Genomic DNA, 112,657 nt, shown 5'->3' on the forward strand with positions numbered 1-112,657 from the left:
TCGGCGCCTGCGACGGTGCGCTGTTCGACGATGTCACGCCGTGGCTGCACAGGATTGCCGGCGCCCGCGCCATGCTGGTCGAGCCGATCCCCTACAATCAGAAGCGGCTGCGCGCCAACTATCCCGATACGGACCGCTTCATCATCGAGCCGGTGGCTGTCACCAGGACCAAGGGCACGATCACCGTCCACACGTTCGATGCCGCGGCCCTAGAGGCCGGCACGCTGCCGATCGAATTCATCGGCTGCTCCTCGGTCACCGACACCAATCTGATGTCCGGCAAGAATGCCTGGGGCGAGGCCGACGCCAACTTCAACAAATTCGCGCCGCACCTGAAGGACATCGAAGTGCCATCGGAAACGCTGCAGACATTGCTGGACCGCAACGGCATCAGCCATATCGATGCCTTCCTCGTCGATTGCGAGGGCGCGGACTGGATCGTCTTCGAACAGCTCGATCTGAACCGCTACCGTCCCGGCATGATAAAGGTCGAGGTCGGCGCGCTGCCGGCTGCGGAGATCGGCCAGGTCGTGGTCAAGCTGAAGACGGCGGGCTACCAGGTCGGTTTCCAGGCCGAGGATGTCTGGGCGTTCGCCTGAGACTTCAGCGACCGGACGGAAATGAATCGGCCGGCAGCCATGCCGCCGATATTTCTTTATCTGGAATTATCTTGGGGTGAAGAGCCGCCGAGGGGGCGTGGACAGCTCCTTTTGGCACGGATATTGTTTAGGCTGTTCCGTGGCTCTCTTGTTTCGGTTGTTTCTCGGATTTCTGCGAAACTTGGCACACGAAATACTGGACGTGAGCAAAGATGGTCAAAGCCGCGGCGAAGAGGCCTGCCAGCAAACCCCTTGGTCCAGGACTCCAGCCCGCGCTTGATGAGCGGCTGAAGGAGGCGGATCTTGGCCTCAAGAACGCCGACATAAAGCTGAAGGAAGCAGAACTCGTTGAGAAAACAGCGTGGTATAGATTCCTGTCGGCGCCGCTGACGCCGGTTCTGATAACTGCCTTTGCAGGATTCGTGGTCACGCAGGTGACGAATTCCATGCAGGCGAGCGCGAATCTGGCCGTGGAACGCGAGAAGAATAGGGGGTCCCTTATCCTCAAAGCGTGGGAAACAGGCGATCCGGCGGTTTCGCTCAGGAATTTGCAGTTTCTGGCAAAAATTCAGCTCATCGATGATCCGACAGGCGTGATCGGCAAACTCACGCCCCAAGATGCACCTTTTCTGCCACGTCCTGGCGGTCCCGTTGTTCCCGTAAAAGCGACTGATGTGGCGGTTTTCTTCGAACGTTACGAACGGGCATTCGGAACCCTTACGCAGTCTGCAATGGACAATCTTACGCAGCTTTTTCAGTACCTTTCAAAGGACGCGTCGGCTCAAGATGTTCGTCAGGTGGCCTACGTTCTTGCAACGATAAGATATGAAACCGGCAATTCTTTTTTGCCGCGTACCGAGATGGGGACGGATGCCTCGCTGGAAGATAGGTATGGACCGGCTTCACCTGTTGGTCCCAGCCTCGGCAACACTTCAACCGGCGATGGTGCCCGATACAGGGGACGCGGCTATCTTCAGGTTACCGGCCGAAACAATTATCAATTCATGGGGTCGGCATTGAACATCGATCTTGTCGGCCATCCTGAACTCGCCGCCGATCCGCAAACTGCCTATCGCATCACTTCCCTGGTGATGTTCAATGGCCGCCTTACCGGCAAGAAGCTTGCGGATTACATCAACGCCGACAAAGCCGACTATTATAACGCCCGGCATGTGGTGGATGGAGCGGGATTGAGCCACGCATCCGATATCGCGGATGCGGCAGTCAAGCTCGAGGCAATCCTGCGCGAAACAGTAGGGGATCAATCCGCGCAGGCTTCGCAGCAGTAGCGGCTTCGAACGTCCCGACGCGCTTGAGTTGCCACTGGCGACAAATCGCCTTGTCCGCAGCCATCTGGTCGCTCGGCTTTTTGCCAATGTCGCAAACAGGCTTCATCAGGCCTACCGCTCCGCCCTATAGTCCGCCCGCTTTATCACTTTGGAGTCGCGGGCAATGGCAGAGTTTCCGAAAAAGGCGAAGGTCGTCATCATTGGCCTTGGCGGTATTGTCGGCGCATCGATCGCCCATCACCTGATCGAGCGGGGATGGGGCGATATTGTCGGCATCGACAAGTCGGGCATCCCGACCGACATCGGCTCGACCGCGCATGCTTCCGACTTCTGCTACACGACCAGCCATGATTTCCTGTCCTGCTGGACGACGCTCTATTCCATCGATTTCTACGAGAAGATGGGCCACTACGCGCGCATCGGCGGTCTCGAGGTCGCGCGCGTCGGCGACGACAGCCGCATGGACGAGATCAAGCGCAAGATCGCCTCGGCAAAGGCTTTTGGCACACGCGCGCGCCTGATCGAGCCGGCAGAGATCAAGGAGAAATTCCCGCTCATCGAAGAAGCGATGGTGCAGGGCGGCCTGTGGGATCCGGATGCCGGCCTCGTCATCCCGCGCTCGCAGACTGTCGCCGGCAAGCTGGTCGACCAGGCGGAAGCGTCGGGTAAGCTGAAATCCTTCGCCAACACGCCGGCCAGGTCGCTCGTGGTCAAGGACGGCCGCATCAGCGCCGTGGTGACCGACCGCGGCACGATCGAGGCCGACTATGTCATCGTCTGCGCCGGCATCTGGGGCCGGCTGATCGCCGAAATGGTCGGCGAGGACCTGCCGGTCATGCCGATCGACCATCCGCTGACGTTCTTCGGCCCGTACAACGAGTTCGCCGGCACCGGCAAGGAGATCGGCTGGCCGCTGCTGCGTGACCAGGGCAACTCGGCCTATATGCGCGACACCGGCGACCCCAAGACCGCCGAGGGCGGCCAGATCGAATGGGGCTACTACGAAGAAAACAATCCGCGCCTTTGCCATCCGCGCGACCTACTGGAAAAGCATGAAGCGCGGCTGTCGCCGTCGCAGCGCGACCTCGACATGGAGCAGATTCTGGCGCCGCTCGAGCGCGCCATGGAACTGACGCCGATCCTGGGCGAACTCGGTTACAATGAAAGCCATTCCTTCAACGGCCTGCTGCAGGTGACCGCCGACGGCGGCCCGTCCATGGGCGAAAGCCAGAAGGTGAGGGGGCTCTGGTACGCCGTCGCCATCTGGGTCAAGGATGGCCCCGGCATGGGCAAGCTGATCGCCGACTGGATGACCGACGGCCGCACCGGGATCGACCATCACGCCATCGACTATGCGCGCTTCTATCCGCACCAGACCAAGGAACAGTTCATCTGGGATCGCTGCACCGAGACGGCGATGAAGGTCTACAATCCCGCGGTGCATCCGCGCGAACCCTTCTCCAAGGGCCGCAACATCCGGCGTTCGCCGTTCTGGGAGCGCGAGAAGGAGCTCGGCGGCTATTTCATGGAACTGGGCGGCTGGGAGCGCGCCCACGGCTATGCCGCCAACGAGCACCTGCTGGAGAAGTATGGCAACCGGGTTCCCGTGCGTGAGAATGAGTGGGACAACCGCCATTTCTGGCGCGTCTCCAATGCCGAGCATCTGGCGATGAGCGAGGATTGCGGCATCGTCAACCTGTCGCATTTCTCGATGTATGACGTCGAGGGACCCGACCATGTCGCGCTGCTGGAATGGCTGTGCGCAGCCAAGATCGGCGGCGACAACAACATCGGCAAGGGCATCTACACCCACTTCCTCGACGAGGAAGGCATGGTGCGCGCCGACTTTACCGTGATCCGCATGGCCGATCGCTGTCGTGTCATCGACGGCGCCGACGCCGGCCCGCGCGACTTCCGCTACATGCAGCGCACCGCGCAGGACAAGGGCTTTGACGCCACCATCACCGATGTGACGGAGAAATACGTCACCATCGGCATCTGGGGCCCGAATGCCCGCACCACCTTGCAGAAGGTGGTCGAGAATCCCGAGGGCCTGTCGCCTGAGAATTTCCCGTTCGCGGCGATCAAGCCGGTCAGGATCGGCGGCAAGGATGTCACCGCCTTCCGCATCTCCTATGTCGGCGAGCAGGGCTGGGAACTGCATATGCGCTACGAGGATGGTCTCGCGGTCTGGGATGCGCTGCGCTCGACCGGCGTGATGCCATTTGGCGTCGAGACCTATGCCAATACGCGGCGCATGGAAAAGAGCCTGCGCCTGCAGAATGCAGACCTTCTGACGGAGTACAATCTGCTCGAAGCCGATCTCGCCCGTCCGAAGGTCAAGGAGAACGATTTCTGCGGCAAAGCCAAGCATGTCGAATACCGCGCCCGCGAGCATCAGCCGGCGACTTTGTGCACGCTGGTGATGACCGAAAACACCGATTCCAAGGGCGTGGCGCGTTATCCCGTCGGCACCATGCCGGTGCTGGATCCCGCCACCGGCGAGACGCTGGTCGACGGACTCGGCCGCCGCTCCTTCACCACCTCGGTGGCCTATGGCCCGACCATCGGCAAGAACATCGCGCTTGCCTATCTGCCGCGGGCGTATGCGCAAGAGGGCCGCAAGCTCAATGTCGAATATTTCGGCGAGACCTATCCGGTCGAGGTCGCAGGCGTTGGCTACAAGCCGCTCTACGACCCGGAGAACCTCAAGCCGCGTAGCTGACAAACAGCTTGCAGGACACATGAAAACAAAAGCCCGGCAATGTCGGGCTTTTGTTTTCTGGGAGATACCTCTTTTGGCAGGTCGCGAAACAGGCTTGTCACGAATTCTTGAGCAACTTCAAATCTGTTGTCTTTCCCGAAATAGAGAGTAATCTTTTAGCGAAATCCGCAGTCATGGAGCTGCGGATATTTGCTCGGGGGGGCAATCATGCAATGGCTAACCGCGTTGCTGGCTTTCGCCACGACGATGCTTATGTTTGCAATCATCGTGTCGACGCTGGTGGAAATGATCCATCGCATCTGGAAGCTGCGAGCCAGCGGCCTGCAGCTTATGCTCAAAAATCTGTATTCGCGTGTCATCCTGCCGAAATTGCCCGCGCCCAAACCGGGTGAGCCAGCGTTGCTTACTCCTGAGGAATTCGCCGCCTTGATCATGGAGAACCGTGCGGTTGCCGAGAAGGGCAAGCCGTCCGACGGACTTGTGAGCCGCTTCCTGCGCTGGTTTGTCGATTGGGCTGTGGTGACTGACATTCCGGTGGAGGTGTTCACGCAGAAACTTGCCTCCAGCCGGCTCGTCGGTGCCGCGAACGTCCTGACGGACGAGGTGGTCAAGGATATTTCGCAGAAGTACGAGGCCTTCGGCAAGGAAGCCAGCATGTATTTCGAAAGCCGGGCGCGGCTGTTTTCGGTCGTCGTCGCGTTGGCGGTGGCATGGATGTTCTACGTCCATCCTTACAAACTTGCCGTCTCCTATCTCAAGTCACCCGAGATCGCGGAGGCGGTTGCCGACAAGGCTTCCCAATATACCGCGCTGGAGGCGAAACTGGATGCGGCCGCCAAACAGCAAGCCGGTGCGGGAAGTGCCGACGACCTGAAAGCGGCTATTTCAGCGCTCGACAAGGAACTGGATGAGTCCAAAGCGAAAATGGAAGAACTGAAGACGTTAGGCGCCGCAGTCGGTTGGCCGGACAATTCCGGATTGGAGAAATGCGCCGTGGTCATCGGCACCACGGACTGCGCATTCACCGCCTTCGACACCAGATGGACCCGTCCTTCGATCGCAAGCATCTTGTGGTTGTTGCTCGGCGGCCTGCTGGTAGGGCTGGGCGCGCCATTCTGGGCCCAGGCTGTGTCTTCGCTGACGGCATCTCGCGATGTCAGCCGTCGGATCGCTGACATCGTTACGCCCGGAAGTGCCGGCGGTGGTGCTGCCCCGCAAGGCGTCGTGGCGCCGGCGCCAACGGAGTCTACTCCTGTCGCTTCGTTCAAAGTGTCACGCGCGGCCGGAAAGAAAAACGTCAAGAAGTAGGCGACACAGTCCCGTCCTTTGGCGCTCGGTGAGATGTGAAAGAAAAGCCCGGCTTTCGGTCGGGCTTTTTCCTTTGTCAGCAGGCGATTTTCGCTTAACCTTGCGGCATGTCTGCTTCCTCTTGCGCAAGACATGTCCTGTCGAGTGGTGCTGCGCTGGCGCTGATGCTCTGGCTGGCGCCGGCGACGCAGGCGGACGAGCCGGTCGATATCGAGCTGGTGCTGGCCGTCGATGTTTCGCTGTCGATGTCGGCGGACGAGCTCGAGATCCAGCGTCACGGCTACGCGGCGGCGCTGACGCATGACAATGTGCTGCAGGCGATCGCCGATGGCGCCTATGGCAAGATCGCCGTCACCTATGTCGAATGGGCCGGCACCACATGGCAGCGCGTCATCGTGCCATGGACGGTGATCGCCAACCGTGCCGATGCGGAGCGGGTGGTCGCGCAATTGTCCGCGCAGCCGCCGAACAGCGCACGACGCACCTCGATCTCCGGTGCGCTGGAGTTCGGCAGCGACCTTTTCGCCGAAAGCGGCTACCAGGGGACCAAACGGGTCATCGACATTTCGGGCGACGGACCCAACAATCAGGGCGCGCCGGTCAATCTCACCCGCGATGGTGTGGTCAGGCAAGGCATCATCATAAACGGTCTGCCGCTGATGACCCGAGGCGGCTTTTCCGGCGCCTACGACGTCAACGATCTCGACCGCTACTACAGCGACTGCGTCATCGGCGGCCCCGGAGCCTTCATGATCCCCGTCAACGACTGGACGCAATTTCCCGAAGCCATACGCCGCAAGCTGGTGCTGGAACTTGCCGGTCCGGCGTCACCGCAATGGGCGGCGGAGGAGGCGGATCATCCGCCTGTGGTGCTGGCGCAGGACGAGCCCCCCGCCGACTGCCAGATCGGCGAGAAAATGTGGCGCAACCGCAGCTGGATGCTGGACAGCCGCTAGCTTGGGCTGCGGGCTGGAGCATTGGCAAACGGTCCGGACCGCGCTATCCAGCGGTGGGGGACCGCGGTCGAAACCGAGGAAATGTGAGATGAAACGCCTTGCCATCCTGACAGCTGTCGCGTCCGTGCTTTTTGCCGACGGCGCCAGCGCCCAATACAACGACCAGCCTGCCTGCGTCATGTTCGAGCACGCGAATTTTCGCGGACGATCCATCGAAATGGCGCCCGATGATTCGGTAAGTTTTCGTGGCGGTCAGTTCTGGAACGATCGTGTGTCGTCGGTGTTCGTTCGCCGCGGCTGCACGCTCATAGCCTATGAGGATACGCGGATGGGCGGCGGTTCGATCGAGATCAGGCGCCGGGCTCGCGAGTTGGGCGACTGGAACGACCAGATCTCGTCCGCCGAGTGCGTCTGCGACGGCTATTGACGGGCACGGCTTCAGCCCGGCCGAGCGTCGGTAACAAGGTAGCCGCGCTGGCCGTGCCGCCGAACACGTTCCTGTTGATTGACAAGCCGATTGGCGTCTGTGAACAATTTCCCTCGAGAGAAACAAAAGGGGAACTGACATGAACCGGACCGCCATATTTGCCGCGACTTTGACGCTTGCCGCCGGTCTGTCCGCGCCGGTGATGGCCGCCACATCGGTCACCATCGGCATCAGCGGCTGGACCGGCTTTGCACCGCTGACGCTTGCCAAGCAGGCAGGGCTCTTCGAGAAGCATGGCCTTGACGTGACCTTGAAGAAGGTGCCGCAGGCCAGCCGTCCGCTCGCCATTGCCAGCGGCGACCTGCAATGCGCCGCCACCACGGTCGAGACCTGGCTGGTGTGGAACGCCAGCGGCGTGACGACCAAGCAGATCTTCCAGCTCGACAAATCCTACGGGGCCGACGGCATCGTCGTGCGCAACGACATCAAGACCGTCGCCGATCTGAAGGGCAAAAACGTCGCCTCCTCGGCGCCCGGTACATCGCCCTATTTTATGCTCGCCTGGGTGCTGAACAAGAACGGCATGTCGACCAAGGACGTCACCGTCGTCAATCTGGAGCCGGACGCGGCAGCGCAAGCCTTCCTTGCCGGCCAGAACGATGCCGCGGTCACCTATGAGCCATTCATTTCGGCGGTGCGCGACAAGGCCGACCAGGGTCACATACTGGCGACAACGCTCGACTACCCAATGGTTCTCGACACGGTCGGCTGCACGCCCGAATTCCTCAAGGCCAATCCCGACGCCGCCAAGGCGCTTGCCGACAGCTATTTCGACGCGCTCGACCTGATCAAGAAGGATCCGCAGAAATCCTATGAGATCATGGGCGCTGATGTGAAACAGTCGGCCAAGGAGTTCGAGGGTTCGGCGAAGTACTTGAAATGGGCCGACAAGGCCGAGAACAAGCAGTTCTTCACCAAGGAATTCCAGGACTTTTCCAAGACGGCCGGCGATCTGCTCCTGCAGATGGGGCTGATCAAGGAAGCGCCAGATGTCGCCACGCTGGCCGACACCAGCGCGGTGTCCAACTGATAGCCTCGCCTTTGCCCCATCCTGCGGCGGCGCTTGGCGCCGCCGTCTTCCCCTGGACAAGTGACGATCTGAAGATGGGGACGATTTGAATATGCGCCCCTTGCATGCAGTCTCGCCGGGCCTGCGAACCGTGCTCGGCATTTCCTTCTTCGTGCTGTTCATAGCCTTTTGGGCCTGGATCACGCTTGGCGGCCACGTCAACCGCATCTTCCTCGCCGATCCGCTGTCGATGCTGCGGGACGGCTGGCGGCTGCTGGTCGAGGACCGTTTCTGGCTCGACATACTGATCACCATCTGGCGCGTCTTCGGTGGCTTCGTACTGGCCTCGGTCGTCGCGGTGCCGATCGGCATCGCCATGGGCGCCTGGAAGCCGGTGGAGGCGTTCCTGGAACCCTTCGTCTCCTTCGCCCGCTATCTGCCGGCCTCGGCCTTCATTCCGCTGCTCATCTTGTGGGCTGGCATCGGCGAACTGGAAAAGCTGCTGGTCATCTTCGTCGGCTCGGTGTTCCAGATCATCCTGATCGTCGCCGTCAAGGTCGGGTCGACACGGCGCGACCTGGTCGAGGCTGCCTATACGCTGGGCTCGACCAACAACGGCATCGTCAGGCGGGTGATCATGCCGGCCAATGCGCCTGAAATCGCCGAGACGCTGCGGCTGGTGCTGGGCTGGGCCTGGACCTATGTCATCGTCGCCGAGCTGATCGGCTCGTCCTCGGGCATCGGCTACATGATCATCAACAGCCAGTCGCGGCTGGCGACCGGGCAGATCATCTTCGGCATCATCGTCATCGGGCTGATCGGGCTATTGTCCGATTTTGCCTTCAAGGCCTTCAACCGCTGGCTCTTTCCATGGAGCCTGGCGTGAGCAAGCTTCTTGTCGAGGGCGTCTCACGCACCTTTGCCGGCGTGCGCGGTGGACCGCCGGTCAAGGCGCTGATGCCGATCGACCTGGCGGTCGGCGCCAATGATTTCATCACCATTCTGGGGCCGTCCGGCTGCGGAAAGTCGACGCTGCTGAGGATCGTCGCCGGTCTCGAGGCGCCAAGCGAGGGCCGCGTGCTGCTCGACGGCAAGGCGGTGACCCGGCCGGGGCCGGACCGCGGCATGGTCTTCCAGTCCTACACGCTGTTCCCGTGGCTGACGGTCGCCGAAAACATCGCCTTCGGCCTGCGCGAACGCGGCATGGCGCCAAAGGAGCGGGACGAGATCGTCGCGTCGTATGTCGACCTCGTCGGGCTGAAGGGATTCGAGAACCATTGGCCGAAGCAGCTGTCCGGCGGCATGCAGCAGCGCACCGCTATCGCCCGGGCGCTCGCCAACGACCCCGAAATCCTGCTGCTGGACGAGCCGTTCGGCGCGCTCGACAACCAGACGCGCGGGCTGATGCAGGAGTTGCTGCTCGGCATCTGGGAGCGGCGCAAGAAGACGGTGCTGTTCGTCACCCACGACATCGAGGAAGCGATTTTCATGGCTTCGCGCGTCATCATGATGACGGCGCGGCCCGGCCGCATCAAGTCGGATGTCGCCATCGACCTGCCGCATCCCCGCCACTACACGCTGAAGACCAGTCCGGAATTCTCAGGCCTGAAAGCGCGGCTGACCGAGGACATCCGCGTCGAGGCGATGCGCACGGCACAGGGGCAGCCGGCCGGGACCTGACCGGCGATCAGGCGGCCAGCAACTGCTTGCGGTCGACGCGTTCCTGCTGCGGTGAGCGGGCATAGAGTTCGCGATAGCATTTGGAGAAATGCGAGGCCGAGACGAAGCCGCAGGCGACCGCCACTTCGACCACAGGCATCGACGACTGGATCAGCAGATGCCGGGCGCGGTCGAGCCGGATTTCCAGATAGTAGCGGGCAGGGGATCTGCCCATCTCGGTGCGGAACAGCCGCTCGATCTGGCGGCGCGACAGGTCGACATGGTCGGCGATTTCGATCAGCGACAGCGGCTCGGAGAGATTGCCTTCCATCAGCTCGATGATGGTCAGCACTTTCGAGTTCTGCACGCCGAGGCGCGCGCGCAGAGGCAGGCGCTGGCGGTCGGTCGGGCTGCGCACGCGGTCGGTCAACACCTGTTCGCAGACACGATTGACGAGGCTCTCGTCGAAATCGTCGCCGATCAGCTTCAGCATCATGTCGAGCGCGGCGGTGCCGCCGGCGCAGGTGTAGATGTTCTGGTCGATCTCGAAGAGGTCGGCAAAGACATTGGCCTTCGGGAACGCCTCGGAAAAGCCCGGCAGGTTCTCCCAATGGATGGCGCAGCGCTTGTTCGACAACAAGCCGGCGGCGGCCAGGATATGCGCGCCGGTGCACAGGCCGCCGACGGCGACGCCGCGATTATATTCCTCGCGCAGCCACGCGAAGGCGGATTTGTTCTGGTAGCGCTCGACATTGATGCCGCTGCAGACGATGGCCATGTTCGGCCTCTCGGGCCCGGCCATCTTCTTGCGCTCTTCCTCCAGCGAGGTGTTGACCGCGCATTCGACGCCGTTCGAGGCGCGCACCGGCTTGCCGTCGATGCTGGCCAGACGCCAGCAATAGGCCTCGTAGCCGAGCATGCGATTGGCAGAACGCAGCGGGTCGAGTGCGGTCGCAAAAGCGATCATGGTGAAATCGGGAACAAGGAAGAACACAAACGATCGCTTGATCGGATGCTTGACGGCGTTCACGGGAACCTCATCTGGCCATGACGCGAACAGGATGTCGCGAATAGCATAGCGACATCAGGAAAAACCTTGGCTGTCAATTGGCTACGCTGCCTTGACGAGACAAAATTTGCGACATGGGTCGCAAATGGGCAATTGCTGGCCGCAATGCTCTCGGGAACATGCCGCCATGTTCCGACGGAGCAGCATCAACGGTTCAAGGGACAGGCGAAATGTGCAAAGGCAAACAAAAAGCGCCGCCGTGGCTGGAGCCAGGCGGCGTTGCAGTCTTGAAGCAGCGGCAGGGAGGCGCTGCCCCGGAAAAATGGTCAGGCGACGAAGCCGAGGCGCGCCGCAGCCATCGCACCGGTCTGGCCGGGCATGGTGTTGGCAAGGCGCTGACGCTCGAGAGCGGTGGTCAGGTTCATTTCGCGGCGGGCGAAGAGGCGGGCAAAAAGCTTCATGATCATCTCCTATCGGTTGCTCAGACGGGTCGCCTTCGCTTGATGGAGTGGGGCAGCTCGTTTGCTGGCGCCGATATAGGCTTGTGCTGCGTGAAACTAAATCGCAAAAACGAAGCGCTTGATATGAAATGCGACACCGAATGCGACAAATTTGGGCAATCTGCTCGAAATTTGTGATTGTTTACAAGGCATTAATTCGAAATCAAAGCCGCTATGCGGCTTGCTCATATGCGCCATGCGTCGGCGACATGGCTCCCAAACTCATTTGAATGCGAACAAAATGCGGAAGGCCTGGGCAAAATAGAGAAGGCCTGCCGGGCTGGGTCCGCGCGGCAGGCCTTCAGCAATTGGTACACACGGTTTACTTCGCTCCAGCCCAGGATCCAACGCCGTTGCGAATGCCGGTCTTGGTGTCGGAAGCCTCCGGCCAGCCGATATCCTTCTGCAGTTCGATCGGCAGGGAGCGAATGGCGCGTTCGGTCTGGTAGCGGGCGCGGGCCGCGCTGAATTCGGTCGCGATGCGACCGAGGGAGGACAGGATAGACATTTCATTCTCCTTTGGTGGCGGGCCGGAGACATTCCGGGCTTTGATTTGTGGGGCCTTACACGCGGCGTGTTTCAACCCCATTTCATGTCGATTGCAGGCCTGTGACGTGGTCGTTTCGTGGCTGCTTGTGGCAGCAACCTGCCTCGATGGAGTTGACTATCCTCCCAATCCGGTGTTCAATCAAACGAAATGGAATGATGCTTTGTATCAGAAAAATTGAAGGTCAGTTCCCATGAACGCCCCACTCAATCATCCGCTGCCGCTGCTCGATCTCGACGTTTTGCGCACTTTCGTGGCGATCGCCGAGACCGGCAGTTTCACCACGGCCGCCAATGCCGTCTTCCGCACGCCGTCCGCGGTCTCCATGCAGATCAAGAAGCTGGAGGACATTCTCGGCCGCTCGGTGTTCGCGCGCGATGCGCGCTCGGTGTCGCTGACCACGGATGGCGAGATGCTGCTCGGCTATGCCCGCCGGCTGCTGTCGATCAACCGCGAGGTGGTGTCGAAGTTCATCATTCCCGAGATTGTCGGCGTGGTGCGGCTGGGCTCGCCGGATGATTATGGCGAGCGCGTGCTGCCGCATGTGCTGAAGCGTTTCGCGCAGTCGCATCCCTCGATCGCCGTCGACGTCACCATCGACCAGAGTAGCAATCTGCGCCGGCGCATGGACGACCGCGCACTCGACATCACGCTTCTGACCAACTCCTACAAGACCAGCGCGCTCGGCGCCGAGGTGCTTTTGACCGAACCGATCGTCTGGGCCGGCGCCAAGGGCGGCTGCGCGCATCTGCGTGAACCGCTGCCGGTGTCATTGTGGGAAGAGGGATGCGCATGGCGTGCCGGTGCACTCGAAGCGCTGGGGCGCGAGGGCCGCAACTACCGCGTTGCTTATATGAGCGCGCATACGGCCGGCCAGCGCGCCGCGATCATGGCCGACCTCGCGGTCGCGCCGCTGCCGCGATCATTCCTCGGTAACGACATGGTCGAGCTCTGCCCGAAGGACGGCATGCCCGATATCGGCACCTACAATCTGGCCATGGTGGTGGCGCCGGACGCGAGCGCGCCGGTGAAGGCCGTGGCCGACCATATCCGAGCGACCTTCGAAGTGTTCCGGGAAACCGGCAAGTTCTGATCCGTCAACAGGATCGGACCGAAAGCAGAAGCGCTATTCCGCTGCCTCGGCGGAGGGCGCTTCAAACCTTGTTTTCCTGTCCTGCCTGATCGGCGAGGGGCTCTCGTTGAGAAACGCCACGATGTGCTGGCGGGCGCGCCGCGATTCCGGCATGTCGAACAGTGGCCAGACGTGGAACATGCCTTGCTCATGGACGACGTCGACCTCGGCGCCGGCGGCACGCGCCTTTTCCGCAAAGACCAGATTGTCGGGGGTCAGGAGATCCCGCGAGCCCGTCAGAAGCAATGTCTTGGGCAGCACGGAGAGATTACCGTAGACCGGGCTGATGTGCCAGTCGCTGCGGTCGATGCCGGCACTGTACAGGCGGATCGCTTCGAGGCCGCCGGGGATACCGAGCCAGGGGTCGTTGCGCTCGGCCTCGAACAGCTTTGGGTTGGAAAGCGACATGTCGACGCCGGGCGAGATCAGCACATGGCGCGATGGCAGCGGCAAGCCTTCTTCGGCAGCCATCATGGTCAGCACCACGGCCATGTTGCCACCGGCGGAATCGCCCATGAAGATGATGTCTTCCGCTTCCGTCTCGTCGAGCATCTGGCGATAGACGTCGCCGACCATGCCGAACATGGCGTGGAAATCGTATTCCGGGGCGATGGGATAGATCGGCACGGTGATGCCGTAGCCCAGCCGGTCTGCCATGTCGGCGATCAGGCGCCAGTGATAGGGCGTGATCTCAAACACATAGGCGCCGCCATGCAAATAGAGGATCCGCTTATACTCGCCGGCTCTTGGAGCGATTTCATAGACCGGAAAACCGTCGACGGTGCGCGTCTGGATGTCCAAGCGCTGCTGCAGCGAGGCCGGCGGATGGTGATCCTCGGTCTTGCGCGCGGCCGCGATCCAGCGCTGCAGGTTTTCCGGGCTGGAAAACGCCTTTTTGCGGCTGTACCTGAGCACGAAGGACACGACGTGGCTTTTGAAACTTGGCATGCGGATACACGAACTTCGGCAAGAGCCGACTAAGAGAAACCTCCACTAATTCCGAACATCGTACCTTGGCCGAAAATGTCAAGTTTTACGCAGTGTCCACGCGGCGCTGTGATCCGCGCCGCTGACGTCAGCGGCGCGGCAAAAGTGCCGCGCGCAGCCGGTTGCTGGTTGCCGCCGGGGATGTGCGAGATCCCCGGCGCCTGCCGAGCAATTTGCATTTGTCGGCGAAGGTCATCAGCGCGCCGTACCCAGAAGCAGCGAGGTGAGCGCGACCTGCGGGTCGGTGGGCGGCGATGCCGGCCAGCCAATGTCCTTCTGGACATGCGCCGGCAGGCTGTTCAGCGCGCGGATAGCCTTGTTCCTGGCATGGGTCTCCCTGATGGTCGCACCGAAGCGGCCGAGATTTCCAAACATCGACATTTTCATCTCCCTTGAAGAACAGCGGTAGCCGAGGATTATCTTCGGCCGCCGTTCGATGCCGGGTAAATGCGCCTGCCATGTATCGGGTGGATTTCGCGAAAACAGCGTTTCGGTTTCCGGATCGGTTCGATCCGGAAACATTTGCATGCAAATGAGTTTGAGTTTGGAGCGGCCTGTGAAAGCGGCGTTTATTCGCGGCCACGCCTTGCCGCATGACCTTCGCGCGAGCGCCGGCGCGGGGTGGCGTCGCCGGCAACGCCGTCCTCGCTAACCGTCTTGCGCGGCGGCAGTTTCACCGCTGCCGACAGTTTCGGGAACGGATCGACCTTGTTGGGCAGCGCCATGGCGTAGACGAAATGCTCCTGGAATTTCGGTTCCAGCGCGGTCTCGATCTTCTCGATCTGGCTCACCGTCTCCTCGATCTCGCGGCGATAGCCGCGGTTGAGCAGTGCCATGCGGGCACCAGCACCCGCGGCGTTGCCGACGGCGGAAACCTTGTCGAGGTCGCAATCCGGGATCAGGCCCAGCACCATGGCGTATTTCGGATCGATGAACGAGCCGAAGGCGCCGGCGAAGTGGATGCGGTCGACATGCTCGGTGTTCTGCTTTTCCATCAAGAGCTTGGTGCCGGCATAAAGAGCGGCCTTGGCGAGCTGGATGGCGCGCACGTCGGTCTGGGTGATGGTGATCTTCGGCTCGCCTTCCTTCAGCACATAGGAGAAGGTGCGGCCGTTGGCGACGACCCGCGGCGAGCGCGCGGCAAGCGAGCCATCGACGACGCCATCCTCGGAAATGATGCCGGCGAGATACATCTCCGCCACGATCTCGATGATGCCGGAGCCGCAGATGCCGGTGACGCCGGTCGCCTGCACGCTGTCGAGGAAGCCCGGTTCGTCGGACCACAGTTCCGAGCCGATGACGCGGTATTTGGGTTCCAGCGTTTCGGGATCGATGCGCACGCGCTCGATGGCGCCGGGCGCGGCACGCTGGCCGCCGGAGATTTCGGCGCCCTCGAAAGCCGGGCCGGTGGGCGAGGAGGCAGCGACGACACGCGTGCGATTGCCGAGCACGATCTCGGCATTGGTGCCGACGTCGACGATCAGCATCATCTCGTCCTGGCGATGCGGCCCTTCCGACAGCGTCACCGCCGCCGCGTCGGCGCCGACATGGCCGGCAATGCAAGGCAGCATGTAGAGGCGCGCACCCTGGTTGAGCTTGAGGCCGATGTCGGAGGCCTTGATGCGCACCGCGCCCGAGACGGCGAGCGCGAAGGGCGCGCCGCCGAGTTCGGTCGGATCGATGCCGAGGAACAAATGGTGCATGATCGGATTGCCGACAAAGACGGAATCCAGGATGTCGTTGCGCTGGACATTGCCTTCCGCGCAGACCTTGTCGACGAGGCTGGAAATCGCCTCGCGCACGGCAACCGTCATGCCTTCGCGGCCATCCGGGTTCATCATCACATAGGAGACGCGGCTCATCAGATCTTCGCCAAAGCGGATCTGCGGGTTCGATGTGCCGGACGAGGCGGCGACGCGGCCCGACAGCAGCGACACCAGATGCATGGCGATGGTGGTCGAACCGATATCGCAGGCCAGCCCATAGGCCTCGTTCTTGAGGCCCGGCCACAGCGCGATGACGCGCGCTATGTCGCTGTCGGCATCCTTGTGGATGGCGGCGGTGGCGGTCCAGTTGCCCTTGCGCAATATGCCTTGCACCTGCGGCAGCAGGTAGAAGTCGAATTCGAGGTTTTTGAAGCCCCAGTCCTTCATCAGCGCGATCTTCAGCCGGTCGAGATCGCCGAGCGGCTTGTGCATGTCGGGCTCTTCGATCTCGACATAGCACATGCGGATCGCCGTATCGCGGGCGATCACCCTGGTGTCGGCATCCTTGCGGATGGTCTGCGCGTTGATGACCGTGTCCTGCGGCACGTCGATGACGAGGTCGCCGAGAATCTGCGCCGAGCAGGAGAGGCGGCGCCGTTCGGGCAGGCCGCGCACGCGCTCGTAGCGCTCTTCCTTGGGGCCCTTGGGCGAGATGTGGTCGTTGGAGGAGACGATCTTGTGCTTGGCGAAATTGCCTTCCTGCACTTCGATCTGGCAGCGCCCGCACGTGGCGCGGCCGCCGCACACGCTCTCGACATAGACGCCGAGCTGGCGCGCGGCATCCAGCACCGGCGTGCCGACAGGAAACCGCCCGCGCTTGCCCGACGGCATGAACAGCACGAGTGGATCGGTGATGTTGGCAGGCGAGTTCATACGTGCACGTGTCTCGATAGGGATTGTCGATACCGTTTAACGGATCGTTTCAGTCTTGGGCGGAGTGTCTGATGGTCCAGAGGCCAATCATGTCCGATCTCCTGCTGTCCGGCATATTCACCGCTTTTACCATGGTGCGGCTGCTCAAGGGCCCATGGCTGCGCAACCCGCAATATCTGGCCACCGGAATTCTCGGCGCGATTGTCGCTGTGCTGCTGCTCGACGGCCTCTGGCCGGCCTATGACGATGATTTCATCGTCGGATCGTGGGCAGGAATGGCGTTGTTCGACGCCATATTGGGCATCGCCTGACCGCAACGCAGACGCGTCCGACCGCATCGAAGATGCGATCGGTCCAGCGTGGTTTGCAGTTCGGTTCACGATTGCGCGCTTATCCCCGACCCATGCGGGCTTCACGGCCGCCGCGGCGGCGACCGCCATTGCCGCCGCCCTCGCCGGGGGCGTTGACCGCCGTCGGTGCCGCGACCGCGTGGCCGCCTTCGGCCGGCTTGTAGTCCTTGTAGGTCCTGATCCAGTTGGTGCAGTTCTCGTCGGTGCCGTTGAGCACGTTGGCGCCGCGCACGGCTTCCATTTCCTGCGGCCGCACCGGGTTCATGATCGCCGAGGTCATGCCGGCGCCGATCACCATCGGAATGAAGGCGGCATTGATGCCGTGGCGATGCGGCAGGCCGAAGGAGATGTTGGAGAGGCCGCAGGTGGTGTTGACCTTGAGCTCTTCGCGGAGCCGACGCAGCAGCGCGAACACCTGGCGGCCGGCATCGCCGAGCGCGCCGATCGGCATGACCAGCGGGTCGACGACGACGTCATGCGCGGGAATGCCGAAATCGGCGCAGCGCTGGACGATCTTCTTGGCGACGGCGAAGCGCACGTCCGGATCCATCGAAATGCCGGTCTCGTCATTGGAGATGGCGACGACGGGGACATTGTATTTCTTGATCAGCGGCAGGATGGCTTCGAGCTTTTCTTCCTCGCCGGTGACGGAATTGACCAGCGGGCGGCCCTTGGCGACCTTGAGTGCTGCCTCGATCGCGGCGGTGACCGAGCTGTCGATTGACAGCGGCAGGTCGACGAGACCCTGGACGATCTCGAGCGTCTGCACCAGCAGCGCCGGCTCGGTGGCGTTGGGGTCGACGGCGGTGACGCCGGCATTGACGTCGAGCATGGTGGCGCCGCAGGCGGCCTGTTCCAGCGCGTCCTTGATGACGGTCTCGAAATTGCCGGCGACCATCTCGGCGGCGAGCTTCTTGCGGCCGGTCGGGTTGATGCGCTCGCCAATCACGCAGAAGGGCTGGTCGAAGCCGATAATGATTTCTCGTGTCGCCGAGGCAACGATGGTCCGGGTCATGAAATCTCTCCGTCGTGATATAAAGAGTTCTTTATATCGTTATCTCTTTTCGATCAAGCGAATGGTGATCCTCCGCGCGGATCAATGCGCGGTCTTCACCATGTCCACCTGGGTTTCGGTAATTTCGTCGTGCAGGATGTGGTCGAGCCGGTCGGCAACCATCTGGTCGTCGCGACGGATCTCGCGCTTCCAGGGCTGGCGGCCCTTGAGCACGCCCGATTCATCGACGATCTCGGCGACATATTCCTCCTGGCGGTAGGCCATCACATGGATGCCCGAAATACCGGGGATTTCCTTCACCTCGTTGATGATGTCGATGCAGAGCTGCTTGCCTTCCTTCTTCTGGTCCTGGGCGCCCTCCAGCCGCTTGATGATGGCATCCGGAATGTGGATGCCCGGTACGTTGGAGCGGATCCATTTGGCGGTCTTGGCCGAGGCGAGGGGGCCGACGCCGCACAGGACGAACACTTTTTCGGTGTGGCCGAGGTCACGCGCCTTCTGCATGAAAGTCCTGAACATCGGTACGTCGAAACAATACTGCGTCTGCACGAACTGCGCGCCGGCGGCGATCTTCTTGCCAAGATGGATCGGGCGGAAATCGAAGGGCGGCGCGAACGGGTTGACGGCAGCACCCAGGAAGACTTGCGGCGGCGTCGTCAGCTTGCGGCCGGACAGGAACTTGCCGTTGTCGCGCATGATGCGGACGGTTTCGAGCAGCGACATGGAATCGAGGTCGAACACCGGCTTGGCGCCTGGCTGGTCGCCGGCCTGCACGCCATCGCCGGTCAGGCACAGCATGTTGGCGACGCCCATCGCCGCACCGCCCAGCACGTCACCCTGGATGGCGATGCGGTTCTTGTCGCGGCAGGCGATCTGCATGATCGGGGCATAGCCCATGCGAGTCAAAAGCGCGCAGATGCCGACCGAGGACATGTGGCAGTTGGCGCCCGAGGCATCGACGGCGTTGATGGCGTCGACCCAGCCGTCGAAGATCTTGGCGCGGTTGTAGACGTCCTCGGGATCGGCGCTATCGGGCGGATTGAGCTCGGTGGTGACGGCGAACTCGCCACGGCGCAGCACGCGCTCCAGCCGGCCCCGGGACGAGTGGCCGGGCAGGGGATCGAGCGGCAGATGAATGCCGGCCGGGTTCTCGTCGCGCTGACGGACGGTCATGCGGCGGCTCCGGTCTTCGGCGCTGACGCGGCTTCACGGGCGGCCGCCGCCTGCGCGGTGACACGCAGCCAGGCCGAAGTTTCGCGCAGCGACTGGTCGACCGGCTTCTGCACGGTCAGGATCTTGTCGGAGTTGACCATGTTCTGCGACCCTTCCCAGGCCTTGACCCAGACGCAAGGCATATCGGGCTCGACCTCGCAATTGCCGTTGGCGCGCACGCCGCCGCAAGGGCCATTGCGCAGCTGCTTGGGGCAGTTCATCGGGCACGACATGCCGGTCGACGACAGGATGCATTGGCCGCACATGCGGCAATCGAACATGAATCCCTTGACGCGCTTTTCGACAAACTTGATCGGGGCTTCGACGCGACCGTAACCTATGCCTTTCCACAGGGGGTGGAGGAGCAGGAACATGTCGGCGAAACGGGAATAGAACCATTCCAGCAGGCGCGAATGCCGGATCGACCACAATCTCACCGCGAAAGACCGCTGCACGCGCCGCTGCGGCGACACGTCGGCCGGCTTGTAGTCGGACTTCGGCGCTGCCTTCTTGACCAGGGTGGCCTGTGTAACCGCCGGTTGCGTCTCAGACATTTTCTTTGCCGCCTGCCTTGACCAGAGCGACCAGCCGCTCGCGGTCATATTTCGTGTCGAGGTCCTGAAAAGCCTTTTCGACCTCGGCTTCGAGATCGTCGCCGACCGGAACGGGATCGGCCTTGCGCCATTCGGCCAGATAGTCGTCGGTGCCGCCGGCGCCGGTGCGCATGGCGCACATGTCGATGGCCTCGGTGAAGCGCAACGGCAGCTCGCGCTTGGCGTTCTGCCGGCCCTTCTTGACGATGACCTGGGCAGGGATGTCGCGCCAGTAGACGACGATAAGGTCGGCCATGAATTCTCGCTCCTCGAACTATCGAGCATTGCCGCATGCGCAGGGGGGCCGCTTGTTATGGGACGACGCGCGCGCATTCAAAAGCGACGCATTTCAATGTCGTAAAATGAAAGGTGTCTTTATTCGTTCGCGGCGCGCGCAAGAGGCAGGGTCCGTGCTCAGGAAAAGCCGTCTGGCTTTATGTGGTTCGGTGCTGACAAAGCCTACCAGATTCCGGTTCTGAGGCCGGTCCAGACATAGAACCAGATCGTCGGGTGATACCACTGTTTCGACGGCAGGCCGGGATCGATCGTCGTGAGGGTTCCAGCCAGCGCATCGCTGATGGCTTCGACGCATATGTCGCGCGAGAACGCCGCCTGGCGGAGCGCGTGACTTGAGATGGTGTCGCCTTTTTTCGGTGTGCCGCGCGCCTGCTTCAGCACGCCGCCAGTGTCGACGCCAGCATCGACAAGGTGGACAGTCGTGCCGAAATTCTGCGCATCGCCTGATATCAGAGCCCAATAGCCGCCATTCATGCCGCGATATTTCGGTGTGATGCCCGCATGGTAGTTGAGCACCGGGCAGGGCATCTTGCTTAGCATCTCAGCCGAGATCAGTCGGCAACCGTTGAGCAGCACGACACCTGGCTGGATCTTCTGGATCGCCTGCAGGCACTCAAGCCCATTGGCCGAGGCCACTCGGATGATCTCCTGGTCTGGTCGCGGCTCAACCTCCAGTTTCTCCTCCGCGATCAATCGCGCGCTATGGCTGGCCAGGAGCCGCTTGCCCAACCTGCTCAGCACCATCGTGCCAAGCTGGCCCATGGCCGAGATCCAGCCCTGGCGGCGAGCCCGGCCACGCAGCAATTGCTTTTTGGATTCAGGGGTTTCGAGGACGACGCTGACAGGACCAACGCGATCGGCGATTGTGTTGATCATGGCCCAGACATGACCACCGCCGCCGGTCACGACGACGATCGGCGCGTTGGTTCCAACCGATGATGACATAGCCCGCTTTCCTGCCTTGCACGCGGCCGGCCGCCGCATGCTGGCCGGATTTTGTGCCGGAATCGGGTTAAATCTTGATGACCACGCTCAGCGCTTGAACTCGATGATGTCGAGCTTCGATTCGTAATAAGGTGCGGGAAGTTCGATGCGCCATTCCTTTGCACCGGTGCGGAAGGCGTAGCCGACTTGGTCGGTCTGCGGACCGCTGCCATACGGCTTTGCCTTGTCATCGTTGACGGAGCCGGAACCGAGATAGATCGAGCGCTTCTCGCCATCGTCGAAGAAGCGGCCCTGGGTGCGCTGCGAGCCGCTGATCTTTTCCAGCCGCCAGCCGGAACCGTCGTCGATCACCTTGCACTTGAACCAGCCATAGATGACGAGCGGGCTCAACCCGCCCGCCTTGATGGTGCGGCACTTCCAGTTGCCGGTCAGGTCCTTGTCGGAAAACGACACCAGCGGCTTCGCCAGCAAGGCATCGAGCTGTTTGACGTCGATCGGGTTGCCGGCCTTCGCCTCGGTGAGCGCCGCCTTGCGCGTCTCGCCGTACTTGTCGAGGCGCGTCTTGTCGGCAGGCGTGATCAGCTTCTGCACCTGGCCGTCGGCGAGGGCGGGCAGGGTGCAGCAGAGCAGGCCGATGGCGGCGAAAAGGGGACGAAGGATCATCTGGAACTCCCTGGATAAAATGGCAGTCGATAAAAATGGCAGTTAATGTCTGGAGCGGCGCCGTTGCTGGCCGCTACCTGACTTTATCGGGTCGCTCGCGCCTGTCATCCGTGCTTAACAGCGTCACCGTCAAAAATCATGGTGTGACGCATGCGAATCTTGCTCACGGGATCGTCGGGTTGGCTGGGCAGCGCGCTGGCGCCGCGCCTGCGCGCACTTGGCCATGAGGTGATCGGTCTTGACCCGGTTCCATCTTTTGAAACGCAGATGATCGGCTCGATCGCCGATCGTGACCTGGTCATGCGGGTGGTCGGAGGCAACCGAATCGAAGCCATCATCCACAGCGGCTCGCTGCACAAGCCCAATATAGAAAGCCGCGCCAACAGCGATTTCGTCGCCACCAATGTGCAAGGCACGCTGAACCTGCTCGACGCGGCGGTGGCGACGGGCGTGCAGCGCTTCGTCTTCACCTCGACGACGTCGCTGATGATCTCGCAGGCGATACGCGACGGCTTCAAGGGCGGTGCCCGCAAGGCGGCCTGGCTGACGGAGGCGATGTCGCCCGAGCCGCGCAACATCTATGGGGTCACCAAGCTTTCGGCCGAACATCTCTGCCGCCTCTATCATCTCCAGCATGGCCTGCCGGTGGTCGTGCTGCGCACGGCCCGCTTCTTTCCCGAAGCCGATGACATGGCGCACGCGATCGAACAGTCCGATGCCAACACCAAGGCGAATGAATTGCTGTTCCGCCGGCTGACGGTGGAAGATGCGGCGGAGGCTCATGTCGCCGCGTTGGAGAAGGCGCCGCAGCTGGGCTTCGACATCTTTATCGTCTGCGCGCCGACGCCGTTTCGGCCCGACGACTGCGACGCGCTGATCAGGGACGCGCCATCGGTCGTCGCGCGCTATTTCCCGGACTTTCCGGCGCTCTATGCGCGCAAAGGCTGGACGATGTTTTCCTCCATCGACCGCGTCTATGACGCATCGCGGTTGCGGGAGAGGCTCGGCTTTGTCTGCAAGACGAGCTTTGCCGATGTGCTGGTGGCGCTAAGGGCGGAGAATGGGCCAGCGTAAGCGCAGGACCGCTCAGGCGACCTTCGCCGCCAGCGCCATCCCGGCAGTCAGGTCGCCATAGCCGGTCGGGCGGCGCTCATAGGCGAGGCCGAGCAGGCTTGCTGCCTTTTCCGCGACCTTGTCGAGTTCCGGATCGTCGGTCTGGGCGAGATAGACCAGCTTCTCGTAATTGCCGAAATAGTCCTTGATCAACTCGGGGTGCTTGTCGAGACCGAGCGGCTTCATGAAGAAGGCATCGAACTGGCGGCAAAGGAAATCCGTCATGTAGAAGGACATCATGTCGTCGTCGGCGATTTTCGCATAGGCCTCCATGCCTTGATAGAAGGCAAAGCAATGCGGGCCGGCCATGCGCTCGACGCCATGCTTCTCCAGGACGCGATCAAGCAGGCCGCCGGTGCCGCAATCGGCATAGCCGACGAAGATGTGCTCGTATCCCTCGGCCTTTGCCTTCTCGATCGCCTTGTCCATGGCGGGCGCGATACGGTCGGGATAGAAATGAAACTCCGCCGGCAAACAGGTCAGTTCGAGGTGGTCGAGCCCAAGCTGTTCCTTGACGGCCAATACCTCGCGCGCAATCATCCCGCAGGCGATGACGAGCAGCCTGTCTGTCTGATTCGGTTTCGTTTTTTGCGTCTTGACCAAGTCGAGCCGGCTTTCGCTGCGGGGCTAATTTATCTGTCGAGGGAGACACCGTCCATGAAACTGCTGCGCATTGCGCCGATAGCCATCCTTGCCTGTGCCTTGGCCCTTACGGCCTGCGCCAACACCATTCGGGGTGTCGGCAAGGATGTCAAATCGACGGCAAGGGCTGTCAAAGACACTGTCGCCAACTGATCGTCAGCCCCCTCCATCATCTGGGAACAAAAAAGCCGCGCTGCAAGGCGCGGCTTTTCCTGTCTGTCCATCCTGATGCCTTGGATCAGGCGGAAGCGCGCACGTTGTGCTTGCGCTTCATGAAGTCCTTGGCGGTCTCGACCGCCACCGCGGCATCGCGGCAATAGGCGTCGGCGCCGACGGCCTTGCCGAATTCCTCGTTGAGCGGCGCACCGCCGACCAGCACGACATAATCGTCGCGGATGCCCTTTTCCTTCATCGTGTCGATGACGACCTTCATGTAGGGCATGGTCGTGGTCAAAAGCGCCGACATGCCGATGATGTCGGGCTGATGCTGCTCGATCGCATCGAGATATTTCTCGACCGCATTGTTGATGCCGAGGTCGATGACGTCGAAGCCGGCGCCTTCCATCATCATGCCGACGAGGTTCTTGCCGATGTCGTGGATGTCGCCCTTGACGGTGCCGATCACCATCTTGCCCTGCTTCGGCGCGCCGGTGGCGGCGAGCAGCGGACGCAGGATGAACATGCCGGCCTTCATGGCGTTGGCCGAGAGCAGCACTTCGGGAACGAAAAGGATGCCGTCGCGAAAATCCTCGCCGACGATGCGCATGCCTTCGACCAGCGCCTCGGTCAGCACCTTGTAGGGCGCCCAGCCACGCTCCAGCAGGATGCGCGTGCCTTCCTCGATCTCTTCCTTCAAGCCGTCATAGAGATCGTCGTGCATTTGCTGCACCAGCTCGTCGTCGGAAAGTTCAGAAAGGATGATCTCGTCGTCGGACATTTTTATCCAGCTCCTCACGGCATCGCGACTGTGTCGCAAGGCACAAAATTTTAGCGCTCATACCTAACCCGCAATGGGCGGGTATCCATAGCTGATTTGCGACTTCCCGCAAAAGGAAAGCGACTGGAAAATCTATTGGTTTTCTTGTCGATTTTGCGACAGGCGTTGGCGCGGACGGGCCGTTTCGAATAGGGTGCATGGCTACGATCCGGCGAAAGCCGCGCCATGCGGCCGCAACGGTTACGGACCAGCCATCGTCAGGCCAGGCCATATTCAGGGAAGAGCGATCATGAGCGAACACGCGGCAGTCGACCAGGAAGCGTCAAACGCGCGGCGTGGGCGCGGTGCGAGCGGCGGAGCAGCAGCCAGGCGCGCGGCGCGCTCCGGCGGCGGGCCGGGCACCCAGCTCACCTACATCAAGCGCAAGATCAACGTCTATGAGGTGCTCAACGAAGAGGGCCTGGCGCTGATCGAGAAGAACACCGATACGGTGCTCGAAGAGATCGGCATCATCTTCCGCGATGACGCCGAAGCGCTGCAGCTGTGGAAAGAGGCCGGCGCCGACGTCAAGGGTGAGCGCGTGCATTTCCCGAAGGGGCTTTGCCGTTCGCTGCTCAAGACCGCGCCGTCCGTCTATACCCAGCACGCCCGCAATTCCGAACGCTCGGTGCAGATCGGCGGCAACGCCACCGTCTTCGCGCCGGTCTATGGCCCGCCCTTCGTGCGCGACCTCGACGGCGTCCGGCGCTACGCGACGATCGAGGATTTCCGGAATTTCGTGAAGCTCGCCTATATGGCGCCGTCGATCCATCATTCGGGCGGCACGGTGTGCGAGCCGGTCGATGTGCCGGTCAACAAGCGCCATCTCGACATGGTCTATTCGCACATAAAATATTCCGACAAACCGTTCATGGGATCGGTGACCGCGCCGGAGCGCGCCGAGGACACGGTGGCCATGGCCAAGCTGGTGTTCGGCGACGATTTCGTCGAGAACAACACGGTGCTGACCAGCCTGATCAACGCAAATTCGCCGATGGTGTTCGACGAGACCATGCTCGGTGCGCTGAAGGTTTATTCGCGCCACAACCAGGCCTGCATCGTCACGCCGTTCATTCTGGCCGGCGCGATGAGCCCGGTGACGGTCGCCGGCACGCTGACGCAGGTTCTGGCCGAAGTGTTGGCAGGCGCATCGTTCACGCAGCTGATCCGACCGGGCGCGCCGGTGCTGTTCGGCACCTTCGCCTCGTCGATCTCGATGCAGTCGGGCGCGCCGACCTTCGGCACGCCGGAGCCGTCGCTGGTGTCCTATGGCGCGGCGCAACTCGCACGCCGTCTCGGCCTGCCGTTCCGCACCGGCGGTTCGCTCTGCGCCTCAAAGGTTCCGGATGCGCAGGCGGCCTATGAAAGCGCCAACACGCTGAACTCGACCATCCTGGCCGGCACCAACTTTGTCCTGCATTCGGCTGGCTGGCTCGAAGGCGGACTGGCGTCCTGCTACGAAAAATTCATGATGGACATCGACCAGCTCGGCATGACCCAAAAATTCTCCGAAGGCGTCGACCTGTCTGAGAATGGCCAGGCGATGGACGCCATCCGCCAGGTCGGGCCGGGCAGCCACTATCTCGGCTGCGACCACACCCAGGCGAATTTCCAGACGGCGTTCTATCGCTCCAACATCGCCGACAACAATTCCTACGAACAGTGGCTGGCCGAAGGCGAGAAGACCGCGCCGCAGCGCGCCAACGAACTCGCCCGCCGCTGGCTGGAAAGCTATGAGGCGCCGCATCTCGATCCCAGCATCGACGAGGCCCTGAAGGAGTTCATCGCCAAGAAGAAGGGGTCGATGCCCGACGCCTTCACTTGAAAGGAGCCCGAGTCAGGCGGGGCTAAAGTCGCCAACATCATCCACAAGGAAGTCTGGCGGAGCGCTTTCTCCGACCCGGACAAGAAGGGATGACTTTTGTGCGCGGCATGATCGAAGGGATCACCGCCGCGCTTGGCGCCAACGGCCTTATCCTGCGCGGCGGCTTTGTTTTTCCTGACAACGAGGATGCCCTTCATGGCGCCTCGGGTGCGCCGGCAAGGTCTCTGTTGCTGGTCGGGCAGGCGGGGGCGGCACCCTGGCCGCATTTCCTGCGCTGGCGGGAGCAGCAGCCACCGACAATCGCCAATCCGTTCGACAGCTGGTCGCGGCAGGTCATCGGCGCTGTGGCGGAAGCATTCGGCGCACGCGCCGTTTCACCTTCCGACAAGCCCTATCTGCCATTCCAGCAATGGGCGATGCGTGCGGAGGGGCTAAAACCGTCGCCGCTTGGTATTCTCATGCACCCGCTATACGGGCTTTGGCATGCCTATCGCGGCGCGTTGCTGTTCGAGGAGGAGATCGCGCTTCCGCAGCAGGGCGAGGCGATCCATCTCTGCGACGCCTGTGTCGCAAAACCTTGCCTGAAATCCTGCCCGGTCGATGCCTATTCCAGGGACGGCTTTGCCTATCAGGCCTGCCTGGCGCATGTGCGGGGAGCGAATGGCGAACCGTGCCGGAGCGGCGGCTGCCTCGACCGCAATGCCTGTCCCTATGGCATGGAATATCGCTATCCACCTGATATCCAGGCCTTCCACATGGCGAGCTTTGCACGGGCCGCCAGCTGATCAAGCCTTCCTCGTCGAGCCCCTGAAGCTTGCGAACGCGTCACGCGATCCTGCACGAAATGTTGACGGCTACTTTCAAGCAATGCCTTGCCGTGGCGGTTTGTGCGGATATGTATCGCCCTTCGGATGAACGGAGCAGGCAATGACCAAGCAGGACCTTCAGATCAAGACCCGTGATGGCGTGGCCAAGGCGGGCCTGTTCCGCTCGGCCAAGGCCTCCCCGGCGAAGGCCGGTGTCATTCTCTATCAGGATGCTTTCGGTCCGCGCCCGGCGCTCGCTGGCATGGCCGAGCGGCTGGCGGGCGAGGGTTATGCGGTGCTGGTGCCGGACCTCTTCTACCGCAACGTGCCTTATGGTCCGTTCGACGCCAAGACCGCCTTTACCGAGGAAAAGACCAAGGCAGCGCTGATGGCGCTGGTCACCGGCACGACGCAGGAAATGACCATCGGCGACAGCGCGGCCTTTCTCGATGCGCTCTCCGCCGAGGACGTCACCGGGCCGATCGGCACCGTCGGCTATTGCATGGGCGGCGCGCGAGCATTGAACGCCGCCGCGGCCTATCCAGACCGGATCAAGGCCGTCGCCAGTTTCCATGGCGGCAACCTCGCCAGCGATGCCGCCGACAGCCCGCACCGCAAGGCGGCGTCCATCAAGGCACGGGTCTATGTCGGCATGGCCGGCGTCGACCGGAGTTTCCCGCCGGAACAGTCGACAAGGCTGGAGGAGGCACTGCGCAATGCCGAAGTCGACCACGCGATCGAGAACTATGTCGGCATGGCACATGGCTGGTGCGTGCCGGACCACAGCGTCTACAACGAAGCCGGCGCCGAGCGGCACTGGCAAAGGCTGATCACGCTGTTTGCCGAAACACTGATCTAAGCGGTCGTGCGGATCGCCTAGGCCAGGCCGACCGCATAAACCCCGACGAAAATGACCACGCCTGCGCCGATCAAAAGCAGCGGATTCACCTTGGTCAGGAGAAGCGTTGCCGTCGATGCCAATGCGACGGCGCGCGCGAACCAGCCGCCATCGATGGCCTGCAGCAACACATAGGTCGAGGCGAGGATCATGCCGGCGGCAACTGGCCGGAGCCCCGTCTCCAGCGCTCGTTTCCAGCGCGCGCCGCCATCGCGGGACCACATATGGGCGACCGCATAGATCAGAAAGGTGGTCGGGCCGAAGATTGCTGCCGTCGACACGACGGCGCCCCAAAAGCCCGCGACCTGCCAGCCGATCAGCGTAACCAGCAGGGATCCCGGCCCTGGGGCCATCCGCGAGATGGCGAAGGCGTCGACGAATTGCGCCTGGCTCAGCCACTGATGGACATCGACGACCTGCCGGTTGATATCGGCAATGGCGCTCTGCCCGCCGCCAATCGTGACAAGCGAGAGCGGAGCAAAGACCGCCAGCAAGCTGAGCAGCGAAGTGTGCGGGCTCTCGCTCATCAGCTTGCCGCGGCGTAGGTGTAGGCGACGCTGGCGAAGCCGGCGGCAAGAACGACCCAGAAAAGCGGCCAGTGCAGAAGCGCGACGGCAATGAATGTGCCGGCCATGATCGCAATGGGAACAGCCGTTCGAGGCACCGCTCGCGCGGCTGTGATGCCCATCGACAGCGACAGGCCGACAGCCGCCGCGGCGGCTCCGGTCAGCGCCACATGCGTCAGCGCGTAGCGCGACAACGATGAGAATACCGCCCCCAAAAGAACGATGACGATGGCGGGCGGAACGATGATGCCGACAAAACCAATGACGGCGCCCCGCCAACCGAGAAGCTTGTAGCCGATCCAGACCGCCATGTTCTTGACGTTGACGCCTGGCAGCGCCTGGGAAATCGACAGGCCGTTGAGAAATTCTTCCTGCGTCATCCACTTGCGGTTTTGAACGAATTCCCGCAGCAGCCAACCGCTCACTCCACCCCCGAAACTCGTTAGAGCGATGCGTGTGAAAACCCAGAACAGCTGCGAACAGCTGGGGGTGGATGCTGTTTCCGGTTCCGACATGTTCGACGTTCTGACCGCGACCATCTCTCTGTTGGAGCATCATCTTGTTGGAGCATGATCTTTCCGAAAACCGGTTCCCACTTTTCGGGATCATGCTCTAGCAAGAGAACCAGAGACCCGAGTCGACATGGAATTGCCAGCACCATGGTTGATGCCAGCGGGCCACTCTTTCTTGCGCCTTATGTGAAGCCGTCCCGGCAGGCGATTTGAGCGTCAAAGCACTGGGCTGAAAAAAATCTTTGCATCACCCCAAGGATTAGCCATTAGCCTTCGTCCAACAGGCAAATGATTGCGATGATGCTGGATGAGAGCGAAGCCTCCGACGCCGAACTGATCGGGCGGGCGAAGGGCGGAGACAGGGGGGCCTTCGGCACATTGCTGGAGCGCCACTACGACTTCGTCTATCGCGCCGCCTATCGCTGGTGCGGCAAGAAGGCCGATGCCGAAGACATCGCCCAGGAAGTCTGCGTCCGGCTCGGCAAGGCGATCCGCGACTATCGCGGCGGCGGCGCCTTCACGACATGGCTCTATTCCGTGACGATGAACGCGGCGCGCGACATGATGCGCAAGACCGCGCGCGAGACGGTGAAGACCGAGGCCTATGGCGTCCATGCCCTGATTTCAGGCGAGGCCCCGGCCGAGAGCGAGGATCCGGCCGAGGCGCTGTGGGCCGCCGTGCGGCAGCTTCCGGACAAGCAGCGCGACGCCGTGCTGCTGGTCTATGGCGAGGGCTTGAGCCACGCGGCCGCCGCCGAGGCGATGGCGATCTCGGAGACGACGGTTTCCTGGCACATCCATGAAGCGAAGAAACGGCTGAAGACATTGATGCGTTCAGCCGGGGAAGTGTGACCATGGTCGACGACAACGAACTCAACAGGCTGCGCGACATCGCAGCGCCGGCGCCGGGCGAGAGCGCGAAGGCGCGCGCCTTCGAAGCCGCCATGCGCGCCTATGATCAGGAAAATATTTCTGCCGTCAGCCAAGGATCGGTCGGCGGCCTTCGTCTCACAGAGCGAGCACAAAAGCTCTGGAGCGAGATCATGCAAAAGAAACTCATTGCCACGCCGGCTCTTGCCGGGCTCGTCGCCCTGCCGATCGCCGGATACGCCACCTTCCATATGCTGAGGGAACAGCCGTCCAAATTCGGCGGCGACGAAAAGATTACCGAGACGCTGGCCGACAAGCCGGCGACCCTGAAGCCGGCCGAGCCGAAGCAGGCTCCGACCGGGTTGGAGAAGGACAAGAAGGCCGACGCGGATGTGGAAAGCCGCGACGCGACCGACGCGCTTGTGGCGCCGGCCTCGCCACCGAAATCCGAATCGACCGCGGTTGGCGGCGCGGCACGGCAGAATGCACTGGGGCGTGGTGTGCCGGCTGATGCTCCGGCAACAATCAACGAAACCGAGGCGGGCACTTTGAAGGCTTACAAGCCGGCACCTGCAACAGGTGAATTCGCGTTGGATGGTAGCACCAGGACCGCGCCCTACGCGTCACGGGTCGCTCGCGTGCCGGGAGCCGACTCCAAATTGATGGCACCTCAGCCGACCATCGCGCCGGCGGATCAGGTCGCACCGCAGGAGGAGAACCGCAACCGCGTCCAGGATTTCAAGACCAATCCGGTGCATGCGGCACTAGAGGATCCGGTCTCGACCTTCTCGATCGATGTCGATACCGCCTCCTATTCCTTCGTGCGCCGTTCGCTGAAGGAAGGCTCCGTGCCGCAGGCCGACACGGTGCGCGTCGAGGAGATGATCAATTACTTCCCCTATGACTGGAAGGGGCCGGACTCGGCATCGACGCCGTTCAACTCGACCGTCAGCGTCATGCCGACGCCGTGGAACGAGCACACCAAGCTGATGCACGTCGCCATCAAGGGCTTCGACATCAAGCCGACCGAGCAGCCGAAGGCCAATCTTGTCTTCCTGATTGACGTCTCGGGCTCGATGGACGAACCCGACAAGCTGCCGCTGCTCAAGTCGGCATTCCGGCTGCTGGTCAGCAAGCTCAAAGCCGACGACACCATCTCGATCGTCACCTATGCCGGCGAGGCCGGCACCGTGCTGATGCCGACCAGGGCTGCCGAGAAGGATAAGATCCTCAATGCCATCGACAATCTGACGCCCGGTGGTTCGACCGCCGGCGAGGCCGGCATCAAGGAAGCCTACAAGCTTGCCCAGCAATCCTTCGTCAAGGACGGCGTCAACCGGGTGATGCTGGCCACCGACGGCGACTTCAACGTCGGCCAGAGCGACGACGATGATCTCAAGCGCCTGATCGAACAGGAGCGCAAGTCGGGTGTCTTCCTGTCGGTATTCGGCTTTGGGCACGACAATCTGAACGACCAGATGATGCAGACCATCGCCCAGAACGGCAACGGCACCGCGGCCTATATCGACACGCTGGCCGAGGCGGAAAAGGTGCTGGTCGAGGATGCCTCCTCGACGCTGTTCCCGATCGCCAAGGACGTGAAGATCCAGGTCGAGTTCAACCCGAACAAGGTCTCCGAATACCGGCTGATCGGCTACGAGACCCGGGCGCTCAACCGCGAGGACTTCAACAATGACCGTGTCGATGCCGGCGATATCGGTTCGGGCCACTCGGTCACGGCGATCTACGAGATCACGCCGAAGGGTAGCGGCGGCGAGCAGATCGACCCGCTGCGTTATGGCCAGGCCACGGTCAACAATGGCGGCGTCGCCAACGCGGACGAATATGCCTTCGTCAAGATCCGCTACAAGCTGCCCAACGAAGACATCTCGAAGCTGATCACCACGCCGGTGACCTCGGCCAACGAGGTGGCGTCCTTCGACCAGGCCAGCACCGACCAGCGTTTCTCCGTCGCGGTTGCGGCCTTCGGCCAGAAGCTGCGCGACGAGGATGCGACGGCGAAGTTCGGTTACGACAAGATCATGGAGATTGCCACTGCCGCCCGAGGAGCCGACCCGTTTGGGTACAGGTCCGAGTTCCTCTCACTCGTGCGCCTTGCCTCGGCGCTGGGCGGTAACCGGTAGTGGCGATGACGGCCGGTTTCTTTCAGATGGGATCGTTCTGACCGAGGAAACCGGCCTACGGGCGGGTGAGGCAGGCCGGCGAGGGGTTCATTCCCTTGCCGGCCTTTTTTTCGGATCCGTTGATATTCAGGTGAGGCCGGTCTGCAAACGGCAGCTTCCTCCGCTTCCGGTGCTCACGTACGAAAAGTACGCTCCGCTCCGGTTCTCGGAACCTGCCGTTTTCGACTCGGCCTGACCTGAATCTCAACGGATCCTTGGGGCGGCGATTACTGGCATGATCGTTAAACTTCGCGGTATTTCCGGTACCGGATCGCAATGTCCTATTGTTACACCGGTCATGTTTACAGGGCTTGAGGGAGCCGGAATTGCAGATCACGACTATCGCCAACTCGGTACCGCCGGCACGCGACGCTTCGCCGGTTTCATCCGCCCCGTCAGCCGAATCCAAGCGTATCAGCGACGATGTCGCACAGGCGCGCCATACCGCCATGTCGGCGCTGACCAACGATCGCTTCCGCGCCATGCTGGAGCAGATCAGCGATCCGGCTGCATCCGGCGCGCTGATGACGATGCGCGGCGACAATGTCGTCGATTTCAAGTCGGCGCAGTCGAGTTACGCCGACAACAGCGAATAATCGAAAAAGATAGCTTCAGGCCCGGCTGCGGCGGCGCTCTCGGCGGGCTTCGCTGGTCTCGGCGGTGTTTTCGGTCGCCACTTTGTTGCGCATCGGACCGATGCGCTCGACGATCGCGGCGACAGTCGGACGATCCGCCTTGGTGTGGGCGTCGAGCGCCTTGCGCATTGCGGCAAGATGCTGGAACGAGGTGCCGCAGCAGCCGCCGACGATCTTGGCGCCGGCATCGACGGCGAGACGGACATAGTCGGCCATGAGTTCCGGCGTGCCGGAATAATGGATCTCGGTGCCGCGGAATTCGGGAATGCCGCAATTGCCCTTGACGATGACGGTCGCCTGCGGTTTCGCCTCGGTCATGTCGAGCAGCGAGGCCAGGATGTCCGAGGCGCCGACGCCGCAATTAGCACCAACGCCGAGCGGTGCCTCGGACAGGCCGTCGACGACGCCGTGGATGTCTTTCGGCAGCAGGCCCATCATGGTGCGGCCGGCCGTGTCGAAGGAGCCGGTATAGGTGTAGGGCAGGCCGACGCGGATCGCGGCTTCGGCGGCGGCGCGAATTTCGTCGGGCGCCGACATGGTTTCGATCCAGGCGACTTCAGCGCCGCCTTCCTTGAGACCCTCGATCTGTTCGGCAAAGGCGTTGACCGCCTCGTCATAGGTCATGGCGCCGAGCGGCACCAGCAATTCGCCGGTCGGGCCGACGGAGCCGGCGACGATCACCTTGCGGCCGGCCTTGTCGGCAACGGCGCGGGCAATCTCGGCGGCGCGCTTGTTGAGCGCATGTACGCGGTCCTGCGCATGGTGGAGCTTCAGCCGATGGCGGGTGCCGCCGAAGGAGTTGGTCAGAATGATGTCGGCGCCGGCATCGACGAAATTCTGATGCAGGCTGGTGATGGTGTCGGGCGCCGTCTCGTTCAGCAATTCCGGCGCCTCGCCAGCCTCCAGGCCCATGGCGAACAAATTGGTGCCGGTGGCGCCGTCGGCCAGCAGCACACCCTTTTCAGCCAGCAAGGCATCGATCGGATTGGTCGTCGTCATCGGATTGGCTTTCGTGTTTCGAATTCGAATAAGGATATAAAGAAGTCTTTATGTCTAGTCAATGATTTGCCGCGACCTTTCGGCAATGCGATTGACCTGGCCCTCGGCCAAGGCCGGTCGACTGGCCGTCAATCAGACAGAGCCTGATGGGAACGACATGCCGGCCAGATTGCGCGCGTAAGCGGCCGCCTCGTGTGGGTTGATGTCGGCGGCGCGGATCAGATTGTCGAAATGCTGGGTGAGCGCCTGGATCGGCTGGGTGGCGTTCAGCACGACATACATGTCGCCGACATAGATGGCGGCGCGGTAGGGGCCGAAGATGGTGAGTGGGATCGAATAGCGCATGCGGCCGTCATAGAGAAACAGCCGGAAGGTCGGATAGAGATCGTCGAGCAGCGTCGCCATATGGGCGAGCTGCTGCCTACGGTCGGCCTCGGGAAAGCGGTCCCAGACGCCGAGGCCGCGCGCAAAGATCTCCAGCGTGTGGCGCGGCATGCAGACTTCCATGTCCGTTTCCGGCCGCCGGTTGTATTCGATGCGGTATTGCGTCTCGCTGGCCTGCGCCAGACGGCTCCTGTTGGTGATGTTGGCCTCGTAGTCGACGAGCGCGCGGGTACGCAGGAGATCGGGAATACCGGCCGGGACGTAGCGGATCTTGGTGCCCGCGGCCTCGGCGAACCATTTGGCGAGCAGCGTGCGGTCGAAACCGTCGGGCGCTTCCTCGATCTCCAGGCTTTCGCGGATTTCGCCGGTGACGCCTTCGTCCTGGCTGAGGCCGAGCAGCCAGTCCAGCGACACCTTGAATTCTGCGGCGATGTTGAGCAGCGTTTCGGCGCGCGGGAGGCGCGTCGAGGCGCCCGACATCAGCTGCGACAGCGCCGACCGGTCGATGCCGACCGCCGACGCGAATGCCGACTGGTTGAGGTCGGAGCGTGTCAGGAGCAGCTTCAAACGCTCCCGGAAGATTGCTGACAGGTCGCGTTTGTCCATCGTCCGGTCCTCCGAATCTTGAGGAAAAATTTGCGCCGAGACGGGCCAGCGGGGCGTCTCAGGCGTAAATGAATCCCTAAGCTTGTTTACAATGTGTAACATGTGCGGTCAAAAATGCGCAATCGCAACATTTTGTATACTTTGTCGCGTTGAGTGGAATCATTTCTCCTGACACTATGTTGTCAGGAACCATTAGGGGTTCCGGCGACTGAGGGACAGTGGTCGATAGCATGACAGGCAAGAGCATCAAGCGACGCAACGCACCGGCCATCGAATGGCCCACCGTGGTTCTCGCTTTCTTCTGTTACGGAACATGGCTCGCCACCGGTTTCCTGCTCTGGCCGCCCTATCCCATCCTGGCGCTCGCTCTCCTCGGCTTTATCCTGGCACTGCAGTCGTCGATCATGCACGAAGTGCTGCATGGCCATCCAACGCGCAGCGCGCTGATCAACGAGGCCTTCGTCTTCCTCCCGATCGGCCTGGTCTGGCCGTTCCGCCGCTTCAAGACGCTGCATTTGCGCCACCATGCCGACGAGCGGCTGACCGATCCGCTCGACGATCCGGAGAGCTATTATCAGGCGCTGTGGCAGCACGACGGTCTGCCGCCGACGATGAAGTTCCTGCTCAAAATCAACAACACGATGGCCGGCCGTTTCTTCCTCGGCCCCTGGCTGTCCTGCATCGGCTTCTTCATCGACGATTTCAAGCAGATGATGGCCGGCGACAAGGCGATCCGCAAAGCCTGGCTGCTGCATGCGATCGGCCTCGCCATCGTGGCGCCGATCGTGCAGTTCGGCTTCGGTATTCCGCTGTGGCTCTACATCCTGGCGCCGGTGTGGCTCGGCCAGTCGCTGATTGCGATCCGCACCTTTGCCGAGCATCAGTGGTCCGAGCATCCGGAAGGCCGCACTGTGATCATCGAACGCTCGCCGTTGTCGTTGCTGTTCCTGAACAACAACCTGCACTTCATCCATCACAAGACGCCCACGGCGGCCTGGTACAAGCTGCCGAGACTGTTTCACGAGCGCCGTGACGAGTGGCTGCGGATGAACAATGGCTATGCCTATCCGAACTATTTCGCGCTGATCAAAGCCTATGCCTTCAAGGCGAAGGAGCCGATCGTGCATCCCGTGCTGCGGCGCGCGCCCGAGCACGGTCGGGCATTCAAGCCGCGCATCCGGGCGCGCAACATCAATGGGCTCGGCACTGCGCCGGTGCCCGCCGAGCCGCCCAAGGAATAGTTCGGGGCATTCTGCGAGAGGTGTCGGCCAATTCTGATTGGACGCCGCGTTTTTGCGATCCTTTTTCCAGATGTGATGATTTGATATCGGCATGATTGAATCGATTGCGGCGTTGCCAATGTATGACTGGCCCGAAGTGCGCGGCGAGGTCGACGCGCAATGGGTACGTCTGCGCGATGCCTTCCGGCAAAAGGGCATCGATGCGCCGCAGACCATCGTGCGCCGCAATGGCGACCTGCCGCCGGTGCCGGGTGGCATCCACGATGCCGAGGGAGCCTTGATCGCGCCGGACCCGGCGACATTGCCGCCGGACGAACTCGATTACCACCAGCTCTGGCTGCACCCGGCGCTGCTGTTTGCACAGACCTGCTGGGGGCCGATGGAACTCGGCCTGTCCAGCCATGTGCAAGTGGTCGGCCAGCCAAGCTATGACGCCTATGAAGGCGGGCAGGGCGAGCTCTATTCCAGCGCGCTGGTCATGCGGACGGGCGAGGGGCCGGAGGCGCGATCGCCCGCGGACGGCAAGGCCTTGCTGCCGCTCGACCTGATGCGCGGCAAGCGCTTCACCTTCAACAGCCTCGATTCCATGTCGGGCATTATCGGGCTGACGCGCGACCTGCAGGCAGCCGGCGAGAGCCTCGACATCTTTTCCTCGCGTAGCGCCAGCGGTGGCCATCGCGCCTCGATCGTCACTGTGGCCGAGGGCAGGGCTGACATCGCCGCCATCGATTGCGAAAGCTGGGCGCTGGCACAGCGTTTCGAACCGGCGGCCCGCAAGGTCGCGATCGTCGGCTGGACCGCACGGCGCAAGGGCCTGCCCTTCATCACCGCCGGGACAACGCCGGAAAAGACAGTCAAGGCAATGCGCGAAGCCCTTGCCGGGTTAGCCGAGAAGCCGCGCATCCAACGGGTAGGTTGAAAGCTGCTCGTTGCCGGTCTCGGTGATCAGGATCTGCTCCTCGATCTTGACGCCTTCGTGCCCGCCAAGCCTGCCTATATAGCTTTCCACGCACAACACCATGCCTGGCTCGAGCACGCCGTCCGGCGTATCCAGCGTCCAGTCGCTGGCATGCGGCAAGGTCGGGTATTCGTCGGCCAGGCCGACGCCGTGATAGAGCACGCCGTAGCGGGTCGGGAAGCAGTCTCCCGGCGGCACTGCCGAGCGTTCGACAAGGTCGCGGAAGGAGATGCCGGGCTGCATCAATTGCGTGTTGTGCTCGATCTGGTCGGCGGCAATACGGAACAGGTCGCGCTGTTCGTTGGTCGGCTTGGTATCGCCGCAAAGCCAGGTGCGCGAAAGGTCGGCGCAGAAGCCGTAGGGACCGATCAGGTCGGTGTCGAAGGCAACGAGGTCGCCGGCCTCGATCACGCGCGACGAGCATTCCTGGAACCACGGATTGCTGCGCGGACCTGACGCCAGCAGCCGCGTCTCGATCCATTCCCCGCCGCGCGCAATGTTGCCGCGATGCAGTTCGGCCCACATTTCGTTCTCGGAAATGCCGGGCTTCAGCGCCTGTTCCATCTCGCCCATCGCTGCTTCGCAGGCGACGATGGCGCGGCGCATGGCGAGGATTTCATCCGGTGATTTGATCAGCCGCGCATTCTCCATCACCGCCTCGCCATTGCCGATGGAGATACCAAGCCGCGCCAGTTCCTCGACGCCTTCCGGGTTGAGATGGTCGACGGCGATGCGGCTGTTGCCGCCGCCATGTTCCCTGACCAGATCGGCAATGCCGGCGGCCCAGCGGCGGACCTTTTGCTCGGTGAGTTCGCCGCCATAGAGATACATCCACGACACGGCCGGGCGCACTTCGTCGACGACGCCGGAATGGTCGGAAAGGTGCTCGCAAGAGAAATAGTCGAACAGCACCACCGGTCCCTCGGTGGCGACGAAGCAATGCCGCGTCGGGTTGTGCGCCACCCACAGCTGCATGTTGGTCGAGTCGGTCGCGTAGCGGATGTTGACGGGGTCGTAGAGCAGGGCGCCGGCATAGCCGCGGCGCTTCAGCTCGGCGCGGATGCGCTCCAGCCGGTATTTGCGCATCGCCGGAAGATCGGGGGCGGCAATGCCTGCCGCCGCCCATTCCGCCTCAGCCTGTGCGCCATAGCCCAGCACATGCTGGTTGAGCGAAGCCGCCTTCTGGCGGGAGCCTTCGCGCAATTCCTCGATCGAGCCCGGCTCGAACGGCATGATCTTGCGATGGCGGCCGAATCCGCCTTTTGGCGCCGCGCTGTCCATGGTCGACCCTCAGGTCCGCATCTTCTCGCCGCTCGGGTCGAAAGGTGCCTCGACATTGATGCGCGCCGGGCGACGGCGGCCGAGGATCTCGATCTCGAACAGGCCGGCGCTTTCGTCCTCGGCAAGTGCTGCCGGAACGTAGCCCTGCGCCATCGACTTCTGGACATAGTGGGCATAGCCGCCCGACGTCACCCAGCCGACCACGCGCCAGTCGCCGTCGACGATGCCGCGCACGGCGGACGCGCCTTCGGCAGCCTTGGAACCACGCACTTCCTTGCCCTTGTCGTCAAAGCGCGGCGCGCCATAGCCATGCGGCTTTTCCACCGTGCCGTAGTCCTTGCTGACCTTGGCCCAGATTGGCTCGTCACCCATCACGTCGGCATCGGCAGCGTCGACGATGAAGGAGACGCGGCGCAGTTTCGGTCCTTCCGCCTGTTCCTTGGCGGCAGCCTCACGGCCAATAAAGTCGTTCTTCTCGAGCTTGATAAAGCGGTCCATCGAGCCTTCGAACGGGCCGTAGATCGGGCGCAATTCGCGGAACCATGTCGGGAAGTTCTTTTCGAGACGCATCGACAGCAGAGCGCGCATGCCGAAATCGACGAGACCAAACTCCTCGCCGGCATCCTTGATCGCCTTGTAGACCAGGCGCTGGTAGGCCGGCGCCATCCAGATCTCATAGCCGAGATCGCCGGTGTAGGTGATGCGGTTGACCATGCAGGGCGCGCCGCCGACGGCCATTTCGCGGAAATCCATGAAGCGGAAGGCTTTGGTCGAGATGTCGACATCGACCAGCTTCTGCAAGAGGTCTCGCGACTTGGGCCCGGCGACCGACAGGCCGACCAGCGTCTGGTCGAAGCGGTGAATGCGCACCGAGCCATCCTTCGGCAAATGCTTTTCGAACCAGCGCATATGGTATTTCTGCGCGGCGGACGAACCCCAGATCATGAAGCGCTCTTCACCGGCCTTGGCGATGGTGAAGTCGCCGATCAGCTTGCCGAATTCGTTGATCATCGGCGTCAGTACGATGCGGCCGGTCTTCGGCATGCGGTTGGTCATCAGCCGGTTGAGGAATTCTTCCGCGCCCGGTCCCGACACCTCGTATTTGGCGAAGTTGGCGATTTCGGTGACGCCGACGCGCTCGCGCGTGGCGCGCACTTCCTCGCCGATCGGGCCGAAATCGTTGGAGCGATGGAAGGAGACGATGTCTTTCGGTTCCTTGCCTTTCGGCGCGAACCAGAGCGGGGTTTCGAGACCCCAGCTATCGCCCATGACGGCGTTGTTGGCGAGCATGGTGTCGTAGAGCGGCGTCGTCTGCGCCGGGCGGGCGGCCGGCAGTTCCTCATTGGGGAACCGGATCGAGAAGCGGCGCGAATAGTTTTCGCGCACCTTGGCGTTGGTGTAGCGCAGACCGGCCCATTCGCCGAAGCGGGCAACATCCATGCCCCAGACGTCGAAGCCCGGATCGCCATGCACCATCCAGTTGGACAGTGCTAGGCCAACGCCACCACCCTGGCTGAAGCCGGCCATGACGGCGCAGGCGCACCAGAAATTGGTCAGGCCCTGCACCGGGCCGACAAGCGGGTTGCCGTCGAGCGCAAAGGTGAAGGGGCCGTTGATGATCTGCTTGATGCCGGCCTTCTCGATGCCGGGGAAATGCTTGAAGCCGATTTCCAGCGACGGCGCGATGCGGTCGAGATCGGGCGGCAGCAGTTCATGGCCGAAATCCCAGGGCGTGTTGACCGGCGACCACGGCTTGCAGGCCTTTTCATAAGTGCCGAGCAGGATGCCGTTGCGCTCCTGGCGGGTGTAGATCTCGCCCTTGAAGTCGAGCACGCCGATCATCTCGCGGCCGGTCGACTTGTTGAACTCCTCGACCTCCGGCATTGGCTCGGTCAAGAGGTACATGTGCTCCATGGCAAGCACCGGCAGCTCGACGCCAACCATGCGGCCGATCTCGCGCGCCCACAGGCCGCCGCAATTGACGACATGCTCGGCATGGACAGTGCCCTGCTCGGTGACGACGTTCCAGGTGCCGTCCGGCTGCTGGGTAAGATCAACGACGCGGTTGCGCAGCACGATCTCGGCGCCGAGCTTCTTGGCCGCCTTGGAGTAGGCGATGGTGGTGCCGGACGGGTCGAGATGGCCCTCGACCGGATCCCACATGGCGCCGACGAAGTTCTTCTCGTCCATCAGCGGGAACATCGCCTTGGCTTCCGAAGGCGTGATCAGCTCGGTGTCCATGCCGAGATAGCGGCCCTTGGCATGGGCAAGGCGCAGGAAGTCCATGCGTTCCGGCGTATCGGCCATCATGACGCCGCCGGTCAGATGCAGCGAGCAGGACTGGCCCGAGATTTCCTCGATCTCCTTGTAGAGCTGCACGGTGTAGGCCTGCAGCTTGGCGACATTGGGATCGCCGTTCAGCGTGTGGAAGCCGCCCGCCGCGTGCCAGGACGAGCCGGAGGTCAGCTCCGAGCGCTCGATCAGCATGATGTCGGTCCAGCCGGCCTTGGCCAGGTGATAAAGCACCGAGCAGCCGACGACGCCACCGCCGATGACAACCGCTTTTACATGGGATTTCATGAAGATAGGTCCGTTTTTGCGCAAATTGAGTCAGAGGTTTCGATCGCTGGCGTGACGATGCACACCAAGCACAGTCAAAAATCGGTCGGCGCGCCGCCTTCGGCCGTGCGCTTCTCTACGAAAGCGTTGAGCTCCTCGCGGATCGCCGGGTCCATGTAGGGCTCGTCATAGGACGCCAGCCGCTCTTTCCAGACCTTGTTGGCCTTTTCCAGCGCCGTCGGCGAGCCGGCTTCCGCCCAGGTCTCGAAATTGCGCCAGTCGGAAAGGATCGGCGAATAGAACGCGGTCTTGTAGCGGTCCTGCGTGTGCTGGGTGCCGAAGAAATGGCCGCCGGGGCCGACCGACTGGATGGCGTCGAAGCCGAGCGCCTCTTCGGACAGGTCGAGCGGGGTGAGGAATTCGGCCACCATCTGCAGCAGGTCGATGTCCAGAATGGTCTTCTCGTAGGAGCAGCGCAGGCCGCCTTCGAGCCAGCCGGCGCCGTGCATCATCAGATTGCCGCCGCCCTGGATGGCGCCCCACAGCGAGAACACGCTCTCATAGGCGGCCTGCGCGTCGACCGTGTTGGCGGCGCAGGTGTTGGAGGTGCGGTAGGGGATGTTGTAGCGGCGGGCAAGCTGGCCGCCGACGAGCTGCGCCTTCATATATTCGGGCGTGCCGAAGGCCGGTGAGCCGGACTTCATGTCGACATTGGAGGTGAAGCCGCCATAGCCGACAGGCGCACCCTTGCGCACCATCTGGGCGAAGGCGATGCCGGACAGCGCCTCGGCATTCTGCTGCACCAGCGCGCCGGCGATGGTGACCGGCGCCATGGCGCCCGACAAAGTGAAGGGCGTGACGACAACGACCTGGCCCTTGCTCGACATCTGGATGATGCCTTCCATCATCGGTACGTCGAGCTTGAGCGGCGAATTGGTGTTGATGATGGTGAAGACGGAGGGCTCCTCGAGCAGTTGCTCGTGGCCGATGCCGCGCGCGATCCTGGCGATCTCGATGCCGTCGACATTGCGCTCCTTGCCGAGCGAATAGATGTGGAACACCTTGTCGGTCAGCGTGGCGAGGTCGCGGATGCATTCGAGGTGGCGGACCGACGGATGGATATCGGTCGGCTCGACCGGATAGCCACCAGTGCAGTTCAGGATGTTGTGCATCTGCGCCAGGCGCAGGAAGTTGCGGTAGTCCGCCTGGTTGCCGGGCCGGCGGCCGCGATCGATGTCGGAGCAGTTCGGCGCCGACGCCATCATCGACAGGATCACATTGTTGCCGCCGAAGCGGACGTTGTGCGCAGGGTTGCGGGCATGCAGCGTGAATTCCGACGGGCAGTTCGAGATCAGATCGAGGATCATGTCGCTGTCGAAGCGCACCCGCTCCGAGCCTTCGCGCACATCGGCGCCATGTGCCTTCATGATGCGGCGGGCTTCGTCGTGCAGGACGTCGACGCCGATCTCCCTGAGCACCCGCAAGGAGGCGAGGTGGATCGATTCCAGCTCGTCATCCGAGACCAGCTTGGTCGGCGTGAGCGGGTTTCTAAGCTGGCGGAAAGCCGGCTGCTCGAACGCGGCCGAGCCTCCGGCGCGCTTTCCGGCGCGGCCGCCACGGCGGGCACGGTCGGGCGCCAAAGCCGGTTCTAGGGGGTGTAGGGCGGCGGTCATGATGGTCCTCGTACGATGCGAACAGCGGGCGGCATAATGGACCGGCGGCCCGCCGGCCATTGCGGAGGCGGCGACCACTAGGGCGAGGGAAGCGACATGCCGGAACGGCAGCTTTGCGAGAGTCTCAAATGACCGGTTGATTGATCTCGCGCTCTTGAGTTTGGGTGTCGGTCCTCAGTTCCAACCGAGGATGGTGACGGACGGCTCGCGATGAAAGACAAAGTAGCTGCGGTATACATAGTCCAATGAATGTATCGCCATTGCCCGCGCCGCGCGCGACGAAACGTGAAAAGTTGAGCGGTAGTAGGACGTTAGGGACGACACTGCTTTTGGATACTGCCTGCGTAGGACGCGATAGGCCTTGCGGTAAGCTGGACCTTGCATCGCCCATTTCTTCAGTCCGTCATCAACTTCGGCACGTGAGTTGTAGAGTTCGCGTTTCAACGCCCACGGACGTATGGCGGCGTTGGCCCAAGCCTGCTCCACCTCATATGCTATACGCGCGGTCGGCTGAAGCGTGCCTTCATCTTTTCCCGGCCCCAGCGCCGCGGCAAGCAGGGTTGCCAAGCGTTGCACCGGTTTGGGGACCAGCAGCACCGCTCGGGTCAACTCAGGCATGAAGGCGATGTGACAGTGGGGGGACATCCCGGCTTCGTCCAGACTGTATACGTCCCAGCTTCCTTCCTGATTTTGGTCGATTGCCCACAGTTGGCCCGACGCCGAATTCTGCAACAGTTGCAGTGGGCGCCAAACCTCTTGGATGACGGGCCGCAGACCATGTGTTTGTGCCTGCTGGGGATCGACCAAGAACGTTTCAACGGGAAGCGAAGGGTCGACCAGATAATAGCTGTACCGGTCGCCGCGCCAGCCAACTGCGCTCTCCGCCACGATCAGTCGCTTCCCATTCTGTGGCGAGATTTGCCAATACAGATTGCGCAGCGTGTTCGGGTCGCCCGGATAAGCGATTTTGTCGAACACTTCGGGGTCGGCGATCTGGGCGTTGCCAGCCTCGATATGCTCTTCGCCGATGCTGAGCACCAACCGGGACATGGCAGCGGCCGCGATGGGCAAGGGCGCCCTCATGCTGAACGTGTCGGACCTGAATTGCGCCGAGGCCATCGCCAGAGCCTCGACACACTCCGAGCGCCGTGTGTCACCCGTCATCTGCGGCCATGCGAACGCTGTGCCGGCGGTGAAAAGCATGCAGGCGCCGGCAATCGCCGATTGCTTGAAGACGGTGGAAACGGTCATTGCATCCTCGCTCGTAACCCGTACGAACGATGCGCTTCCTGACGCCAGCCGGCGTAGCGTTTTGTTTGGCCTTGATTGGCATCGGCGGTCGCGCGATGTATGCCGTTGTGCGGATTTGTCCGGTGCAATATGAGGCCAGATATCGAACCTTCAGAGAACGTAGCGATGGCGGAGCGCGTTCGGGAGGAATTAGCCCGCCGTCGCATGTCTCGTCAGACGCTGGCCGATAGCGCCAAAATCAGCATTTCGACCCTTGAAAAGGCACTGAACGGAAGCCGTCCTTTCACCATCGCGAGCGTCGTTCGGCTGGAAACCGCCTTGGGCATTTCGCTACGCGTTCAGGTGCCCAAGGTCTCTTCGTCGAGGCCGGATCTGGGTGGATATGCCAAAGCCGGTGTTGCGTGGCTGGAGGGAGATTATCTGACGCTGCGGCCTTCCTTTGAGCTTGCCGGCGCCATCTATGCTTATCGCACGCAAATCTATTGGGACGGGGATCAAGAGTGTCTGGCGTTTCGCGAAATGGATCGCCTGGACGCGCCGTTTTCGCAAAAGGGCGTGGTCTCGATTCCCAACAGGTCCGGGCAAATTTATCTCTACACCAACGATCAGGGGCAGATGCGTATCGCCATCCTGAACCGTCCTCATATCCGTGGTGAGATTTACGGACTGCTGGCGACGCTGGCCGTCGGCGCGGGCAGCAATCTTACCCCTGTTGCGGCGCCGATCGCGCTGTTGCCTTGGCCGGGCGTTGGAAATCCGAAATTGGGGCGTATTCTTGAGGGCGATATCGAATACGCGGACTATCAAAGACATCTCACTATGATCGTTGATGCCGGCTACGCAAAGTTGTTGACGTAGTCGTCAAGAGCCGACCCGATGAAGAGAGGCCGCCGGACGATCCCGGACAATTGGATTTCCGCGCCTGGACCTTCCTTTTCCGGCAATGAACCGATAGCTGGGGCTCGCCGGCCTGATGGCCGGCAAATGGGCTGGCAAGTGTCCGGGCGAAGAGAGCTGTATGGTCGCAACCAACGCCGCCGAAGGCGAAGCGGGAACGCAGTGGGCAGCGCTCGCCGGCGTCACCGCCGCACTTGCCATGTTCGGCGCCGCGCAAGGGCTGAGCTCGCCGCTGTTCACGCTTCTGATGCAGAAGCAAGGCCTGTCGCCCGGGCTGATCGGCGTGTCGGCGGCGATGATGCCGCTCGGGCTGATCCTGTCGGCCTCGTTCGTGCCGGCGGCGGTGCGGCAGATCGGTGCACGAAACCTGGCGGTCGGCTGCTCGCTGATCGGCGCGCTGTGCTTCCTCGGCATCGGCTATCTGCAGAACTGGGTGGCCTGGTACATTATCCGCTTCATCATCGGCGTCGTCATCAACCCGCTCTATATCCTTGGCGAGGTCTGGGCGCTGTCGCTGGCGCCGCCGTCGCGGCGCGGCCGGGTGATGGGCGTGTTCAACACGCTGATGGGCGCCGGCTATGCGGCCGGACCCTTCACCTTGACCTTTGTCGGCACATCGGGCTGGGCGCCGTTCAGCGTTGGTGTCGGCGGCTTCATGCTTTGCGCGGTCATTCTGCGCCTTGTCTCGTCAAAACTCACTGGCTTCGAGGATGACGGCCAGCCGGCCGGAAGCTTTGTCGGCTTTGCCCGGCTGGCGCCGGCGCTGCTGCTGGCCGTGCTGGTCTCGGCCGCCGTCCAGCAAAGCACCTATGCGCTGGTTCCGGTGTTCGGCGCCGGCTATGGCCTGCCGGAAGCCGTGCTGGCCGCACTGGTGATGGCGCTGTCGCTCGGCAACATCCTGCTGCAGATCCCGCTCGGCCTGCTTGCCGAACGCTTCGGCGGCCGTCCGATGATCGTGGCCTGCGCCGTGGCGACGGCAATCTGCGCGGCGCTGCTGCCGCTGCTGATCATGACGCCGCTGATCTGGGGCGTGCTGCTGGTGATGGGCGCTGTCGGCTACGGCGTCTATACGATGGCGCTGGTCGAACTCGGCAGCCGGTTCAAGGGCACGCTGCTCGTCACCGGCAATGCGGCCTTCGCTTTGCTGTGGGGCGTTGGCGGCATTGTCGGACCGCCGGGCGCCGGCCTGCTCATGCAAGGCATCGGTTCGCTGGGGCTGCCGGTGGTGATCGCCGGTCTCGACGCTGTTCTGGTCGCCTTCGCTCTGTACCGCTCCTCGCAACGTCGAGCCTCCTGACATGCATCTGGCTGGAGCAAGCGCTTCCCAGCGGCGGGGCTTACCGCTGTTTGGCCAAACCGCTAATTCTGCCGCGCACCAACGGTAGGACCATGGCCGCGGCGGATTCGGAAACTGGCGAAGGAATGCAGTGGGCAGCGATCACCGGCGTGATCGCGACCGTCTCGGTGTTCGCCATCGCGCAAGGGCTGTCCTATCCGCTGCTGAGCTTCATCCTGCAGCGTCAGGGCGTCTCGCCGGCGATGATCGGCCTGTCGGCGGCGATGACGCCGATCGGCTTCATCGTCTCGTCGCCGCTCATCCCGGGGCTGGCGCGGCGGTTCGGGGCAGGGCGCACGGCGCTCATTTGTGCCGCGCTCTCGGCTGTCGTGCTGGCGCTGATCGGCTGGACGCAGAATGTCTATCTCTGGTTTCCCCTGCGCTTCCTGATCGGCGTGGTGACCAATCCGCTCTATGTCTTGAGCGAAATCTGGGTGATCGCGCTGGCGCCGCCGGCGCGGCGCGGGCGCATCATGGGCGTGTATTCGACGATCATCTCGGCCGGCTTCGCGGCTGGCCCGCTTTGCCTGCTTGCCGTTGGTACACAGGGATGGCCGCCCTTCCTCGTCGGCATTTGTGCCTTCATGCTGTGCGGCGTCTGCCTGGCGTCGGTGCTGCCGCGCCTGCCGAAGGTGGACGAAGCCGGTCACCAGGTTTCCGTCCTGAACTTCGTGCCGATGGCGTGGCTGCTTCTGTTCGCGGTCATCGTGGCTGCGGGTTTCGAACAAGGGGCGCTGGCCCTGCTGCCGGTCTATGGCACCCATCACGGCATCGCTGAAGTCCGCATGTCGGCGCTGCTGTCGATGATGATCGCCGGCAACATTGCTATGCAGGTGCCGCTCGGCCTGCTGGCGGAGAGGCTGACCGCACGCCTGGTGCGGCTTGCCTGTGTTTGCCTGACCGTGCTCGGATGCCTGCTGCTGCCGCTTCTCATCGAAACGCCGCTGATCTGGCCGATGATCTTTGTCTGGGGGGCGGTTTCCTACGGCATCTATACGATGTCGATCATCGAGCTTGGCGAGCGTTTCAGCGGCTCGACACTGGTCGCCGGCAACGCCGCCTTCTCGCTGATGTGGGGCGTCGGCGGCATTGCCGTGCCGCCGTTGGCTGGCACCGCCATGGACTTGCTGGGCGCGAGAGGCTTGCCGATCACGCTCGGCCTGATGTGCCTGGTGCTGGCGATTGCGAGTGTCGCTGGTCGCGGGAAGGCCTGAATGCTCTGCCGAGATGCCGCAGCTCTTGAATATCAGACGCGGCATGTCGATGTTGCGTGCCGAAACTATCGGAGATTCCATGACCAAGCCCATCGCCAAGCCGGAAGCCGGCACCGAAGATCCCTTCCTCTGGCTGGAGGACAGGACCGCCAAAGAGTCGCTCGACTGGGTGCATGGCCAGAACGAGATCACGGTTGGCGAATTGCAGGGCGATCCGTCCTATCAGGCTTCGTTCGAGACGGCGCTCGACCTGATGACGGCCGAGGACAATATCGCCGTCGGCGCGGCGATCGCCGGCCATGTCTATAATTTCTGGCAGGACAAGACCAATGCGCTCGGCCTGTGGCGCCGCACGACGGTCGCCTCCTACAAGACCGAGAAGCCGGTCTGGGAAACGATCATCGACTTCGACCAGCTGGCGGCAAAGGAGGGGATAAAATGGGTGTTCAGCGGCGCCAGCCGCCTCTATCCGGACTTCAGCCGCTGCCTGCTGTCCATGTCGCCGGATGGCGGCGATGCCAGCGAGATGCGCGAATTCGACATCGAAACCAAGTCGTTCGTAGAGGGCGGATATCACGCGCGAGCCTCGAAGTCGGGCTTCAGTTGGCTGGACAAGGACACCGTCATCGTCTCGGCGGCCTTGGAGGACGCTGACAAGACCGCGTCCGGCTACCCGCGCGTGATCAAGCTCTGGAAACGCGACACCAAGCTGGAAGACGCGGCGCCGATCTTCGAGGCAAAGACCGAAGATCTCGCCGCCGGAGCTGGCGTCGAGTTCGACGGCGACAAGCGTCACGTGTTTCTGGCGCGGGCAATCAATTTCTTCGCATCGCACAGTTTCCTGCATCTCCCGTCTGGCGAAAACCGACGCATTCCGCTGCCCGACGATGTCACTGACACATCGCTTTTCAAGGACCAGCTGCTGTTTGGGGTGCGCACGCCATGGACGGCGCCGGACGGCATGGTGTGCCAGCCGGACGGGCTTTACTCGCTCGATTTTGCGCACTGGATCGAAACCGGCAGTTTTGGCGCCATCGAGACCCTGTTGGCGCCGGCCTATCGCGTGTCGATCGCTGGCATTGCCCGCACGCAGGACCGGTTGTTCATCAGCCTGATGGACAATGTGCGCGGCAAGGTTCTGGTCTGCGAGCGCAAGGGTGGAACCTGGTCGATGAAGCCGGTCGCGCTGCCTGAAAACGGCACTGTCGGCATCAGCCATGCCGAGCATTTCGGGTCCAGCGTGTCGTTTTCCTTCACGGATTTCCTGACGCCGAGCTCGATCATCTGGTCGGATGACAATGGCGAGACGCTCGCCACCGTGAAGTCGCAGCCGGCGCGTTTCGATGCTGCGCCGCTGATCTCGGAGCAGTTCGAGGCGCGCTCGAAGGACGGCACGATGATCCCGTACTTTGTCGTCAGGCGCCGCGACCAGAAGGGGCCGGTGCCGACGCTGCTCTATGGTTATGGCGGGTTCGAAGTGCCGCTCTTGCCCGGCTATGCCGGCGTGCGCGGCAGGCTGTGGCTGGAGAAGGGCAACGCCTATGTGCAGGCCTGCATCCGCGGCGGTGGCGAGTTCGGGCCGGCCTGGCATCAGGCGGCGCTGAAAGGCAATCGCCAGAACGGTTTTGACGATTTCGCCGCCGTGGCCGAAGACGTCGTCAGGCGCGGCATCGCGACGGCCAGCTCGCTCGGCATCCAGGGCGGCTCGAATGGCGGCCTGCTGACCGGCGTTTCCTTGACGCAACACCCGGAACTGTTCGGCGCCGTCATCATCGAGGTGCCGCTGCTCGACATGCTGCGCTACACCGAACTGCCGCCGGGCGCCTCGTGGATGGCCGAATATGGCGATCCGTCGAAGCCGGAAGACGCCAGGTGGCTGTCCGCCTATTCGCCCTATCAGCATGTAGAGTCCTCTGCCGCCTATCCGCCGGTCCTTTTGACAACCTCGACCGCCGATGATCGCGTCCATCCCGGCCATGCTCGCAAGATGGCGGCGCGCCTGCAGGAGGCAGGCCACGCCAGGACGCTGTTCTTCGAGGAGACCGAAGGTGGGCATGGCGGGCGCGGCGATCGCCGGCCGCAAGCGGCGCAGACGGCGATGAAGTATGTGTTCCTGCAACGGGCGCTGAGCGCCAAGGCCTAGAGTCATTTGTTCATGGGCCAAGCAAAGGGTGGTTCACCTCGGCCAGCCTTTGCTCTAAGGTGCCCGCCATGGCTCCTGCTATGACCTTTGTCTGCACGTTCGGGGTCGCGGTGACACCGTCACCGCGCACGCTGCGCGCGGAGCTTTTGCGGCTGTGCGCCCGTATCGGTTATTCGCCGCCTGCCAGCCTCTGATGCATTCGCCCCGGCGCCAGCCGGACTGAATCCAGAGGAAAGAATCAGACATGACCTATCAGAATTATTCGCTGAAGCAGCTTCAGCAGATCGACGCCGCGCATCATCTCCATCCCTTCACCGACCACAAGGAATTGCGTGAGGCGGGTTCGCGCATCATCACCCACGCCAATGGCCCGTTCATCTATGATTCCGAAGGGGCGGAGCTGCTCGACGGCATGGCCGGCCTGTGGTGCGTCAACATCGGCTATGGCCGCGACGAACTGGCCGAGGCCGCCTATGCGCAGATGAAGGAACTGCCTTACTACAATTCCTTCTTCAAATGCTCGACGCCCACGCCGGTGCTGTTGTCCAAGAAGCTGGCCGAGATCGCGCCGAAGAACGTCAATCAGGTGTTCTACGGCTCCTCCGGCTCGGAGGCCAACGACACCGCCTTGCGTCTTGTCCGCCACTACTGGGTGATCGAGGGCAAGCCGGAGAAGAACCGCATCATCTCGCGCAAGATGGCCTATCACGGCTCGACCATCGCCGGCACGTCGCTCGGCGGCATGGACGCTATGCACAAGCAGCTCAATGGCGCCGTGCCCAACATCGTCCATGTGATGATGCCCTATGCCTATGAGCTGGCGCTGCCGGGCGAGAGCGACCATGATTTCGGCCTGCGCGCGGCCAAATCGGTCGAGGACGCCATCCTCGAGGCCGGCGCCGACAAGGTCGCCGCCTTCATCGGCGAGCCGGTGATGGGCGCGGGCGGCGTCAAGATCCCGCCGGCCAGCTACTGGCCCGAAGTGCAGCGCATCTGCCGCAAATACGATGTGCTTTTGATGCTCGACGAGGTCATCACCGGCTATGGCCGCACGGGCGAATGGTTCGCGGCGCAGACCTTCGGCATCGAGCCGGATACCATCACCACGGCAAAGGCGCTAACGTCAGGCTACCAGCCGCTGTCGGCACTGCTGGTCGGCGACCGCATCGCCTCGACGCTTGTCGACAAGGGCGGCGAGTTCAACCACGGCTACACCTATTCCGGGCATCCGGTGGCCTGCGCCGTGGCCTTGAAGAACCTGGAGATCATCGAGCAGGAAGGCTTGGTCGACCGTGTCAGGAACGACACCGGACCTTATTTCGCCAAGGCCTTGCAGGAGCGCATCGCCGGGCATGACCTGGTCGGCGAGGTGCGCTCGATCGGCCTGATGGGCGCGATCGAGATCGTCAAGGACAAGGCGACCAAGGAGCGGTTCCTGCCGTCGGGAAGTGCCGCGGTGACGGTGCGCGACCACGCCATCGCCAACGGCATGATGCTGCGCGCCACCGGCGACACGATGATCCTGTCGCCGCCGCTGATCTGGACCCGCGACACGATCGACATGGCCTGCGAGCGCATCGGCAAGGCGCTGGACCTGGCACAGTCGGATCTGCGCAAGCGCTAGGAGCGAACCTCGACCGGGCGTTTCCCAGAGGGGAACGCCCGGCCTCGAGAAAACATACTGCCGCAATGCGGAACAAGTTCGTCCTCCGCGCGTAGTGTGTCAGGCAGCGGCCACTCGGCTGCGACAAGGGGTTCATTTCCATGAGAAAAACCGGCAAGAGCCGACGCGCGCAAGAAGCGGCCAGCATCGGCGCGGACCTGATGCTGGCGCCGATGGTGGCGATGATGCGCCTGCCCTTGATGGCCATGGACGCCGGCAGCAGCCAGCCCTGGGGCTCCGAAACCGCGCGTGCGGTGAGCGAGAAGACCGCGGCCATGACCGAAGGCGCTTTTGCAGCGCAGATGTCTTTGCTGCAATCGGCATCGCGATTCTGGCCGGAATTCCTTTCCGGTCGCACGCCGTCGCTGTTCAACGGCGTCGCCGCGGAACGGTCGATGAGCGCCGCACTGAAGCCGACCAGCCGCGCGGTGAAGGCAAATTTTCGCCGGCTTTCGTCAAAGGCTTGAAGTGGACCCGGCGGAACTTTGATTTTGCGCATTGTCGGGATCATGCGCTAGAACCGATCGGCATACGCACCGATGGGGGATTTCATGGCCGGACAACCGCTCAACCAGCCGGCTGAAATCCCGGCCGAACTCGATCGCTGGAATTGGGGCGCCTTCTTCCTCAACTGGATCTGGGGAATTGGCAACAGCACTTTCATCGCGCTGCTGGCGCTGATCCCGGTCGTCAACCTCATCATAATCTTTGTGCTTGGCGCACGCGGCAGCCGCTGGGCCTGGCAGAACCGGGCCTGGCGCGACGCGGAGCAGTTCCGCAAGACGCAGCGCAACTGGGCGATCGCCGGGCTGGTCGTCTGGGTGGTGGGGATCGGCGGTTGCGCGGCGTCGGTCGGCAGCGTTCCCTACATCCTGAAAGGCAGTGATGCCTACCACATGACCATGGATGCCATTCGCGCCGACACCCGCGTGAAAGCCGCAATCGGCGACGATATGACCGACAATTTCTGGGTTGGCGGCAGTCTCAACGTCAACGCGAATGGCGCCGGCGATGCCCAGTTCAGCATTCCGGTCCATGGCGCCAAAGGCAAAGGTACCGTGTTTTCGCACCTGGTTCGCAATGCAGGCACATGGAGCATACGACTGCTGGTGGTCAGGGTGGATGGGGTGGATGCGCCGATCGTATTGACGAACGAAGATCATGTGCCAATCCCGAACGCGGCGATCGGAATATAGACGCAAGGCTTGATTGTGTGCGGCAGAAACGCAAAAGCCGCGCTCCATCGGGAACGCGGCTTTGCCAGATACGCATGGCGTTTCGCTACGCAAACACTTGGCGAAACTTACGGGCTCCGGTACGCGAGACCTGATCCGGAGCGCCGGGCGGATGCGATATGTCCGCCTCGCCATCCGTTTTATAGGGACATCGTTACCGCGGAGTTATCGAGAGCTTAAGCAAATCTAAATTTGCGGGTTTTCTGCCGGGTTGATCCGGGAAAAAACCCATGAAATCCGTTGGTTACGCTGGGTTACCCCTTAGAAAATTAATTATGCCGGAGAAATCGGCGCCGCCATGCCCCTGGGCGTTGAACAGGGCATAGAGCTGCGCCGCCTCGGCGCCAAGCGGAGTCACCGCGCCCGCGCCAAGTGCTGCTTCCTGGGACAATTTCAGGTCTTTCAGCATAAGTGCCGCGGCAAAACCTGGCTTGTAATCCCTGTTGGCGGGGGAGGTGGGCACCGGGCCGGGCACCGGACAATAGGTGGTCAAGGACCAGCACTGGCCCGACGAGGTCGAGGCGACGTCGAACAGCGCCTGATGCGACAGGCCGAGCTTTTCCGCCAGCACGAAAGCCTCGGCGACGCCGATCATCGAGATGCCGAGGATCATGTTGTTGCAGATCTTCGCCGCCTGACCGGCACCGTCGCCGCCGCAATGGACGATGCGGCCTGCCATCGGCTTCAGGATAGGTTCGGCGGCGGCGAAGGCATCGTTCGAGCCGCCGGCCATGAAGGTCAGCGTGCCGGCTGCCGCACCACCGGTGCCGCCCGAGACGGGTGCATCGATGGAGAGCAGGCCGTGCTTCACGGCAATCGCATGCGCCTTGCGCGCCGATTCGACGTCGATGGTCGAGGAATCGATGAACAGCGCGCCTTTTTTTGCCTTGGGCGCGATGTCGTCATAGACCGACAGCACATGCTTGCCGGCGGGCAGCATGGTGATAACGACTTCAGCGTCCTTAATAGCAGCGAGCGCATTGGCCATGATGACGACGCCGTGCTCACGCGCGATCGTCAGATTCTCGGGCATCAGGTCGAAGCCATGCACCGCATGGCCGGCCTTGACCAGATTGGCGGCCATCGGATTGCCCATATTGCCGAGGCCGATGAAGGCGATCGTCGTCATTGTCTCACTCCCGGAGTTTATTGGCTTCAGCGGCCGATCAATGCCCGCGCGATGATGACGCGCATGATCTCGTTGCTGCCTTCGAGGATTTGGTGCACCCTGAGATCGCGCACCAGTTTCTCAACGCCGTAATCGTGCAGATAGCCATAGCCGCCGAGCAGTTGCAGCGCATTGTTGGCGACGTCGAAGCCGGTGTCGGTGACGAAGCGCTTGGCCATGGCGGACCATTTGCCGGCATCCGGCGCCTTACGGTCGAGCTTGGAGGCGGCGGCATAGAGGAAGATGCGCGCCGCCTGTAGCTCGGTCTCCATATCCGCTAGCCTGAACTGCAAGGCCTGGAACTGGTTGATCTTCGAGCCGAAGGCCTTGCGCTCGGCGGTGTAGGACAGCGCCTTGTCCAGCGCCGATTGCGCACCGCCCAGCGAACAGGCGGCGATGTTCAGCCGGCCGCCATCGAGCCCGGCCATGGCGATGCCGAAACCGGCGCCTTCACCCGACAAAAGGTTTTCCGCCGGCACCTTGCAGTCCTCGAAGATGACCTGGCGGGTCGACTGCATATGCCAGCCCATCTTGTGCTCGTTGGCGCCGAAGGAGAGGCCGGGCGCATCTTTCGGCACGACGATGGTGGAAATGCCTTTCGGCCCGTCGGCGCCGGTGCGCACCATCACGGCATAGACATCGCTGTCGCCGGCGCCCGAGATGAATTGTTTGGCGCCGTTGAGCACATAGTCGCCGCCGCTCTTCACCGCGCGGGTCTTGAGCGCCGCTGCGTCCGAGCCGGAGCCGGGCTCAGTCAGGCAATAGCTCGCCAGCCATTCCATCGAGGTGAGCTTCGGCAGGAAGTGCTGGCGCTGCTCGTCATTGCCGAAGCGGTCGATCATCGAGGCCACCATATTGTGGATCGAGATGAAGGACGAGAAGCCCGGATCGGCATGCGACAGCGCCTCGAAGATCAGCACGGCGTCGAGGCGGCCGAGCGCGGAGCCGCCGACATCGTCCCTGACATAGATGCCGCCGAGGCCGAGCGGCCCGGTCTCGCGGATCACATCGGCGGGAAAATGCTTCCTGCGGTCCCAGTCGAGCGCATTCGGCGCGACGCGGTCGGCGGCGAAGGCCTGCGCCATCTCCTGGATGGCGCGCTGTTCCTCGTTGAGTTCGAACTGGCTGGTGCTCGCATCGACCGCGGCGTCCATGGCGTTCTCTCCCTATATGCCAGCTAGCCCGCTGGCCTGTCGTTTTTGGCTTTGCGCAGGCATCAATCTAGACCAATGATGCCGCCGCGCAACCCGATCCCCTGCGGAGCGGCTGTGCATCAATGCATGTCCGGAGCGAGATGTGACGACAAAATTCGATGAGCTGCTTGGGCGATTCCACGCCTATCTCGCTTGCGTGGACAACGCCCTGGTGCGCGATGCCGTGGCCCGCATTGGCTGGGACATGCCGGCCCGTGCGCTGGAGCCGCATCCGCTCGGTTGTGTACGGCATCTCGATGACGCAGCAGACTTGGCGCCACCGGCTGCGAAACCGTTGGTGCAATGGCTGGCGCAGCAGCGCAACGTATTGCGCTGGGGCCAGACCTACACCGAGGCTGATTTCGGCAAGGCCTTCATCGACAATTACGGCTGGCTGGAAGTGTTCGGCACACGTGGCCATTTCGCCAATGACGAGGTCGCGGCCGGCCTGCTGATCCTTGGGCCAGAGATTGTCTATCCCGACCACCACCACGTCGCCGAAGAGATCTACATTCCGCTGACCGGCGGTACGGAATGGCGCATGGGGGAGAGCGGCTTCCGCCAGCGGGAGGCCGGCGAAGTCGTCCACCACGCTGCCAATGTCAGCCACGCCATGCGAACCGGCCGCGAGCCACTTTTGGCGCTCTACATCTGGCGTGGCGGGCCGCTGGCGCAGAAATCCACGATCACCGGAACTGTGGCGCAGGGCCGGAACTGATGGCCAAAGCGATCATGCTGCAGGGCACGGGTTCGGATGTCGGCAAGACGGTGCTGGTCGCCGGCCTGTGCCGCGCCGCCAGGAATCGTGGCCTGAAAGTGCGGCCGTTCAAGCCGCAGAACATGTCGAACAATGCCGCCGTCGCCGATATTCCCGGCGACAACAGCAATAGCGGCGGCGAGATCGGCCGCGCGCAGTGGCTGCAGGCGATCGCTTGCGGCGTCGCGCCGTCGGTCCACATGAACCCGGTGCTGCTTAAGCCGCAGACCGATGTCGGCGCGCAGGTGATCGTCCAGGGCAAGGTGTTCGGCGAGGCGCGGGCGCGCGACTACCAGGCGCTTAAGGCCCGGCTGATGGATGCTGTGCTGGATTCTTGGGGCAAGGTCGGTGAGGGCGCCGATCTGGTCATCGTCGAGGGTGCCGGCTCGCCGGCCGAGATCAACCTCAGAAGCCGCGACATCGCCAATATGGGCTTTGCCACGCGTGCCAATGTACCAGTGGTTCTGGTCGGCGACATCGATCGCGGCGGCGTCATCGCCTCGGTCGCCGGCACGCATCTGATCCTGCCGGAAGAGGACCGGCAGATGATCGTCGGCTATCTCATCAACAAGTTCCGCGGCGACGTTTCGCTGTTCGATGACGGCCTGAAGGCGATCGAGAAATTCACCGGCTGGCGCTGCTTTGGCGTGGTGCCGTGGCTGAAGGCGGCGGCGCGGCTGCCCTCGGAGGATTCGGTGGTGCTGGAACGGCTGGCGTCCGGCGAGGCGCGGGCGCTTAAGGTCGCGGTGCCGATGCTTGGCCGCATTGCCAATTTCGACGATCTCGACCCGCTCAAGGCCGAACCGCAGGTCGAAGTGGTGTTCGTGCCTCCCGGCAAGCCGCTGCCGGCCGATGCCGGGCTGGTGGTCATTCCAGGTTCCAAATCGACGATCGGCGATCTCCTGAAATTCCGTGAGAATGGCTGGGACCGGGATCTTGCCGCGCATCGCAAGCGCGGCGGCCATGTCGTGGGCATTTGCGGCGGCTATCAGATGCTCGGCCGCCGCGTGCGCGATCCCGACGGCATCGAGGGCAGCGTCACCGAGACCGAAGGGCTTGGCCTGCTCGATATCGAAACGGTGATGGAGTCGGAGAAGACGGTGCGCAACGTCAGCGCGTGCTCGGTGCAATTCGATCTCCCGCTCGAAGGCTATGAAATCCACCTCGGCCGCACCACGGGTCCGGACACGATGCGACCATCGGCGATCATCAATGGTGTCGCGGACGGTGCGATCTCGGCCGATGGCAAGGTGTTAGGCACCTATATGCATGGCCTGTTCGGCGCCGACGGCTTTCGAGGGAAATTCCTCGAAAGCCTCGGCATCAAGGGCGGCGGCATCGACTATCGCGCCGAAGTCGAGCGCGCGCTGGACGAGGTCGCGGCCGAGCTGGAAACCCATCTCGACTGCGATGCGATTTTCGGGCTGGCTCGGTGAGGCGCGCCGATATTCAGGTGAGGCCGGCCTGCAAATGGCGGCTTCCTGCGCTTCCGGTGCTCACGTACGAAAAGTACGCTCCGCTCCGGTTCTCGGAACCCGTCATTTTCGGCTCGGCCTGACCTGAATCTCAGCACCCCTCAGGCCGGTGTCAGCCCTTGTCGCCCGCCTTCGGCCAGTAGGTGCCAAACGACCAGACACTGCCCTCGGGATCGCGGCAGATGAATTCTCGGCTGCCATAGTCGCGGTTGGTCAGTTCCTGGATGATCGTCGCGCCGGCCTTCTTTGCCTTGGCATAGGCGGCGTCGGCATCGTCGACGGCGACATAGATCGACTTGTCGCCGCCGGTGCCGGGTTCGCCGACCATCTTGCCGTAATCGTCATCGCGCGCGCTGCCCAGCATGATCATCGACGAGCCGAAGACCAGTTCGGCATGGTGCACGACATCGCCTTCACCATAGCGGGCACGGACGCTGAAGCCGAAGGCTTCCCCCAGCCAGTCGATCATTTTCGCCGCGTTATTGTAGCGCAGGGCAGGGTAGAGGCGTGGGGCTTCGTTGCTGGTGGTCATGTCGATCTCCTCAAAGTTGGGTTGGTCGATAACCCACTCTGTTCGAAGGCTGTTCCAGCGTCTTGAAGAAATGTTACCTGCTGACAAGTGCCGTCGGCGTCTCGCCGGCAAGGTCGCGGAACTCGCGCACCAAATGCGCCTGGTCGGCATAGCCGCAATCGGCGGCGATATCGGCCCAGTCGGCCGTCGGCTGTCGCGACAGGCCGAGCGCCCGGTTGAAGCGGACGATGCGCGACAGCGTCTTTGGGCCGAGGCCGGTTGCCTCGTTGAATTTTTCGGCGAGGTGTTTGCGGCTCCAGCCCACTCTTTCAGCGATCGATGCAATCCGGGTCCGGCCGCCTGATGCGATGATGCGATGATAAGCCCAGGCGATTTCCAGCGGCGTTTCGGCAGCGCTGGCAAGACGGGCGGTGACGAAGGCTTCGGCCAGGTCGAAACGCGACGCCCAGTCCGGCGCATTGCCAAGCTGTTCGCGCAGCGCCCTGCCTTCGGTGCCCAGCACGTCGTCGAGGACGACCATGCTGTCGGTCAGCTCGCTCATCGGCAGGCGGAAGAAGCGGCGGGCCCCAAGCGGGGTTAAGTTGATCTGGACGCAGCAAGCGGCGCCGAAGGATTCGATCATCACCGGCCCAGCAAAAAGCCCTGCGGCGAAACTGGCGAAGCGGTCATTGTCGCCGGGCGCCTTGCCGAGGCCGATGGCAAAGGGCTCGGCGAAACTGACCACCAGAGGTACGGTCAGCGAGGCGTATTCGACATTGCGGAAATGACCTGCCGCGGTTTCCCGATAGCCGCAAATGTCAGACACGATGCCATCAAGCCCAGGATCGGGAAGGCGCCGGCGCATCTCGAAGCGCCCCGCGATGGAGCGGTCCTGTTCCTTCCGGCGCTGCATCTCGATCGGCATTGGCCATCCTTCCGCCGCGATAAATCTATCAGCCGTGCACCGGAATCAAAAGCGCCCGGCTTTTGGCCGGGCGCTCTCTGTCCCCACTTCAAGGGAAACCTGTCAGGCGCCGCGCATCAGGCAGCCGGCGGCGAGCACGATGTAGGCAATGAGAACGATCCACACCGATGCGAGCGGGATAAAGGCGAGAACGCCAAGCGCGGCGAGAATGCCGATGATGGCGATGACCAGGGAAATGATGAAAACGATCTGGGTAGGCGCGCTGAGATTCATGCGTGGCTCCTCCAACATGATTCGAACAGCGCCATAGTAACAGGCGCGTGATCACACACCAATCATGACACGCAGCGGGTTGGCGGGGTCGGCCAGCAGCTTCACCGCGAGCGCCACGCAGACGATTACCAGCAGCGGCTTGATCAGCCTGGCGCCGATGCGCATGGCCAGGCTTGCGCCAACACGGGCGCCGAGGAACTGGGCAACGCCCATCATAAGGCCGATCTTCCAGGAGATGACGCCGACAGCGGCAAAGACGATGAAGCCGCCGATGTTGGAGGCGAAGTTCAGCAGCTTGGTATGCGCCGTCGCCTTGAGCACGCCGTAGCCGGCAAGGGCGACGAAGGCCAGCATGTAGAAGGAGCCGGCGCCGGGGCCGAACAGGCCGTCATAGAAGCCGATTGACGGTACCAGGGTCAGTCCGAACAGGAATGGCGACAGGCGCTCGGCCCGGTCGACATCGTTCATGTTGGGCTTGAGTGCGAAATAGAGAGCAATGGCGATCAGCACCAGGGGCAGCAGAGCGCGCAGGAGATCGCCAGGAACGATGGTGGCCAGCAAGGCGCCAACGACACCCCCGGCAGCCGCCAGCAGCGCCGACGGCAATTGCCGACGCAGGTCGACATGGCCCCTGGAGGCGTAGTGGATCGTCGCCGACCCGGAGCCGAACATGCCTTGCAGCTTGTTGGTTCCAAGCGCCTCGACCGGTGAGAAGCCGGCAAGCAAAAGCGCCGGAATGGTGATCAGCCCGCCGCCGCCGGCAATCGAATCGACGAAGCCCGCGGCAAAGGCGGTGAGCGCAAGCATGACGATTGTCTGGGTGGTGAGATCGATCATCTGATGTGCGGAGACGTCCGGTCGGCGGGATAACGGCGTTCGACCACGACAGCCCTGTTTGCGCAAGACCGATTCCGCGCTACCTCTATCCAAGCGCGCCGCGCTTGGATTTGGTTAACCCGGAAAGAGGCCCTGATGGCATTCGCATTGCTGGACCAGATACGCTCCATCTTCGACGGCGACCCGGGCGTGCGCAAGGTCGCTGACGATCCTGTCCTGTCGGCCGAACTTCTGATGCTCTTCCGCATGATCCTGGCCGACGGGACGGTCAGCGAGAGTGAGATGGTTGCCTTCCGGCGCATCTGCAAGGACGCCTTCGGCATTCAGGAAACCAGCATTGACGCGGTCATCGAATATCTCAACGAGTTCGGCTACGAGACCAACGGCTCGCAGGCAATCGCGCTGTTTCGCGATCTCGATGTAGAACGCCGCAAGCAACTGGCCCAGCACATGGCGGAGATCGCCAAGGCGGATTCGCAGCTGGCCGAGAGCGAGGTGCGCCTGCTGCGCCGCACGCTCGACCTGCTCGACATCAGCCCGGTCGACGTGGTGAAGCCGGAAGAGTAGCGCTGCCTGAGTAACGGGTTTGTCGGCGCCGAGGAAACCTTCCTTGTGGCCGCCGAACCGCGTGCCGTGTCATCCGCCCATCTTCGTCAGCTCGTCCTTTGCCAGCGTGCTCCAGCGCGCAGCACGCTTCAAAAGCGCGATCGCCTTGGCCTTGTCCGCTTCGTAGCCGCCTTGACCTTCCGCCATGTCATGGGCGAGGGCGACAACGGCGTCTTCATTGCCTTGATCTGCCGCCAGCTTGTAGAGGCGTGCCGCCTCGCGCGAATCCTGTGGTAATCCGCCCTTGCCCTCCTCGTAGAACACGCCGAGATCGTACAGTGCGTATTTGTTGCCGGCATCGCTCGCCTGCCTGAAGAGCCGAGCGGCCTGGCTTTCGTCCTTCGGCAGGCCGTAGCTGCCGCGCTCATAGGCCTTGGCCGCGAAGTCCCACGTCTGGGGATCGTCGCCGGCCGCGGCCTTCTGGATCAGCCGCAGCGCCTCTTCCGGGTTCGGCGACAGGCCGCCTTTGCCCCTGAAATACATCCTGGCGAGATCAAACGCCGCCTGGGCGCTGCCGAGCACTGCTGCCTGGTGCCAGAGCTGGACGACGTCTGCTTGCCTGTCTTCAGCCAGGCTCAACGGCAGGCCGAGCGCGTAGAGTGCGTCCGCGTCGCCGGCGTCGGCTGCCTCCTTGATGAATTGGATCTGCGCTTCGCGGGGGTCGGTGGCGAAGGTCGTATCCGCGAACAGGTTCCGGCGCTGCGACTTGGCCTCCGTTGAGTCTGACACCATCGCGTTTTTCAGAAGAAGCATGGCCTGGCTGGTGTCCTGCTGGAAACCATCGCTGCCGCGCCAATAGAAGGCGGCCAACGCAACCTCGGCCGCGGGATAGTTCTGGTCCGCGGCGCTCTTATAGCTTTTGCCTGCCAGCGCCATTTCATCAGCCGACGACGAGCCGACACTTCCGCTTGCTTCATGCGCACGGCCGAGGTCGAACAGCAGGCGCGGATTGTTCGGATCGGCGGCCAGCGTCTTTTCGCAAGCCGCGATGGCCGCAGCCGGGTCGATCCCGTAGAGGCCAACTCCTTCGCCGACCCGATTCGGATCGGTGGGCGAGCCCGCAAGACGGTCACACTCGGTCGGTTGACCGGCAAACGCCGCCCCGGCCATCAACAATCCGAACACTCCGGCGACAATCCTTCGACGCGACCGCATGGAGCCCCCTGCTTGTTTGGTTCTCCAAACCATATTTGGATTTTTGCGCTTGGTATATGCGTTGCGAGCGAGGTTTGTGGGGCCTTTACCCCTGTTCCTGCATCCGTTTCGCGATTGCCCTGTGCAGGTCCGGCGCGGCGGTAACCAGCGCCCTGGCGGCCTCGGACTGCGGATGATCCAGCACCTCGCTGGTCTTACCGCGCTCGATGATCTTGCCGTCATGCATGACCAGCACCTCGTCGGTGATCGCACGGGCGACGGTCAGGTCGTGGGTGATGAAGAGATAGGCAATGCCGAGTTTCTGGTTGAGCTCGGCGAACAAGTCGAGGATCTGGGCACGGATCGAGACATCGAGCGCCGAGACCGGCTCGTCGGCAACGACCAGCTTGGGACGGGTGATGATGGCGCGGGCGATCGACAGGCGCTGGCGCTGGCCGCCTGAAAATTCGTGCGGGTACTTGTCCATGTCGCGCTGATCGAGGCCGACTTCGTGCAGCGCATGCGCCACCATCTCGCGGCGTTCAGTGCGCGTCGGCTTCTTCTCCAACACATGCAAGGGTTCGGCGACCAGTTTCTCAACCTTTTGGCGCGGATCGAAGGAGCCGTAGGGGTCCTGGAACACAACCTGCATGTCGCGCCTGGCGGGCTTCAGCTCGGCTTCTCTCTTGCCGGTGATGGTCTCGCCGCGAAAGCGGATCGTGCCCTGGCTGGGCTTGTCGAGCGCCAGGATCATGCGGGCAAGCGTTGACTTGCCGCAACCGGAGCGGCCGACCAGCGCCACCGATTGGCCCGGCGCGATCAACAGCGAGACATCGTCGACGGCGTGGATAGGGGCCGCCCGTTTGAACAGGGAGGCGCGGCGGCCGGGATAGTCGCGGGTCACGCCTTCGACCTGGAGCAGGGGCTTGCTTTGGCTTGCGTCATGCGGTCTCGCACGTGCCGGCACATGCATAGAAGCCTGCGCCAGCTGGCGCGTGTAGGGGTGGAGTTGCGCCGACAGTGTGCGTGCGGTGTCGCCGGCCTCCGTCACCTCGCCGCGGCGCAGGATTGTGATGCGGTCGGCCATCTCGGTCACCACGGCGAGGTCGTGCGAGATCAACAGCAGGCCCATGCGGCTTTCCGCGACGAGATCGCGCAAGAGGTCGAGGATCTGCGCCTGCAGCACCACGTCGAGCGCCGTCGTCGGCTCGTCGGCGATCAAGAGCTTCGGTTTCAGCGCGCAGGCGATGGCGATGACGACGCGTTGGCGCTGGCCACCGGACAGTTCGTGCGGATAGCGCGACAGCGGGAATTTCGCTTCGGGCAGACCAACGCGATCGAGCATTTTTCGCGCCCGCTCCTCGGCCGTCGCGCGCGTGGCCTTGGTGTGCCAGCGTATGCCTTCGGCCACCTGTTCGCCGATCGTCTTGACCGGATTGAGCGCTGTCATCGGCTCCTGGAACATCATGCCGATGTCGTCGCCGCGTAGCGCGCACATCTGATCCTCGGTTGCTCCGAGAATGTCTATTCCGTCGAATGTCACGCGCCCGGTGGCGCGCGCGGCATGCGGGAGAAGCCGCATCACCGTCAGCGCCGTCATCGATTTGCCGGAGCCGGATTCGCCGACCAGCCCCATCACTTCGCCAGATGCGACGGAGAGCTCCATGTCTTTCAGGATCTGTGTGTCGCCGATGGTCAGCGACAGTTTGTCGATTTCCAGCAGGCTCATCGCTGCCGCCGCGATTTGGGGTCGAGAATGTCGGCGATGCCGTCGCCCAGGAGGTTCAGGCCGAGCACGGTGATGACGATCGCCATGCCGGGAAAGATCGCCATCCACGGCGCAACCACCATGCGGGTCTGCGCGTCGAACAGCATGCGGCCCCAGCTCGGCATGGGCGGCTGTGCACCGAGGCCGAGATAGGAAAGCCCGGCTTCGGCGAGGATGCCCAGCGCGAACTGGATGGTGCCTTGCACCAGGAGCAACGTCGCGATGTTGGGCAGCACATGTTCGATGGAGATCTGCGTGGTGCTTTTTCCGGCGGCACGCGCGGCAAGGATGAACTCGCGCGGCCAGATCGCCAGTGCGCCGGCGCGGGCGACGCGGGCAAAGACCGGGATGTTGAAGATGCCGATAGCGATGATGGCGTTGACGGCGCCCGGCCCGAAGATGGCGGTGATCATGATCGCCGACAGCAGGGCAGGGAAGGCGAAGACGAGATCGTTGATGCGCATCAGCGCCTCGTCGACGAGGCCGCCGCGCGCGGCGGCGAAGGCGCCGAGCGGCACGCCGATGCCCATGCCGATGCCGACCGCGACAAGTGCCACGGCGATCGAATTGCGGGCGCCGACCATGATCATCGACAGGATATCGCGGCCGAAATGGTCGGTGCCGAACCAATGCGCCAGCGAGGGGCCCTGCGTCTTGTCTGATATGACCAGCTTCGTCACATCGTAAGGCGTCCAGATATAGGAGACGACAGCCATCGCCAGTATCAGCAAGGTGATGACGAAGCCGGTGACGAATGCTGTGTTCCTGAAAGCCTTGGCCAGGATGGAGCTGAACGTCTCCTCAGGGATGTCGATGTGCAGCGTCATTGCCGGCTTCTCAGGCGTGGATCGACGACCGCATAGGAGAGGTCGACGACGAGGTTGACGGCAATGACGGCGGCGACCAGCAGTATGACGACGCTTTCGACGACGATCAGGTCGCGCTGGGTGATCGCCTGGAACACCAGCCGGCCGAGGCCGGGGAGATAGAAAACATTCTCGATGATGATGGTGCCGGCGAGCAGGAAGGCGAATTGCAGGCCCAGAATGGTCAGCACCGGGATCATGGCGTTGCGCAGCGCATGCCGCCACAGCACGGCGCGGTAGGGTAGGCCCTTGGCGCGGGCGGTGCGGATGTAATCCTCGTTCAGCACCTCGATCAGCGCCGAGCGGGTGACGCGCGCCAGGATCGCCGCTTGCGGCAGCGCCAACGCCACGGCTGGCAGCAGCAGGGATTTCAGCGCTGGCCAGATGCCGGGGCTCCAGCCGGGAAAGCCGCCGGCCGGCACCAGCCGCAGCCATACGGCGAAGACATAGATCAGCATCAGCGCGAACCAGAAATTGGGCACGGCGACGCCAAGCTGTGCCGCGCCCATGGAAATCGTGTCGCCGGCCCGGCCGCGCCGGCTGGCGGAAAACAGGCCGACCGGAATGGCGATAATCGTGGAGAGCGCAAGCGCGATCAGCGCCAGCGGCAGCGAGACCACAAGCCGTTCACGCACGAGATCGATGACCGGCACCGAATAGGTGTAGGAGCGGCCGAAATCGAGACTGAGCAGGCCGCCGGCCCAGTGCAGGTAGCGCAAGAGCAGGGGAGCATTCAGGCCCATCTGGTTGCGCAGCAGTTCGACCTGGTCGGCGCTGGCGTTCATGCCCAGCATCAGCCGTGCCGGGTCGCCGGGCAGGATTTCCAGCACGGCGAACACCACAATGGAGGCCAGTAGCAGCGTGGCGAGCGAGATGGCGAGGCGCTTGAGGAGGTAGGCGGTCATCCGCACCAACGTGCCGGAAAAAGGCAGGCGCCGGAAGCAATTTTACTTCCGGAGCCACGCATTTCTCGGAAGGGCGAAATCAATCCGACCACTTCACCTTGGTCAGGTCGTTGGCGGGAATCGGCGCGTTTTCCCACAACCCTTGCAGCTTGGCGTCCCAGACCCCGACCTTGGGCAGTTCGTAGAGGAAGCCGACCACCGCGTCATCGGCCAGGATCTTTTGCGCTTGCGCATACAAGTCCTTGCGCTTGGCCTCGTCGGACGTCAGTTCCAGATCGGCGATGACCTTGTTGAAGGCAGGGTTGTCGTAATTGAAGTAGTAGTCCTTGCGCGCGTAGATATCGATGTCATTAGGCTCGGTATGGGAGACGATGGTCAGGTCGTAGTCCTTCTTGGTGAACACCTGGTCCAGCCACTGCGCCCACTCGACGGGGATGATCTCGAGGTTGATGCCGACATCGCGGAGCTGCGAGGCGATGATCTCGCCGCCGAGCCGCGCATAGGACGTCGGCGGCAGCTTCAACGTGGCCTTGAAGCCGTTCTCCAGTCCCGCTTCCTTGAGCAGTTCCTTGGCCTTGGCAACGTCGTGCGGATAGCGGCCGGTGAGGTCGACATAGTATTTGTTGGCCGGCGACATATGCGAGCCGATCGGCAGGCCGAGCCCGGCCGAAGCGCCGTCAATGATCGCCTTGCGGTCGAGCGCATAGGAGATCGCCTGCCTCACCTGCAGCTTGTCGAAGGGCCGCTTCTTGTTGTTGATGGACAGGATGGTTTCGCCCTCGGTCGCGCCGACCACCACCTTGAAGCGCGGATCATCCTTGACTTGGGAGACGCTGTCGGGATCGAAGAAGGGGAAAGCCTGTATGTCGCCGGACAGCAGCGCCGGCACCGCCGCCGCGGCATCGGGAACGATGCGGAACTCGACCTTTTCGAGGAAAACAGCGTCACCCCAGTAATGATCTGATTTCACTAGGGTGATCGATGAACCCTTGGCCCAGTTGTCGAATTTGAAGGGGCCGGTGCCGACAGGTTTTTCCTTGTTGGTATCGGCGGATTTCGGCGACACGATCACCGCGTCGCCCCAGCCCATATTGTAGAGGAATGAGCCTTGCGGGTGCGTCAGCGTCACCTTCACGGTGGCAGGGTCGACAACGTCGACCTTGTCGATGGCGGCAAACAGCTGCTTTTGCGCGTTGATGGAGTTTGCCGCGCGGGCACGGTCGAGCGAGAACTTCACGTCGTCGGCGCTGAAATCGGCGCCGTCGTGGAATTTCACGCCGGTGTGCAGCTTGAAGGTGTAGACCTTGCCGTCATCGGAAATGGTCCAGCTTTCGGCGAGATCCGGCAGAACCTCGCCATTGGGGTCGATTCGGGTCAGGCCCTCGAACACATTGGCGTAGGTGACCTCCCTGATTGCCGCGGCCGCTCCCGCTGTCGGGTCGAGATGCGGGGGTTCAAGCGGAATGCCGATGACAAGATCGGTCCGGGCGGCAAACGCCGAAGTGGCGGTTGCGAACGCCAGCACAGCTGCGGCCAGAAGGGTCTTCCAAAGTTTCATCGCTGAACTCCCTATGTGCTCAAATGCTCAAGCCGGCGGATAGAAGCGTGATTTCGCGCGGGAGTAAATTGCGTTTCGTGCTGTCGCGCGGCGCCAGGAGAAATGTTTTTGCGCCGCGGGCCGCTCATCCGGCTGTGCCGCGCAGCAGCACGTTGAGGCCGATCGCCATCACCTTGGCCGATTCCACCATGTCCTCTATGCCCACCCATTCGTCCGGCCGGTGGGCGAGGTCGAGAATGCCGGGTCCATAGGCGATGCAGTCGTAGATGTGGCCGATGCGGGCAATGTGTTTCTGGTCGTAGGTGCCGGGCGAAATGACGTAGTCGGGCTCGCGGTCGAAGATCGCATGAATGCCTTGCGCCACCGCCTTGACCACCGGCGCGTCGCGCTCGGTCATCAGCGGCAGCACTTCCATCAGGTCGCGGATCTCGTAATCGAATTTTTTGCGCTCGTGCTTCAGACGTTCCAGAATGCCGGTCACTTCGCCTTTGACCGTGGCAAGGTCTTCCTCGAGCAGGAAGCGGCGGTCGATGGTCAGCCGACAGGAATCGGGCACGTTGGGCGAGGGCAGGCCGGGCCGGAAATCCTCGGTCTGGCCGCCATGGATGGAGTTGATGTTCATGGTCGAGCGCCTGGCGCCTTCGGGCACGACCGGCATGCGCGTCATCTTGCGGTCGAGCGCCGGGAACAGTTCGTCCTCGAAAGCTCTCAGCACGGCGCCCATATGGCGCACCGCATTGTCGCCGAGAAACGGCATCGAACCGTGCGCGATCTCGCCCTTGGTCTCGATCTCCGCCCACCAGACGCCGCGATGGCCAAGGCAGATGCGGTCCTTGTTCAACGGTTCGGGGATGATGACGTGGTCAACCCTGGGTTTCGAGAAATAGCCGAGCCTGGCCAGATGGGCGACGCCGCCGAAGCCGCCGGACTCTTCGTCGACCGTGCCCGATATCTCGATGGCGCCGGGAAAGTCGGGATAGACGTCCATGAAGGCTTCGGCGGCGATGATCGACGAAGCCAGCCCGCCCTTCATGTCGCAGGCGCCGCGGCCATAGACCCTGCCGTCCCTGACGACACCGGCAAAGGGATCGACGGTCCAGCCGTCACCGGCCTCGACCACGTCGATATGCGAATTGAAGTGGACGCAGGCGCCGGGTGACCGGCCGTCGAAGCGGGCCACGACATTGACGCGCGGGTAGCGATCGGTGTCGCCGGGCGTGCCTTCGGCGCGGATGAATTCGGTTTCAAAACCACGCTTCCTCAGCCGCGCGCCGAGATATTCGGCGCATGGACGGTAGGCTTCGCCGGGTGGATTGATGGTCGGAAAACGGATCAGGTCGGCGGTTAGCGCGACGACATCGTCGCGCCTGTCATCGATTGCTTGAAGGAGTCGTTCGTTCATCGGGAGAGTTGAGCAGTGATCGACGTTGCATTGCAAGCCCGCCGGCAATCAAGTCGCTGCGACGTGTCGTAACGGCAACTATCGCGGGAAATCGTTCAAATTCGCTGCTTTGGATTGGCGAATTGATCAAGGACTGTGTGCTATTTGTTCACTGCCATTAAAAAGGTGAAAAACAACGTGATGGCAAGCAGGCAAGGGGCAATCAATGGGGTTTGATCGCATGAAGAAGTTCTTTCTCGTAACAGCGGCGATGTTGGCAACCGCGCTGCTGGGTACGCCGTCCGCAAGTTACGCGGCGATGTTGGAAGCGAATATCGACGTGTCGTCGCAGACGATGACGGTGCGGTACGGGTCGGAGGTTTATCGCTGGGTCGTGTCGACCGCGCGTCCGGGCTATTTCACGCCGCGTGGCACTTACCGGCCGCAGCGGACCGCGCGGATGTGGTATTCGCGCAAATACGATATGTCGCCGATGCCTTATTCCGTGTTCTTCCATGGCGGCTATGCCATCCATGGGACGGGTGCGGTCAGGCAACTCGGCCGCCCGGCCTCGCATGGCTGCGTGCGGCTGCACACGGCCAATGCCGCGACCTTCTATTCGATGGTGCGGGAAGTGGGCTTCGGCAACACGCGCATTGTCGTGACGAACTAGTTGCAAGCGCGAATTCTCGTTGCCGGGCCAGAGCCCGGCGCGAGACTTTCTACTGGCGGCTACAACAATCGGTTAAGGTTCTACCTGTTCCGACACGGACGGCTATTGCCGAGGGATAAGGGGTGTGCTTTCCATGCCATTGCCTGACTGAGAACAATCAGCAGCACCGGGCAGTTTGAATTATTAGGGCTCTCTTAAGTACTGCGGGCGGTCAATCGGTTCGCCGGGACACTTGCCATTGCGCGCCGTTTGCCGGAACTGACAGATGCATCCCCAGCCAGAGATGGACGATCGTGTTCCCAACCGGCCCGCCGGGGTGCTCATTCTTGGCGGGGCGCACGGGACGCTGGCGCTGGCCAGGAGCTTCGGCGCCCAGAAAGTGCCTGTCTGGCTGGTGAGTAACGACACTCCGTTGCCCAGCTTTTCGCGATATGCCCAGCGGACAATGACGTGGCCCGGTCCCGATGACGGTGGTGCCGTCGCCTTCCTGCTCAATCTGGCCAAGGTTCAGGGACTGGGCGGTTTTCTGCTGATCGCGGGCGGCGATCCGGAAGTTCGCTTCGTATCGCAATCGATCGACCAACTCTCCGCCGCATTCGATGTGGTGCTGCCGCCGTGGGAGCAGCTGAAATGGGTTTGCGAAAAGCCGCTGCTCTATCGCCGGGCGCGCGAACTGGGGCTTGCGGTTCCACTGACCTATGAGATCACGTCGCTAGAGCAGGCAGCGGCAGCCGACCTTCGCTTTCCCGTCATCCTGAAGCCCAACATGGGCGGGCGCAGCCATTTCGCGCGCGCCAAGGCCGTTCTCACCCATGACAAGGCATCGTTATTGACAGCCTACACCTGGGCTGCCGAAGAGATCGGCAGCGGAAATGTCGTGGTTCAGGAAATGATACCGGGCGGAGGAGAGGGCCAATTCTCTTACGCGGCGCTCTGGAACAAGGGCGCGCCGGTGGCGGAATTCACCGCCCGCCGCACGCGGCAGTATCCGGTCGACTTCGGTTACACCAGCACCTTCGTGGAGGTTGTCGACGAACCGCAACTGATCGACGCCGCGCGCCGGCTGCTTGCGTCAATCGCGCATCACGGGCTGGTCGAGGTCGAATTCAAGCGCGACGCGCGCGATGGCTCGATGAAGGTGCTCGACGTCAATCCACGGCCCTGGACTTGGTTTGGGCTGGGTGCCGCCGCCGGCGTCGACCTCGGCGCCATGCTTTGGGCGACCAAATCGGGCCAAAAGGTGCAGACAGCCACAGCGCGGCCCGCTACGTCCTGGATGTATCTGGTTCGGGACATGGTGGCGGCCGGCAAGCTGATCTCGGCCGGCCGGCTGACGAAGCGGGCCTATTTCAGCTCATTCGCCAAAGTACGGGCTTGGGCGACATTCCAGGCAAAGGATCCGATGCCGGGCCTGATCGACGTGCCCTTGACGGGCTGGAGAGTGCTGACGCGGCGGCTGCTTCGGCTTTTGTGAGTTGAGCAATGGCCGGAGGAAGCCTCTTTTCGCAATCTTAACCCGGGAATGTTTAGGACGGCCGCGTGACTGAGTGAGTTCCACGGCTGCAGAAACAGACAGGCGAGACCACTGAGATGACCGCTTTCATGCCCAGGACCGACTGCGAGGTGGCCGTGATCGGTGCCGGTCCTTTCGGACTGGCCGCCGCCTCCGCCCTCAAGGCGGCAGGCGTCGATACGCTCACATTCGGTGGCGCGATGTCCTTCTGGCGCGATCATATGCCGAGAGGCATGAGGCTGCGCTCGCCCTGGCACGCGACCTATATCGGTCACGCGAAAGGTCCGCTCTCGCTCGATTCCTACGCGAAGGTCCTCGGAATCTCGTCGAGTGAGCCGCTGCGGCTCGAAAACTTCGTCGACTATGGATTGTGGATTCAGGCCCAGGCGGTTCCGGATCTGGATACGCGCAGGGTCGGCCGCGTCGAGAAGGCGGACAGCGGATTTCGTCTGGCACTGGCCGATGGCGATGCCGTCACGACACGCCGCGTTGTCGTGGCCACCGGCCTGATGAACCAGCAACTGATCCCCGCCGTGTTCGACGGAATCCCTCGCGAACTGGTCAGCCATGCCAGCGAGCATACTGGTTATGAGGCCTTCCGCGGCAAGCGCGTCGCCGTCATCGGGCGCGGGCAAAGCGCTTGCGAATCCGCCGTTCTGCTCAAGCGCAGCGGCGCCGATGTCGAGCTTATCTGCCATGGCGACATCCATTGGCTGGGCTATCGGGCACTGTCGGGAAAGCAGAGTTGGAGCTTGCGCGACTTCCTGTCGGAGCGGCTCGCATCGCCTTCCAGGGTCGGCCCGTTCCCGATTTCCTGGCTGGTCGAGGCTCCAGGCTTCGTGCACCGCTTCCCGGAAACAGCACGGGCTGGGCTTAACAGGCGCAGCCTCGGCGCCGGCGCGACGGGCTGGCTGAAGCCAGATTTCGACGGGATAAAAGTCAATGCCGGCAGCAAGATCATCAGCGCGTCGGCCAAGGGCACTGGTATCGAACTGCGGTTCGAGAAGGACGCTGCCACCTTCGATCATATACTGCTTGGCACGGGCTACCGGATCGATATCGCCAAGCTCGGTCTGTTCGCGCCCGACGTGCTTGCCGCGATTGCGCGCCGGGAGGGGTTGCCGCTGCTTTCCGCGGGATTCGAATCCAGCATCCCCGGCCTGCATTTCGTCGGCGCGAGCGCGGTCGGCAGTTTTGGCCCGCTGATGCGGTTCACCGCCGGCACGCCGTTTGCCGCGCGCACCGTCGCGCGTTTCATTCAAAGCGGCAAAGGCAAACGTTACGCAGCGGCCTGAACCTGAAAGACCGCATAGTCGATGGTGCGGACCGCATCGAGGAAGCCGGGCATCGCCGGTACGGGCAATTCCCCGAAAATGCCGGTTTCGCGGATGGCGGGCCTCGCCCAATCGATGGCGCGGTGGCTCGAGCTTCCATAGACGACGAAACAATCCCGCGGGCGCCGCTCAAGCGACGACACGAGATTTTTCAGGACGATGTCGAAAACGTCCTTGGAAAAGGGATTGTAGAAATAGACCACCAGCGGCGCTTCCGGAAAATCGTAGGCCGCCGCATCGGCCTCGACGACACTGAGCGCCCGGCATTTCTGCAAAGGGTCCCGGAAACGCTCGATGTTGCTTCGGGCGATGTCCACCAGTTCCCGTGCGAACTCCACGCCGATGATCTCGGCGAAGGGATATCGTGACGCCAGCAGCAGCGTTCGTGATTTTCCGGAACCGATGTCGATGAATGTATGGTCATGGAGATCGCGAGGCAGCGACTTCATGATGAAGTCGAAGGTTTTCGGCGAGGTGCAGACGGCTTCATTGCCCTTGGCGCGGTGCGGGCCGACGACGTCAAGGCCGCCGAGCTGGATCGACCCTGCCGTATCGACGCCGTGCCGGCGATCCCATTTCCGGGCGAGCCGGTCCGCGAACATATGCCTGATGTTGCGCTGGACAAAGCCAAGGCTCGCGCCGAGGCCATGCCGATGGAGGAGCCTTATCGGTTCAAGCAAGCCATGCTGACGCAGATGCGACAATGCCCGGCCAAGGCGGCCGAACGAACGATCTTCGACGCCATCCCGATCCAGGCGCGGCATCTCGATATTCGTCATGCCACGGGCTCCGTCCCAGTCGATGAACATCTCCTGGGGTATCTGCACCGCGCCCCTTTAAGATTCCCTGACCAGCAATGTTACGAATGTCTGGATTGTGGGCCCATGAGTGCCGGAGAGGGCCAAGGAAGGTGTTCAGCTGCTCGCGGCGGGCGCCTTTGCTTGCGGTCGCTTCTTGCGCCGCCAGTTGCTGATCTCCCACCTCTTATGGAACCACATCCACTGGCCGGGATCCTCGCGCACCCAGCGCTCGACCACGTCGTTCAGCATCTGGGTGGTGGCGTGGACGTCGACGCTGCCGTCAGCGGTGCGCGGCAAGACCAGTTTGTCCTCGATCTCGAGCCGGAAGCGGTTGCCTGGCAATCTGATGCAACGCGCCGGATAGACGTCGCAGTCATAGTGGCGGGCAAGGGTGCCGAGCACCCGGTTGCTTTGGCAGGGGCGGCCGAAGAAGGTCGTGTCGAGACCGTTGGAGAATTTCTGGTCGACAAGGACACCGATATTGCCGCCGTTTTCCAACACAGACGCCAGGGCAAACGAGGCTCCCGCCATCGACGGCAGTAGCGCCCCCATGGTCGAGCGCCGCGTCGAAAGGATGTAGTCGGCGAGGTATGGGTTGTTGGGCGGGCGAAACAGCGCCGTGATGTTCATGCCGAAAGTGGCCGCCGCCACCGGCAGCAGCTCGAAATTGCCGAGATGGCCGGTGAAGACGATGTGCGGCTGCTTCTCCGCGGCGATCTCGACGAAATGTTCTACTCCCTTGACCTCGACGCGGCCGGGCTTGCTGGCGGCAGGGTCATAGTCGAACAGGGCGTCGAGGAAGATGTATTCGGCGGCGAGGCGGGCCATGTTGCCCCACATGTCGGAGGCGATGGCCTGGATTTCGTCCTCGCTCTTTTCCGGATAGGCCTTGCGCAGATTGTCGATAGCGACCTGATGGCGCCCGACCCGGGGGCCAATGAGGCGCGCGACCCGGTCGGCGAAATTCAATGCGCTGTCGACCGGCAGCAGGCGCAGCACCGAAAGGATGATCATCGCCGCACGCGCAACCAGCCAGTAGTTCGCCTGGCGCAACTGCCGGCCGTAGCGAAATCTGAGGTCGCGGCGAAACTTCTTGAGCACCGAGGTCAAGACCCTAGGCGACGCGCAGGATAATCTTGCCGAAGACGTCGCGGCCTTCCATGCGCTTCAGCGCGGCGTCGATATCGTCGAATCCGACCTCGGTGTCGATGACCGGTGCGACCTGTCCCGCCGCCATTTTCTGCATGGCGTTGGCCATGTTCTCCATGCGGCAGCCGAAGGATCCGAGCAACTTCAGTTGCTGCTGGAACAGCTGCATCAAATTGATCTGCGTCGACACGCCGGAGGTCGAGCCGCAGGTTACCAGGCGGCCGCCGCGCTTCAGGCACAGCATCGAGCCGGCAAAGGTGTCGGCGCCGACATGTTCGAACACGACATCAACGCCCTTCTTCTTCGTCAGCTTGCGCACGACGCCTTCGAAGCGGTCGTCGCGATAGTTGATGACATGGTCGGCACCGAGCGCCCTGGCCTTGTCGATCTTGTCATTCGAGCCGACCGTGGTGATGATGGTGCAACCCATCCGCTTGGCCAGCTGAATGGCGGCCGAGCCGATGCCGGAGCCGCCGGCATGGACGAGGATGGTTTCGCCCGGCTGAAGCCTGGCGTTGTCGAACAGCATGTGCTCGACCGTGCCGAAGGTGACAGGCGCCACCGCGGCGCCAATGTCGGTCACGCCGGGTGGGGCGGGGACCAGCAGGCGCGCGGGCAGGTTGATCTTTTCCTGCGCGAAGCCGTCGAGATGGAAACCGTGAACGCCGGAAACATGTTCGCACAGGTTGTCGCGGCCTTCGCGGCAGGCGCGACAAAGGCCGCAGGTGCGCGCGCCATAGATCGACACCAATTGTCCGGGCAGCAGGCTGGAAACGCCAGGGCCGACCGCTTCGACCTCGCCGGAGGCTTCAGCGCCGACGACCAGCGGCAGCTTGCGCTTAGCGAAGGCCATGCCGCGCCAACCCCAGACATCGATGTGGTTCAGCGCCACCGCCTTGATGCGCAGCGTGACTTCGCCGAGTGCGGGTGGCGGCGGGGGCGGCAGGTCCACCGTTTCAAGACGGCGGTCCTCGATAAGTTGGAGTGCGCGCATAAAGCCTGTCGGTTCTGTTTGAGCGGAAGGGGCTCGATTAGACCGGTTCCCGCGCCATGACAAGGCAAGTGTTCTGGCCGCCGAAGCCGAAGGAGTTCGACAGAACGCTGCGAACCTCGGCATTGCGCTTCTTGTTGGGCACTACGTCGAGCACAATCGCCGGGTCGGGATTGTCGTAGTTGATGGTCGGCGGAATGACGCTTTCGCGCATCGTCATCAGCGAAAACGCCGCCTCGACAGCGCCGGCCGCGGACAGTGTATGGCCGATCATCGACTTGTTCGACGAGACCGGCATCGAGCCAATCCGCTCTCCGAACACGGTCGACAGCGCCAGATGCTCCATCTTGTCGTTCTCGGGGGTCGACGTGCCATGGGCGTTGACATAGTCAATCTCGTCTTCACTCAGGCCGGCATCGGCGAGGGCGGCGCGAACCGCGGCGATGGCGGGCGAAGCGTCCGGCTTCGAGCGGGTGCGGTGGAAGTCGTCGGCCTTCTCGCCGCAACCGCTGAGGACGCCAAGAATGGTCGCGCCGCGAGCCAATGCCGCCTCAAGCGATTCCAACACCAGCGCCCCGGATCCCTCGGCCAATACGAAGCCGTCGCGATCCTTGGAGAAAGGCTTCGATGCCTTTTCGGGAATGTCGTTATGCGTGGAGAGCGCCGAAAGCAATGAGAAGCGGATCAATGCCTCGGCGGTGGCAGAACCGTCCGCGCCAATCGATAGCGCGCGGTCGCATTCGCCGCGTCGGATCGCCTCGACACCGAGCTGGATCGCGGTAGCACCTGAAGCGCAAGCCGTCGACAGGGTGATCGGCAGACCGCGCGTGCCAAGGCGGTCGGCAAGGCGGTCGGCGATCGAACCGAACTGGGTGGTCTCGAAAATATCCAGCTCTTTCAAGCTACGCGCCACCCGAAGCAGTCTTTCGGCGGCGGTGTCATCCTTGTCCTTGTCAGAATTATAGAGCGAGAAGCGCTCGACCCAATCGAGTTCGACCGGCGGCGATGCGAGGAAAAGCGGTCCGCCGAAGTCGCTGGAATCAAGACCGGATTCGGTCACCGCTTCGAGGCCCGCAAGCTCGGCCAGCTCATAGGTGAGCGGGCTGGCACCTTTCGAACTCGACGGCAGGAAATCGACCATGCCGGAGATGCGGGTGTTCAGTTGATCGATGGGAAAGCGGGTGATCGGGTGGATGCCCGACTTGCCGGAGGTCAATGCCGCCCAATTGTCGGTCTTGCCGACGCCAAGCGAGGTGACCACGCCGATGCCGGTGACGGCGACGATTGGCCTGCCCATGTGATCGTTCAGATTGGCCATCCGGGAGCCCTCGAGCGTTTATCGTTGCAGCATGGACCGCGAGCGCCGCGTTACGCGGCGTTGACCAGCGCCATGCCCTCGAATTGGTGATAGCCGATCGCCGTTGCAAGGACGCTTGCGGGAATGCCTTCAAACGGCTTCTCGGCTGCGGCATCGAAAACAGGGTAAGCGGCCTTGCGGTCGACGGCGAGTGCCGCCAGCGCCACCGCGAAAGGAAACTGTGCTTCCTTCATGTGTCCGGTCAGTGTCGAGAAGCCGCGCGCGGCGATCCCCGGATTGGCGTCGAGCGCTGCCTTCTCGGCGGTGGTTGCGGCATGCGCACCTGACGCCCCAGACAGGGCAAGCAGCTTGCCGTTCGGCAGCGCGGCCTGGCCAAGCAGCGCGGCGATCTCGGCATCGAGCTCTCCGCGTGGCCGCCTGGCGCGGCCTGAGACGACCGGGCCGAGTTCGGCATAAATCTTGCGCCCGCGGCTTGTCGCGTGTTCGCGCTGCTCAAGCACCAGGAAGGCACCGCCGGATCCAGTGATGATGCCGCCGCCCTCGGCGCCCTGTCTTTGCCACACAGGTTTCCAGGGGCCGCGATGCAAATAGCCGGCAAGCTCGTAACCGAGCAGCATGTCGGAATGTTCGGTCTGGAAGGCGCCACCGACCAGGATGTGCGTCGACTGGCCGGAGCGGATGCGCGCGGCGGCCGTTTCGACGGCGGCGACGCCGGCACCTTCCTCGCCCATGAAGGTGCGCGAGGAGCCCGTCACCTTGTGGACGATGGAGATGTTGCCGGCGAGCAGGTTGGAAAGCTGGGCCAGGAACAAGGTTGGCCGCAATTCGGTGGTCAGCTTCTCGTTGAGCAGCACATCGCGGTCGTTACGGCTTTCCGAAGCGGCGAGGATGGCGGCGTCGACCGCCTCGTCGCGCTCGCCGCCGCCGGCGGCCACCACCATGTCCATGGTCGTGCAGAGCTCGTCATTGCCCTTGATGCCGGCATCGTCCAGCGCAAGGCCGGCGGCATAGGTGCCGAGTCGCTGCCATGTCTCCATCTGCCGCTGGTCGCCGCGCTTGGCGATCTGCAGGTTCCAGTCGATCTCCGGCAGCGGATGAACGGTATAAGGCGCGAAGCGCGCGGCTTCGAGCACCGGCTGCAGGCCCGGTTGCGCGAGCTTCTGCCAGTGGGCGTCAGGGCCTTCTCCCAGCGAGGAGACAAGGCCGATACCAGTGATGACGACGTCGCGGGGGCTACTCATGGGCGGCTTTGTGGGTCAGGCGGCAAAGCGCGTCAAGGTCGCGCGCTCAGGTGACGTCAGGCGGTCTTGGCGGCGACCAGCGCGTCGATCTTGGCGCACAGGTTCTTCATGACGAAATAGTCGTCGGTCGAAGCCTTGCCGTCATTGACTTCCTGGGTCCACTTTTCCAACGGCACCTTGATGCCGAATTCCTTGTCGATGGCAAAGACGATGTCGAGGAAATCGAGGCTGTCGATGCCGAGATCGTCGATCGTGTGACTCTCGGGTGTGATGGTGTCGATATCGATCTCGCTGGTGTCGGCAATGATCTTGGCGACTTTGTCGAACGTGGTGGACAAGGGCTTTTCCTTCTTTGCGGGCGGAATCTGTCCGCATCTTGTTTGGGCGCTGTCTAATCGGTTTTTCCCGGCAGGAAAAGGCCTGATAGTCCGGGCGCAGATGGGAAGCGTGCCCAAGAAACGCAAGAAGGGCCGCCGGTCAAGTCGGCGGCCCTTCCCATTACGTCAGGTTAGTCTTTGTTTCGATGCATGTCGTTTTCCCAAAACCGGGAACCACTTTTGGGCGACATGCATCAGCTCTCGCGGAGCTTGACCAGGTCGTTCAGCAGTCCGCCCGTTCCGTTGTGGACGGTCAGCCGCTCGACCTTGCCGGCGATGGTTTCCAGAGCCTCGAGCTCCTTCAGCCGCAGCATCACCGGGTTCTCCGCCATCACCCTGGCCGTGTTGAGGAGGGAACGCGTGGCGTTCGTCTCCTCGCGGCGGCGGATGACATTGGCCTCGGCCTGCTTTTCGGCCGACACCACCTGGTTGAGGATCTCGCGCATCTCGCCCGGCAGGATGACATCCTTGAGCGTGATATCGCTGACCTCGACGCCGATCTCGGCCATGTCGGCACGGACCTTGGCAGCGGCTTCCTCGTCGACCGTCACCTTCTTTTCAAGGATCTGGTCAAGCGTCAGCCCGCCAAGCGTCTTGCGGAAGGCGTACTGGAGGGCGCGGTAGAGGGCCTCGGAGAAGTCCTTCACAGCGCTCACCGCCTTGACCGGGTCGACGACCCGGTATTCGGCGGCGATGTTGACGCGGATCGTGACGCGATCCTTGGTCAGCACTTCCTGCCCGGCGACGTCGAGCGACTGGCGCTTGAGGTCGACGACCTTCACCTGCACCATGCGTCCGACGTTCCAGAAGCCATGCACGCCCGCGGCAAGCGTCCGCACCAGGACACCGTCGACGAACAGCAGTCCGGCCTGGCCGTCGACGACCGGATGGACCGACATCAACTCCGCCTTCCGGGCCTGGCCGAGCCGGCGCATGACCGCCGGATCGATGGCGAGATCCTCCGACGTGTCGACCGTCGTCACCGTCCACGGGCCGGCATCCGTCCACAGAACCAGCTTGCGGTCCGGCGCCAGAACGGCGTGCAGGTTTCCGTCACGCTCGATGATGGCGACATCCGTGCGCCCGGTGCGAACGACGGTGAAATGACGCGCGGCCACATCCGGGAGCTTGTCGAACAACGCCTTCTCGTACGCCGAAACGAATTCCGGGTTCTTCAAATCGTGCCGAGACACTTCGAGGCTGCCGCGCCGGTTGGCGAGCCAATGCTCGCCGGGCAACAGGACAGCCTTGATCTCACCCTTGTGGAGGGTGAGGGCACGTTCGTTTTCCTTTACGAGGACGCGCTCGCGTCCAAGAACCTTATCGAGAATGGTCATTGTCATACTCCTGTCGGGCATGGCCCCATGCGAGGCGTCACGTCATGCGTCGATCTTCCCTTCGTTGCTCGTTTCACGTCGTCACAGTCCGGGCACGAATGATCCGGGGACCGGTGGCATCAACCCATGGCGGGCCTTCGGGAGCGGATCGCGGGGCAGTGAAGCGGGCTCGGCAAGCCTTGGCCTGCCTTGCCGGCGACGCTGCGCCTTGACCATCACCGCGGGCCTGGCCGCGAGCCGATGGCGTCGGACCTTTCGATACGGCCTTGGCCCTAAGGCTTCGGCCGTCCGTCAGGTCTTCAGCATTCCAGTCCCCGGACCGTTTTTCAGATAACACCGTGGCAGGGTGCTGGCTTATCAGGCCAATGGAGAAGGATTCGAACCTTCGACAATCAGAACCTAAATCTGATGCTCTACCAAACTGAGCTATCCGTGGCGCAGACAGCAGGATTCGAACCTGCGACCTCCGGATCCAAATCCGGCGCTCTACCAGACTGAGCTACATCCGCGATCCCAATCCCCAAAGTGGCGCCGTATACAGAGCGGCAAAGCCGCCTGCACGGGCGGAGACGAAAGCTCCAACCGTTGTGCTCGCTTCGGTTTTCGTGACCGGGTGCGCGCCTATAGCCCCTGCGACGGGTTGTCGCAAGCGGCATTGTCGCGGCGAATTTGCGGCTTCTTTCGGTGGTGGCATTTCCGCAACATAAGGGGCAATCTAGTTGATCGTACCAATGTACCATGGTAGGAACAGGGTATGAACATCGAGCGTGTACAGACTGGCGTGCGCCTGGAAAAGCGGTTGGTGAAGGTGCTCAAGGCCCTAGCCGAGCATCGCGACATGAGCCTTGGCGATCTCATCGAAGGCATCGTGCTACATGCTTTCGAGGGGCAAACGCCGTTTTCCCCGGAGACGCTCGAAACAATCAGCCAATTGAAACGCATCTACGGGCTGGAGCTTGGCGCTGCGGACAGCCACCGTCTGGCGGAAGCGCCATCCTCGGACTGAATGGAAAGGGAAGGCGGATGACGAGCCATCTTGAGCGCAGCCACAGCATCGTGCTTTCCGGGCCGGTCGATCGTGTCTTTCCGCTGTTCACGCCGATCGGCGAGACCTTGTGGGTGGATGACTGGGAACCGGAATTTCTGCATCCAAAAAGCGGAGAGACGCGGCAAGGCATGGTCTTCCGAACCGTCCACGGCGACGAGACAACGCTCTGGGCCTGCGCCGAGTGGGATCCAACCGCGCATCGTGCCCGCTATGTCAGGGTCACGCCGGACTCGCGTTTCGGATTTGTCGACGTGGCCTGCCGTTCGGCGGCCGACGGCGGCACCGAAGCATCGATTGCCTATACGTTCACGGCTCTGAACGTGGCGGGAGAATCCTATCTCTCTGATCTGACGGAGGATGCGTTCGCGCAGATGATCGAGACGTGGAAAGTCCGCATCGATGCGTGGCTGCTCACCGAGGCGTCAACTGGCTCTGGTCATTAGAAGGTGACGCGGCCGAGCACGCGCAGACTGTCGCCCTGCGGCTCGACGACCACGGCTTCGCCTTCGCGCGGCGACACGCCGGTTAGGGCCACGATGTCTTCCAGATGGGTGACCATGACCAGATTGTCGGAGCCGGAGTAGGCGCGGATTTCCTTCATGATGGCGGCGATCTGCGCTGCCTTCTGCGCATCGTCGCCCTTCGGTAGATCAAGCGGCGCAAACAGCTCCGGTTCGGCCTCGAAGGCGATGCGCGCGGTGTCGAGGCAGCGGCAGTAGCGGCTGGACAGCACGCGCTCGATCGGGGCGGCGCGGGCGGCGAACAAGGCGCCGATCTTGCTCGCCTGCTGCTTGCCGCGCGCCGACAGGTTCATCTGGGTGGTGCAGCTGTCGATGTCGAAATTGGCCGGATCGGCGGTTCCGGTGACCATGGCATGGCGCAGCAACACCACATGGCCGCCATCGCGCAGCAGCGCCCAGCCGGCGTCCGTGGCATGGGCCGCGACCGGAATGACGAGCAGGAGCAGAGCCAGGGCAAATCGGATCATCGCAGTCCTTCCAGGGGCCCGACATCGGGTTCCGGTCATCCGCATATAGGGATCGGAACGCCGGCACAAAGACAAGCGGGCGTTGCAGACGTCCCAGCCTCACTTTTTGGCGATTTGCTTTTTCACCAGATCGATCTTCTGGTCGGTAAGCGGGATGGGAATGGTGTAGCCGGCTTCGGTAAAACCCTGCTTGGCGTTCTCGAAGAACTCGATAGCCCTGAGATATTCCGGCTTGCCGCCGCCATAGGTGGCACGGTTCCAGTGGATGTCGCCAAGATTGTTCTGTTCGAAGGCCCATTGCAGGGGCTGGCTTTCCCTGGTGAACACTTTCACGGTTGCCGTGAAAGCCGCTTCGGCCTCGTCGAGATATTTGCCGGTTCGTTCGAGATTGCCGAGGTTGAGCAGGCTCATGCCGATGCCGTTCTGGGCGTTGGCCCAGTCGACCGGTGCTGTCTCGATGGTCAGCACTTCGAGGGCCGCCCGACGGGCTGCGATCGAATCCCGCAGGATTTTCGGATCGGCATTGCTCATGCTCAGCCAGTGCAGCGTCGAGCCGAGACCGGCCTGGGCCAGCGCCCATTGCCGCGGATTGGTCTCGCGCTTGTACTCGCGCAACGCATTGCCGTAGGCGTCGACCGCCTCGTTGTAGTGCTCGGGTTTGTCCGTCACGCCGCCAAGCAACTGCAGCGTGTTGCCGAGATTGTAGTAGCTCATGGCCCAATCCTGCGGGAATTTCCGCCTGACATAGACCTGCCGCGCCGCCTGGAAGGCTGCCGCCGACTGCTCCAGCTTGGCCGCGTCACGGGTGCGCTGGCCAAGCGTCTGGTAGATCGAGCCGAGATTGTTCTGGGCGGATGCCCAATCCATCGGGAAGCGCTGCCGGGTAAACACTGTCAGTGCATCATCATAGGCCGCGGCGGCCTCTTCGAGCGTATCCGTGCCCATGTCGAAACGAGCAACGCCACTCAGCGCATTGCCGAGGTTGAGCCGGCTGGTCGCCCAGGACACCGGGAAGGTCTCGCGGGTTCGCACCTTCAGTGCTGCGCGGAAGGCATCGGCCGCCTCGTTGATCTTGGCCTCGTCGTTGAGTTGGATGCCAAGCGTCACCAGCGTGTTGCCAAGATTGTTCTCGACCATTGCCCATTCCACGGGGGCTTTCTCGCGCGTGTATTCCTCGAGCGCCAGCCGGTATGCGGCTTCCGCGTCCTTCAGGTGCTCGCCGGCGGGTTCACGCTCGGAGAGCGCATAGAGGGCCAGGCCGAGATTGTTCTGCGAAGCGGCCCAGTCGCGCGGGAGCTTGTCACGCGGGCGCTTTTCCAACGCGGCACGCATCGCCGCCACCGCCTCTTTGAGCCGCTTCGGGTCGCTTTCTCGTTCGCCGATCTTCAAAAGGACGTTGGCGAGATTGTTCTGAGCGGCAGCCCAATTGGGGTCGTCCCTCTCGCGCTCGAAGACGACGAGTGAATCGCGAAAGATCTGCGCGGCCTCTTCAAGATGCGCGGTCTCGGTCTCGCGCTCGCCGATGGTCTGGAGCACCACCGCCATGTTGTTGCGGGTGATGGCCCAGTCGCGATTCTGCTCGCCATTGGGAATGAAGTTCAGGATGACGTGATAGGCCTCGATCGCGTGCTGGAGTGCATCGAGATCGCCGGTGGCGTAGCCGTAAGAGTTGAGTGCCTCGGCTTCCTGGTTCTTGTAATTCCAGCGCAGCTTGTCGTCCCATTTCTCGATCAGCGAGAAGGACTTGGCATAGTCGTTGGCGGCGGATTTGTAGTCGAATACCAGCGCGGCGGCGTCGGCGCGCTTGGCATAGATGGCGGCGTCAGCAATGCGTTTCTGCCGGACCAAGGCCTCGGCCTCGTCAACCGCACCGCTGTTCTGCTCGACCCTGCCGACCGCTTCGTCGAGGAATTTGCGTGCCGTCACCATGGCGCCCTGGCCGATGGCCTTGTCGGCGGACGCGACCAGGCGCTTGATCTCCGGATCGTCGGTGCGCAGTGCGGCGCGTTCCGACATCATCTTCTTCAGGCGCTCGGCCTGGGCGCCAAGCACCTTCTGCAGGTCGGTCGGATCCTCGGGGATCTTGTCCGTGCCGAGCGCCCTCAGCACGCCATAGAGCGCGTCGAGCGGCACGCCATCCTGCAGCGAGGCCAGTTCCACCTGCGCCCGCTTCGGGTCGGGCAGGTCGGAAATCGTCAAAAGCAGCTGCCGCCTTTCGCCAGTGATCAAGCCATCGTCACCGGTCGGCTCCGGCGGCGCGACGCCGAAATAGAGCAGCCGGCGCAGGCTTTCATTGACCCAAGGGCGCTGCTTGGCCTTGGTGTCGAGATAGACTTCCTCCGTCACCATGCGCATGACCGAGCCGAACTCCGTGCCTTTCATCGCCGCGAGGTGGCGCAGCAGGGCGGCCGCGTAGGGGCTGTTTTCGCCGGCGGCACCATCGAGCGCCGGGCGACCCGGTTCGGCTGCGAAGCCGACCACGGTGCCGAGGCTCGCATCTTGCGCCGACGCATCGGCGAGGGCCCTGGCGCCACGCACCGGTTCAAGCCCGCCGGCGCCGATCGGCTCGGCGGAAGCGGTGGGCGCCCGGCGCACCACCGCGTCCGCCGGGAACGGATTGGTGCGGCAGGCATCGAGCAGCACGATCGTCACCGGCACGGTCTTCTTCAACTCATCCATGACGGCGGAAATCGGCACCAGCGCGCTGTTGGCATCCTTCAGCGACGAGACATCGGCATCGACCGGAACCAGATAGTTCTCGCCGCCGGCCTCGATGCCGTGGCCGGAGTAATAGATGAAGGCGACATCGGCGCCCTCGGCATCCTCGACGAAGCGTTCGAGGTCGCGCTTCAGCTTGGCGGCGTCGCGATCGGTGACGTTGCGGGCGTCGAAGCCGAGGTCGGTCAGCATCTTGGCCATGTCGCGGGCGTCATTGGCCGGGTTGGGCAGGGCGGCGATGTGCTGGTAATTCGACTGGCCGATGATCAGCGCCACGCCCTTGAGGCTCTTCGTCTCGGCAAAAGCAAGCGCCGTCGCGGCAAGACAAAGCAGCGCGGCGACGAAAGCCGTCAGCCACATCCGTGCTAGAAAATTGCGTTCCGAGGTTTCGACAAAGGTCATTTGTCGTTGGTGTCCCGCCCTGATACTCCAAACCCTCTATAACTCTGCCAGCATAGCATGATCAAATTCGGGCGTGATTGCGCCGCGCGCGTGGCTCGCCTATCCCTGAAAAATGTCTCCGCTTACAGAAACCGTCCTATTCGTCTTCAGCCTCGTGGCACTCGGCTATCTCGCCGGGCTTACAGGCTATCTCAGGCCGGCGAGCGGCGAGGGGATATCTGACTTCGCGGTCTCGGTGGCGATGCCGCTGCTTCTGTTCCAGACGATGGTGAATGCCGATTTCCACGGCGTCGCACCTTGGCCGCTGTGGGGGGCTTATTTCACGGCGGTGGCGATCACCTGGGCCGCAGGCCATCTCGTTACCACGCGGATCTTCGGACGCGATGCCCGTGCCGGAGTCGTCGGCGGCGTGTCGTCGGCCTATTCCAATGTGGTGCTGCTCGGCGCTCCCTTCATTCTTGGCATATTCGGCCCAAGCGGTTTCGAAGTGCTGTCGCTGCTGGTCTCGGTGCATCTGCCGGTCATGATGATGGCCTCGATCGTGCTGTTCGAGATGTTCGGCCGCAGCGGTGGCGAACATGTCCATCCGTTGCGGGTGCTGCGCAGTTTCCTGCGGCGGCTGTTCATCAACCCGCTGATCATCGGCATTCTGCTCGGGCTGGCATGGCGGTTGAGCGGGGTGCCGCTGCCCGGCCTCGTCATGCGATTGGTCGATGCGCTGGCTGACACGGCAGGGCCGGTGGCGCTGTTTGCCATGGGGCTCAGCCTGCGCCGCTTCGGCGTTTCCGGCAATGTCCGGCCGGCGCTGGCGCTTTCGGCGCTGAAACTGTTCCTGATGCCGGCGCTGGTTCTTGCCTTTGTCTGGCTGCTCGGCCTGCCGCCGATGACGGCCAAGGTGGCGGTCGTGGTCGCGGCACTGCCGTCCGGCATCAATTCCTACCTTATCGCCGTGCAGTTTAACACCGGCCAGGCACTGGCATCGAACCAGATGACCATCGCCACCGCCTGCGCCGCCGTCACCACGGCCTTCTGGCTGACGGTGGTAGTTCATGTCTTTGGTTAGGTCTCGGCGTTTTAAACTAATTCACATGTGAAGGACTAGCCTTTGGCTGGCCCAACCCCTATATGCCATCTTGCGATTGCTTGCCGGCCTTGCCCTAGGTAAAGCAGTGGCTCCGGCGTGCCGGCTTCCGCCCACTACGCACGCTCATCGAAGAATTCACAGACCGGCCCGTCAGGGCACCGAAACGGAGGATAGACCATGCTTCAGAAAACCAGCCATTTCATGCGGCAGGCCAATCTCATCAATGGCGAATGGGTGCAGGCCGATAACGGCCAGACGGTCGACGTCAACAACCCCGCCACCGGCCTGAAGATCGGCACCGTGCCGAAGTCGGGCAAGGCCGAAACCCGCCGCGCCATCGAGGCCGCGGACGCCGCCTTCAAGTCGTGGCGCAAGACGACCGCGCTCGAGCGCTCGAAGCTGCTGCGCAAGCTGCATGACGCGATGATGGACAACCAGGATGTGCTGGCCGAACTCTTGACCATCGAGCAGGGCAAGTCGCTGTTCGAATCGAAGGGCGAGATCGGTTCGGCCGCGGCCTACATCCTGTGGTTCGCCGAGGAAGGCCGCCGCACCTATGGCGACGTCGTGCCGTCGCCGTGGGCGGACCGCCGCATCCTGGTGACCAAGGAGCCGGTCGGCGTCATCGCCGCCATCACGCCGTGGAATTTCCCGTCGTCGATGCTGGCCCGCAAGCTCGGTCCCGCACTTGCCGCCGGCTGCACCGCCGTGGTGAAGCCTGCCTCGCAGACGCCTTACTCGGGCTTGGCCTGGGGCGCGCTCGCCGAGGAAGTCGGCTTCCCCAAGGGCGTCGTCAACATCCTGACTGGATCGGCCAGCGAGATCGGCGACGAGATCTGCGCCAATCCGCTGGTGTCGAAGATCACCTTCACCGGATCGACCGAGGTCGGCAAGCTGCTCATCCAGAAGTCGTCGGTCACCGTGAAGAAAGTGTCGATGGAGTTGGGCGGCAACGCGCCGTTCATCGTCTTCGACGACGCCGACATTGAGCGGGCCGTCGCCGGCGCGATCACCGCCAAGTACCGCAATTCCGGCCAGACCTGCGTCTGCACCAACCGTTTCCTCGTCCAGGCCGGCGTCTATGACAAGTTCGTCGAGAAGCTCGCCGCGGCCAGCAACGGGTTGAAGGTTGGCTCCGGCCTCGAAGAGGGTGTGCAGCAGGGACCGCTGATCGACCAGAAGGCGGTCGAGAAGGTCGAGGAACTGATCGCCGACGCCACCTCAAAGGGCGGCAAGATCGTCGCCGGCGGCAAGCGTCATGCGCTCGGCGGTTCGTTCTTCCAGCCGACGGTCATCGCCGACGCCACGCCCAAGATGCGCTTCATGAAGGAAGAGATCTTTGGGCCGGTCGCTCCAGTGTTCAAGTTCGAGACCGAAGCGGAAGCAATAGCGCTCGCCAATGATACCGAATTCGGGCTCGCCTGCTATTTCTACACCGGCGATCTCGGCCGCGCCTTCCGCGTCATGGAAGGCCTGAAATACGGCATGGTCGGCGTCAATGAAGGCCTCATCACCACGCCGGAAGCGCCATTCGGCGGCGTCAAGGAATCAGGCCTCGGCAAGGAAGGCGGACATCAGGGCATCGAGGATTACCTCGATACCAAATATGTCTGTATCGGCGGCCTCGGCCTCTGATACCTTATCCCCAGGGTCGGCGGGCCTTGCTCGCCCGCCTTGGGTCGAGAAAACCAGCCGAATTCCTAGGATTAACTGACGTTTGCGGGCATGACGATGAAGGACGGCGAGGTTTTCGGCACGACGCAGGCGGGCGAGCCGGTGCGCCGCTTCACCATCAGGGGCGGCGGCCTCACCGCCAACATCATCGGCCTCGGCGCCATCATCCAGGATTTGCGCCTGACCGGCCATGATGCGCCGCTGGTGCTCGGCTACAACACTCTGCAAGCCTACGAAGCCGACAACGCCTTCTTCGGCGCGGTGGTTGGCCGCTATGCCAATCGCATCCGCGACGGCCGCTTTACCATTGGCGGCAACCGCTACCAGACCGAACAAAATTTCCTCGGCAGGCATACGCTGCATGGCGGCTCGCAGGGCTATTCGCACCGGCCATGGACGGTTTCGCTGCACGGCCGGGATTTCGTCACGCTGACGCTGCACGATCCCGATGGCGCGATGGGTTTTCCCGGCGCGCTCGACGTCACTTGCACCTACCGGCTGAAGATTCCCGGCGCGCTCAGCGTCGAACTGACGGCAACCTGCGAGGAGCCGACGCTGTGCAATCTCACCCAGCACTCCTATTTCAACCTCGATGATGGCGGCGCCGGCGACATTCTCGACCACAGGATGATGCTGAACGCCGGGGCCTATCTGCCTGTCGACAGCGATATGATCCCGACCGGCGTGGTCAAGCCGGTCGACGGCACGCCCTTCGATTTCCGCCAGGCGCGGCCGCTGCGCATGGAGACCGAAGGCGAACAACTGCCCTACGATCAGAATTTCTGTCTCGCCTCGGCGCGTGGACCGCTCCGGCAAGCGGCATGGACACAAGGGGCGAGCTCCGGCGTCGAGATGGAGGTCTGGACCACCGAGCCCGGCGTCCAGCTTTACACCGGTCAGTATGTGACGCCGCGCAAAGGGCTTGAAGGCCGGGACTACAAGGCATTTTCCGCCTTCTGCCTGGAGCCGCAAATATGGCCGGATGCACCGAACCGGCCGTATTTCCCGCAGGCGACGCTGTGGCCGGGCGCGATTTATCACCACGTGACGGAATATCGTTTCCGCCTGCCATAGTCCTTCAGGCGGCTAGTTTTCGAACGCCGCCCGCAATGTCTCGAATGGCCCCAGCGCGCCGCGAACCTGGACCACGGCAGCGGCGACGCGGTGGGCCCGGCGGGCGGCTTCCTGTGGGCCAAGGCCGGCAAGCCGGGCCGCCAGATAGCCGCCATTAAAGGAATCGCCGGCGCCGGTGGTGTCGACGGGGGCCGCGACATGGATCGCTGAGACGCTGTTTAGCGTTCCGTTTTCGGCAATCAGCGCCGGCTGCTCGCCGTTCTTGACGACGATTTCGCCGACCCATTGTCCAAGCCGCTCCGCGGTCGCCTGCGGTGTCTCATCACCAAACAGCATCTGTTCGTCGGGGAAGGTCGGCAGGGCGATGTCGGTGACGCCAAGTGCCTCGACGATGGCCGCCTGCGCGCTTTCGCGGTTGCGCCAAAGCCGTGGCCGGTAATTGGGATCGAAGGCGATCAACGAGCCCGCCGCACGCGCCTTGGCCACAGCCGCCAGCAGTGTTTTGCGCGCGGCATCGTCCAGAATTGCCAAAGTGATTCCGGAAAAGTACACAAGTGCCTGATTTTCCAAGCTTTTCGACAATGCCGTGGGATCCGAGGCGAGCTGCCGGGCCGCCGCGTCGCCGCGCCAGTAGGTGAAGGAGCGCTCAGCGCCGGTCAGCGTGATGGCATAAAGGCCGGGGCGCGCGCCCGGTATCACCGGACTGGAACCGATGCCGATGCCGTTTTCGGCGAAGAAGCCGATCTGGCCTTGCGAGAAGGGGTCGTCGCCGAAGGCCGAGACATAGGTTGCCGGACGGTCTCCGCTCAACGCGTGCAGGGCCCACAGCGTGTTGAACGTGTCGCCGGCAAAACCCATGCGCCAGTTCGGGCCGGTCTGGCCCGACAGTTCGAGCATGCATTCGCCGATCGAGGCGACGCCGTTTCCCGCCATCTGCAATCCTCCAGTGATTTCGGTGCTGTAGCTTTTTGCCGGCGGCGGCGCCATGCTTGGCACGCATGCTTTTTTCAGCCACAGCGTTTTCCCACAGGCTGGCGGGACGCGATCCACCCGGCAGAGCGTTATCCGCAGAAGAGGAACCGGTTTGGCATCGATATGGCGTTATCTCTTGGCGGGTCTTGGTCTGGCTGCGCTGCTGGTCGGCGTTCTCGCGGTCGTCTACCTGACCGCGCCGCAAAGCGCGCAGCTTGCTGGCCCGGATGTCTCGCGGACGAAGAAAACCGACAACGGGCTGTACATGGCGAGCTTCGTGCCGGAACGGGGCGTGGTGCGGCAGGGCGAACTGGAATCCTGGCTGCTGACGCTGAAAACAAAGACAGGGGCTTCGGTGGAGCGCGCCGCGATCGCCATCTCCGGCGGCATGCCGCAACACAATCACGGCCTGCCGACCAGCCCACAGGTGACCGATTACCTGGGCGAGGGCCGCTACCGCATCGAGGGGCTGAAATTCACCATGAGCGGCTGGTGGCAACTTCGTTTCGCCATCTCGTCCGGCGCCGGCTCCGACACGGTGCTGTTCAACGTGGTGCTGTGAGCGATCGATGAAGCGCCTTTTCTGCTTTCTGGCGCTGATGGTGGCCGTCATCCTTGGCGGCTGCGGTAAGCCGGATTTTTCCGACGCCGAGAAGAAGACTATCGCCTCGCTGGCCTTGAACACGCTGCCGTCGCTGAAGCCCGACACCACCAACCGCTTTGCCGATGTGCCGGCCGCCGCGGCGCTTGGCTCGACGCTGTTCTTCGATCTCGGCATGAGCCGCGATGGCACGGTGTCGTGCTCGACCTGCCACAAAATCGACCGGCAGTTCCAGGACGACCTGCCGCAAGCGGTCGGCGTCGGCCGCACCAACCGGCGCACCATGCCGCTGGCGGGCGTGGCGCGCGACCCATGGTTCTTCTGGGACGGCCGCCGCGACAGCCTGTGGGCGCAGGCGCTGACGCCGCTGGAAAACCCGCTGGAACAGGCGGGAAACCGTGCCGCCTACGCGCACTACATCAAGGCGCGCTTCGGCGAACGCTATGAGCGCATTTTCGGGCCGCTGCCCGATTTTTCCGGCATTCCGTTGAATGCCAGTCCGCTTGGAAACGATGCCGAGAAGGCTGCCTGGAATACAATGAGCGATGCGCAGCGCGACGCCATCAACCGCGTCTATGCCAATATAGGCAAGGCGATCGCCGCTTTCGAACGCTCGATCGAGCCGTCGCAGACGCGCTTCGACCGCTTTGCGCTCGACCTTGCAACCGGCGCCGAGCCGAAGGGCGATGCGGTCTTTACGCGGGAAGAGATACTTGGGCTGAAATTGTTCATCGGCAAGGCCAATTGCGTGACCTGTCACAACGGCCCGCGCTTCACCGACAACGGTTTTCACAATACGGGCGTGCCGCCCGTCGCGGATCTGCCGCCGGATCGTGGTCGCATCGACGCGGTGGCACAGGTCGAAGCCGATCCATTCAACTGCTTCGGCGCCTATCGGGATGGCGACGTCAGTGCCTGCGGCGAACTGCGTTTCATGGTCAAGGATGCGCCGCAACTGATCCGAGCTTACAAGACGCCGTCGTTGCGCGGTGCGGCAACGCGGCCGCCCTATATGCATGCAGGGCAATTCTCGTCGCTCGACGAGGTGGTGGCGCACTACGCCAAGGCTGCGCCCAGCGTCGAGGGCACATCCGAAATTCACCCGCTGGAGCTGTCGGATCGTGAGCGCGCGGCGCTGGTGGCTTTTTTGAAGACTTTGGCGGAATAGGCTCATGTTTGACCATGATCTTGTCCGAAAACCGGCGTCCACTTTTCGGGATCATGGTCAGCGATCCTTCACTGTCTCCATGGCCACGAAGGTCGAGGTCTGGGCGACGTGGGGGAGGGCCGAAATGCGCTCGCCCAACACGCGACGATAGGCGGCGATGTCCTTGGTGCGGACCTTCAGCAGATAATCGAAGCTCGACGCCATCATGTGGCACTGCTCGATCTCCGGCACGCTCTGGACGGACCGGTTGAAGGCGTCGAGCGCGGCGGAACGGGTGTCGGACAATTTCACCTGGACGAAGGCGACATGACCTTCGCCCATGCGCTCGCGGTCGATGATCGCCTGGTAGCCCCTGATATAGCCATCCTTCTCCAGCCGCTTGACCCGCGCCTGCACCGGCGTCTTCGACAGGCCGACCTTTGCCGCCAGTTCGGACATGGAAAGCCGGCCGTTGCTTGCCAGCGCCGACAGGATGTTTCGGTCGATGCGGTCCAATTGGTCTTCGGTCATCAAAAAGGCAGTCCATTTGTTGATCTTGTGTCGCTATGATGGATCAAATGGCCTGTGATGTCGATTTCTTTGGACCGACTGAAATCCGCGCCTGTGCTAGCTTGCGCCATTCGGTCCGGTGACCGCCGGCCCGCTCGCTGATGCTCGCTCCACAGGACCCGCCATGCCGCTCGACACCATCCGCCAGCAGATCCGCGCCAACTATTTGCCTGACGAGGACGAGGCCGTGAAGCGGCTGGCCGAGGCGACCGGGCTTTCGGCCGGAGATCGCGATGCGATCTCGGCGCGGGCCGCCGATCTGGTGCGGGCGGTGCGCGGCTCGTCCGATCCCCGACTGATGGAAGTCTTTCTTTCCGCCTACGGCCTGTCGACCAAGGAAGGCGTGGCGCTGATGTGCCTGGCCGAGGCGCTGCTGCGCGTGCCGGACACCGAGACGATGGACGATCTCATCGCCGACAAGATCGCGCCGCACGACTGGTCGGCGCATTCCGGCGGTTCGAGCTCGATCTTCGTCAACGCCTCGACGTGGGCGCTGATGCTGACCGGCCGTGTCCTCGACGAGGGCGAGGGCGGCATCGAAGGCACGCTGCGCTCCATGGTGCGCAGGCTGGGCGAGCCGGTGATCCGCAAGGCGGTGGCCGCCGCCATGCGCGAAATGGGCGAACAGTTCGTGCTCGGCCGTACCATCGCGGAGGCGGTCAAGCGCGGCCGGCCGATGACGCAGAAGGGCTGTCTCTATTCCTTCGACATGCTGGGCGAGGCGGCGCGCACCGAGGTCGATGCATTGCGCTACCTCAAGGCCTATGCCAATGCGATTTCGTCGCTCGATTCCGGCTCCAACGGCCCTGACATCCGCCAGAACCACGGCATCTCGGTCAAGCTCTCGGCGCTGCATCCGCGCTACGAGGTGGCGCAGAAGGAGGAGATGCTGCCCGTGATGGCCGAGCGGCTGCTGTCGCTGGCGCTCGCCGCCCGGCATTCGCGCATGGGCCTCAACATCGACGCCGAGGAAGCGGATCGCCTCGATCTGTCGCTCGACGTCATCGAACGCGTGCTGGCCGAGCCGGAACTCGCCGGCTGGAACGGTTTTGGCGTGGTGGTGCAAGCGTATGGGCCACGCGCGGCCTTCGTCATCGACTGGCTCTATGCACTGGCCAAGAAATACGACCGCACCATCATGGTCCGGCTGGTCAAGGGCGCCTATTGGGACACCGAGATCAAGCGCGCGCAGACGCTCGGGCTTGCCGGCTATCCCGTGTTCACCCGCAAGGCCAACACCGACGTTTCCTACATGGCTTGCGCGAAAAAACTGCTTGGCATGACCGACCGCATCTATCCGCAGTTCGCCACCCACAACGCCCACACCGTCGCCGCCATCCTGTCGATGGCTGATAATCGCGACGCCTTCGAGTTCCAGCGCCTGCATGGTATGGGCGAGGCGCTGCACGAGACGGTGCGCCAGGCCGAAGGCACGCGCTGCCGCATCTATGCGCCGGTCGGTGCGCATTCCGACCTGCTGGCCTATCTGGTGCGCCGGTTGCTGGAGAACGGCGCCAATTCCTCCTTCGTGCATCAGCTGACCGACGAGGACGTCGAGCCGGAGGACATCGCGCGTGATCCGCTCGAAACGGTGGAAGGCCAGGGCTCTGCCGCAAATCCGGCGATTGCCCGGCCGTCCCAGATCTTTGGTGCTGGTCGCCGCAACTCCAGGGGTTTTGACATCACCGATACGGTGACGCTGGCGGCGATCGACAAGGCCAGGGCGGCCTTTGCCGGACCGGATCGCTGGCACGCCAAGCCGATCACGCGGGCCGCCGGCTACGGCAAGCAGCGTCCAATCGTCAATCCGGCCAAGCCCGATGAAGTGGTCGGAACGGTTCACGAGGCGTCCGCCAAGCAGGTCGCGATCGCCGTGCGGATCGCAGTGGAAGCGCAACCGGCCTGGGCAAAGCGCCCCGTTGCCGAACGCGCCGCCATCCTCAACCGCGCCGCCGATCTCTACGAGGCCAATGCGGTCGAGTTCTTCGCGCTGGCCACCCGCGAGGCCGGCAAATCACTGGCCGACGGCGTCGCCGAAGTGCGCGAAGCCGTCGACTTCCTGCGCTACTACGCCGCCGAAGCGGCAAACGCCGAGATAGGCACGCAAGCGCGCGGCGCCATCGTCTGCATTTCGCCGTGGAACTTTCCTCTGGCCATCTTCACCGGCCAGATCGCGGCGGCACTCGTCACCGGCAATTCGGTGATCGCCAAGCCGGCCGAGCAGACGCCGCTGATCGCCTTCCGTGCCGTCGAGCTGCTGCGCGAGGCCGGTGTCCCGGAAGACATCGTCCAGCTGCTGCCCGGCGACGGCCCATCGGTCGGCGCGCCGCTGACCGCTGATCCGCGCATTGCCGGCGTCTGCTTCACCGGCTCGACCGAGGTCGCCAAGCTGATCGAAAAGCAGTTGGCCGAAAGTGCCGCGCCCGACGCCATGCTGATCGCCGAGACCGGCGGCCTCAACGCCATGATCGTCGATTCCACCGCGCTGCCCGAGCAGGCGGTGCGCGATATACTGGCCTCGGCCTTCCAGAGTGCAGGTCAGCGCTGCTCGGCGCTGCGCGTGCTCTATGTGCAGAAGGACGTCGAGAAGAAGATGCTGGAGATGCTGAAGGGCGCCATGGAAGCGCTCAATATCGGCGACCCCTGGCGGATTTCGACCGACGTCGGCCCAGTCATCGATGATGAGGCGCAGGCCTCGATCCGTGACTATTGCACGAAGAAGGGTCTTGAAGGCCGGCTGATCGCCAAGCTCGAGGCGCCGAGGGACGGCCGCTTCGTCGCGCCGCATGTCTTCAGGGTCAAGGGCATCGAGGAGATGGACCGAGAAGTCTTCGGCCCGGTGCTGCATGTCGCGACCTTCGACGCCGATGAGATCGACGCGGTGATCGCCGCCATCAATCGGAAGGGCTATGGCCTGACCTTCGGCCTGCATACCCGCATCGAAGGCCGCGTCCAGCATTTCGTCGACGGCATCCATGCCGGCAACATCTATGTCAACCGTAACCAGATCGGCGCCGTCGTCGGCTCGCAGCCCTTTGGCGGCGAGGGGCTGTCGGGCACCGGTCCAAAGGCCGGCGGCCCGCATTATCTGCGCCGCTTCCGCAAAGGGCCGGAAGCCGGCACGGAAGTTGGCGAGGGCCACAAGGTGACGGCGACCGAGCTGGCCGACAATCTGCCCGATCCCACGCTCGGAGGCTGGTCGACGCGCCCGGACCGGATCGCCATCCTGAGGAAGCACCTGCGCGGCAAGGGCGCGGCCGCCATTGGTGCCGCCGCTGCAATCGATTTCGGCCAGGTCGATCTGCCGGGACCGACCGGCGAGGCCAACACGCTGTCGCTGTCGCCGCGCGGTCGTGTGCTGTGCCTGGGGCCGGATGCCGACACGCTGCTTGCCCAGACGATCCAGGCGCTCGCCGCCGGCAATGCGGTGCTGGCCGTCGCACCGGGCGCACCGGCGGCTCTCGCCGCGCTGACCGGCAAGGGACTGCCTTTGGCTGCGATCGACGGACGTCCCGATCCGGTCGAAGCGCGCTCGCTGCGCGTCGATGTCGTCGCTTTTTCGGGCACGCCGGAAGCTGCGCGCATCGTGCGCAAGGTCATTGCCGAGCGCTCAGGCCCGATCGTGCCGCTGGTCAGCGAGTTGCTCAATCCGGCGGCCTATGTGCATGAGCGGGCCGTCTGCGTCGACACGACCGCCGCGGGCGGCAATGCCAGCCTGCTCGCTGCGGCATAAAGACTATTCACACCTCGCTTGCCTTGTGTCCAGTTGCCGGGGATAAGCATGGGCGGCAATTCGAGCGGGGCGACCGATCAGATGGAAGACAAGTCCCCACCGTTTGAGCTGCCGCGCGTGGCGGTGGTCATCACCTGCTACAATTACCGGCCCTACGTCGAACAGGCGATCCGCTCGGTGTTGGCGCAGACCTACCGGAACTGGGACTGCGTCATTGTCGACGACGCCTCGACCGACGGCTCGGCCGACCATATCCGCCAGCTTCTGGCAGCCATAGACGATCCGCGCCTGCGCCTGCTGGCGCGCTCGCAGAATGGCGGGCAGATCACGGGATTCCGCGATGGCTTTGCCGCGACCGACGCGCCTTTCGTGGCATTTCTCGATGCCGACGATGCGTGGCTGCCGGATTTTCTCCTGGCGCATCTGTCCGCCCACCTCAACGCAACATATTCGGCCGCGCTGTCGAGCTCCGACGTGTTCCTGGTCGACGGCAGCGGCACCTTGCTGAGCGGCACGTTCCTTCCCTTGCGCAAACCGCGCTCCGGGCCCGACGGCAATGGCGTCGCCATCGCGCCTGGTGGCCAGCTTGCCGGCATAGCGCCCGGGATTGCTTGCGTATCAGAGCATCCAGTGACTTATTTCGCGCCTGCGACAACCGGCTGGCTATGGTCGCCATGCTCGGCGATCATGTACCGGCGTGGCGCGCTGGAGCGGGTCTTGTCCTTCCCGTTCAAGGCCAAGATGGGGGCGGATTATCTGACGGTCACATGTGCGCATCTGGCCGGCGGCAGCCTCATCCTATCCGAAGGGCTCAGCCTCTATCGCCTGCACGGGTCGAACATGTCTTCCACCGGCATTGCCTTTGCCGGCGGCCATGTACCGCAAACGCCTGCCCACCGAGCCCACAAGAGCACATTGGCGGCGGATGTCGTCGACTATGTGCTGGAGAATTCAGCTTGGCTCAGTGATATCAACGGGCGCAATTTCATACCCGCATTCCTGAGGCAGCATGTGCGTCAGTTCAAGGAGCTGGCCGATGATCCGCGGCTGATGCGATACCTGACCCGGGGACGGCCCTGGCAGTGGCTGCGCATGCATGTTGGCCACTGGCTGCGTCGGCTGGGTGGGCGCGGTTCGACGCGATCATGACGAGGGTGCCCGAGGTTCTCGCATTTGCTCGGGTAAAGCCACGTCAGGCGCCCTCGACGACGGAAAAGCCCTCGAATTGCGGGTGGCCGAGATAGTGGACCTTCGTCGTGCCGACATTCCTGTGTGCGGCGCGGAAGTTTTCCGATTTGGTCCAGGCGACGAAATCATCCTGGCTCGCCCACACCGTGTGCGAGGCAAACAGCGTGTAGCCTTCGGCCTCGTTGACCGGGCCGCGCAGCAGATGGAATTCCCGAAAACCCTTCATCTCGGCAAGGCTGGAATCGCGGTTCTTCCACACGGCCTCGAAATTGGCTTCCGAGCCGTTCTGCACCTTGAAGCGGTTCATGGCGATGTACATGGGATTCCTTTCGTGCGGATGTTGATCGTTGGCGTTGCAGCGCTTTGTTCCGGGCCGGTTCAAAATGGGCCGATTCCGACCTCGAACTCCAAAGTTGGGTTTGCTGCCTGTGCGGGAATTGGAGGGAAAGGAGCGGCCTTGCGCACGATGCCGAGCGCGGCCTCGTCGAAAGCCGCCGATCCTGAGCTCTGCAGAACGCGCAGCTCATCTATGCCGCCCTTCCTGCCTATGACGAATGTGACGACCGCATTGTTGCGTGCCTTCAGTTGCAGCGAAGGCGGGAGAGTACGGTTGACACTCCCGAGCTTTCTAAACACGTCGCCGCGATAGCTGTCTTCCGCGTCGCTGCCTGCCTCTTTCGGTCTTTTGCCCTTGCTGGCCGCTTGCGCCAGCTTGTCCAGGCCATCTGCCATGCCGCTGCGCTCACTCGCTGCTCTAATCGTCGCCGGAGCGGCTGGCGGGGTTGGCCTGGCGCTGGGGATTGGCGGTTGGTCCGGAACGACGGCAGGCGCTTGAGCGCTTTCGGCCTGGACGCTCGGCTGCGGCGATGTTTCGGCTTTGGCATCCACGCTCTGATCGTCGGGGCGCGGGGTCGCCGCCACCAGTATGTCCGGCGTTACCGCTGGCTGTTTGGCAGCTTCCGGCAAAGGCTCGGGCAACGGCCTGGCTACTTCCTGTACGGGTTCGGGAGCTTGCTTCACAACCTCCTGCTCAGGCTGCAATGGCTTTGTCGGCGGTGCTGGTCTGACAGCCTTTGCCGGTTCCGGTTTGGTCGGCTGCGGTTTCGGCTCCAGCGTGACATTTATTGCCGCCGGATCCTTGACCAACGCGCTGCCGGCCACCTTGTCGCCGGTTTGATCGCCGCCTTCCGATTGCTCAGCATTCCGGGAATTGAATGCGCTGGAGGGCGAGAACAGAAAGAATGCCGCCGCCGCTCCATGGAGCAGGCTCGAGACGACGAGGGCAATGGGCCATCGGGCGGTCGGCCGTGCGGGCACAAGTGGCCCGGCCGGCGCTACCGCCAGTTCACTGCCAGCGTCGGGGAGGGGACTGATTTCCTGCATGTCGCGGGCCGGAAATTGCAGCGACCAGCGGGCAAAAGTCAAATCAAGATCATCTGCCCCTGGTATCGGCGAACCGTGTCCGGCCGGCGGCCAGGCCACGGTATTTCCTGTAAATGCGGGATGCAGTCCCAACGCCGGTCTCAGACGCGAAAGCGATACCGGTCTTGGTGTCCGTCTTCAGCTTGCGCATGCAGGCGGCCGGTTCGACGCCGGTGCCGGCACACTCGGTCGCGCTGTTGATCAGCACGCGGCTGACCTTGGTGCAGTCGGTGCCGGCGAGATCAAAGCGCGTCACCTTGGTCTTGCCTGCCGGCAGGTCCTTGAAGTCGAGCACGGTCAGCCGATCGACGACACCGGCGGTGTTGAAGAGCGCGACCTCGAACGCCGCCTTGGAGAGGTCGGCGCCGAGATTGTTGTTGACCAGGAAGGTCAGCCGGCAGCCCTTGTCGGAAGGCTGCGCGGCATTGAGTTCGAGGGTCAGCGCGGGGACCGGCGCGGACCCTTCAGCCCACGCCGGAACCATCGCCAGCGACATCGCAAACGCCGAGGTCAGCAGACGAAGGGATGTCGTCAAGCTCGTCATGGCCATCAGCCTCCAAAGCGCATGGTTGCCGCCAGCTTCAGCGTGATGCCCGGCTCATAGACCGCGACTGTCGTGCTGCCGTTGAGCGGATTGGCGTATTTGACGTCGAACAGGTTGTCGGCGCGGAAATCGACCTTCAGATTGTCGGTCGCCTGGTAGCTGGCGAAGGCATTGATCAGCGTGTAGTCCTCGGCCACCGCATTGCCTTTCGGCTTGCCGTTGTACTGCACCTCACCACCAACGGTCAGCTTGTCCTCGAGGAAGCGCAGCCCAAGCTGGGCGGTGACCTGCGAAGAGGGGATTGTAGCGAGATCGGCTTCCACACCCTTGTAGGAAATGGTGTGGCCATTCGTGATCGATGCCGAAAGCCCGGCATAACCCCATCCAGCGTCGTAGACGCTTTCAAACTCAAGGCCGTAGATCTTGGCCTTGGCGAAATTCTGGTACTGGTAGCAGATCGGAATGCCAGGGCCGAACGGGCAACCACTGCTTGGGGCGAACGGCGACAACGTCACGCCTTCGATATAGTCGTCGACGTCGTTGTTGAAATAGGCCGCCTTGATGCGGAGTGCGTCGCCAGCCTCCAACATATCGTTCTGCTTGTAGTTGATGCCGAATTCGGTCGTCTTGCCGGTTTCAGGTCGCAGGTTCGGATTGGGCAGGAATGGGAAGGTGACACCTGCCGGATGGTTGCCGCTGATCAGTGTCTCCGTGAGGGAGGGCGAACGGTAGCCCTCTGCGTAAGTGCCATAGAATTGCAGGCCGGCAAGGCTGGCGTTGTCAAAGGGCGAGACGCCGACGGTGATGCGCGGCGACAACCGATCGCCTGATGTATCGTGGGTGTCATCCTTGAGACTGTAGCTGTCGTAACGCAGCCCGGCGATCACCTCGAGCCAATCCCAGGTGAGCTTATCCTGGACATAGGCGCCGGAGACGTTGCGCTTGCCTGACGGCGTGTAGAAACTGTCGCCGCCGGCGGTACCGCCCGTCTTCACATTGTCGCCGACCCAGTCGCCGCCATAAGTCAATTCGTGGGCGACGCCACCGGTTTCGAATCGTGAGGTGTTCCAGATGTCGATTGCGGCCGTGCCGACATCGAAAGTCGACGTCGAGCCGGTTGGCAACACCACTGGAAGACCTGTGACCGGATCAAAGCGTTTTTGCGGGACAAGGCTGGTCAGGTCGAGACTGGTCTTGTTGTACGAGGTGTTGATGTGGAGATCGAGCCAGCTCTTGTCCTCGTCCGTGATGTTGTAACGGGCCGTGAAGGTGTTCGACTTCAGGTCGACATCGTTGACCGGCACACCGCCGCTGGTTTCGTCCCAGCTGTCGCTTGAGCCGACCCAGCCCAGTTTCAACTCGCTGTTTTCGGACGGGCGGATGGTGGTCTTAAGCAGGCCGCTCAGCACGTCGAAGCCGGTGCCTTTGACGGTGTCGCCGCCGCCATCCTTGTAGTCGTCATAGTTGCGGTAGACGATGTTGCCCAGGACATCCCAGTTCTCATTGAAACGGTAGGCACCCGTGGCGCTGGTGGTCCAGCCCTTGCCGTTGCTCTCATAGCGTCCGGTTACCGAAGCGCCCCATATCTCCTCCGGCTTGAGAAAATCCTCTGCGTCCTTGGTGTCGAAGAAGACGACGCCGCCGATGGCGCCCGAACCATAGGTGTTGGCGACAGGACCGCGGATCACATCGACGGATTTGACGAGCTCGGGGTCGATGTAGAAGGTCGATTGCGTGCCGTGGTCAGAACGCTGGAAATTCTGGCGTGCGCCGTCGACGATCACCGCGACGCGGCCGAAATCCTGCAGGCCGCGAATGTTGATGCTGGTGCTGACGCGCCTGGCGTCGGCCTGTGTCGCGACACCGGGCACACCCAGCAGCATCTCGTTCGGCGTCGTCGCCATGCGGCGGGCGAGCTGGTTCTGGTCGACATGGCTGGCCGAGGCCAATGATTCGATCGCCGTTTCGCCGGTGCGGCTGAGCACCAGGATCTTGTCGAGCAGCGTCGCACCCGCGGGGGCTGCCTTCTCCTGGTCAGCCTTCTTCGATTGATCTGTCTGCTCGCCCGCCGGCTGCGTTGCCTGCTGAGCGTGGGCTGATGGCGCGGACAAAGCGACCGCCGCCACGCTAGCCAACAAAGCCGCCACACCGTGCGCCGCCGACCGGCCGCGCCATTCCCAGTTCACCAACCCCATGCCCCAACTCCAGATTCCAGGTTTCATGCTGGCTGGCCTGGGGCTCGCTGGCATTTTTCATCGTGTCCGGCGTGTTAAATGTTGACTCGTTTACTCCGGTATTGCACTGACTAATAAACATGATTATTCAAGTCAAGAAATCAATCGACATTTCGCAACGCCTAGCCAGGTGCCCGGCACAGGAAAGGGATCGACCCAGATGAACACGCACAATCCCAACGATTTTCGCTATCGCGCCCGCCGTTCCGACGATGCCTCTACCCGCTTCGATCGGATCCCGCTGGCGGTGCGAACGCTCTCCAGCAACACGCTGTTCCAGGGCGAGCACGAGATCGGCATCGAGCATCATGGCGCGCTCTACCGGCTGAAGATCACCCGGCAGGGCAAGCTCATTCTCAACAAGTAAGAAGGCATCAGGGGTAAGACATGGACCAGCGCGTAAAACCCGCCCCGCATGAAATCCGGCGGGCACGGACGGAGGATCCGAAAGCGCGCGAGCGTGACCTGGCGGCCCAACTCGGCATTTCGGAAGCCGAGTTGGTCGCCGCGCATTGCGGTGACGGCGTCGTGCGCATCGAGCCGCGCATCAACGACCTTTTGACGGGTCTCGAAGCCGTTGGCGAAGTGATGGCGCTGACCCGCAACGAAAGCGCCGTGCACGAAAAGATCGGCGTCTATGACAAGGTCGTCACCGGCAACCACAATGCCATGGTGCTTGGCGAGAATATCGACCTGCGCATCTTCCCGAAGATCTGGGCGCATGGCTTTGCCGTGGAGAAACGCGACGGCGACGAGATCCGCCGCAGCCTGCAGTTCTTCGATGCGGCGGGCGAGGCGGTGCACAAGGTGCATCTGCGGCCGGCCTCCAGCCTCTATGCCTACCAGAAGCTGGTCGCCTCGCTGGAATCCTCCAACCAGGAACCGACGGTCAATATTTCAGGCCCAATTTCCGACGATCAGGGCGAGGGCGGGGCAACCACCGCCAGCCCAGACGATCTGCGCGACCGCTGGAGCCGGCTGACCGACGTGCACCAGTTCTTCGGCATGCTGAAGACGCTCAAGCTCAGCCGCCGCCAGGCGGTGCGCATGGTCGGAACCGACTATGCCTGGTTGCTCGACAATGATGCGGTCCGCGCCATGTTCCATCACGCCTCCGAGGGCGAGATGCCGATTATGTGCTTCGTTGGCAACCGCGGCTGCATCCAGATTCATTCCGGCCCGGTCAAATCGATCAAGCCGATGGGGCCGTGGATCAATGTGCTGGACGAGACCTTTCATCTGCACCTGCGGATGGATCACATCCATGAGGTCTGGGCGGTGCGCAAGCCGACCAAGGATGGCCATGTCACCTCCCTCGAGGTCTACGCCGCCAATGGCGAGATGATCATCCAGTTCTTCGGCAAGCGCCACGAAGGCGAAAGCGAGCGCGACGATTGGCGATTCCTGACCGAGAACCTGCCGCGCATTCCAAGCCCGACGGCAGCGTGAGGAACGGTGTGATGCGGTTTTTCCCGAACCTGCCGGCCATGCGCCGTTCGATGGCAGCGCCGATCCTCGGCCTTTTCCTTGCCTTTGCAACACTGCAACCGGCTGGCGCTGCCGAGGGCGTCTCGGTCTTCTCCGATCCGTCGAAGATCGCCGCCATAGGCGGTTCGATCACCGAAATCGTCTATGCGCTTGGCGAGGAGAAACATCTGGTGGCGCGCGACTCCACCAGCAATTATCCGAAAGCGGCGCTGGCCTTGCCTGATGTCGGCTATATGCGCGCTCTGTCGCCGGAAGGTGTGTTGTCGGTCAATCCGACCGGCATTCTGGCGTTGCACGGCAGCGGTCCCAAGGAAGCCGTCGACGTGCTGAAGAAGAGCAGCGTTCCGTTCATCGAAGTGCCCGAGCATTATAGCCACGAAGGCATCCTCGAGAAGGTCCGCATCATCGGCAAGGCGCTCGGCGTCGATGCCAAGGCCGAGGTGCTGGCCAAGGAACTCGATGCCAAACTGACCTCAGCCGAAAAGCAGACCGCCTCGATCAAGGAGCGCAAGCGCATCCTGTTCGTGCTGTCGATACAGGGCGGCAAGATCCTGGCGGCCGGTAGCGAAACCGCGGCCGACGGCATGGTCAGGCTGGCAGGTGGGGTCAATGCCGTCGAAGGCTTCTCCGGCTACAAGCAGATGTCCGATGAAGCGATCATCACCGCCAGGCCTGACGTGATCCTGATGATGAGCAATGCCGGACCGCCGGTATTGGACGACGAATTGTTCGACAATCCGTCCGTTGCCTCGACGCCGGCCGGAACCGCGCGCAAGCTGATCCGCATCGATGGTAGCTATCTGCTCGGCTTCGGGCCGCGCACGGCCGATGCCATCCACGACCTCGCCGTCTCGCTCTATGGCGCTGAAGTCACGGACTGAGCAGGCAGATCATGGTCGATCAATCGATCGCCGGCCCGGTGAAGGTGATGGCGAATGAATCCGAAGGCGACCGCTCGGGCCGCGCCCGCATCGTCATCCTGCTGTTGTGCCTCGGGCTCGCGGCCGCCGCGCTTTTGTCGCTGACATCAGGGGCATCGGATGCTTCGGCCGTCAACGTCCTCAGGGACTGGCTGCTTGGCGCTGTCCCGGGTGATGCGGCGCTGAGCGCGCGTGACAGCCTGATCGTCTACGACATCCGCTTGCCGCGCATCATCCTCGGCATGCTGGTCGGCGCAGCACTCGCAGTCTCGGGCGCCGTCATGCAGGGACTGTTCCGCAATCCGCTGGCCGATCCCGGCCTGATCGGCGTTTCCGCCGGCTCCAGCCTCGGCGCGGTCGCCGTCATCGTGCTCGGCGCCACGGTGCTGGCGCCGGTGACAGCCTTGTTCGGCACGCTCGCGCTGCCGCTGGCAGCCTTCTTCGGCGGTCTTGCCACGACGCTGGTGCTTTATCAGGTCGCCACGCGGCGCGGGCATACCTCGGTCGCCACCATGCTGCTGGCCGGCATCGCGCTGGCGGCGCTCGCCATGGCCTTGACCGGCATCCTCATCTTCATGGCGGACGATCGCCAGTTGCGCGACCTGACCTTCTGGCAGCTCGGATCGCTCGGTGGCGCGACCTGGCAGAAGATCGGTTCGGTCGGGCCGATCATCATACTGGCGCTGGCGACGATGCCGTTCCTGGCGCGCGGCCTCAATGCGCTGGCGCTGGGCGAGGCGACCGCCGGGCATCTCGGCATCCCGGTGCAGCGGCTGAAATACATCGCCATAATCGGCGTCTCGGCAGCGGTCGGTGCCTCCGTCGCCGTCAGTGGTGGCATCGGCTTCGTCGGCATCGTCGTGCCGCATCTGCTGCGCCTGCTGATCGGTCCGGACAACCGCTATCTCTTGCCGGCTTCGGCGTTGCTCGGCGCCTCGCTGCTGCTCTTGGCGGATGCGGTCGCCCGCACCATCGTGGCGCCGGCCGAATTGCCGATCGGCATCGTCACCGCGATCGCGGGCGCGCCGTTCTTCCTGTGGATCCTGCTGCGCAAGCGCGGCGTGGTCGATTTGTGAGGCTTTGAATGATCGAGGCAAGGGATGTTTCCGTTGATATCGCCGGCAAGCGCATCGTCGGCGGTGTCGATTTCGACGCACGGCCCGGCGAAGTCGCGGCCATCGTCGGCCCCAACGGCTCGGGCAAGACGACCTTCCTGAAGGCGCTGTCGGGTGAGCTCGCCTATACCGGGCAAGTCGCCCTCAACGGCGGCGACCTTGCGGCGATGAAACCGGTAGATATTGCCGTCCATCGCGCGGTGCTGCCGCAGGCGACGACGCTGTCCTTTCCGTTCACGGTCCGCGAAGTCGTCAATCTCGGCCTTGTCGGCGGCCGCTCGGGTGCCTTATCAGGCGAGGATGCGCGGCTGCCGGAACGGGCGCTGGCCCGCGTCGACCTCGATGGTTTTGCCGGACGTTTCTACCAGGAGCTTTCGGGCGGCGAGCAGCAACGCGTCCAGCTTGCGCGCGTGCTGTGCCAGGTCTGGGCGCCGGTGCTAGACGGCAAGCCGCGCTATCTCTTTCTCGATGAGCCGGTTTCCAGCCTCGACATCAAGCATCAGCTGATCATCATGAACATTGCCCGCGATTTCGCCAGAAGGGGCGGCGGCGTGATCGCCATCCTGCACGATCTCAACCTGACGGCCATGTATGCCGACCGTATCTTCGTCATGCATCGCGGCCGGCTGGCCGCGACCGGCTCTCCGCTGGATGTGCTCAGCGACGATTTGATCGAAAAAGTGTTCGATTGCCGGCTGAGGGTCGGCGTGCTCCCAGCCGGCAACATGCCGTTCGTGCTGCCGCAATCGTCGGTCGGTTGATGTTCAGGTGAGGCCGGCCTGCTCAGATCAGGCAGCCGGGGCGCGGCGCTCCAGCATGTCGATGCCGAGCAGGTTGCGCACATTCGGCCTTGCCGCCACCATATCGGCAACGGTGTAGCGGGAAAGCACGGCGAAGAAGGCGTTGAGAGCCTCGCGCAGCGCCGAATTCAACGCGCAGCTGTCGACCAGCGGGCATTCGGCGGCATCGTTCTCGAAGCATTCGGCCATGGCAAAGCTCTCTTCCGTCACGCGCACGACGTCGAAGAGGCTGATGGATTCCGCGGCGCGGCCAAGCCGGACGCCACCATTCCTGCCGCGCACAGTCTCCACCAAGCCATGCTCGACCAGCGGCTGCAGGATCTTGAACAGGAACAGTTCCGACACCGAATAGGCGGTCGCGATTTCGGGAATACGGCTCAACCGGTCATCGTTGGCGGCACAATACATCAGGATGCGCATGGCATAATTGGTCTGGCGTGTAAGCCGCATTTTGTCCTCACTAGGCGCCGGCGCGGTGAGCATGCCGGATTCCAGAATTTTGCCGGCGCGGCTCTGATCCCGGAGTTTCGGATTCGTCGCACTGGCCTCGACCCGAATATGGCCTATACCTTGGAACAATTCCAGACTAGCCGGGCACCATAGATGAATATTCTCGTCAACTTTATATGCGCAACCCGGCAAAACGAGGGGAAAACTGGCCGCTACGGGCATTTCGGCTGACGAATCCCTAGATAGGCCCGAGATCGACCAGAGATCGACGAGGAGCAATTCGTCCATGTCACAATCGGCTCCGTCCCTGGCGCCTGTCCGTTTCGATGCCGACGCGGCCGTCAAGCTCTCGGCATTGCGCCGCACCAAATTCATCGCCACCGCGGCGCTGGCGCTTTGCGTGCTGGTGTTCGCCTTGGCCAAGTCGTTCCAAAGGACCTATCCGTGGCTGGGGTTCGTCGCTGCCTTCGCCGAGGCGGCGACCATTGGCGGCCTGGCAGACTGGTACGCGGTGGTGGCGCTGTTCAGGCGGCCGCTCGGGCTGCCGATCCCGCACACCGCCATCATCCCGGAAAACCAGAGCCGCATCGCCGACAATCTCGGCCGCTTCATCGAGGCCAATTTCCTGGCGCCGGAGCCGGTGCGGGAAAAGCTTGCCGATGTCGATTTTGCAGCACTCGTCGCCGACTGGCTGACCGATGCCGAACGCGCCGCCGGCCTGTCGCGCTTCGTCGTGCGGCTGGTGCCGCAGACGCTGGCCGCGGTCGAGCAATCCGGACTGCGCGGCTTCGTCACCAGCCGTATGCTCGAGCAGATCGAAAAGGTGCCGCTGGCGCCGCTGGCGGCTGAACTCTTGTCGGCGCTTACTGATGACCGCCGCCACCAGAAATTGTTCGACGAGTTCATCAAGGTGGTCGGCCGCTTCCTAAACGACGAACAGGCGCTGGCGACGATGCGCGAGAAGATCCGCGAGGAATTGCCGTCGCTGTTCAACCTGTTCCGCGCCGACGCCTATCTCCTGAAGAAGATCGTCGCCTCGGCAGGCTCCTTGCTCGACGAGGTGCGGGCCGATCCCGACCACCCGATGCGGGCCGAGTTCGACCGTTTCGCGCAAGGCTTCGTCGAGCGGCTGCGGACGTCCAAGCAATATGCAAAGCGCGCCGAGAAGATGAAGCGTGATTTCCTCGCCCGACCCGAGGTCAGGGCGCTGGCCGGCGACATGTGGGAGAGCCTCAGCCTGTTCATCGCGCAGGACGCCAAGGCGCCGAATTCGGTGGTCCGCGCACATCTCGCCAACATGTTCGTCGAGGTCGGCCGGCATCTTGCCGGCGATGCGCGGATCCGGGCCGACATGAACCAAGGGTTCGTCGTGGCGCTCGCCTCCTTTGTCGAGAACCAGAAGAGCGGCGTATCGAAATTCATCGGCGATCAGGTCAAGCGCTGGGACCTGGCGCAACTGACGCGGCTGATCGAGATGAACATCGGCCGGGACCTGCAATATATCCGCTTCAACGGCATGATCATCGGTGGGCTGGCCGGTATCGTGCTCTACACGATCGAACTGCTGCTCCCGGTCAATTGATGCGTATCGGTCGCCGGGCCTGTCTTCGAAATGGACACGCGGCACCCGAGTGCTATGCTCCCCGTGAGGGCAGCCGCATCCGCGGCAAAGGGGAGAAGACATCATGGCAAAACAACCGGAATCCGATTCCTTCATGGACATGTTCGGCAGGTTCGGCCGCGACCTGAAGGTGCCCAATGTCGATGTCGAGGCGATCCTTGCCCATCATCGCAAGAACCTCGAGGCCCTGGAGAAATCGGCGCGAGCCGGCGCCGCCGGCGCGACCTCGCTGTTGTCGAGGCAACGCGAAATGCTGCAGGACACGCTGCGCGAAATTGCCGACATGGCGCAGAGCTACCGGGCGCCGGGCAACCCGCAGGAGCTGATGGCCAAACAGACGGAGTTCGCCAGGAAATCCTTCGAGGCCGCGCTCAAGAATGCCGGTGAAGTGGCTGAACTGGCTCGCAAATCCGGCACCGAATCGATCGAAATCCTGCGCGCGCGCATCAAGGATGCGATGGAGGAAATCCGCGCCGGCTACGGGCAGAAGTAGGTCCCCGTGGCCTGCCGTTACGTCTCCGGTTGGGCATGCCGGTTCGGCATTGCGTAACCTTACGCATAGTTGCATCCGCGCCACGCTATAAGCTCCCGGCTGCCCTGAAACGTCGTAAAATCCGAATTCGACCTGCCAATGCATGGTAAGGCATGGCAGATTCAGCCGGAATTCGGCGGAACGGATTCACGCAGGGCGAATTGACAGGAGCCGTCCGTTCGTGGTCCGGAGGCACGGCAAGCTATCGGGAAAGCAGGAATGACAGAAGTACGGCCTAAAACGCCGCCGACCTTCGAGCAGTTGAGAACGATGTCCGGGCAGGAGCTCGGTGTCTCGGAATGGACCACGGTCGACCAGGACCGTATCAACCAGTTCGCCGAATGCACCGGCGACCATCAATGGATTCATGTCGATCCCGAACGAGCGCGGCGGCAAAGCCCGTTCCGCACGACGATCGCGCATGGCTATCTGACACTGTCGATCATCGGCGCGCTGGCGCTCGGCATGGGTATCGTGCCGGAGAACACCCAGGCCGCCTTCAACTATGGCTTCGACAAGGTGCGTTTCCTGGCGCCGGTCAAGGTCGGTGCGCGCATCAGGCTGCGCACCGTCCTGCTTTCCATGGAGGATAAGGGGCCTGGTCAATACCTGATGAAGGCAGCCAATACGGTCGAGATCGAAGGCGAGGAAAAGCCGGCACTGACGGCGGAAACGCTGGTCATGCTGTATGAGCGCCGCAAACGGGCAGGGGTCTGAGCGGCTGCCCAAGCCCCGCGATTTCAGAAATTTCGCATCGATTATCCATGCTTGATCGCATTGCGGGATGACAGCAGCGCTAGCAGCAATGCAACCAACGCCAGGGCCGTTGCCGTCTCAAAGGTGACCTGCATGCCCCGGGCGGCTGAAGCGGAATTCAGGACGTCCTGTCCTGCTCCTTGCTGACCACCGGCCGACGCAACCGCGAAGATGGCGCCCATCAGCGACGCGCCAGTGATGAGGCCGAGATTGCGCGACAAATTGAGCAGGCCCGACATGACACCGCGTTCGCCCGCGCCGACGCCGGTCATGACGGCCGCATTGTTGGAGGTCTGGAACAGGGCATAGCCGAAGCAGGTGACGGTGATCGGAACGACATAGCTGGCAATGCCAAGCCCGGTCAGGGCAAGCGACAGAAGGAATGTGCCCGTGGCGAGGCTGGTGAGGCCGGCGACCATCATCCTGTTGGCTCCGAAGCGGTCGGAAAGCCGTCCGGCCAGCAGCGCCGACAGGGTCGACACAAGCGGCCCGGTCGAGAGCACCACGCCGACCATCGCGGCATCGAGCCCCAACCCTCGCGACAGATAGAACGGGGCAACCACCAGGGTTGCCATCATCACCGTGGCGACGATGAGGCTCATGGCCAGGCTGGCGCTGAGCCGTGGATCCTTGAAACTGGCGAGTTGGACCAGGGGGTTCTTCACCCGCTTCTGGGTGACGGCGAATAGACCGATGCCGAGGGCGGTCGCGGCCAGCAGGCCGATGTTGAGAGCGCCGAAATGGCCCCGGCCAAGCGTCATGGCCAGCGCGTAGGCGGCCAGCGTCATGGCCAGCAAGGCAGTGCCCATCGCGTCGAACTTGCCTTTAGCGGCCTGCGCGTTCTTGTTGCCGGCAGGCAAGGCGCGCCAGGCGAGGGCGAAGGTCAGCAGGCCCAATGGGAGATTGACCAGGAAAATCGCGCGCCAACCGAGGCCGGCGATCAGCAGGCCGCCGAGCGAGGGGCCGAGCGTGGTGCCGATCGCCGACATGGCGCCGAGCAGGCCCATGGCGCTGCCGGTACGCTCCTTGCTTACCGTCTCGGCGACAAAGGCCAGCGTCAGCGCCATCATCAGCGCGGCGCCAAGCCCCTGCACGGCGCGCGCGGCAATCAGCAGCCACAGCGTCGGCGCCAGGCCGCAGAGCACCGATGCCGATGTGAACAACGCGATGCCGCCAAGCAGCAATGGCCGGCGCCCGAACATGTCGGCCAGCCGCCCGGCGCTGACGATCAGCGTGGTGATGGCGAGGAGATAGGCCAGAACCACCCATTGCACGGCCTGGAGCGATGCTCCGAATGTCTGCATCAGCGAGGGCAACCCGACACTGGCGATGCTGGTTCCGAGCGACGACAGCAGCGCGGCGAGCGACAGGCTTGCCAGAGCCCAGCCGACCGTTTCTTTCTCTTGGGGGGCTGATATCAGCCCATCTCGACTTTGTGCGGCGACTGCCATAGCGATCTCCTTTCCATTCGCTCCGCAACCGGAACCATCGGAGATCTAGTCTTGTAGTTGATATGGCGGAAGGCGCAGCATTTGCATCATATTCGTGCGTCAAACGCCACATCATGTTATGATCTGCGGATGACGTCTCCTGACCTCAATCTGCTGTTCGCTCTCGACGTTCTGCTGGAGGAAGGCAGCGTGGCCCGCGCCGCGCGCCGTCTGCGGCTCAGCCCCTCGGCGATGAGCCGCACGCTGGCGCGGCTGCGCGAGGCAACGGGCGACCCTCTTTTGGTCCGTGCCGGGCGTGGCCTGGTGGCGACGCCGCGCGCGGACGAATTGCGCCGGCAGGTCGGTGCTGTCGTGCAGGACGCGGAGGCGCTGCTGCGCCCCGCCGAATTGCTTGATCCCGCAAGCCTGGACAAGGTGTTCACGCTGCGCACCAATGAGGGCTTCGTAGAGGAGTTCGGGCCGGGTCTGGTCGCCCGCATCGAGGCCGAGGCGCCGGGGGTGCGGCTGCGTTTCGCGCCCAAGTCCGACAAGGATGTGATGTCGCTGCGCGACCCGGCGATCGACCTGGAAATCGGAGTTGCCGGCGAAAACGGGCCCGAAGTGCGCATCCAGGCGCTGTTTCGCGACCGCTTCATTGGCGCTGTTCGATCAGGCCATCCGCTGAGCGAGGGCATTGTGACGCCCGGGCGCTACGCCGCGGGCCGGCACGTCAGTGTTTCGCGGCGCGGCCGCGAGAGAGGGCCGATCGACGAGGCACTGGGCACGCTTGGCCTGCAGCGGACGGTCGTGTGCATGGTTTCGGGTTTCTCGGCCGCGCTCGCCATGGCGCGCGCCTCGGAACTGATCGCCAGCGTGCCTGAGCGGCACACGGCCGGCGCGCGCGCCGGCCTGCACAGTTTTCCGCTGCCGGTCACGACGGTGGAAGTCACCATTTCAATGCTTTGGCATCCGCGCCTCGATGTCGACCCGGCGCAACGCTGGTTGCGCGACTGCGTGCGGGAGGTCTGTGCTAGCCGCTGAGATCAGCGCGCCATCGCCGCCTCGAGCACCTTGAAGATCCGCTTGTCTTCGCATTGGGCGACGTTGAAGCGCAGGAAACGGCTGGCCGTTCCGGACAGGCTGAACGCATTACCGGGCGCCAGCACGACATTGTCGGTAAGCGCCCGGCGTGCGACTCCGGCCGCGTCGATGCCGTCGGGTAATCTGCACCACAGGAACAGGCCGGCCGGCTGGTCGATCCAGGGCGTGATGCCGATCGCCTTCAGCCGGGTGCCGGTCTCCGCCATGGCGCGCGCGAGCTTCGCGCGCAGCAAGTCCATATGTTTGCGGTAGCTGCCGTCCTTCAGCAACGTCAGCACCAGTTCGGCCGCCAGCCGTCCGCCGCCAAAGGTGGTGGCGATCTTGAGGTCGGTCAGGCCCTCGATCCAGTCGCGGGGCGCGGCGATGAAACCGCAGCGCGCCGATGCCGACAGCGTCTTGGAGAAACTGCCGATGTGGACGACGCGGTTGAGGCCATCGAAGGCCGCGAGTCTCGGGGCAGTGGCGTGTTCGAAATCGGCGAAGATGTCGTCTTCGACGATGGTCAGGTCCGACTGGTCGGCGAGCTTGAGCAGCCGGTGCGCAGTGACCGGCGACAGGATGGCGCCGGTTGGATTGTGGATGGCGGAATTGGTGATGTAGAGGCGCGGCCGGTGTTCGGCGAGCGCCTGCGCGAATAACTCGATATCAGGCCCCGACGGCGTGTAGGGAACGCTGACCACCTTGGCGCGGTGCGCGCGCAGCAAAGCATGGAAATTGAAATAGCAGGGGTCGTCGACCAGCACCGTGTCGCCGGGCTCGATCAGGAACCGGCATAGGAGGTCGATGGCCTGCGTGCCCGATTCCGTCAGCACGATCTGTTCGGGCGAGACTTCGATGCCATGCCCAGCCATGCGCCGCGCCAGGAGTTGCCGCAGCGGCGGCAGGCCGAGCGGCGTGCCGTAATCGGCAAGCGCGACATCATCGGCGCGCGCCGCCGTGCGTAGCGCGCGACGCAGCCCGGCCTGCGGCATCCACGAGGCCGGCAGCCAGCCGCAGCCGGGTTTCAGCACCTCGTCGCCGGCATCCAGCGACTGGCGCGAGACCCAGAGCGGATCGACGGCACGGTCGAGCCGGGGACCGATCTCGGCCAGCGACAGCGGCGCCAGCGAGCCGGCGGCATAGAAGCCTGAACCCGGCCGGGAGCGGATCGTGCCTTCCGCTGCAAGCCGTTCATAGGCTTCGACCACGGTGGATTTAGACACCTGCATGGATTGGGCGAAGGCGCGGATGGAGGGCAGCCGGGCGCCCGGTGTCAGGCTGCGCGCCGCGATCCGCTGGCGAATGGTCGCCATGACGCTTTCGACCAGTGTGGGGGCGCCCGGGGTCCGCGCGTCGTCCTTTTCCAAAGCGAAGTCCGTCATCCGTACTGCTCATCTGGCCATTACAGTTTCGATGAATTGTACCCCATTGTCTCTGGCTGCACCATGGCATCTGCCCGATAGAGGGCGAAAGACATGGAGCCTGGAATGGACAAGACCGCGAGCGGCTGGTTGAACGGATTTATCGGCGTGTTGATCTTCTCAGGCTCGCTGCCGGCGACGCGCGTTGCCGTGATGGACTTCGACCCGACATTCGTGACATCGGCCCGCGCCGCGATTGCCGGGCTGCTTGGCCTGGCAGTGCTGCTCTTGTTCCGGCAGAAGCGCCCGGAGCGGGGCGATCTCATGTCACTGGTGATCGTCGCACTTGGCGTGGTGGTCGGCTTTCCCTTGCTGACCGCGCTGGCGCTGAAGCACGTCACCTCCGCCCACTCGATCATCTTCGTCGGCCTGCTGCCGTTGGCAACCGCGATCTTCGGCGTGCTGCGCGGCGGCGAGCGTCCCCGGCCGGCGTTCTGGCTGTTTTCCTGCATAGGCAGCACGCTGGTCGCGGGCTTCGCGCTGATGCAAGGCGTGACCGCCTCGCCAGTGGGCGATGGCCTGATGCTGGCCGCCATCGTCGTCTGCGGCCTGGGCTATGCCGAGGGGGCCGCGCTGTCGCGCAGGCTCGGCGGCTGGCAAGTGATCTGCTGGGCGCTGACGCTGTCGCTGCCGATCATGCTGGTGCTGACTTTCGCGACCCTGCCGCCATCCTTTGCCGCCGTCGGCTCCCACGCCTGGATCGGGCTCGCCTATGTCTCGCTGTTCAGCATGCTGATCGGTTTTGTGTTCTGGTACCGCGGCCTGGCGCAAGGCGGCATTGCCGCGGTCGGCCAGCTGCAATTGCTACAGCCCTTCTTCGGCCTGGCGCTGGCGGCGACACTGCTGCACGAACAGGTCAGCCCGCTGATGGTGGTGGTCACGCTTGGCGTGGTGGCCTGCGTGTTTGGCGCGAAGAAGTTTGCGCGGTAGTTCTGGAAGCGACGCCCGCGCCTAGAACTTCGTCACCACGCCAATACCTATGCCCTCGAAGCCGCCCATCGCCATCAACGCCGCGGGGGCCTCGTCGAGGCTGATCTTCTTGCCGACCAGCAGTTCGGGCTTGAGCTTGCCATGGCGGATCATCTCCATCATCGCCTGGTAGCGGTAGGCCTGCATGCCGTGGCTGCCGAGGATTTCGAGCTCGAAGGCGATGACCTTGTCCATCGGC

Annotated in this window: 106 protein-coding genes, 2 tRNA genes and 1 pseudogene (2 of these 109 only partly in view); 55 read left to right on the forward strand and 54 right to left on the reverse strand. The window is 63.1% G+C overall.

Annotated elements, in window-relative coordinates; genetic code table 11:
• The 9 genes from AC04SF_RS10885 to AC04SF_RS10925 all read left to right on the forward strand — a co-directional run.
• Positions 1-599, forward strand: the 3' portion of a protein-coding gene (locus AC04SF_RS10885) for an FkbM family methyltransferase (RefSeq protein WP_488477787.1). It extends 160 nt beyond the left edge of the window; 599 of the gene's 759 nt are visible here — the last part of the coding sequence; the start codon falls outside the window, past its left edge; it ends in the stop codon at positions 597-599.
• A gap of 212 nt (positions 600-811) precedes the next feature.
• Positions 812-1,888, forward strand: coding sequence for a hypothetical protein (locus tag AC04SF_RS10890; protein ID WP_488477788.1), 1,077 nt, complete (start codon positions 812-814; stop codon positions 1,886-1,888).
• A 163-nt stretch (positions 1,889-2,051) separates the two neighbouring features.
• Positions 2,052-4,613 (forward strand): GcvT family protein, encoded by a 2,562-nt coding sequence (locus AC04SF_RS10895; protein WP_488477789.1) that lies wholly within the window; start codon positions 2,052-2,054, stop codon positions 4,611-4,613.
• A gap of 252 nt (positions 4,614-4,865) precedes the next feature.
• Positions 4,866-5,921 (forward strand): hypothetical protein, encoded by a 1,056-nt coding sequence (locus AC04SF_RS10900; protein WP_488477790.1) that lies wholly within the window; start codon positions 4,866-4,868, stop codon positions 5,919-5,921.
• A gap of 107 nt (positions 5,922-6,028) precedes the next feature.
• Entirely contained in the window at positions 6,029-6,877 is an 849-nt protein-coding gene (locus AC04SF_RS10905) for a DUF1194 domain-containing protein (RefSeq protein WP_488477791.1), read from the forward strand.
• Positions 6,878-6,965: 88 nt separating this feature from the next.
• The gene (locus tag AC04SF_RS10910; RefSeq protein ID WP_096447019.1) at positions 6,966-7,304 is read left to right on the forward strand and encodes a peptidase inhibitor family I36 protein; all 339 of its coding nucleotides are present in this window, start codon (positions 6,966-6,968) and stop codon (positions 7,302-7,304) included.
• 139 nt (positions 7,305-7,443) lie between these two features.
• Positions 7,444-8,394, forward strand: coding sequence for an ABC transporter substrate-binding protein (locus tag AC04SF_RS10915; RefSeq protein ID WP_488477792.1), 951 nt, complete (start codon positions 7,444-7,446; stop codon positions 8,392-8,394).
• Between the two features lie 91 nt (positions 8,395-8,485).
• Positions 8,486-9,259, forward strand: a complete 774-nt coding sequence (locus AC04SF_RS10920; RefSeq protein WP_488477793.1) for an ABC transporter permease — start codon at positions 8,486-8,488, stop codon at positions 9,257-9,259.
• Positions 9,244-10,053, forward strand: coding sequence for an ABC transporter ATP-binding protein (locus tag AC04SF_RS10925; protein ID WP_488477794.1), 810 nt, complete (start codon positions 9,244-9,246; stop codon positions 10,051-10,053). The genes AC04SF_RS10920 and AC04SF_RS10925 overlap by 16 nt, the downstream gene beginning before the upstream one ends.
• Positions 10,054-10,060: 7 nt before the next feature.
• Here AC04SF_RS10925 and AC04SF_RS10930 read toward each other — a convergent pair whose 3' ends face one another.
• Entirely contained in the window at positions 10,061-10,999 is a 939-nt protein-coding gene (locus AC04SF_RS10930) for a GlxA family transcriptional regulator (RefSeq protein WP_488477986.1), read from the reverse strand.
• Positions 11,000-11,271: 272 nt separating this feature from the next.
• On the opposite strand from AC04SF_RS10930, the gene AC04SF_RS10935 reads away from it, so the two are divergent.
• Positions 11,272-11,679, forward strand: a complete 408-nt coding sequence (locus AC04SF_RS10935) for a hypothetical protein (RefSeq protein ID WP_488477992.1) — start codon at positions 11,272-11,274, stop codon at positions 11,677-11,679.
• A gap of 184 nt (positions 11,680-11,863) precedes the next feature.
• Here the strand turns inward: AC04SF_RS10935 and AC04SF_RS10940 are convergent, their stop codons facing one another.
• On the reverse strand, positions 11,864-12,049 hold the full coding sequence (locus AC04SF_RS10940) for a hypothetical protein (protein WP_095199791.1): 186 nt from the start codon (positions 12,047-12,049) through the stop codon (positions 11,864-11,866).
• A gap of 232 nt (positions 12,050-12,281) precedes the next feature.
• Here AC04SF_RS10940 and AC04SF_RS10945 point away from each other — a divergent pair, with 232 nt between their 5' ends.
• Positions 12,282-13,181, forward strand: coding sequence for a LysR substrate-binding domain-containing protein (locus tag AC04SF_RS10945; protein ID WP_010910020.1), 900 nt, complete (start codon positions 12,282-12,284; stop codon positions 13,179-13,181).
• 33 nt (positions 13,182-13,214) lie between these two features.
• Here the strand turns inward: AC04SF_RS10945 and AC04SF_RS10950 are convergent, their stop codons facing one another.
• The 3 genes from AC04SF_RS10950 to AC04SF_RS10960 form a co-directional block, all read right to left on the reverse strand.
• Entirely contained in the window at positions 13,215-14,168 is a 954-nt protein-coding gene (locus tag AC04SF_RS10950; RefSeq protein WP_488477795.1) for an alpha/beta hydrolase, read from the reverse strand.
• Positions 14,169-14,402: 234 nt separating this feature from the next.
• Positions 14,403-14,588: a hypothetical protein gene (locus tag AC04SF_RS10955; RefSeq protein WP_488477796.1), complete on the reverse strand. Its 186-nt coding sequence runs from the start codon at positions 14,586-14,588 to the stop codon at positions 14,403-14,405.
• A 188-nt stretch (positions 14,589-14,776) separates the two neighbouring features.
• Positions 14,777-16,846 (reverse strand): ASKHA domain-containing protein, encoded by a 2,070-nt coding sequence (locus AC04SF_RS10960; protein WP_096447012.1) that lies wholly within the window; start codon positions 16,844-16,846, stop codon positions 14,777-14,779.
• A gap of 71 nt (positions 16,847-16,917) precedes the next feature.
• Between AC04SF_RS10960 and AC04SF_RS10965 the strand changes: the two genes are divergently transcribed.
• Positions 16,918-17,157 (forward strand): hypothetical protein, encoded by a 240-nt coding sequence (locus AC04SF_RS10965; protein ID WP_488477797.1) that lies wholly within the window; start codon positions 16,918-16,920, stop codon positions 17,155-17,157.
• A 79-nt stretch (positions 17,158-17,236) separates the two neighbouring features.
• Here the strand turns inward: AC04SF_RS10965 and AC04SF_RS10970 are convergent, their stop codons facing one another.
• The 6 genes from AC04SF_RS10970 to AC04SF_RS10995 form a co-directional block, all read right to left on the reverse strand.
• Positions 17,237-18,211 (reverse strand): methyltetrahydrofolate cobalamin methyltransferase, encoded by a 975-nt coding sequence (locus tag AC04SF_RS10970; protein ID WP_019858705.1) that lies wholly within the window; start codon positions 18,209-18,211, stop codon positions 17,237-17,239.
• Between the two features lie 81 nt (positions 18,212-18,292).
• Positions 18,293-19,384 (reverse strand): methylenetetrahydrofolate reductase, encoded by a 1,092-nt coding sequence (locus AC04SF_RS10975; RefSeq protein WP_488477798.1) that lies wholly within the window; start codon positions 19,382-19,384, stop codon positions 18,293-18,295.
• Complete coding sequence (locus AC04SF_RS10980; RefSeq protein ID WP_096447008.1) at positions 19,381-19,977, reverse strand: methylenetetrahydrofolate reductase C-terminal domain-containing protein; 597 nt, start codon at positions 19,975-19,977, stop codon at positions 19,381-19,383. Before AC04SF_RS10980 ends, AC04SF_RS10975 begins: the two co-directional genes overlap by 4 nt.
• On the reverse strand, positions 19,970-20,272 hold the full coding sequence (locus AC04SF_RS10985; protein WP_091575482.1) for a virulence factor: 303 nt from the start codon (positions 20,270-20,272) through the stop codon (positions 19,970-19,972). Before AC04SF_RS10985 ends, AC04SF_RS10980 begins: the two co-directional genes overlap by 8 nt.
• Positions 20,273-20,475: 203 nt before the next feature.
• Complete coding sequence (locus AC04SF_RS10990; RefSeq protein ID WP_488477799.1) at positions 20,476-21,258, reverse strand: formyl transferase; 783 nt, start codon at positions 21,256-21,258, stop codon at positions 20,476-20,478.
• 87 nt (positions 21,259-21,345) lie between these two features.
• A complete protein-coding gene (locus AC04SF_RS10995; protein WP_488477800.1) occupies positions 21,346-21,921 on the reverse strand; it encodes a DUF4893 domain-containing protein in 576 nt (191 codons plus the stop codon).
• 150 nt (positions 21,922-22,071) lie between these two features.
• On the opposite strand from AC04SF_RS10995, the gene AC04SF_RS11000 reads away from it, so the two are divergent.
• A complete protein-coding gene (locus AC04SF_RS11000; RefSeq protein ID WP_488477801.1) occupies positions 22,072-22,995 on the forward strand; it encodes an NAD-dependent epimerase/dehydratase family protein in 924 nt (307 codons plus the stop codon).
• 12 nt (positions 22,996-23,007) lie between these two features.
• On the opposite strand, the gene AC04SF_RS11005 is transcribed toward AC04SF_RS11000, so the two are convergent.
• A complete protein-coding gene (locus AC04SF_RS11005; protein WP_488477802.1) occupies positions 23,008-23,637 on the reverse strand; it encodes a DUF1638 domain-containing protein in 630 nt (209 codons plus the stop codon).
• 54 nt (positions 23,638-23,691) lie between these two features.
• Between AC04SF_RS11005 and AC04SF_RS11010 the strand changes: the two genes are divergently transcribed.
• Entirely contained in the window at positions 23,692-23,829 is a 138-nt protein-coding gene (locus AC04SF_RS11010) for an entericidin A/B family lipoprotein (protein ID WP_019858698.1), read from the forward strand.
• An 85-nt stretch (positions 23,830-23,914) separates the two neighbouring features.
• On the opposite strand, the gene AC04SF_RS11015 is transcribed toward AC04SF_RS11010, so the two are convergent.
• Positions 23,915-24,613, reverse strand: a complete 699-nt coding sequence (locus AC04SF_RS11015; RefSeq protein ID WP_032930649.1) for a corrinoid protein — start codon at positions 24,611-24,613, stop codon at positions 23,915-23,917.
• Positions 24,614-24,902: 289 nt separating this feature from the next.
• On the opposite strand from AC04SF_RS11015, the gene AC04SF_RS11020 reads away from it, so the two are divergent.
• From AC04SF_RS11020 to AC04SF_RS11030, 3 genes are all read left to right on the forward strand, one after another.
• Positions 24,903-26,477 carry a trimethylamine methyltransferase family protein gene (locus AC04SF_RS11020; protein WP_096446992.1) on the forward strand — a complete coding sequence of 525 codons (1,575 nt, stop codon included), beginning with the start codon at positions 24,903-24,905 and terminating at the stop codon, positions 26,475-26,477.
• A gap of 98 nt (positions 26,478-26,575) precedes the next feature.
• Positions 26,576-27,262 carry a hypothetical protein gene (locus tag AC04SF_RS11025; RefSeq protein ID WP_488477987.1) on the forward strand — a complete coding sequence of 229 codons (687 nt, stop codon included), beginning with the start codon at positions 26,576-26,578 and terminating at the stop codon, positions 27,260-27,262.
• Between the two features lie 142 nt (positions 27,263-27,404).
• Positions 27,405-28,142 (forward strand): dienelactone hydrolase family protein, encoded by a 738-nt coding sequence (locus AC04SF_RS11030; RefSeq protein WP_488477803.1) that lies wholly within the window; start codon positions 27,405-27,407, stop codon positions 28,140-28,142.
• A 17-nt stretch (positions 28,143-28,159) separates the two neighbouring features.
• Here AC04SF_RS11030 and AC04SF_RS11035 read toward each other — a convergent pair whose 3' ends face one another.
• A complete protein-coding gene (locus AC04SF_RS11035) occupies positions 28,160-28,708 on the reverse strand; it encodes a chromate transporter (RefSeq protein ID WP_488477804.1) in 549 nt (182 codons plus the stop codon).
• Complete coding sequence (locus AC04SF_RS11040; RefSeq protein ID WP_488477805.1) at positions 28,708-29,286, reverse strand: chromate transporter; 579 nt, start codon at positions 29,284-29,286, stop codon at positions 28,708-28,710. Before AC04SF_RS11040 ends, AC04SF_RS11035 begins: the two co-directional genes overlap by 1 nt.
• Positions 29,287-29,547: 261 nt before the next feature.
• On the opposite strand from AC04SF_RS11040, the gene AC04SF_RS11045 reads away from it, so the two are divergent.
• From AC04SF_RS11045 to AC04SF_RS11055, 3 genes are all read left to right on the forward strand, one after another.
• Entirely contained in the window at positions 29,548-30,111 is a 564-nt protein-coding gene (locus AC04SF_RS11045; RefSeq protein WP_488477806.1) for an RNA polymerase sigma factor, read from the forward strand.
• Between the two features lie 2 nt (positions 30,112-30,113).
• Entirely contained in the window at positions 30,114-32,273 is a 2,160-nt protein-coding gene (locus AC04SF_RS11050) for a vWA domain-containing protein (protein WP_488477807.1), read from the forward strand.
• A gap of 365 nt (positions 32,274-32,638) precedes the next feature.
• A complete protein-coding gene (locus AC04SF_RS11055) occupies positions 32,639-32,908 on the forward strand; it encodes a hypothetical protein (RefSeq protein ID WP_488477808.1) in 270 nt (89 codons plus the stop codon).
• A 15-nt stretch (positions 32,909-32,923) separates the two neighbouring features.
• On the opposite strand, the gene bmt is transcribed toward AC04SF_RS11055, so the two are convergent.
• Together bmt and AC04SF_RS11065 are read right to left on the reverse strand one after the other, a co-directional pair.
• Positions 32,924-33,946 carry a betaine--homocysteine S-methyltransferase gene (gene bmt, locus AC04SF_RS11060; protein WP_488477809.1) on the reverse strand — a complete coding sequence of 341 codons (1,023 nt, stop codon included), beginning with the start codon at positions 33,944-33,946 and terminating at the stop codon, positions 32,924-32,926.
• A gap of 132 nt (positions 33,947-34,078) precedes the next feature.
• On the reverse strand, positions 34,079-34,936 hold the full coding sequence (locus tag AC04SF_RS11065; protein ID WP_477222167.1) for a helix-turn-helix domain-containing protein: 858 nt from the start codon (positions 34,934-34,936) through the stop codon (positions 34,079-34,081).
• Between the two features lie 230 nt (positions 34,937-35,166).
• Between AC04SF_RS11065 and AC04SF_RS11070 the strand changes: the two genes are divergently transcribed.
• Both AC04SF_RS11070 and AC04SF_RS11075 read left to right on the forward strand, forming a co-directional pair.
• Positions 35,167-36,177: a fatty acid desaturase gene (locus AC04SF_RS11070; protein WP_488477810.1), complete on the forward strand. Its 1,011-nt coding sequence runs from the start codon at positions 35,167-35,169 to the stop codon at positions 36,175-36,177.
• A gap of 91 nt (positions 36,178-36,268) precedes the next feature.
• Positions 36,269-37,096 carry a phosphate/phosphite/phosphonate ABC transporter substrate-binding protein gene (locus tag AC04SF_RS11075; protein ID WP_488477811.1) on the forward strand — a complete coding sequence of 276 codons (828 nt, stop codon included), beginning with the start codon at positions 36,269-36,271 and terminating at the stop codon, positions 37,094-37,096.
• Here AC04SF_RS11075 and AC04SF_RS11080 read toward each other — a convergent pair.
• From AC04SF_RS11080 to AC04SF_RS11095, 4 genes are all read right to left on the reverse strand, one after another.
• A complete protein-coding gene (locus AC04SF_RS11080) occupies positions 37,061-38,416 on the reverse strand; it encodes a M24 family metallopeptidase (RefSeq protein WP_488477812.1) in 1,356 nt (451 codons plus the stop codon). The two genes, AC04SF_RS11075 and AC04SF_RS11080, sit on opposite strands and share 36 nt — an antisense overlap.
• A gap of 9 nt (positions 38,417-38,425) precedes the next feature.
• On the reverse strand, positions 38,426-40,996 hold the full coding sequence (locus AC04SF_RS11085) for a GcvT family protein (protein WP_488477813.1): 2,571 nt from the start codon (positions 40,994-40,996) through the stop codon (positions 38,426-38,428).
• Positions 40,997-41,070: 74 nt separating this feature from the next.
• Entirely contained in the window at positions 41,071-42,648 is a 1,578-nt protein-coding gene (locus AC04SF_RS11090; protein ID WP_488477814.1) for a trimethylamine methyltransferase family protein, read from the reverse strand.
• 174 nt (positions 42,649-42,822) lie between these two features.
• Positions 42,823-43,899, reverse strand: a complete 1,077-nt coding sequence (locus AC04SF_RS11095) for a hypothetical protein (protein WP_488477815.1) — start codon at positions 43,897-43,899, stop codon at positions 42,823-42,825.
• Between the two features lie 165 nt (positions 43,900-44,064).
• On the opposite strand from AC04SF_RS11095, the gene AC04SF_RS11100 reads away from it, so the two are divergent.
• From AC04SF_RS11100 to AC04SF_RS11135, 8 genes are all read left to right on the forward strand, one after another.
• Entirely contained in the window at positions 44,065-44,757 is a 693-nt protein-coding gene (locus AC04SF_RS11100; RefSeq protein WP_477439300.1) for a helix-turn-helix domain-containing protein, read from the forward strand.
• 160 nt (positions 44,758-44,917) lie between these two features.
• On the forward strand, positions 44,918-46,093 hold the full coding sequence (locus tag AC04SF_RS11105) for an MFS transporter (protein ID WP_488477816.1): 1,176 nt from the start codon (positions 44,918-44,920) through the stop codon (positions 46,091-46,093).
• Positions 46,094-46,218: 125 nt separating this feature from the next.
• A complete protein-coding gene (locus AC04SF_RS11110; protein WP_488477817.1) occupies positions 46,219-47,346 on the forward strand; it encodes an MFS transporter in 1,128 nt (375 codons plus the stop codon).
• Between the two features lie 79 nt (positions 47,347-47,425).
• A complete protein-coding gene (locus AC04SF_RS11115; protein ID WP_488477818.1) occupies positions 47,426-49,489 on the forward strand; it encodes a prolyl oligopeptidase family serine peptidase in 2,064 nt (687 codons plus the stop codon).
• A gap of 68 nt (positions 49,490-49,557) precedes the next feature.
• The gene (locus AC04SF_RS11120; RefSeq protein ID WP_081293941.1) at positions 49,558-49,683 is read left to right on the forward strand and encodes a capsid protein; all 126 of its coding nucleotides are present in this window, start codon (positions 49,558-49,560) and stop codon (positions 49,681-49,683) included.
• A gap of 50 nt (positions 49,684-49,733) precedes the next feature.
• Positions 49,734-51,113 (forward strand): aspartate aminotransferase family protein, encoded by a 1,380-nt coding sequence (locus tag AC04SF_RS11125; protein WP_488477819.1) that lies wholly within the window; start codon positions 49,734-49,736, stop codon positions 51,111-51,113.
• 140 nt (positions 51,114-51,253) lie between these two features.
• A complete protein-coding gene (locus tag AC04SF_RS11130; RefSeq protein WP_488477820.1) occupies positions 51,254-51,619 on the forward strand; it encodes a hypothetical protein in 366 nt (121 codons plus the stop codon).
• An 84-nt stretch (positions 51,620-51,703) separates the two neighbouring features.
• Complete coding sequence (locus AC04SF_RS11135; protein WP_488477821.1) at positions 51,704-52,348, forward strand: cytochrome c oxidase assembly factor Coa1 family protein; 645 nt, start codon at positions 51,704-51,706, stop codon at positions 52,346-52,348.
• Positions 52,349-52,631: 283 nt separating this feature from the next.
• On the opposite strand, the gene mmsB is transcribed toward AC04SF_RS11135, so the two are convergent.
• Both mmsB and AC04SF_RS11145 read right to left on the reverse strand, forming a co-directional pair.
• On the reverse strand, positions 52,632-53,516 hold the full coding sequence (gene mmsB / locus AC04SF_RS11140) for a 3-hydroxyisobutyrate dehydrogenase (RefSeq protein WP_488477822.1): 885 nt from the start codon (positions 53,514-53,516) through the stop codon (positions 52,632-52,634).
• Positions 53,517-53,542: 26 nt separating this feature from the next.
• Positions 53,543-54,709, reverse strand: a complete 1,167-nt coding sequence (locus AC04SF_RS11145; protein WP_488477823.1) for an isobutyryl-CoA dehydrogenase — start codon at positions 54,707-54,709, stop codon at positions 53,543-53,545.
• A 142-nt stretch (positions 54,710-54,851) separates the two neighbouring features.
• Between AC04SF_RS11145 and AC04SF_RS11150 the strand changes: the two genes are divergently transcribed.
• Entirely contained in the window at positions 54,852-55,466 is a 615-nt protein-coding gene (locus AC04SF_RS11150; protein ID WP_096446954.1) for a dimethylsulfonioproprionate lyase family protein, read from the forward strand.
• Positions 55,466-56,941, forward strand: coding sequence for a cobyric acid synthase (locus AC04SF_RS11155; RefSeq protein ID WP_488477824.1), 1,476 nt, complete (start codon positions 55,466-55,468; stop codon positions 56,939-56,941). Before AC04SF_RS11150 ends, AC04SF_RS11155 begins: the two co-directional genes overlap by 1 nt.
• Before the next feature lie 151 nt (positions 56,942-57,092).
• Here AC04SF_RS11155 and AC04SF_RS11160 read toward each other — a convergent pair whose 3' ends face one another.
• The 4 genes from AC04SF_RS11160 to AC04SF_RS11175 form a co-directional block, all read right to left on the reverse strand.
• The gene (locus tag AC04SF_RS11160; protein WP_488477825.1) at positions 57,093-57,512 is read right to left on the reverse strand and encodes a VOC family protein; all 420 of its coding nucleotides are present in this window, start codon (positions 57,510-57,512) and stop codon (positions 57,093-57,095) included.
• Positions 57,513-57,585: 73 nt separating this feature from the next.
• The gene (locus AC04SF_RS11165; RefSeq protein ID WP_488477826.1) at positions 57,586-58,416 is read right to left on the reverse strand and encodes a helix-turn-helix domain-containing protein; all 831 of its coding nucleotides are present in this window, start codon (positions 58,414-58,416) and stop codon (positions 57,586-57,588) included.
• Positions 58,417-58,518: 102 nt separating this feature from the next.
• The gene (locus AC04SF_RS11170; RefSeq protein ID WP_080511798.1) at positions 58,519-58,689 is read right to left on the reverse strand and encodes a hypothetical protein; all 171 of its coding nucleotides are present in this window, start codon (positions 58,687-58,689) and stop codon (positions 58,519-58,521) included.
• A gap of 51 nt (positions 58,690-58,740) precedes the next feature.
• The gene (locus AC04SF_RS11175; protein ID WP_488477827.1) at positions 58,741-59,526 is read right to left on the reverse strand and encodes a TSUP family transporter; all 786 of its coding nucleotides are present in this window, start codon (positions 59,524-59,526) and stop codon (positions 58,741-58,743) included.
• A gap of 135 nt (positions 59,527-59,661) precedes the next feature.
• Here AC04SF_RS11175 and AC04SF_RS11180 point away from each other — a divergent pair, with 135 nt between their 5' ends.
• Positions 59,662-60,093, forward strand: coding sequence for a TerB family tellurite resistance protein (locus AC04SF_RS11180; protein ID WP_027046940.1), 432 nt, complete (start codon positions 59,662-59,664; stop codon positions 60,091-60,093).
• Between the two features lie 69 nt (positions 60,094-60,162).
• Here AC04SF_RS11180 and AC04SF_RS11185 read toward each other — a convergent pair whose 3' ends face one another.
• The 6 genes from AC04SF_RS11185 to AC04SF_RS11210 all read right to left on the reverse strand — a co-directional run bounded on the left by AC04SF_RS11185 (position 60,163) and on the right by AC04SF_RS11210 (position 67,765).
• Positions 60,163-61,287, reverse strand: a complete 1,125-nt coding sequence (locus AC04SF_RS11185; protein WP_488477828.1) for a tetratricopeptide repeat protein — start codon at positions 61,285-61,287, stop codon at positions 60,163-60,165.
• An 85-nt stretch (positions 61,288-61,372) separates the two neighbouring features.
• Positions 61,373-62,995, reverse strand: a complete 1,623-nt coding sequence (locus AC04SF_RS11190; protein WP_488477829.1) for an ABC transporter ATP-binding protein — start codon at positions 62,993-62,995, stop codon at positions 61,373-61,375.
• Positions 62,992-63,861 carry an ABC transporter permease gene (locus AC04SF_RS11195; RefSeq protein WP_488477830.1) on the reverse strand — a complete coding sequence of 290 codons (870 nt, stop codon included), beginning with the start codon at positions 63,859-63,861 and terminating at the stop codon, positions 62,992-62,994. The genes AC04SF_RS11190 and AC04SF_RS11195 overlap by 4 nt, the downstream gene beginning before the upstream one ends.
• Positions 63,858-64,805, reverse strand: a complete 948-nt coding sequence (locus tag AC04SF_RS11200) for an ABC transporter permease (protein WP_488477831.1) — start codon at positions 64,803-64,805, stop codon at positions 63,858-63,860. The genes AC04SF_RS11195 and AC04SF_RS11200 overlap by 4 nt, the downstream gene beginning before the upstream one ends.
• Before the next feature lie 79 nt (positions 64,806-64,884).
• Positions 64,885-66,363, reverse strand: coding sequence for an ABC transporter substrate-binding protein (locus tag AC04SF_RS11205; RefSeq protein WP_488477832.1), 1,479 nt, complete (start codon positions 66,361-66,363; stop codon positions 64,885-64,887).
• 124 nt (positions 66,364-66,487) lie between these two features.
• The gene (locus AC04SF_RS11210; RefSeq protein WP_488477833.1) at positions 66,488-67,765 is read right to left on the reverse strand and encodes an acetylornithine deacetylase/succinyl-diaminopimelate desuccinylase family protein; all 1,278 of its coding nucleotides are present in this window, start codon (positions 67,763-67,765) and stop codon (positions 66,488-66,490) included.
• Between the two features lie 220 nt (positions 67,766-67,985).
• On the opposite strand from AC04SF_RS11210, the gene AC04SF_RS11215 reads away from it, so the two are divergent.
• From AC04SF_RS11215 to AC04SF_RS11225, 3 genes are all read left to right on the forward strand, one after another.
• Complete coding sequence (locus AC04SF_RS11215) at positions 67,986-68,417, forward strand: L,D-transpeptidase (RefSeq protein ID WP_096446930.1); 432 nt, start codon at positions 67,986-67,988, stop codon at positions 68,415-68,417.
• 265 nt (positions 68,418-68,682) lie between these two features.
• On the forward strand, positions 68,683-69,891 hold the full coding sequence (locus AC04SF_RS11220; RefSeq protein ID WP_488477834.1) for a carboxylate--amine ligase: 1,209 nt from the start codon (positions 68,683-68,685) through the stop codon (positions 69,889-69,891).
• A gap of 116 nt (positions 69,892-70,007) precedes the next feature.
• Entirely contained in the window at positions 70,008-71,225 is a 1,218-nt protein-coding gene (locus AC04SF_RS11225) for an NAD(P)-binding domain-containing protein (protein WP_488477835.1), read from the forward strand.
• On the opposite strand, the gene AC04SF_RS11230 is transcribed toward AC04SF_RS11225, so the two are convergent.
• From AC04SF_RS11230 to AC04SF_RS11270, 9 genes are all read right to left on the reverse strand, one after another.
• Complete coding sequence (locus tag AC04SF_RS11230; protein ID WP_488477836.1) at positions 71,210-72,043, reverse strand: class I SAM-dependent methyltransferase; 834 nt, start codon at positions 72,041-72,043, stop codon at positions 71,210-71,212. The genes AC04SF_RS11225 and AC04SF_RS11230 overlap by 16 nt on opposite strands.
• Before the next feature lie 135 nt (positions 72,044-72,178).
• Entirely contained in the window at positions 72,179-73,165 is a 987-nt protein-coding gene (locus AC04SF_RS11235; RefSeq protein WP_202350070.1) for a lipid A biosynthesis lauroyl acyltransferase, read from the reverse strand.
• Between the two features lie 13 nt (positions 73,166-73,178).
• Positions 73,179-74,207 carry a zinc-binding dehydrogenase gene (locus tag AC04SF_RS11240; RefSeq protein ID WP_096446922.1) on the reverse strand — a complete coding sequence of 343 codons (1,029 nt, stop codon included), beginning with the start codon at positions 74,205-74,207 and terminating at the stop codon, positions 73,179-73,181.
• 37 nt (positions 74,208-74,244) lie between these two features.
• Positions 74,245-75,522 carry a beta-ketoacyl-ACP synthase gene (locus tag AC04SF_RS11245; protein WP_488477837.1) on the reverse strand — a complete coding sequence of 426 codons (1,278 nt, stop codon included), beginning with the start codon at positions 75,520-75,522 and terminating at the stop codon, positions 74,245-74,247.
• A gap of 50 nt (positions 75,523-75,572) precedes the next feature.
• Complete coding sequence (locus AC04SF_RS11250) at positions 75,573-76,763, reverse strand: beta-ketoacyl-ACP synthase (RefSeq protein WP_488477838.1); 1,191 nt, start codon at positions 76,761-76,763, stop codon at positions 75,573-75,575.
• Between the two features lie 56 nt (positions 76,764-76,819).
• Positions 76,820-77,101 carry an acyl carrier protein gene (locus AC04SF_RS11255; protein WP_010909964.1) on the reverse strand — a complete coding sequence of 94 codons (282 nt, stop codon included), beginning with the start codon at positions 77,099-77,101 and terminating at the stop codon, positions 76,820-76,822.
• Positions 77,102-77,334: 233 nt separating this feature from the next.
• Positions 77,335-78,477: a slipin family protein gene (locus AC04SF_RS11260; RefSeq protein WP_488477839.1), complete on the reverse strand. Its 1,143-nt coding sequence runs from the start codon at positions 78,475-78,477 to the stop codon at positions 77,335-77,337.
• A gap of 362 nt (positions 78,478-78,839) precedes the next feature.
• A tRNA-Leu gene (locus tag AC04SF_RS11265) sits at positions 78,840-78,908 on the reverse strand.
• 2 nt (positions 78,909-78,910) lie between these two features.
• Positions 78,911-78,986: transfer RNA gene (locus tag AC04SF_RS11270), tRNA-OTHER, on the reverse strand.
• 245 nt (positions 78,987-79,231) lie between these two features.
• Between AC04SF_RS11270 and AC04SF_RS11275 the strand changes: the two genes are divergently transcribed.
• Both AC04SF_RS11275 and AC04SF_RS11280 read left to right on the forward strand, forming a co-directional pair.
• The gene (locus AC04SF_RS11275) at positions 79,232-79,483 is read left to right on the forward strand and encodes a hypothetical protein (protein ID WP_488477840.1); all 252 of its coding nucleotides are present in this window, start codon (positions 79,232-79,234) and stop codon (positions 79,481-79,483) included.
• Positions 79,484-79,500: 17 nt separating this feature from the next.
• Positions 79,501-79,968, forward strand: coding sequence for a hypothetical protein (locus AC04SF_RS11280; protein WP_488477841.1), 468 nt, complete (start codon positions 79,501-79,503; stop codon positions 79,966-79,968).
• Here the strand turns inward: AC04SF_RS11280 and AC04SF_RS11285 are convergent.
• Both AC04SF_RS11285 and AC04SF_RS11290 read right to left on the reverse strand, forming a co-directional pair.
• Entirely contained in the window at positions 79,965-80,513 is a 549-nt protein-coding gene (locus AC04SF_RS11285; protein ID WP_488477842.1) for a histidine phosphatase family protein, read from the reverse strand. The two genes, AC04SF_RS11280 and AC04SF_RS11285, sit on opposite strands and share 4 nt — an antisense overlap.
• A 99-nt stretch (positions 80,514-80,612) precedes the next feature.
• On the reverse strand, positions 80,613-83,633 hold the full coding sequence (locus tag AC04SF_RS11290; protein WP_488477843.1) for a caspase family protein: 3,021 nt from the start codon (positions 83,631-83,633) through the stop codon (positions 80,613-80,615).
• Positions 83,634-83,745: 112 nt separating this feature from the next.
• On the opposite strand from AC04SF_RS11290, the gene AC04SF_RS11295 reads away from it, so the two are divergent.
• The 3 genes from AC04SF_RS11295 (at position 83,746) to AC04SF_RS11305 (ending at position 87,465) form a co-directional block, all read left to right on the forward strand.
• Entirely contained in the window at positions 83,746-84,696 is a 951-nt protein-coding gene (locus tag AC04SF_RS11295; protein WP_488477844.1) for an AEC family transporter, read from the forward strand.
• Between the two features lie 198 nt (positions 84,697-84,894).
• Positions 84,895-86,352, forward strand: a complete 1,458-nt coding sequence (locus AC04SF_RS11300) for an NAD-dependent succinate-semialdehyde dehydrogenase (protein ID WP_488477845.1) — start codon at positions 84,895-84,897, stop codon at positions 86,350-86,352.
• 90 nt (positions 86,353-86,442) lie between these two features.
• Positions 86,443-87,465 carry an aldose epimerase family protein gene (locus AC04SF_RS11305; RefSeq protein ID WP_488477846.1) on the forward strand — a complete coding sequence of 341 codons (1,023 nt, stop codon included), beginning with the start codon at positions 86,443-86,445 and terminating at the stop codon, positions 87,463-87,465.
• A 12-nt stretch (positions 87,466-87,477) separates the two neighbouring features.
• On the opposite strand, the gene AC04SF_RS11310 is transcribed toward AC04SF_RS11305, so the two are convergent.
• Positions 87,478-88,398, reverse strand: coding sequence for a sugar kinase (locus tag AC04SF_RS11310; protein ID WP_488477847.1), 921 nt, complete (start codon positions 88,396-88,398; stop codon positions 87,478-87,480).
• Positions 88,399-88,549: 151 nt separating this feature from the next.
• On the opposite strand from AC04SF_RS11310, the gene AC04SF_RS11315 reads away from it, so the two are divergent.
• Complete coding sequence (locus tag AC04SF_RS11315) at positions 88,550-88,999, forward strand: FixH family protein (protein WP_095200265.1); 450 nt, start codon at positions 88,550-88,552, stop codon at positions 88,997-88,999.
• Positions 89,000-89,006: 7 nt separating this feature from the next.
• Complete coding sequence (locus tag AC04SF_RS11320) at positions 89,007-90,206, forward strand: cytochrome-c peroxidase (RefSeq protein WP_488477848.1); 1,200 nt, start codon at positions 89,007-89,009, stop codon at positions 90,204-90,206.
• 57 nt (positions 90,207-90,263) lie between these two features.
• On the opposite strand, the gene AC04SF_RS11325 is transcribed toward AC04SF_RS11320, so the two are convergent.
• Positions 90,264-90,716 carry an Lrp/AsnC family transcriptional regulator gene (locus AC04SF_RS11325; protein WP_477439225.1) on the reverse strand — a complete coding sequence of 151 codons (453 nt, stop codon included), beginning with the start codon at positions 90,714-90,716 and terminating at the stop codon, positions 90,264-90,266.
• Positions 90,717-90,879: 163 nt separating this feature from the next.
• On the opposite strand from AC04SF_RS11325, the gene putA reads away from it, so the two are divergent.
• Together putA and AC04SF_RS11335 are read left to right on the forward strand one after the other, a co-directional pair.
• Positions 90,880-94,488, forward strand: a complete 3,609-nt coding sequence (gene putA, locus AC04SF_RS11330) for a bifunctional proline dehydrogenase/L-glutamate gamma-semialdehyde dehydrogenase PutA (protein WP_488477849.1) — start codon at positions 90,880-90,882, stop codon at positions 94,486-94,488.
• Between the two features lie 48 nt (positions 94,489-94,536).
• On the forward strand, positions 94,537-95,637 hold the full coding sequence (locus tag AC04SF_RS11335; RefSeq protein ID WP_488477850.1) for a glycosyltransferase: 1,101 nt from the start codon (positions 94,537-94,539) through the stop codon (positions 95,635-95,637).
• Positions 95,638-95,680: 43 nt separating this feature from the next.
• On the opposite strand, the gene hmuQ is transcribed toward AC04SF_RS11335, so the two are convergent.
• From hmuQ to AC04SF_RS11355, 4 genes and pseudogenes are all read right to left on the reverse strand, one after another.
• Entirely contained in the window at positions 95,681-95,995 is a 315-nt protein-coding gene (gene hmuQ / locus AC04SF_RS11340; protein WP_488477851.1) for a heme-degrading protein HmuQ, read from the reverse strand.
• A 59-nt stretch (positions 95,996-96,054) separates the two neighbouring features.
• Positions 96,055-97,158: an energy transducer TonB family protein gene (locus AC04SF_RS11345; RefSeq protein WP_488477852.1), complete on the reverse strand. Its 1,104-nt coding sequence runs from the start codon at positions 97,156-97,158 to the stop codon at positions 96,055-96,057.
• 49 nt (positions 97,159-97,207) lie between these two features.
• Positions 97,208-97,642 (reverse strand): annotated as a pseudogene (locus AC04SF_RS11350) (hypothetical protein); the annotation flags it as partial.
• A gap of 5 nt (positions 97,643-97,647) precedes the next feature.
• Positions 97,648-99,837, reverse strand: coding sequence for a TonB-dependent hemoglobin/transferrin/lactoferrin family receptor (locus AC04SF_RS11355; protein ID WP_488477988.1), 2,190 nt, complete (start codon positions 99,835-99,837; stop codon positions 97,648-97,650).
• Between the two features lie 199 nt (positions 99,838-100,036).
• On the opposite strand from AC04SF_RS11355, the gene hemP reads away from it, so the two are divergent.
• Genes hemP through AC04SF_RS11380 form a run of 5 tightly spaced genes read left to right on the forward strand, consistent with a single transcriptional unit; the run spans position 100,037 to position 104,160 of the window.
• The gene (gene hemP / locus AC04SF_RS11360) at positions 100,037-100,243 is read left to right on the forward strand and encodes a hemin uptake protein HemP (protein ID WP_096446896.1); all 207 of its coding nucleotides are present in this window, start codon (positions 100,037-100,039) and stop codon (positions 100,241-100,243) included.
• Positions 100,244-100,263: 20 nt separating this feature from the next.
• Positions 100,264-101,325, forward strand: coding sequence for a hemin-degrading factor (locus tag AC04SF_RS11365; protein ID WP_488477853.1), 1,062 nt, complete (start codon positions 100,264-100,266; stop codon positions 101,323-101,325).
• An 11-nt stretch (positions 101,326-101,336) separates the two neighbouring features.
• On the forward strand, positions 101,337-102,245 hold the full coding sequence (locus AC04SF_RS11370; RefSeq protein WP_488477854.1) for a heme/hemin ABC transporter substrate-binding protein: 909 nt from the start codon (positions 101,337-101,339) through the stop codon (positions 102,243-102,245).
• An 11-nt stretch (positions 102,246-102,256) separates the two neighbouring features.
• Positions 102,257-103,360 (forward strand): FecCD family ABC transporter permease, encoded by a 1,104-nt coding sequence (locus tag AC04SF_RS11375; RefSeq protein ID WP_488477855.1) that lies wholly within the window; start codon positions 102,257-102,259, stop codon positions 103,358-103,360.
• Positions 103,361-103,368: 8 nt separating this feature from the next.
• Entirely contained in the window at positions 103,369-104,160 is a 792-nt protein-coding gene (locus tag AC04SF_RS11380; RefSeq protein WP_488477856.1) for a heme ABC transporter ATP-binding protein, read from the forward strand.
• A 27-nt stretch (positions 104,161-104,187) separates the two neighbouring features.
• Here AC04SF_RS11380 and rirA read toward each other — a convergent pair whose 3' ends face one another.
• On the reverse strand, positions 104,188-104,649 hold the full coding sequence (rirA, locus tag AC04SF_RS11385; protein WP_096457419.1) for an iron-responsive transcriptional regulator RirA: 462 nt from the start codon (positions 104,647-104,649) through the stop codon (positions 104,188-104,190).
• A gap of 286 nt (positions 104,650-104,935) precedes the next feature.
• On the opposite strand from rirA, the gene AC04SF_RS11390 reads away from it, so the two are divergent.
• The 3 genes from AC04SF_RS11390 (at position 104,936) to AC04SF_RS11400 (ending at position 107,519) form a co-directional block, all read left to right on the forward strand.
• Positions 104,936-106,231, forward strand: coding sequence for a DUF445 domain-containing protein (locus tag AC04SF_RS11390; protein ID WP_488477857.1), 1,296 nt, complete (start codon positions 104,936-104,938; stop codon positions 106,229-106,231).
• A gap of 103 nt (positions 106,232-106,334) precedes the next feature.
• Positions 106,335-106,763: a phasin family protein gene (locus AC04SF_RS11395; protein WP_284273416.1), complete on the forward strand. Its 429-nt coding sequence runs from the start codon at positions 106,335-106,337 to the stop codon at positions 106,761-106,763.
• 258 nt (positions 106,764-107,021) lie between these two features.
• Positions 107,022-107,519, forward strand: a complete 498-nt coding sequence (locus tag AC04SF_RS11400; RefSeq protein WP_488477858.1) for a MaoC family dehydratase — start codon at positions 107,022-107,024, stop codon at positions 107,517-107,519.
• Positions 107,520-107,560: 41 nt separating this feature from the next.
• On the opposite strand, the gene AC04SF_RS11405 is transcribed toward AC04SF_RS11400, so the two are convergent.
• The gene (locus AC04SF_RS11405) at positions 107,561-109,009 is read right to left on the reverse strand and encodes an MFS transporter (protein ID WP_488477859.1); all 1,449 of its coding nucleotides are present in this window, start codon (positions 109,007-109,009) and stop codon (positions 107,561-107,563) included.
• A gap of 129 nt (positions 109,010-109,138) precedes the next feature.
• On the opposite strand from AC04SF_RS11405, the gene AC04SF_RS11410 reads away from it, so the two are divergent.
• Positions 109,139-110,029: a LysR family transcriptional regulator gene (locus tag AC04SF_RS11410; RefSeq protein WP_488477860.1), complete on the forward strand. Its 891-nt coding sequence runs from the start codon at positions 109,139-109,141 to the stop codon at positions 110,027-110,029.
• Between the two features lie 2 nt (positions 110,030-110,031).
• On the opposite strand, the gene AC04SF_RS11415 is transcribed toward AC04SF_RS11410, so the two are convergent.
• On the reverse strand, positions 110,032-111,450 hold the full coding sequence (locus AC04SF_RS11415) for an aminotransferase-like domain-containing protein (RefSeq protein WP_488477861.1): 1,419 nt from the start codon (positions 111,448-111,450) through the stop codon (positions 110,032-110,034).
• Positions 111,451-111,555: 105 nt separating this feature from the next.
• Here AC04SF_RS11415 and AC04SF_RS11420 point away from each other — a divergent pair, with 105 nt between their 5' ends.
• Positions 111,556-112,419: a DMT family transporter gene (locus AC04SF_RS11420; protein WP_488477862.1), complete on the forward strand. Its 864-nt coding sequence runs from the start codon at positions 111,556-111,558 to the stop codon at positions 112,417-112,419.
• Between the two features lie 21 nt (positions 112,420-112,440).
• On the opposite strand, the gene AC04SF_RS11425 is transcribed toward AC04SF_RS11420, so the two are convergent.
• Positions 112,441-112,657 carry the 3' end of a zinc-dependent alcohol dehydrogenase family protein gene (locus AC04SF_RS11425; protein WP_488477863.1) on the reverse strand. Its footprint extends 824 nt past the window's final position, so only the last 217 of its 1,041 coding nucleotides appear in the window; its start codon lies off the right edge, out of view — the gene reads right to left on this strand; it ends in the stop codon at positions 112,441-112,443.

The organism is Mesorhizobium sp. CNPSo 4671, from assembly GCF_057784245.1.

Excerpts from the sequence above, each read along its gene's own strand:
- AC04SF_RS10890 (WP_488477788.1), top strand. The coding sequence starts at position 812 with ATGGTCAAAGCCGCGGCGAAGAGGCCTGCCAGCAAACCCCTTGGTCCA.
- AC04SF_RS10895 (WP_488477789.1), top strand. The coding sequence starts at position 2,052 with ATGGCAGAGTTTCCGAAAAAGGCGAAGGTCGTCATCATTGGCCTTGGC.
- AC04SF_RS10900 (WP_488477790.1), top strand. The coding sequence starts at position 4,866 with ATGTTTGCAATCATCGTGTCGACGCTGGTGGAAATGATCCATCGCATC.
- AC04SF_RS10905 (WP_488477791.1), top strand. The coding sequence starts at position 6,029 with ATGTCTGCTTCCTCTTGCGCAAGACATGTCCTGTCGAGTGGTGCTGCG.
- AC04SF_RS10910 (WP_096447019.1), top strand. The coding sequence starts at position 6,966 with ATGAAACGCCTTGCCATCCTGACAGCTGTCGCGTCCGTGCTTTTTGCC.
- AC04SF_RS10915 (WP_488477792.1), top strand. The coding sequence starts at position 7,444 with ATGAACCGGACCGCCATATTTGCCGCGACTTTGACGCTTGCCGCCGGT.
- AC04SF_RS10920 (WP_488477793.1), top strand. The coding sequence starts at position 8,486 with ATGCGCCCCTTGCATGCAGTCTCGCCGGGCCTGCGAACCGTGCTCGGC.
- AC04SF_RS10925 (WP_488477794.1), top strand. The coding sequence starts at position 9,244 with ATGGAGCCTGGCGTGAGCAAGCTTCTTGTCGAGGGCGTCTCACGCACC.
- AC04SF_RS10930 (WP_488477986.1), bottom strand. The coding sequence starts at position 10,999 with ATGATCGCTTTTGCGACCGCACTCGACCCGCTGCGTTCTGCCAATCGC.
- AC04SF_RS10935 (WP_488477992.1), top strand. The coding sequence starts at position 11,272 with ATGTGCAAAGGCAAACAAAAAGCGCCGCCGTGGCTGGAGCCAGGCGGC.
- AC04SF_RS10940 (WP_095199791.1), bottom strand. The coding sequence starts at position 12,049 with ATGTCTATCCTGTCCTCCCTCGGTCGCATCGCGACCGAATTCAGCGCG.
- AC04SF_RS10945 (WP_010910020.1), top strand. The coding sequence starts at position 12,282 with ATGAACGCCCCACTCAATCATCCGCTGCCGCTGCTCGATCTCGACGTT.
- AC04SF_RS10950 (WP_488477795.1), bottom strand. The coding sequence starts at position 14,168 with ATGCCAAGTTTCAAAAGCCACGTCGTGTCCTTCGTGCTCAGGTACAGC.
- AC04SF_RS10955 (WP_488477796.1), bottom strand. The coding sequence starts at position 14,588 with ATGTCGATGTTTGGAAATCTCGGCCGCTTCGGTGCGACCATCAGGGAG.
- AC04SF_RS10960 (WP_096447012.1), bottom strand. The coding sequence starts at position 16,846 with ATGAACTCGCCTGCCAACATCACCGATCCACTCGTGCTGTTCATGCCG.
- AC04SF_RS10965 (WP_488477797.1), top strand. The coding sequence starts at position 16,918 with ATGGTCCAGAGGCCAATCATGTCCGATCTCCTGCTGTCCGGCATATTC.
- AC04SF_RS10970 (WP_019858705.1), bottom strand. The coding sequence starts at position 18,211 with ATGACCCGGACCATCGTTGCCTCGGCGACACGAGAAATCATTATCGGC.
- AC04SF_RS10975 (WP_488477798.1), bottom strand. The coding sequence starts at position 19,384 with ATGACCGTCCGTCAGCGCGACGAGAACCCGGCCGGCATTCATCTGCCG.
- AC04SF_RS10980 (WP_096447008.1), bottom strand. The coding sequence starts at position 19,977 with ATGTCTGAGACGCAACCGGCGGTTACACAGGCCACCCTGGTCAAGAAG.
- AC04SF_RS10985 (WP_091575482.1), bottom strand. The coding sequence starts at position 20,272 with ATGGCCGACCTTATCGTCGTCTACTGGCGCGACATCCCTGCCCAGGTC.
- AC04SF_RS10990 (WP_488477799.1), bottom strand. The coding sequence starts at position 21,258 with ATGTCATCATCGGTTGGAACCAACGCGCCGATCGTCGTCGTGACCGGC.
- AC04SF_RS10995 (WP_488477800.1), bottom strand. The coding sequence starts at position 21,921 with ATGATCCTTCGTCCCCTTTTCGCCGCCATCGGCCTGCTCTGCTGCACC.
- AC04SF_RS11000 (WP_488477801.1), top strand. The coding sequence starts at position 22,072 with ATGCGAATCTTGCTCACGGGATCGTCGGGTTGGCTGGGCAGCGCGCTG.
- AC04SF_RS11010 (WP_019858698.1), top strand. The coding sequence starts at position 23,692 with ATGAAACTGCTGCGCATTGCGCCGATAGCCATCCTTGCCTGTGCCTTG.
- AC04SF_RS11015 (WP_032930649.1), bottom strand. The coding sequence starts at position 24,613 with ATGTCCGACGACGAGATCATCCTTTCTGAACTTTCCGACGACGAGCTG.
- AC04SF_RS11020 (WP_096446992.1), top strand. The coding sequence starts at position 24,903 with ATGAGCGAACACGCGGCAGTCGACCAGGAAGCGTCAAACGCGCGGCGT.
- AC04SF_RS11030 (WP_488477803.1), top strand. The coding sequence starts at position 27,405 with ATGACCAAGCAGGACCTTCAGATCAAGACCCGTGATGGCGTGGCCAAG.
- AC04SF_RS11035 (WP_488477804.1), bottom strand. The coding sequence starts at position 28,708 with ATGAGCGAGAGCCCGCACACTTCGCTGCTCAGCTTGCTGGCGGTCTTT.
- AC04SF_RS11040 (WP_488477805.1), bottom strand. The coding sequence starts at position 29,286 with ATGGTCGCGGTCAGAACGTCGAACATGTCGGAACCGGAAACAGCATCC.
- AC04SF_RS11045 (WP_488477806.1), top strand. The coding sequence starts at position 29,548 with ATGATTGCGATGATGCTGGATGAGAGCGAAGCCTCCGACGCCGAACTG.
- AC04SF_RS11050 (WP_488477807.1), top strand. The coding sequence starts at position 30,114 with ATGGTCGACGACAACGAACTCAACAGGCTGCGCGACATCGCAGCGCCG.
- bmt (WP_488477809.1), bottom strand. The coding sequence starts at position 33,946 with ATGACGACGACCAATCCGATCGATGCCTTGCTGGCTGAAAAGGGTGTG.
- AC04SF_RS11065 (WP_477222167.1), bottom strand. The coding sequence starts at position 34,936 with ATGGACAAACGCGACCTGTCAGCAATCTTCCGGGAGCGTTTGAAGCTG.
- AC04SF_RS11070 (WP_488477810.1), top strand. The coding sequence starts at position 35,167 with ATGACAGGCAAGAGCATCAAGCGACGCAACGCACCGGCCATCGAATGG.
- AC04SF_RS11075 (WP_488477811.1), top strand. The coding sequence starts at position 36,269 with ATGATTGAATCGATTGCGGCGTTGCCAATGTATGACTGGCCCGAAGTG.
- AC04SF_RS11080 (WP_488477812.1), bottom strand. The coding sequence starts at position 38,416 with ATGGACAGCGCGGCGCCAAAAGGCGGATTCGGCCGCCATCGCAAGATC.
- AC04SF_RS11085 (WP_488477813.1), bottom strand. The coding sequence starts at position 40,996 with ATGAAATCCCATGTAAAAGCGGTTGTCATCGGCGGTGGCGTCGTCGGC.
- AC04SF_RS11090 (WP_488477814.1), bottom strand. The coding sequence starts at position 42,648 with ATGACCGCCGCCCTACACCCCCTAGAACCGGCTTTGGCGCCCGACCGT.
- AC04SF_RS11095 (WP_488477815.1), bottom strand. The coding sequence starts at position 43,899 with ATGACCGTTTCCACCGTCTTCAAGCAATCGGCGATTGCCGGCGCCTGC.
- AC04SF_RS11100 (WP_477439300.1), top strand. The coding sequence starts at position 44,065 with ATGGCGGAGCGCGTTCGGGAGGAATTAGCCCGCCGTCGCATGTCTCGT.
- AC04SF_RS11105 (WP_488477816.1), top strand. The coding sequence starts at position 44,918 with ATGGTCGCAACCAACGCCGCCGAAGGCGAAGCGGGAACGCAGTGGGCA.
- AC04SF_RS11110 (WP_488477817.1), top strand. The coding sequence starts at position 46,219 with ATGCAGTGGGCAGCGATCACCGGCGTGATCGCGACCGTCTCGGTGTTC.
- AC04SF_RS11115 (WP_488477818.1), top strand. The coding sequence starts at position 47,426 with ATGACCAAGCCCATCGCCAAGCCGGAAGCCGGCACCGAAGATCCCTTC.
- AC04SF_RS11120 (WP_081293941.1), top strand. The coding sequence starts at position 49,558 with ATGGCTCCTGCTATGACCTTTGTCTGCACGTTCGGGGTCGCGGTGACA.
- AC04SF_RS11125 (WP_488477819.1), top strand. The coding sequence starts at position 49,734 with ATGACCTATCAGAATTATTCGCTGAAGCAGCTTCAGCAGATCGACGCC.
- AC04SF_RS11130 (WP_488477820.1), top strand. The coding sequence starts at position 51,254 with ATGAGAAAAACCGGCAAGAGCCGACGCGCGCAAGAAGCGGCCAGCATC.
- AC04SF_RS11135 (WP_488477821.1), top strand. The coding sequence starts at position 51,704 with ATGGCCGGACAACCGCTCAACCAGCCGGCTGAAATCCCGGCCGAACTC.
- mmsB (WP_488477822.1), bottom strand. The coding sequence starts at position 53,516 with ATGACGACGATCGCCTTCATCGGCCTCGGCAATATGGGCAATCCGATG.
- AC04SF_RS11145 (WP_488477823.1), bottom strand. The coding sequence starts at position 54,709 with ATGGACGCCGCGGTCGATGCGAGCACCAGCCAGTTCGAACTCAACGAG.
- AC04SF_RS11155 (WP_488477824.1), top strand. The coding sequence starts at position 55,466 with ATGGCCAAAGCGATCATGCTGCAGGGCACGGGTTCGGATGTCGGCAAG.
- AC04SF_RS11160 (WP_488477825.1), bottom strand. The coding sequence starts at position 57,512 with ATGACCACCAGCAACGAAGCCCCACGCCTCTACCCTGCCCTGCGCTAC.
- AC04SF_RS11165 (WP_488477826.1), bottom strand. The coding sequence starts at position 58,416 with ATGCCGATCGAGATGCAGCGCCGGAAGGAACAGGACCGCTCCATCGCG.
- AC04SF_RS11170 (WP_080511798.1), bottom strand. The coding sequence starts at position 58,689 with ATGAATCTCAGCGCGCCTACCCAGATCGTTTTCATCATTTCCCTGGTC.
- AC04SF_RS11175 (WP_488477827.1), bottom strand. The coding sequence starts at position 59,526 with ATGATCGATCTCACCACCCAGACAATCGTCATGCTTGCGCTCACCGCC.
- AC04SF_RS11180 (WP_027046940.1), top strand. The coding sequence starts at position 59,662 with ATGGCATTCGCATTGCTGGACCAGATACGCTCCATCTTCGACGGCGAC.
- AC04SF_RS11185 (WP_488477828.1), bottom strand. The coding sequence starts at position 61,287 with ATGCGGTCGCGTCGAAGGATTGTCGCCGGAGTGTTCGGATTGTTGATG.
- AC04SF_RS11190 (WP_488477829.1), bottom strand. The coding sequence starts at position 62,995 with ATGAGCCTGCTGGAAATCGACAAACTGTCGCTGACCATCGGCGACACA.
- AC04SF_RS11195 (WP_488477830.1), bottom strand. The coding sequence starts at position 63,861 with ATGACGCTGCACATCGACATCCCTGAGGAGACGTTCAGCTCCATCCTG.
- AC04SF_RS11200 (WP_488477831.1), bottom strand. The coding sequence starts at position 64,805 with ATGACCGCCTACCTCCTCAAGCGCCTCGCCATCTCGCTCGCCACGCTG.
- AC04SF_RS11205 (WP_488477832.1), bottom strand. The coding sequence starts at position 66,363 with ATGAAACTTTGGAAGACCCTTCTGGCCGCAGCTGTGCTGGCGTTCGCA.
- AC04SF_RS11210 (WP_488477833.1), bottom strand. The coding sequence starts at position 67,765 with ATGAACGAACGACTCCTTCAAGCAATCGATGACAGGCGCGACGATGTC.
- AC04SF_RS11215 (WP_096446930.1), top strand. The coding sequence starts at position 67,986 with ATGAAGAAGTTCTTTCTCGTAACAGCGGCGATGTTGGCAACCGCGCTG.
- AC04SF_RS11220 (WP_488477834.1), top strand. The coding sequence starts at position 68,683 with ATGCATCCCCAGCCAGAGATGGACGATCGTGTTCCCAACCGGCCCGCC.
- AC04SF_RS11225 (WP_488477835.1), top strand. The coding sequence starts at position 70,008 with ATGACCGCTTTCATGCCCAGGACCGACTGCGAGGTGGCCGTGATCGGT.
- AC04SF_RS11230 (WP_488477836.1), bottom strand. The coding sequence starts at position 72,043 with ATGACGAATATCGAGATGCCGCGCCTGGATCGGGATGGCGTCGAAGAT.
- AC04SF_RS11240 (WP_096446922.1), bottom strand. The coding sequence starts at position 74,207 with ATGCGCGCACTCCAACTTATCGAGGACCGCCGTCTTGAAACGGTGGAC.
- AC04SF_RS11245 (WP_488477837.1), bottom strand. The coding sequence starts at position 75,522 with ATGGCCAATCTGAACGATCACATGGGCAGGCCAATCGTCGCCGTCACC.
- AC04SF_RS11250 (WP_488477838.1), bottom strand. The coding sequence starts at position 76,763 with ATGAGTAGCCCCCGCGACGTCGTCATCACTGGTATCGGCCTTGTCTCC.
- AC04SF_RS11260 (WP_488477839.1), bottom strand. The coding sequence starts at position 78,477 with ATGACCATTCTCGATAAGGTTCTTGGACGCGAGCGCGTCCTCGTAAAG.
- AC04SF_RS11275 (WP_488477840.1), top strand. The coding sequence starts at position 79,232 with ATGAACATCGAGCGTGTACAGACTGGCGTGCGCCTGGAAAAGCGGTTG.
- AC04SF_RS11280 (WP_488477841.1), top strand. The coding sequence starts at position 79,501 with ATGACGAGCCATCTTGAGCGCAGCCACAGCATCGTGCTTTCCGGGCCG.
- AC04SF_RS11285 (WP_488477842.1), bottom strand. The coding sequence starts at position 80,513 with ATGATCCGATTTGCCCTGGCTCTGCTCCTGCTCGTCATTCCGGTCGCG.
- AC04SF_RS11290 (WP_488477843.1), bottom strand. The coding sequence starts at position 83,633 with ATGACCTTTGTCGAAACCTCGGAACGCAATTTTCTAGCACGGATGTGG.
- AC04SF_RS11295 (WP_488477844.1), top strand. The coding sequence starts at position 83,746 with ATGTCTCCGCTTACAGAAACCGTCCTATTCGTCTTCAGCCTCGTGGCA.
- AC04SF_RS11300 (WP_488477845.1), top strand. The coding sequence starts at position 84,895 with ATGCTTCAGAAAACCAGCCATTTCATGCGGCAGGCCAATCTCATCAAT.
- AC04SF_RS11305 (WP_488477846.1), top strand. The coding sequence starts at position 86,443 with ATGACGATGAAGGACGGCGAGGTTTTCGGCACGACGCAGGCGGGCGAG.
- AC04SF_RS11310 (WP_488477847.1), bottom strand. The coding sequence starts at position 88,398 with ATGGCGGGAAACGGCGTCGCCTCGATCGGCGAATGCATGCTCGAACTG.
- AC04SF_RS11320 (WP_488477848.1), top strand. The coding sequence starts at position 89,007 with ATGAAGCGCCTTTTCTGCTTTCTGGCGCTGATGGTGGCCGTCATCCTT.
- AC04SF_RS11325 (WP_477439225.1), bottom strand. The coding sequence starts at position 90,716 with ATGACCGAAGACCAATTGGACCGCATCGACCGAAACATCCTGTCGGCG.
- putA (WP_488477849.1), top strand. The coding sequence starts at position 90,880 with ATGCCGCTCGACACCATCCGCCAGCAGATCCGCGCCAACTATTTGCCT.
- AC04SF_RS11335 (WP_488477850.1), top strand. The coding sequence starts at position 94,537 with ATGGGCGGCAATTCGAGCGGGGCGACCGATCAGATGGAAGACAAGTCC.
- hmuQ (WP_488477851.1), bottom strand. The coding sequence starts at position 95,995 with ATGTACATCGCCATGAACCGCTTCAAGGTGCAGAACGGCTCGGAAGCC.
- AC04SF_RS11355 (WP_488477988.1), bottom strand. The coding sequence starts at position 99,837 with ATGGGGTTGGTGAACTGGGAATGGCGCGGCCGGTCGGCGGCGCACGGT.
- hemP (WP_096446896.1), top strand. The coding sequence starts at position 100,037 with ATGAACACGCACAATCCCAACGATTTTCGCTATCGCGCCCGCCGTTCC.
- AC04SF_RS11365 (WP_488477853.1), top strand. The coding sequence starts at position 100,264 with ATGGACCAGCGCGTAAAACCCGCCCCGCATGAAATCCGGCGGGCACGG.
- AC04SF_RS11370 (WP_488477854.1), top strand. The coding sequence starts at position 101,337 with ATGCGGTTTTTCCCGAACCTGCCGGCCATGCGCCGTTCGATGGCAGCG.
- AC04SF_RS11375 (WP_488477855.1), top strand. The coding sequence starts at position 102,257 with ATGGTCGATCAATCGATCGCCGGCCCGGTGAAGGTGATGGCGAATGAA.
- AC04SF_RS11380 (WP_488477856.1), top strand. The coding sequence starts at position 103,369 with ATGATCGAGGCAAGGGATGTTTCCGTTGATATCGCCGGCAAGCGCATC.
- rirA (WP_096457419.1), bottom strand. The coding sequence starts at position 104,649 with ATGCGGCTTACACGCCAGACCAATTATGCCATGCGCATCCTGATGTAT.
- AC04SF_RS11390 (WP_488477857.1), top strand. The coding sequence starts at position 104,936 with ATGTCACAATCGGCTCCGTCCCTGGCGCCTGTCCGTTTCGATGCCGAC.
- AC04SF_RS11395 (WP_284273416.1), top strand. The coding sequence starts at position 106,335 with ATGGCAAAACAACCGGAATCCGATTCCTTCATGGACATGTTCGGCAGG.
- AC04SF_RS11400 (WP_488477858.1), top strand. The coding sequence starts at position 107,022 with ATGACAGAAGTACGGCCTAAAACGCCGCCGACCTTCGAGCAGTTGAGA.
- AC04SF_RS11405 (WP_488477859.1), bottom strand. The coding sequence starts at position 109,009 with ATGGCAGTCGCCGCACAAAGTCGAGATGGGCTGATATCAGCCCCCCAA.
- AC04SF_RS11410 (WP_488477860.1), top strand. The coding sequence starts at position 109,139 with ATGACGTCTCCTGACCTCAATCTGCTGTTCGCTCTCGACGTTCTGCTG.
- AC04SF_RS11415 (WP_488477861.1), bottom strand. The coding sequence starts at position 111,450 with ATGACGGACTTCGCTTTGGAAAAGGACGACGCGCGGACCCCGGGCGCC.
- AC04SF_RS11420 (WP_488477862.1), top strand. The coding sequence starts at position 111,556 with ATGGACAAGACCGCGAGCGGCTGGTTGAACGGATTTATCGGCGTGTTG.